Below are 82,418 nucleotides of genomic sequence, written 5' to 3' on the forward strand. Positions count from 1 at the left end.
GGTTCATGGGCGGGGTCGTCAACAAGATTTCCGCCGTGGAGAATGCGCGCTATATCGCACGCCTTTACGGGCTTGATCCCGATTACGTGGAGAGCTTTTGCCGCTGGCTATGTAATCTGGACGAATATTTTGACCAACCGCTGGGCACCTACTCCGCCGGGATGCGGGCCCGGTTTTCCTTTGCTTTGATGCTGGCCTTGGATTTTGACATCTATCTGATCGACGAGGGTATGCCCTCTACCACAGATGTCGAATTCAATCAGAAAGCCGGGCAGATCCTGCAGGAGCGTCTGCGCACAACGACAATTATCATCGTCTCTCATCAACCGAGAATCATTGAAAAATTCGCGCGTTCAGCCGCTGTTCTGATGAACGGGCAGCTTCATATGTTCGATACTTTGGAAGAAGCGAAACAGCTTTATGACTACGAAACCGACAGCTAGGAAATTCCGGATAAAGCGGCCCTCGACCCAGGCGAGCGCGGAGAAAGCGAGCCCCCAGGAACCATCAGCCGCAGCTGAGGCCGAGCCTGAACAGGTGCCGGGGAAAAAGGCCACAGCGGCTCAGGCCGCCCCCAAGGAGGCCGCAACAGAGCTTGAGGCGATCCGGCGCGAAGGGCTGACCGGTCGGCAACTGCGCATGGCCCGACGGGTCGCGCAGAAGAGCGGGCTGTCTCCCAAATCCGATATTGATGCGGTGCGTCTGCTCCGGTTAAGCGGGGTTGATCCGTTTCAACGCGCCAACATGCTGGAATTGGTGGTGCCCAAGCAGGACACCCCCCCAAACGAGGACGCTACGCCGGAGCCTAAGGGAAGAATACAGCTGCCTCAAACGGTTCCGGACGATCAGGAAACCCTGCCATCGACCGAACTGAGCCCGATTGAAAGACGCAATCTTGAAATCTCCGAAATCCAAAAGGATATTACCCGACGCCGCCGCAAACGGCTTCAGATGCTGGCGGCACGGCTGTCTTTCTTTGTCTTTTTGCCGACGCTCCTCGCCGGGTGGTACTTTTTCAGCGTCGCCACCCCGATGTATGCCACAAAATCCGAGTTCCTGATTTTGCAAGCGGATACACAGGGCGGCGGCGGCGGTGGATTGGGTGGTTTGCTGACGGGCACACAATTTGCCACCTCGCACGACAGCATCGCCGTGCAGTCCTATCTGCAGTCCAAGGATGCTATGTTGCGGCTGGATTCGGATGTCGGGTTCAAGTCGCATTTCACACAGGATTTCATCGACCCGGTGCAGCGCCTGACCGATGATCCGACCAACGAGCAAGCTTATAAAGCCTATAAAAAGAACGTCAAAGTTGGATATGACCCGACCGAGGGTATCGTGCGCATGGAGGTGGTGGCTGCTGATCCGCAAACCAGTGCGCAGTTCAGTGAAGCGCTTATTCAATACGCCGAAGAGCGGGTAAACAGTCTGAGTGGTGAAAAACGCGGCGACCAGATGGCCGAAGCCGAGGCAAGCTTCCTGAAGGCTGAAGAAGAGCGGCGCATTGCCCAGGAAGCGCTTGTCACTCTTCAGCTACAAGGAGCCACACTGGATCCCGAAGCGGTGATCACAAGTCTGCGGGCGCAAATCAACAACGTCGAAATCCAGCTTCTGGAAAAAGAGTTACAACTGGCCGCGTTGCTTGACAATGCCCGCCCCAACCAATCCCGCGTGGACGGCGCGCAGGGAGATGTGCGCCGCCTGAATGCACAACTGGCAGAGCTGAATGCCCGCATGACAGACGCCAGTCGCGGCGAGAATTCCCTTGCGCAATTGAGCGTGCGTATCCAGATGGCCCAAGCCGACCTCGCCACGCGGGACATGCTGTTGCAATCGGCTTTGCAGCAGATGGAACAGACACGCATGGAGGCGAACCGTCAGGTCCGCTATTTGACCACCAGTGTCAAACCCGTCCCGCCCGAGGAGGCCACCTACCCGCGCAGTTTTGAGAACACGGTGCTGGCCTTCTTGATCTTTGGCGGTGTGTACCTGATGGTCTCGCTGACCGCTTCAATCCTCAGAGAACAGGTGACCTCCTGATATGACGCATGTTCCCGTCGGCGATCTTGTCATCGGTAATGATCGACCTTTGACTGTGATTGCTGGCCCCTGCCAGCTTGAATCCCAAGATCACGCCCAGATGATCGCCGGCCGCATGAAAGAGGCTTGCGATGCCGCAGGCGCACAATATGTCTTCAAGGCTTCCTTTGATAAAGCCAACCGCACATCGCTTTCGGGCGTGCGGGGGCCTGGCATCGACGCAGGTTTGAAGACGCTGCAATCGGTGGGCAAGGCCATCGGGGTACCGGTGCTGACCGACGTGCACAACGAAGCCCAATGCGCCCCGGCGGCTGAGGCCGTCGATATTCTGCAGATCCCGGCGTTTCTGTGCCGCCAGACAGACATGCTGCTGGCGGCAGGGGCAACCGGCGCTGCGATCAACGTCAAGAAAGGCCAGTTTCTGGCCCCTTGGGAGATGCCGAACATCACCACCAAGATTGAATCCACCGGCAACAGGCGTATCCTGCTGACCGAACGGGGCACGTCGTTTGGCTATAACACGCTGGTAGCCGATATGCGGTCGCTGCCGCAGATGGCCCAGACCGGCTATCCCGTCGTGATGGATGCGACCCATTCGGTGCAGCAACCCGGTGGCAAAGGCGGCTCATCCGGCGGGCAGCGGGAATTCGCGCCGGTGATGGCCCGCGCTGCGGTTGCCATCGGGGTCGCCGCGGTCTTTATCGAGACGCACGAAGAGCCTGATCGCTCACCTTCCGACGGCCCGAACATGATCTATCTGGATCAGATGCCCGATCTGATTTCAACGCTGATGGCGTTCGACAGGCTGGCGAAAGAAAAGCCTTTGGTATTCTAGTCGAACAACCGGCGCAAAAGCCGGTCCTTGGCCTCGTCCTTGATTGCATCCTCGGTGGATTGGCCCTCTGTTGTGCCAACGCCCAAGCGCTCCGATATCTCTTCCCGCGCGCGCTCTTCCAAGGCCTCTTTCTCAGCATCCAGTCGCAAATCAAGCGCCGCCTCAACGTCAGGTCGAATGGCGATATCAGCCCAGGGGCCAGTAAAGCGCACCGGGATCGCCAGCCCTTCGCCGGAATTGGCACGCAAGGCGACGGGCGTAAAAGTATAGTCGATTGTCTGCGCGCCAAGCCCGACGACACCAGCCCCTGACGCCTCATAGTTCTTCAACTGAAACAGCAGATCATTGTTGGACAAGACACCGGAGGCAATGGTCCAGGTCGCTGTCAGATCATCGAAAATCGTGGTCCCGCTGGCATTGCCGCCGCGCAACAGCTGGTCCAGGTCGATCCCCTCGATCGTGCCCCGCCCGACGTTCAGCGATCCATCTCCGCCAAGAGACCGCATGATGGCATCAACAGATCTGCCGGAACCGACGAAAGACACCTTCAGATCCCCTTGCCCTGTAAGGCGGTCAACATCGATGGCATCGGCCAGCAGGGGCTGTAGTTGCACTGACGCCACATCCATGTTCCCCCCGATTGAGAGATTGCCGCGGTTGTTGACGACAAATTCACCCGTGACATTGCCGCCATAGGCTTCGACCTGACGCAGATCAAACACCAACCGCGCGTTTTCATTCCGCAGAACCGCGCGGGTCTGACCAAGCTGAAAACTGCCCAGATCAATGCTGTCGGCGCTGAGCGCAATATCACCGTTGAAGGCGGACAAAGCGCTTGCATCGATGGGCGTGGTGGGCCAACCTCCCGCATTTGCAGAGGGTTCAGAGGACGTGCCGCCCCCGTCGCTGCTGGGCTCCGAACGGCTCGAGCCTTGCGTCAGATCGAGCGCGCCTGCATTAAGCTGCGCATTGATCTGCGGCACCCCGTTGAGCGACAGATCCGCAGCCCCGGTCAGCCGGTTGCCCCCCAGATCGAGGATGAGATCCCGCAAGGAAAGCTGTCGATCCGGTGTCAGCGTCAGATCGGTGCTCAGATCCAGGCTGCGCCCAAGCTTGGGCGGCAAATCCGCTCCCGGCAGGGCCAGTGACTGCAGGAAAGCATCCGTATCGGTGGTCTGGAGTGACAAAAGCCCCGCCACTGCACCGGTCGTACTGCCGCGCCCGTCAAAGTCGATGGTCCCGGCGTCCGCCCGGACCACCGCGCGCAGCGGGCTGATCTCGCCCGTGATAAAGCTGGCAAAGACGTCGACGACAGCCTCAACAGCGACCGGCGTGCCGGCCGGTTGCAATTGTGCTGTGATATCTGCAGGTCCGGCCGGATCGGGCCAGTTCAAAAACAGGTCCACCCCGTCCAAGGACACAAGATCACTGCCCTCGGCATCATAGATCAAGGTGGCATCCGTGACGCTCAGCTTTTCGATGCTGATCTCTCGGGTGTCGCTTTCGGGCGCGGTTTGAGGGGAGGTTTCCGTTTCGATCTGCGCAGCACCACCGGCATCGGTAAACTCCCAACTGGCGCGACCGTCCGCACGCTGTTCGAGCCGGATTGTCGGGCTGTTGGCCTCGATGTTGGTGATACGGATGTTTCCGCGCAGCAGGCTCATGACATCAATCCCGATGGCTGCATTTGCTGCCTGGAGCATGGGCCCCTGCTCTGCCCAGTCGGCATTGCCCACCTCAAGGTCATCCGCACTGACCCCAAGCACGGGCCAGAACGTCAGCGAAACTTCGCCGTTGATGGCCACATCGCGTCCCGTCGCCGCACTCAACTGCTCGGTGGCGATCCGCGCAACGCGGTCAGCGGGCAAAAAGAAAAGCGCGCCGACCAGCACGACAGCCAGCACAATCACAAGGCCCAAAAGGCGAACGATCCATTTCATGACGACCCTCTTCATCAACGGCAGGCCTTTTCCGGGGCCCGGAACTGCACTATAGCGCAGATCATGAGCACCAACCCACCCAATTTGCGACCTGACCTCGCACCCAAGGCGCGCCTCAGCACCACTGACCGACCGGATCAGCCGACCATCGGCATGGTCAGTCTCGGCTGTCCAAAGGCACTTGTCGACAGTGAGCGTATCCTGACCCGGCTGCGCGCCGAAGGATACGGTATCTCGCCTCAGTATAACGGGGCGGATGCGGTGATCGTCAATACATGCGGGTTTCTGGACAGCGCCAAGGCGGAATCCCTCTCGGCCATTGGCGAGGCGCTGGCCGAAAACGGCCGTGTGATCGTGACCGGCTGCCTCGGGGCCGACCCTGAATACATCACCGGGGCACATCCCAGCGTGCTGGCCGTCACCGGGCCGCATCAATACGAACAGGTGCTCGATGCCGTGCATGATGCGGTCCCGCCCAGCCCGGACCCTTTTATCGATCTGCTGCCCGCTTCGGGGATCAGCCTCACACCGCGCCATTTCAGCTACCTGAAAATCTCCGAAGGCTGCAATCACAAGTGTAAATTCTGCATCATTCCCGATATGCGGGGGCGTCTGGCCAGTCGTCCGGCCCATGCGGTGATCCGCGAGGCGGAAAAACTCGTCGAAAGCGGCGTCAAAGAGCTGCTGGTCATCAGTCAGGACACCTCCGCCTACGGGGTCGACATCAAACACGCCGAGGCCCGCGGGCACAGGGCGCATATCACGGATCTTGCGCGCGACCTTGGGGCTTTGGGGGTCTGGGTGCGGCTGCACTACGTCTACCCCTATCCGCACGTCCGGCAATTGATCCCGCTGATGGCGGAGGGCGGCGTTCTGCCCTATCTGGATATTCCCTTTCAGCACGCTCACCCGGATGTCCTGCGCCGCATGGCGCGCCCGGCGGCGGCGGCGAAAACGCTTGACGAGATTGCAGCCTGGCGCGCGATCTGCCCGGACCTCACCCTGCGGTCGACGTTTATTGTCGGCTATCCGGGGGAGACGGAGGAAGAGTTCCAGACGCTTCTTGACTGGCTGGATGACGCGCAATTGGACCGTGTGGGCTGCTTTCAGTATGAAAACGTGGAGGGCGCGCGGTCAAACGCGCTGCCCGATCACGTGGCGGAGGAAGTCAAACAGGACCGCTGGGACAGGTTCATGGCCAAAGCGCAGGCCATCTCAGAGCGCAAGCTTGCCGCCAAGGTCGGGCAGCGGATCGAGGTGATCGTCGACGAGGTCGACGCGGATGCCGCGACCTGCCGGACGAAATCCGACGCACCCGAAATCGATGGCAATCTTTTCATCGATGAAGGTCATGAAGGGCTCAGCCCCGGAGATATCGTCAGGGTCGATGTGGACGAGGCTGGTGAATATGACCTTTGGGGCAAACTGGCCCAGCACCGCTGAAGCGGAGGCCCGCGGTTTGATCCCAACCGTCCGGTCGGCAGGGCAATGAAACACGCCGGGCTGCGGTGAATTGTCCGCCAGTATGGCCAGATCGGCATCCGGTCCTATCTCTCGGACCATGACGCAAGATACCGACCAAAAGACCTCTGTGCTCTATAACGCCTCCTGCCCGGTGTGCAGCTACGAGATTGACCACTACGCCGCCTATGCCCGCGACAAGGCGCTGCCGATTGCTTTTGACGATCTCAACGATATGGAAAAACTCGGCGCCTGGAGGGTGGATGCGGACACAGCGGCCAGACGGCTGCATGTGCTGAAAGATGGCGTGCTCCTGGCAGGTATCCCCGCCTTCATCGCGCTTTGGCAGGAGATGCCCCGGTATAGGTGGTTGGCACGCCTCGTGGCCCTTCCGGGTGTATACCATCTGGCCTGCTGGATCTATGATCTGATCCTTGCGCCGCTGATTTACCGGTGGCACTTGAGACGTCAGCGGTATCAGACGCCGTAGTCAGAGCCCCGCGGCCACGCGCCGGACGGTTTCGATGCGCTGCGCGTTGGGCGGGTGCGTGCCGAGGAAGCGGTCGCCGGGGTCGGGAATGCGGGTGAAAAACTGTGCGCCACGTACCGGATCATAGCCTGCACGTGCCGTGATGACGGTACCCAGAGCATCTGCCTCCAGTTCGAAATCCTTCGAATAGGTCCGCGCACCCACCTGCGCGCCGCGACGCTGCGCCACTTCCACAGCCTCGGTGCTACCGCCCAGAAGAACCGCGAGGCTGCCGGCGATCACGGCTCCTGCCGCTGCGTTTTGTTGCTGGCGTCCGATGTGGCCAGCAATGTGATGCGCCGCCTCATGCCCCAAGACAAAGGCCAACTCGTCCGTATTGCGGGCATCAGCGATCAGCTGGAGCGTAAAGGCAATGATGGGCCTGCCGGACCGATCCAGTGTCTGAAAGGCATTTGCCGGCTGGTCCGGCCGATCATCCACCACGATCTTGAAATCGCAATTCACTTCTGAGGTCCGCGCCCGGCATTCCCGCTCTGCGACCGGCTCGACGGTGCGCACAACCTGTACAAAACTGCGTGCTATTTCCTGAGACGTGCCGGGGCCCGAGCTGACCTGAGGCGTGTTCGCCCCGCTTTGCGGCCCGGAGACCGTCGTGACCGCGCATCCCGCCAGCACAACAAGAGCACAGCATAGCAACAAGAGTCTTTGCAACATAAACAGGCTTCCCTTCCGTCTCGCACCGCTCAGATTACATAGGGGTTTATCACGTAAGCCGCCACCCTTTGTGCACAGCCTCGTTACCCTTGCATTAACACGCCGGCAGCGTAGTCTGGCAAGATGTTTACCATTGAACACGAATTTGACGCGACCGTTATCACCCTCGTCGATGACGGCAAGGCCCCCTTGCAGGAAGACGTAACGGTTCACGCCACAGAAAGCGCCATTTTGCTCAACCAGTATGATGCCCGCACCGATCAGATCGTCTCGGTCAGGCTGTCGCCGGAACAGTGGCGAGATCTGACTGCTGCGCTCAATCTGCCCGAGGGCGTCTATCGCGCAACCTGATGGTGGACAGGCGTTGACCTCCCGCAGCAAGGCTGCGACGGTGCTTCCCGGCGGGATCACGAAAGTATGAACTTATGGCAACGGGCACGAATATCTCCACCTGGTTTGCCGGGCAATGGCACCGCGACGATGTGATGGTGATGCGCGCCGCCGACCATGGTTCCTGGCTGGGCAGCAGTGTCTTTGACGGGGCACGGTACTTTGCGGGCCGCGCGCCGGATCTCTTGGCCCATTGCAAACGCGTGAACCGATCTGCCCGCGCGCTGATGCTGGAGCCGACCGTGTCGGCCGAAGACATGGTCGAGCTGATTGCCGACGGTCTCAAAGCCTACGGCCCGGAGGACGCCGTCTATATTCGACCGATGTACTGGGGGATCGAAGGCGATATCACCGCAATTGTTCCCAACCCCGACAAGGTCGGTTTTGCCATTTCGCTGGAGCAAATTCCGATGGCCCCTGCGGAGGCTGCCGCAACACTGGGGCGGACCCGGTTTCGGCGTCCGGTGCTGGAAGACAGCGTGGTCAATGCAAAGGCCGGGTGCCTTTACCCAAACAACGCCCGGATGCTTGCCGAAGTCCGCGCCCGCGGGTTCAGCAATGCGCTGGTGGCCGACGCGATGGGCAATGTCGCGGAATCGGCCACATCAAACGTCTTTATGGTCAAGGACGGCGAGGTTTTTACACCGATTGCCAACGGCACGTTTCTGTCGGGCATCACCCGGGCACGCCATATCTCGAACATGAAAAGCGACGGCATTGCGATCCATGAAAAGGTGCTGACATTTGCGGATTTCGAAGACGCGGATGAAGTTTTCCTTAGCGGAAACATGTCCAAGATCACGCCGGTCCAAGCCTTCGAGGACCGTACATATCAGATCGGCCCTGTGGCCCGGCGTCTGCGGGACATGTATTGGGACTGGGCCGCGTCCGAGACCCTATAACTCAGTCGGATCCGTCGATCGCAGGAAAATGGATCGCACAGCCTGTGCGGAGGCCCGGAACTGGACCCCCTCCTGAATTTCCTTGGGCGACCACATCCACGACCGTGCCGGATCATGCTTCATGGCCCACTGCGGGAACAGACGGTCCTCGACATGGCAGCGCACCAGCAGTGTCAGTTCGATGTGCCGATCATCCTCGCTGATCTTGTCAAAGGTGCTCTCGACCTGGCCCTCCGGCCCTTCAAGAAGCTGCAGATAGATGTCCTGGCGACAGATCAGCGCGCCGGTGATATCGTTTTGAGCGTTTCTGAGCCGTGCCACTGAAAGGATATTGGCCAGAATTGAACTGTCATAACCAAACGGGCGGGACGCATAGATCAACTGCTGCATGGACATGACGGCCCCTCACCTGCTGTGCAACCGGACCCTGCGCCCGTTCGACTGGTCTGTCCAGTAAAATACATCTGGAGATAGAGATTGCGTCCCCTTTGAACTAAGGTCATGATCCGGGCGAAAAGAGGGAGCATCCGATCATGCGCAAGTTCTTGGTGATTCTGGATGACAGCCGCGAATGCCTCAACGCCATGCGGTTCGCCGCGATGCGGGCTGCCAACACCGGAGGCGGCGTTGAAATCCTCTCCGTCATCCCGCCCGATGAGTTTAACCACTGGATCGGCGTCGGCGAAGTGATGCGTGAAGAGGCGCGGGAACGTATTCAGGTCCACTACGAAGTATTTGCCAAATGGATGCGGGACAGGCAGGGTATCGACCCTGATCTGGTCATCCGCGAGGGCCAGCCCTTTGATGAAATTATGGCTCAGATCAGGGAAAACCCCGAGATTGGCGTCCTGGTCCTTGGGGCAGGCACCGACAAGAAAGGCCCCGGCCCGCTTGTCACCCAATTGACCAAGAATGCGGGCGGCTTACCTATCCCGATTACCATCGTACCGGGCGATCTGAGCAAGGAAAAGCTCGAGGCGATCACCTGACATGTCGACGCGGCCCACCGCCAAGGCGACGGCTTACCCCCAAACAAACAGTTGAAGCAGCGCTCCAAGCACTTTAGAATGATTCCAAACCTTGATTTGCGCTCCGATGATCCGCATATCTGACAGACCCTCAGGAGAATGCCGATGTTTATCCAAACCGAATCCACGCCGAACCCGGCGACACTGAAGTTTTTGCCCGGGCAGACTGTGCTCGAAATGGGTACCGCTGATTTCCCAAGCGCTGACACGGCAGACAAATCGCCGCTCGCCACCCGCATCTATGCGGTAGACGGCGTCACCGGCGTCTTTTTCGGCAATGATTTTGTCACCGTGACCAAATCGGATGATATCGACTGGGATCATATCAAGCCCGCCCTTCTGGGCGCCATCATGGAGCATTTCCAGTCCGGTCAACCGGTTATGTCCGGCGATCACGCGCCAGACTCCGGCCATGCAGAGCACACCGGCGAAGACGGTGCAATCGTCAGCCAGATCAAGGAGTTGCTCGACAGCCGCGTCAGACCGGCGGTGGCTCAGGACGGTGGGGATATTACCTTCCACGGGTTTGATCGCGGTGTGGTCTACCTGCATATGCAAGGGGCCTGTGCCGGCTGCCCGTCCTCGACGCTGACCTTGAAAATGGGCATCGAGAACCTGCTGCGCCACTATATCCCGGAAGTCACCGAAGTGCGCCCTGTCGCCACCTGATAATGTGACCCAGCCCCTCAAGCCAGGCGGCCTGACCGGACGGTGCTATTGCGGCGCGGTGGCGCTGAGCTTCCCTGCGCCACCGGAAAAGGTATCCTATTGTCACTGTGCTGATTGCCGCAGGATCACCGGTGCGCCAGTGGCCGCTTTTGCCGCGTTCAACAGCGATCAGGTTACAATTTCACCGGACCCGGGTCCGGGGGTGCAGACCACGGCAGGCGTAAAAAGGTGGTTTTGCAGCACATGCGGCTCCCCGCTTGCCGCGACCTTCGACTACCTGCCGGGACAGACATATGTACCGGTCGGCATTCTGGACTTTGCCGCAGACCTGATGCCTCAGATGCACAGCCACGCGGCCAGCGCGCTGCCGTGGCTCTGTATCGCGGATGAGCTGCCGCGCCATGACAGCAGTGCGCGTGCCGCTTTGAAGACGGCGGAGCATCCAGAGACATGACACAGGGGCCCGTCATTCTTGCCTTTGATACGTCCGCGGCACAATGCGCCGTCGCCGTCACGCAGGGTGAGGCCGTCCTGGCGGCGGCAACCGACGACATGGCCCGGGGGCAGGCTGAACGGTTACTCATCTTGTGCGAAGGCCTTCTGGCAGAGGCCGGCAAATCGCTGCAAGACCTCGACGCGATCGGCGTTGGCATCGGGCCTGGAAACTTCACCGGCATTCGCATCTCTGTGTCTGCCGCGCGTGGTTTGGCCCTTGGTCTGGATATCCCGGCGGTGGGCATTTCGCGGTTTGATGCTTTGCGGCACGGCATGGACGGCGCCTGCATCTGCGCCATCAATGCGCCCCGTGACCAGGTTTACCTGCAGTCTTTCGATGAAACCGGCGCTGCATCTCCGCCAGAGATTACCGATCTCTCATCGCTTGGCGCTTACGATGTTCCGCTGATCGGCAGCATCGGCGCCGACCCGGCTTACCCGACAGCGGTCGCCCTGGCTCTTTTGGCAGGCCAGAGATACCGGACCACCACCGCACGCCCTGCCCCGCTCTATCTGCGCCCGGCGGATGCAGCACCCGCACGGAACGCGCCGCCCCTGATCCTGTCGTGACCCCGGCGGAAATGGCAAAACTGCATGCGGCCGCCTTCGCCCCCGAACGTGGCTGGAGCGCGGCAGAGTTCTCAGACCTGCTGGCGTCGCCTCATATCTTCTGCGTCACCCGACCGGGCGGCTTTGCCCTTGTGCGCACCGTCGCTGATGAGGCAGAGCTTTTGACCCTTGCCGTGTCCTGCCAAAACCGTCGTCGGGGGATCGCGGATGCGCTGATGGCAGAATGGATGGCATCGGCGCACGCCAAGACGGCATTTCTCGAAGTGGCGGCGGATAATCACGCCGCGCGGGCGCTTTATGCAAGGCACGGATTCGCAGAAACCGGACGGCGCGACAACTATTACAAGCGCCCGGATCAGTCTGCTGTCGATGCTGTGCTCATGCAAGCCGCATTGACCCGTGGTCAGAGCGGCATAATCCCCCCCTGCCCCTCAAAAACCGGTTGACGCTGCCCGGACCTTGGGCCCTAATTTGAACAGATGACAACTCCACGACCTATTCCTGAGCGGCTGCGCGCCTCAAAACGTGTCCCGCTCCAAAATCAAAACCTGGGAGACCTCAATGACCCTCATGCATAAAATCCTTGGCGCCACGGCGGCCATGGCCCTTTCCGCAGGCGCGGCCCTTGCCGAACCGGCGCTGATCTTCGATCTTGGCGGGAAGTTTGACAAATCGTTTAACGAAGCGGCCTTCAACGGCGCCACCCGTTGGGCCAACGAAACCGGCGAAACCTTCCGCGAGATCGAACTGCAATCCGAAGCACAACGCGAACAGGCCCTGCGCCGCTTTGCCGAAGCAGGATCGAACCCGATCGTGATGGCCGGATTTGCCTTTGGGGATGCGCTGGGTCAGGTGGCCTCTGACTACCCCGACACCAGCTTTGTCATCATCGACATGGTTGTTGATGCTCCGAACGTCCGCTCGGTTGTTTTTAACGAGCACGAAGGCTCGTATCTCGTTGGCATGATGGCCGCCGAAGCGTCAGAATCGGGTACCGTGGGCTTTATCGGCGGGATGGACATCCCGCTGATCCGTAAATTCGCCTGCGGCTATGCCCAGGGCGTGAAAGCGGTCAACCCCGATGCCACGATCATCGCGAACATGACCGGCACCACCCCGGCCGCGTGGAACGACCCGGTGAAGGGGTCTGAATTGACCAAGGCGCAGATCAACCAGGGGGCCGATGTGGTTTATGCCGCAGCCGGCGGCACCGGCGTTGGCGTTCTGCAGACCGCAGCGGATGAAGGCATCCTTTCCATCGGTGTGGACAGCAACCAGAACTACCTGCATCCGGGCAAAGTCCTGACCTCCATGCTCAAGCGTGTGGACAATGCGGTCTTTGACGCGTTTTCCGATGGACCCGGGCTCGAAACCGGCTTTCAGATCATGGGCATCGCCAATGGCGGTGTGGGCTATGCGATGGACGAAAACAACGCGTCCCTCGTGAACGACACCATGAAAGCCAATGTGGATGCTGCCGCCGCAAAGATCGCCTCGGGTGAGTTGGCGGTGCACGATTACATGTCCGATGACAGCTGCCCGGAACTGAGCTTCTAGGCATGAGCGCTGACGGCATTGCGGGGCGGCAGGAAACTGCCGCCCCGGCTATTGAACTCAAAGGTATTTCCAAGGCCTTCGGGCCGGTTCAGGCAAACAAAGACATTTCAATCCGCGTGATGCCCGGCACGATACACGGCATCATCGGCGAGAATGGGGCGGGCAAGTCGACACTCATGTCCATTCTCTACGGCTTTTACAAAGCCGATAAGGGCGAGATTTTCATTTCGGGTCGAAAGACGGACATCCCCGACAGCCAGGCGGCGATTTCTGCCGGCATTGGCATGGTCTTTCAGCACTTCAAGCTGGTCGAAAACTTTACTGTACTGGAAAACATCATTCTGGGCGCGGAGGACGGTGGGCTGCTGCGCCCCTCCCTCGCCAAGGCCCGTCGCAGCCTCGTGGAACTGGCGGAGGAATACGGCCTCAACGTCAACCCGGACGCGCTGATCGAAGAGATCGGCGTCGGCATGCAGCAACGTGTCGAAATCCTCAAGGCGCTCTATCGCCGGGCCGATATCCTGATCCTGGACGAACCCACGGGGGTGCTGACCCCAGCGGAAGCAGATCAGCTTTTTCGCATTCTGGGACGGCTGCGTGAAGAGGGTAAAACGATCATCCTGATCACCCATAAACTCCGCGAGATTATGGAGGCAACCGACACCGTCAGCGTCATGCGGCGCGGAGAGATGACCGCGACGGTCAAGACCTCCGAAACCTCGCCTGCCGAGTTGGCAGAGCTGATGGTGGGGCGCAAAGTCTTGCTGCGGGTGGATAAAAAGCCCGCCACCCCCGGTGACGTGGTGCTGGATATCAAGGGGCTGCGGGTCGTCGATGACCAGAAGGTCGAGCGTCTCAAGGGGATCGACCTGCAAGTGCGGGCAGGCGAAATCCTGGGCATCGCCGGAGTGGCCGGAAATGGTCAATCCGAGCTTTTGGAGGTGCTGGGGGGCTATGCGGACGGCACCGGCGAGGTAATGCTGAATGGTCATCCGCTCGCGCTGTCGGGGACGGGTGCCGATGGCCGCTCCCGCCGCACCCAGGGCATCGGACATGTGCCCGAAGACCGTCAGCGCGAAGGGCTTATCATGGATTTCGCCGCTTGGGAGAACACCGCCTTTGGCTATCACCGTTCGGACGCTTACAAATCCGGCCTCTTGCTGAACAACGCGGCCATTCGGAGCGACACGGAAGGTAAAATGGCGCGCTTTGACGTCCGTCCGCCAGACCCTTCCCTTGCGGCCAAGAGCTTTTCCGGCGGCAACCAGCAGAAAATCGTCCTCGCCCGCGAAATCGAGCGCAACCCCGATCTCTTGCTCGTCGGTCAGCCTACACGCGGCGTTGATATCGGCGCGATCGAATTCATCCACCAGCAAATCGTGGCCCTGCGCGACCAAGGCAAGGCGATCCTGCTGGTTTCTGTCGAACTGGAAGAAATCCTGGCCCTTGCAGACCGGGTCGCGGTGATGTTCGACGGGCACATCATGGGCGAGCGCCTGTCGTCAGAGACAGATGAGAAAGAACTGGGCCTTCTGATGGCCGGTGTGGGGAGCTGACGCGATGGATGTGGTGCCAAAATGGGCTGAGGTGATCCTTGTGCCGCTGATCTCGCTGATCCTGGCGGCACTTCTGTCCGCCCTGGTCATCCTTGCCATCGGAGAAGACCCGATCGCAGCGGTGAACCTGATGATCACCGGCGCGCTCGGCAGTACCTATGGCTGGGGCTACACGCTTTACTACGCCACGAACTTCCTCTTCACGGGCCTTGCTGTCTCGGTCGCCTTTCACGCGGGGCTGTTCAACATCGGCGGCGAGGGGCAAGCGATGCTGGGGGGGCTTGGGGTAGCGCTTGCCTGCCTGCTGATCCCCTGGCCGCACTGGACAATTGCCTTGCTGGCCGCAACCGTGATGGCCGGGCTCTTTGGCGCGGCCTGGGCGGCCATCCCTGCGTTTTTGCAGGCCAAGCGCGGCAGTCACATCGTGATCACGACGATCATGTTCAACTTTATTGCGGCCGCCGTGCTCAATTACGTGCTCGTCAACCTGATGCGCCCGGCCGGCAGCATGGACCCGGCAACGGCCCGCTTCCCCGAAGCGGTTCACCTGCCGACCTTGCACGATATTCTGGGCCTCGTCGGCATCGAGTTTTCCCGCGCGGCCCCGGCGAATGTCACCTTTCTGATCGCCATCCTGGCCTGCGTTCTGGTCTGGCTGCTGATGTGGCGGACCTGGCTCGGCTATGAAATCCGCAGCTACGGCAAATCCGAACCGGCCGCGCGGTATGCGGGCATCTCACCGGTTGCGATCACGATGATCGCGATGCTGATCTCCGGCGCACTGGCGGGCATGATGGCAATCAACAACGTCATGGGCGAGGCGGAACGGCTGGTGCTGAATGCCGTCGAAGGGGCCGGTTTCATCGGCATTGCAGTTGCCCTGATGGGCCGCAGCCATCCCTTTGGCGTCTTTCTGGCGGCGATCCTCTTTGGGTTCCTCTATCAGGGCGGGGCGGAACTGGCGCTCTGGACCTCGATCCCGCGCGAGCTGATCGTGGTGATCCAGGCGCTTGTGATCCTCTTTACCGGTGCGCTCGACAACATGGTGCGGATGCCGCTTGAACGCATCTTTCTCATGCTGCGGCGGCGGAGGGACGCGTGATGGATTTCCTCACCCTCATCCAGCTTCTTGACAGTACCGTGCGGCTGGCCACCCCGCTGCTGCTGGCCTGTCTGGCGGGGCTTTTTTCCGAGCGGGCGGGCATCTTTGACATCGGACTTGAGGGCAAGATGCTGGCGGCAGCCTTCTTTTCCGCCGCCATCGCCGCGCTGACGGGATCGGTCTGGCTGGGGCTGCTGGCCGGTATCGCGGCCTCGATGAGCCTGAGCCTGCTGCACGGTCTTGCCTCGATCACCTTTCGGGGCAACCAGCTTATCTCGGGTGTGGCGATCAACTTTCTCGCCGCCGGGCTGACCGTGCTGATCGCGCAGGACTGGTTTCAGCAGGGCGGGCGCACCCCGTCGCTGATGGGAGGCGGGCGCTTTGAGCCGATCACGCTGCCCTTCGCGGAGGCTCTCGCGCAGGTGCCGCTCCTCGGGCCGATCTACTCGGAGCTGATCTCGGGTCACTCCATCCTGGTCTACATCGCCTTTGCGACGGTGCCGCTGACCTGGTGGGTGCTATATCGCACACGCTTTGGCCTGCGGTTGCGGGCGGTGGGCGAAAACCCCGCTGCCGTCGATACCGCAGGCGTTTCGGTCGTCGCCCTGCGCTACGCCGCAGTGCTGATCTGCGGTGTGCTCTGTGGGATCGCGGGGGCCTATCTGTCCACCGCACTGCAAGCGGGCTTCGTCAAGGACATGTCTGCCGGGCGCGGATTCATCGCGCTTGCCGCGCTGATCTTTGCCAAATGGCGGCCTTGGTACGCGCTCTATGCGACCTTGCTCTTTGGGCTGTTTGGCGCGCTCGAGACGCGCCCGGACGTGATCGAGGCCGTCATTGGCATCCGGGTACAGGGCCAGCTTCTGGGGGCTCTGCCCTACATCATGACCGTGATTATTCTGGCGGGCTTCGTCGGCAAAGCGATCCCGCCACGCGCGGGCGGCACACCCTACGTCAAGGAGCGCTGAAGCAATAAGGCCAGTTTAGCGGATTATATCAGTCCTGATCGCTGCAGAGCAGCACGAAGCGTTGATTTTGAACCGCACTATGCCTAAACGAGGTCATGCAGATTTACCTTCCCATCGCCGAAGTGTCGGTTAATGCTTTTTTGCTTTTGGGCCTCGGTGGGATTGTCGGCATCTTGTCAGGCATGTTCGGGGTTGGCGGCGGCTTTCTGATGACGCCGCTGTTGTTTTTCATAGGCATTCCGCCCGCCGTGGCAGTCGCAACCGAAGCAAACCAGATCGTGGCCTCTTCCTTCTCCGGCGTGCTGGCCCATCTCAAACGCAAGACCGTCGATTTGAGGATGGGGACGGTGCTGCTGATCGGCGGCCTGATCGGGGCTGCGGTCGGGGTCGTGATCTTTAACTACCTCAAGGCGCAGGGTCAGGTCGATCTGCTGGTCAAGCTGTGTTACGTGGTCTTTCTGGGCGTGATCGGCGGGCTGATGTTCATCGAAAGCCTGAACGCGATCCGGAAAACCAAATCCGGCAAACCGCCCGCGCGCAAGAAACACAACTGGATTCACGGGCTGCCGTTCAAGATGCGGTTCCGGGTCTCGGGGCTCTATATCTCGGTCATCCCACCGCTGATCGTCGGGGTCATGGTGGGTATTCTTGCTGCCATCATGGGGGTCGGCGGCGGGTTCATCATGGTGCCCGCGATGATCTACCTGCTCGGCATGCCGACCAAGGTTGTGGTCGGCACCTCTCTGTTTCAGATCATTTTTGTGACGGCCTTTACCACCCTGCTGCACGCCACCACGAACTTTACGGTGGATATCGTGCTGGCGGTGCTGCTGCTGGTCGGCGGTGTGATCGGCGCGCAGATCGGCACCCGGATCGGCGTCAAGCTCAAGGCCGAGCAGCTCCGTATCCTTTTGGCGATCATGGTGCTGGCGGTCTGCGGCAAGCTGGCGCTCGATCTCCTCCTAATGCCATCGGAGCTTTACTCCATCGGCGCGAGCGGAGGGCATTGAGGATGATCCTGCGCTCTCTCGTCACGCTGGTCTTTTGGAACTTCCTGACCCTCTCAACCGCCGCTGCCGAAGAGGTCGTGCTCGGTCTGAGCAAGGATCGCATCTCGATCACGACAAACTTTGACGGCTCTGAAATCCTGATCTTTGGCGCGATCAAACGGGAGAACGCCATCCCCGAGGGCGAACCGGTGCAGGTCATCGTGACCGTTGCCGGGCCGTCCCTGCCGATCACCGTGCGCCGCAAGGAGAAAAAGCTGGGCATCTGGGTGAACACCGATGCGGTCGATGTGGATTCCGCACCAAGCTTTTATGCAGTGCAGTCAAGTGGCCCGCTCTTTGAAGTGCTCACTGACGTCGAAGACCTGCGGCACAAGATCTCTGTGCCCCGCGCGATCCGGTCCGTCGGCGCCCCTGCAGAGATACAGGATTCCACAAGCTTTACCGAAGCTCTCATCCGCATCCGAAGGAACTCGGATATCTATCAGCTCCGCGAGGACAGTGTGGAGGTCGCGGAACAGACCCTATTCAGAACCTCCGTGCGCCTGCCCGCCGCACTGACCGAAGGGGACTATGTGACCCGCATCTTCCTGACGCGGGAGGGTCGTGTCGTATCAAGCTACCAGACCACGATCAACGTGCAGAAGGTCGGGATGGAGCGTTGGCTGTTCGAACTGTCACGCGAGCAGCCGCTGATCTACGGGCTGATGTCGCTGGCCATCGCCATTGCGGCCGGTTGGGGTGCGTCAGCAGCCTTTAGACTTATTCGCACCTGACAAGGCCGCTGCGATAGCTGCCATTGAGCTGTTTTCCGCAGGCCGTGACGGTGTGATGTCAAAGGAGCTCTTGCGGCTCGGAAAGCTGTAGCGGCGCGGCAGGGACACTGCGCAGATCATCGACCTGCAGGCCGGTCGTGGGCTTGGCCAGACGGTTGCGCACCACCCAGATCAGACGGTCCTGCGCGCGGGTGATGGCGACATAGGCCAGACGTTTCCACAGCGGCTGCCCGGCCTCTGAGCGGCCCATGCGGGCTGCGGCGTAGAGATCGGGCGCAAAGACCTGAACCGTGTCCCATTGGCTGCCCTGAGCCTTGTGGATCGTCACTGCCGCGCCGTGCAGAAAAGTGGCCCCCATGCGGGCGGCAAAGGGGATAAACGGCTCTTCCTCATCGGGTTTTTCAATCTTTACGATAGAGGCGGCAGAAACCTGTGGATCTTCGGCCCCCATCACGTGCAACCGGCTGAAGCCGGGCTTGCGCCCCTCGCCCAGATAGATGACCTGCGCGCCCTTGATGAGCCCGCGGGCCTCCAGATCGAGGCGCTTTTTGCGGTGTTTCAACGGCAGTTCAAGCCCGTCACAAATCAGGGGCTCGCCTTCGAGCAGCGCGTCTTCCGGGGCCCCGTGCACCTGTCGGAACGCATTGATGAGCCGAATGCGTGTTGCGTTGCGCCAGACCAGAACCGGGCTGCGTGCCATCAGGTCAACCTCGACCCGCTGACCCCACACCACCCTCTCGTCCCGGCGGGCGATCTCTTCGATCATCCGCTCGAATTGCTCAAAGCTCAGGTCCGGGTCTGACAGCGCGTGGGCGAGATCGAGGATCGGGTTGTCCGCCTCTTGCCTATGTATCCGGTTCAGCGTCAGAATGCACGGGGCAGCGAGCTTGTCGAACACCATTGTCCCGGACTGATTGACCGGCGCCAACTGCGCCGGATCGCCAAAGAGCAGTAAGGTAGGGAAGATTTCCTGCAGATCCTCGAACTGGCGATCATCCAACATGGAGGATTCATCGACAAACCCAATGTCCAGCGGCTCTTCACGCCGTTTCCATCCGGTAATGAAGTCCGAGCCGCGCAGACCTGCCGCTGCCAAAGCGCCGGGGATCGATTTATTGCTGGCGTAAAAGGTCGCCGCGCGGTCAAGGGCCAGATCGGTCAAGCCTTCGATCTCGGGCCGCTCGCCACTGCCGGCCAGCCATTCCGCGATGCGTTCGTACTCCGGATCGTAGACCGGGGTGTAAAGAATGCGGTGAATGGTCGTGGCGGGCACCCCCCGCAAGCGCAGAACGGAGGCTGCCTTGTTTGTCGGGGCCAGAATCGCCAGCGTGCGCCGGTCTTTTTTCCGGCGCGGCTCATAGTCGCCCGAAACCACGTCGACCCCGGCCTCCTGCAGGGCTTTGTAGAGCTCTGCCAACAGCAGGGTTTTGCCTGAACCCGCCTTGCCTGTGACGGCCAGAACGGAGGTCTTGCCGCTTTTTGGCGGCATCAAAAGATGGTCGTCCAGATTGATGCCGGACCCGCGCAGCAGTTCGCTGACCGCATCATAGGCGGCGGCCTGGTCGTCGGAATATTGCACGGATGGGACAGACATGGCGCGACCCTACAGACAGGCCGCACCGGAGACCAGATCGGATCGGTCTTTGCTCAGCTGGCCTGCGCAAAAGTTGATGGCATGAGCGACCCAAAGGCACGATCAAACCACAGCTTTGACAAGGCCAGCGACAGGCCCGCCTTTGCCGCGACCTTCGCCTGGGCGTCGGGGGTGAATTCCCACAGGCCCACGCTGATCTTGTCGCGCCCTTCGCCTTCGCTGCCCAAAACCTCCGGGGATGAGCCGATCAGCCGATAGATACGCACCATCCGCGCGTCAAAGACGCCGGCAAAATGCGCCACGCCAAACCCCTGCATGATTTCGCCGCCCGCAAGCATCAGAGCCGCAGCAACCTTGCTTTCCGCATCACGGTTCAGACAGAACCGGGTACATTCCCAGATCAGTGGGCTGGTGATTGTCCCGCCGCCGATAATCTCGGTGAAATGCTCATTGATCATCGTGCGCCCGGTGGTTGGCAGAAAGCGCATGGAGCCGCCGTGCGTCCCATCCGGCATCTCCCAGATCACATAGAGCGGATTGAGGTCGTCATACTCGTCGCGCTCAAACCCGCTGGCATCGACATCGACCTCCCAGGCCAACCTGGTTTTGAACTGATCCGCGCGGTCGCGGAACATTGTGTCCCGCAGTTTCGGATGCTGTTCAAGCTGGTCGGCATAAAGATAACGGATCATATTCTTTCCTTTGAGCGATGCGTTTCGTGCTCAAAGAAATAGCTTGAGGATGTTTAACAACGGGCAAGTGGCCCGCGCGCGCCGGTAACCTTTGAGCGCCGCCACCGCCCTTTTCAGACCACAATCAGGCCCCGGCTGAGGGCGCGGGCGACGGCGTGCGTCGTGTTGTTTGCCCCTAGTTTGAATCGCGCACTTTCGATGTAAACGCGCAGCGTATGCTCGGAAATGGAAAGTGTTTCAGCAACTTGGGCGCGGTTATAGCCTATTGCAAGCAATGTCATTGCATCGATTTCACGCGGTGAGAGTGATTGCGATTGTTCGGGCTTTTTGTTCGGCTCGAACTCCAGCGCCTTTTGGTTAAAATAATGCGCAATCAGGATCAGTTCGCGCCGGTTATCTTCCGTAAATCTTGACCATGTTTCGTCGTCGCAAGTCGAATTCACCGTAAACAGGGCGAACTGTCCGTTAGGTCCGCGAATAGGGATCGTATATCCTTGATTGCCGACACCGTATTTTATCGCTTCGGCTTGGAAAGCGCGTGCAGCCTTGCTTGACCAGTCCAGTCTTTTCCAGTCCACCGGATGAAACCGTTGATAGCACCCGATAACGACCGGATCTATGCGAAGATAGTTTTGCTCTTGGTAACGAGCCGCCCAGTCAAGCCTGTATGTCCCGTACCCGTATTGTGCGCCGGCGCTGTCGACCCAATGGTATACCATATTGTCGACAGAGAAATGCTCTTTGAGAGCATAGATCGCATCATTAATGCCTTCAAGCGTGTCCGCTTGCTCCAGCGCCGCTAATACCTCCTCCACTACTGTGTTCGTCGCCATGAGAGTTGCTCTGCGTCCTTTCGTGAAGCGCGGCGATCTCGGCAAGAGCAACGATTGCAGTGTCGTCCAGCTGTTCTGCCAGCACAGGCAGATCATTGGCAGTTGCAAATGTTTTCAAGTCCGTCAGAACGTCCAGTATCCAATCACTTCTCATAATAGACTCGCCTCTCAATAGTTAATGAATCGTTAACACAACTCTAGCATGCGCTAACTATCTGCAAAATTCGCAGATATTCCCTCCCCAGAAATAGCGATGCGTGGATTTGTAAGCTATTGATACTAAACAGCGTCACACGCATAACGAGAATGACCCACGGACTGAAGGCTTAGTCCGTGGGTCATGCGATGTTAAACGAATCGTTGAAAAGATTTAACTCTTCGCGTCAAGCGTATCCTCAAGTGTACGCAGCCCTGTCTTGGGAGATTGCACAAGAACGGCCATGTTTCCGGGTTTGTGCTGATTGTGCAGCATCTTCATATGAGCCTGAGGAAGGTCTGCCCAGGTAAAGACTTCGGACATGCAGGGATCGAGCCTGCGCTCCAGCATGAGCTGGTTTGCAGCGCTGGCCTGCTTGAGATGCGCAAAATGGCTGCCCTGCAGACGTTTCTGATGCATCCACATATAGCGCACGTCAAACGTAAGATTGAACCCGGTGGTCCCGGCACAGATCACCACCATGCCGCCCTTCTTCACCACGAAGGTGGAGACGGGAAAGGTGCTCTCGCCCGGATGCTCAAACACCATATCGACATTGTTGCCCTTGCCGGTGATGTCCCAGATCGCCTTGCCGAATTTCCGCGCCTCCGTGAACCAGGCTGCATATTCGGGCGTGTTGACGGTCGGGAGCTGGCCCCAGCAGTTGAAGTCTTTGCGGTTCAGCACCCCCTTGGCGCCCAGATCCATCACAAACTGTCGTTTGCTTTCATCTGAAATCACGCCGATCGCATTCGCGCCCGCCGTGTTGATAAGCTGGATCGCATAAGAGCCCAACCCCCCCGAAGCCCCCCAGACCAGCACGTTCTGACCGGGTTTGAGGTCATGCGGTTCGTGGCCGAAAAGCATCCGGTACGCGGTGGCCAGTGTCAGCGTGTAGCAGGCGGCCTGCTCCCATGTCAGATGCTTTGGGCGCTGCATAAGCTGCTGGCTCTGAACCCGAGTGAATTGTGCAAAAGAGCCATCGGGCGTTTCATATCCCCAGATCCGCTGGCTGGGCGAATACATCGGGTCGCCACCGTTGCAGTGCTCGTCGTCGCCATCATCCTGATTGCAGTGGATCACCACTTCGTCACCGACTTTCCAGCGCTTGACCCTATCGCCAACGGCCCAGACGATCCCGGCGGCATCCGATCCGCAGATGTGATAAGGCGCACCATGACCGTCAAAGGGGCTGATCGGCTGGCCCAGAGCCGCCCAGACGCCATTGTAGTTCACACCCGCAGCCATCACCAGCACCAGAACATCGTTGCTGTCGAGCACCGGCACATCCACAACTTCCTGCAGCATTGCCTTATCCGGGTCGCCATGACGTTCACGCCGGATCGCCCAAGCGTACATCTGTTTTGGCACATAGCCCATAGGGGGCATCTCGCCAACCTCATAGAGGTCCTTCTCGGGTGCGTCGTATTGCGCGACGGTCGTATCCAATGCCATTGCAGTCTCCAGCCAGTAAAAACCATGCCGCGCCGCAGAATCGCGACGCTCTCAGGTTTGGATAGGCCGTCATGCGCAACATTGCAACACTATTGGGTTGGTTTTTGTAATTATATGACCGAGCGAGTGCAGAAACTATTCTGCACGCGCATGATCCTGCGCAAACCGATGGGCGATTGAGTTCGCATAAAACGCGATGACCGCGCGCTCGCTGGGTATGACCTGCCAGCCCCCCTCCACCTTTTCGATCAGGCGATTGCGACGCATTCCCTCAAGTCCCTTGTCAATTGCCTGCGACAGCTCTTCCGGTGTCATACTGGGCATATGTGCTCCCAGATGCAGGGCATCACGTGCAACCTGATCCACGAGGGTAGCCGCCGGCACCGCTGACTCCGGGGCTGTTTCAAAATGCCGTGCCAACAGCGGCACCATCAGCACCGGCATCGCGTCTTCGATGCGTGACATCAATTCGCCCGCGAGGGCCTCGACCGGTTGTTCCGGCCCGAACGCCCGCAGGGACAGAGGCGTGCCAAAGACAACAGCCGCAGTCCCAAAACGAATGTAGCGTCCCCGCACTCCCTGCCAGAACTTGCGCAAGATAAACCGGACAACAACCGAGATACGCGCCCCGAACCGACGATCTCCGCGCTCTGCCGCTGCGATCAGGACGCGGTCCTCCAAGACACGGTCGTAATTGATGGCAACGGGGACAAACACGGTATCGCGCTCTGAGATCCCATGATCCTCGATCAGGTAAGACAGCAACCCCATCTTCGGCGGCATCAGACGCCCTGTAAGGCTCAGCCCGCCTTCTGGGAAGATACCCTGTGCGACGCCCCCCGCAGTTGCCATCTGCACATAGCGGGCCAACACCTTGCGGTAGAGCGCCCCCCGCGACCGACGCCTGATAAAGTAAGCCCCCATCATGCGGATCAGACGGCTCAGCGGCCATACCCGCGCCCATTCCCCCACGGCATAGGAAAGCGTCGAGGTCTGCGCCGCAAGATAGGTGATCAACACGTAGTCCATGTTTGATCTGTGGTTCATGATGAACACGATGGTGGCGTCCTTGGGAATGGACCGGATCACATCGGCATTGCCGGGGCCTGTCCGAACCTCATAGATGGAGTTGACCAGCATGCGGGCCAAGCGGATACCAAGGCCGAAATAGGTGACGGCGCTAAAGCTCGGCACAATCTCGCGGGCGTAGCTGCGCGCCTTTTCAAAGCCGACGTTTTCCGGGACCTTGTGTTCCTTGGCATAGTTGACAATTTCATGCGTCACTTCGGGATCATAGATCAGCCGCTGGATCATGTCGTAGCGCCGCGCCAGCTTGAAGGGCTCAATCGGCCGGGTCAGCCGCTCGTTCAGGCGTTCCACCGCGCGTTCAAGACGACGCCGGAAAAACCACCGCACGGAGGGAAACAGAAAATGCGATGCAAAGGTCACCGCCGCAAACAGCAGGATCAGCACAAAAAACCAAAGCGGCAATTCCACTGTCGAAGTCATGCCGGTTTGTTTCAAGAAACCAAGGTCTGGACAACCTTTTTCGTCTTGGGCCCCCGCCTTGTGACGCTTCACTGGCGCGCGCAGGCCAATCTAAGCTACCACAGTTTCTTCATGACCCGTGCGCTTTAGCAGCGCGGGGTTTTTGCTGCAGCGCGGCAAATTTGCATTGATATAATCTTCCGTATATGAAAGCTTGCGCGTAAGAAAATTACCCATTCTGATTCAGGACGACAAAAATGACGCAGCCGCAGAAAGACCGCCCCTGGCTCATCCGGACCTACGCGGGGCATTCGACCGCGAAAGCGTCCAATGCGCTTTACCGGTCAAACCTCGCAAAGGGGCAAACCGGTCTGTCGGTGGCCTTCGATCTGCCGACCCAGACCGGATATGACAGCGACCACGTGCTGAGCCGTGGCGAAGTGGGCAAGGTTGGCGTGCCGGTGGGCCATCTGGGCGATATGCGAACGTTGTTCGATGAAATCCCGCTGGATCAGATGAACACCTCAATGACCATCAATGCAACGGCTCCCTGGCTTTTGTCACTTTATATTGCGGTTGCCGAGGAACAGGGGGCGGATGTGACCCTGCTGCAAGGCACCGTCCAGAACGATCTCATCAAGGAATACCTTAGCCGCGGCACCTATATCTGCCCACCGGCTCCGAGCCTCAAGATGATCGCGGATGTGGCCGAATACTGCTATACAAACGTGCCCAAGTGGAACCCGATGAACGTCTGCTCTTACCACCTGCAAGAAGCGGGCGCCACACCAGAGCAGGAACTGGCCTTTGCGCTGGCCACTGCCACAGCGGTGCTGGACGCGCTGAAACCACGCGTCCCGGCGGAGGATTTCCCGGCACTGGTGGGCCGGATTTCATTTTTTGTGAACGCGGGCATTCGGTTTGTGACCGAGATGTGCAAGATGCGCGCCTTTGTCGATCTCTGGGACGAAATCTGTCTGGAGCGATATGGCGTCGAGGACCCTAAATTCCGGCGCTTCCGCTACGGCGTTCAGGTCAACTCGCTCGGCCTGACGGAACAACAGCCGGAAAACAATGTCTACCGCATTCTCATTGAAATGCTGGCGGTGACGCTCTCCAAGAAAGCCCGTGCGCGGGCGGTCCAACTGCCCGCCTGGAACGAAGCGCTCGGCCTGCCCCGTCCGTGGGACCAGCAATGGTCCATGCGGATGCAACAGATCATGGCCTATGAAACCGATCTGCTGGAATTCGATGACCTCTTTGACGGCAACCCGGCGGTGGATGCCAAGGTTGAAGCTTTGAAAGACGGGGCCCGGCAGGAGTTGGCCAATCTCGACAGTATGGGGGGCGCGATTGAGGCCATCGACTATATGAAAGCGCGTCTGGTGGACAGCAACGCCGACCGTCTGGGCCGGATCGAGGCCGGCGAGACGGTGGTCGTCGGCGTCAACAAATGGCAGCAAGGAGAGCCCTCGCCGCTGATGACGGGGGATGGCGGCATCATGGTCGTTGACCCTGCGGTCGAGGCCGAGCAGATCGCCCGCCTGGATGCATGGCGCGCCGCGCGCGACAGCATCGCTGTCAAACAGGCGCTGGCAGATCTGCGCGCGGCGGCAAAAGAGGGTAAAAACATCATGCCTGCCTCGATTGCAGCGGCCAAGGCCGGGGTCACAACCGGCGAATGGGCCGCAGAGATGCGGGCCGTGCACGGCGAATACCGCGGGCCCACCGGGGTCTCCGGCGCGCGCTCCAACAAGACCGAAGGGCTGGACGAGCTGCGCGAGGCTGTGGATGTGGTTAGCGACAAGCTGGGCCGCCGGTTGAAGTTCCTTGTCGGCAAGCCGGGCCTTGACGGGCATTCGAACGGGGCCGAACAGATCGCCGTGCGGGCCCGCGATTGCGGAATGGACATCGCCTACGAAGGCATCCGACTGACCCCGACCGAAATCGTCAGTGCGGCCCTGGAGGACGCCGCGCATGTGGTCGGTCTCTCGATCCTGTCGGGCAGCCATATCCCGCTGGTCGAGGATCTGATGGCGCAGATGCGCGATGCAGGGCTCGGCCATATCCCCGTGATCGTGGGCGGGATCATCCCGGAGGATGATGCAGAGCGCCTGCGCGCCATGGGGGTCGCCCGCGTCTACACGCCCAAGGATTTCGAGCTCAACACCATCATGATGGATATCGTGACACTGGCCGACCCGCAGGCCGTTGCTGCCGAATAGTCTTTGGCTTACATGCTGTTCCGAGGCGGCGACACCCGCCTCGCGCAGAAGGAGCATGCCATGACACCCCATATCGGCGCCGAACCCGGCCAGATTGCTGAAACCGTCCTGATGCCGGGCGATCCTTATCGCGCCCGCTGGGCCGCCGAAACATTCCTTGACGGTGCGGAACTGGTCAACGAAGTGCGCGGGATGCTGGGTTTCACCGGCACTTACAAGGGCAACCGCGTCACCATCCAAGGCTCCGGCATGGGGATGCCTTCGCTGTCGATTTATGCCAATGAGCTGATCTCAATCTATAAAGCGCAGACCCTGATCCGGATCGGTTCCTGTGGGGGGATGCAGCCTCATGTGGCGATCCGGGACGTCATCATTGCCATGTCCGCAACCACCATCACCTCGCCCTCCTCAGGCATTTTCCGCGAGGTGAACTTTGCCCCGACCGCGCATTACGATTTGTTGGCCGCCGCCGTGACGGCTGCCAAAACAAAGGAGACCGCCACCCATGTGGGCGGCATCTACTCCTCGGATGTGTTCTATGCCGAACGCCCCGACCTGGACGAGCAGATGGTGCGGCACGGCATTCTGGGCGTCGAGATGGAAGCGGCCGAGCTTTACACGCTCGCCGCACGTCATGGACGGCGGGCGCTGGCGATCCTGACGGTCAGCGATCACCTGCAAACCGGAGAAGCCCTGCCCGCAGAGGATCGCGAGAAAACCTTCGGCGACATGGTCGAAATCGCGCTCGAGGCAGCCTTTGCCTGAAATGGCACGCAACAGGTCTGACGATCAGATCCCGTGGCTCCGGTCATAGACATTTGCCGCCGGTGGCTGCCAGTCTTTCAACGCGCCTTCAGCCGGGGCGTAGATTTCCACCAGCAACGGGTAGCAGGCCGCCTCATCGCTTGAATGCACGGTCGAGCAATCGCCGCCGGGACAGGCCGACAGATTACCCAAAAGATCAATCTCGGCAAAGAACTCGATGTAATCGCCGGGCCGGACCGGGCTTGCTTTCATGAAATACTGCCCGGTATCACGCGTGAAGCCGGTACACATGAAAACATTGAGCACATCATGCACCAGCGGCTCCGCCTCCGCCCGGCTGATGCCAAGGTGATCTGCCAGCGCGCGGGTCAGGTTCGAATGGCAGCAGTGGTGATACTGCCCCCCATCCGACAAAAGCGCATGGGTGTAAGGATCGCAGCGGGTCCCGATCACATCATGCACCGACCCGCCATAGCCATCGATGCCGTACCAGCCCAGCGTATCCTGCGTCACGGTCGCCATCGGGCGCAGGGTCGGAAAGCTCGACCACATGCGCTGTCCCGTTGTGATATGGGTGCCGTGCAACGCGCGGGTTTTGCCCGAGTAGAACCGTTCAGTCACATCCTGCGCATTGTGCAGGTTCAAATCCCCCACCTGCGGCCCCTCGACGGAAACGATGCGAAAGAAATGACCTGCAGGCACTGAAAAGCAGCGGGCCTCCCGCGGGGGCACGATGATCTCGCCGGTTTTCTGCGCCGTGCGGCGCGCGCCCTGATAGAGCGCCATATCCGGACACGGCAATGTTTCTACAGGATAGCAAATCACAGGTTTCACGTCGCGGCGGGCAGCGGCGTCGGCGGGTTCTGACATGGCGAGATTGTCCTCTTTGTTTGTCCCGCAGCATGGCATTTTTGAACATGCAGACAAGAGCCGTTGACGCAGAGCCAGAGGAAAACCCATATTGGGCCAACGCGAGGGGAGAAGACACCGTGCGGATCAGACTGACAGGCATTTTCAGCATGGCTCTGCTGCTTGCCATCGGGCCCGACGTGCAGGCGCAACAGACCAACAGTGATGAGATCGCGCGCATGCTGGTCACCGACCTGTCGCCCACCGCATCGATGGAAAGCGGCCAGTGGCTGACCGACACGGCCCACCCTGCGGAAGCAACCGGCGCAGTGGGGATCATCTATGTGCATATTCCCGGCTCCGCTGGAAGCGTGTCGATCCACGCCGGGCTCTACAGCCTCTACCGGACTGGATGGCTGAAAGAGCGCGATGTGACCGGGCTCTTTGGCATGTCGCCCTCGGATGCTGTGTTTCTTGACGAGCGGGTGGAGCTGACCACCCTGACCCTTGGCCCGAACGACCCGCGCTGTTGCCCCACACAACGGCAGCGGTGGTCGATTGACCGCCGGACCGGTGCCGCGATCCGGTTGAACTGAACCTAGCTGAAATCGGCCTTGCAGTCCTTTGGCGGCCCTTTCTTCGCGGTAAAGGCTTCGGCACCGCAAGCCGCACATCTGTACTTTCGCAGCGATCCCCGATCCCCGGTGCGATCCGCCCGCCATCGGCATTTACGCGTCGCCCGGTGCCGGCGGGCGTAGAGCAGGACAACAACAAATGCGATGAAAAGGCCGATGACGATATGCATGGGGTCAGATCAGCAAGTCACCGCCAAGTCCGAGGCCAAAGCCAAGGATCGCCCCAAGGGGCGGCAGCATTGTGTTTTCGAGCGGGACCTGCGGCGCAATGTCCTGGAACATCAGATACAGTATTCCGCCCGCCGAAAGCATCATCACCGCCCCGATGGCCGGGCCAAACGTGTCAGGCAGGGTCAATCCAACGTAAGCCGCCAGGGGGCCCAAGGGCACCATCAGCATAAAAAGCCAAAGCGGCGTGTGGCGGCCATCGTGGCGTGCGCCATTCATCTCGCGCATCGCATTGAAGCCTTCCGGCAGGTTTTGCAGACCGATCAGCAGTGCCACCAGCACGGCAGCACCGATATCCCCCGAGATAACCGCTCCCAAGGCCAAGGCTTCGGGCAAATAATCCATCATCATCGCCAAAAACTGCGCTGCCCGACCGCCGGTTCTTGCAATCAGCCGGTCAATGCACGCAAAGCCGATGCCGCCCGCCAAAAACCAGCCCAAGGCAGGCATCGCCTCTAGCCTGTCGGTACCTTCGGGGATGAGAACCAAGGCAACAGCTGCCAGAAGCGCCCCGGCACCAAAGGCCATGACACCGTGGCGCGCTTCGCTGTTCGCCCACTCCGGCAGCAGTTTGAAACGATGTAGTGCCAGCCCCGCTCCCACCGGGATCGAGGCTCCAGCCAGCGTTGCAAGGCCAAGCGCCAGCCAGAGTGTATCTGCCGCCAAGATCAGACCCGGCGTTCGACCATCATCTTTTTGATGTTCGCGATCGCTTCTGCGGGGTTCAACCCTTTGGGGCAGGTCTTGGCGCAGTTCATGATCGTGTGGCAGCGGTAAAGCTTGAACGGGTCTTCCAGATCATCCAGACGTTCGCCCGTCGCCTCATCCCGGCTGTCGATGATCCAGCGATAGGCATGCAGCAGGGCGGCGGGCCCAAGGTAGCGGTCACCATTCCACCAGTAGCTCGGGCAAGCGGTCGAGCAGGAGGCGCACATCACGCATTCATAGAGCCCATCAAGTTTCTTTCGGTCTTCGATGGACTGGCGCCATTCCTTGGCAGGACGATTGGTCTTGGTTTCCAACCACGGCATGATCGAGGCGTGTTGCGCATAGAAATGTGTCAGATCCGGGATCAGGTCCTTGACTACCGGCATATGCGGCAACGGATAGATACGCACATCGCCCTTCACCTCGTCCATGCCATAAATACAGGCCAGCGTATTGATCCCGTCGATGTTCATCGCGCAGGAGCCACAGATCCCCTCACGGCAGGAGCGGCGGAAGGTGAGCGTCGGATCGATCTCGTTCTTTATCTTGATAAGCGCGTCCAGTATCATCGGGCCGCAGGTATCGAGGTCTACGAAATAAGTATCTACGCGCGGGTTTTTCCCGTCATCAGGGTTCCAGCGATAGATCGAGAACTTGCGCAGATTTGCAGCCCCTTCCGGCTTGGGCCAGGTTTTGCCCTTGGTCATGCGGGAGTTCTTGGGGAGTGTCAGTTGAACCATCTCTTGGTCTCCTGTCTTTATATCTCAAAGCGCCAGAGCGGCTTGTGGGGCGGCCTGGCGCAAACAATCTTGGGTGGAGGGGCGGGCAAGGACGGCGCGCACAGTGTCTGCGGTGCCTTGATCCACGCCCACAACCGCGTCTGCGGCAAGGGCCTGTACCTCTGCCGCCGAGGCATTATCGACAACGCAATTGGTGAACGGTGTGAACAGCTGCTTTGGCACCTGCGGGAAATAGAGCGCCAGTGTTTCAGGAATGATCGTTTTGGCCGCATCACGACCCGCCCTGTCTGTCGCGCTCTGGATTTCGGTGCAGGCCCCCAGCACCAGACACACCGGCAAAAGATATCGGATCATGAAACCCACCTCGCACATATTAAAGTCAATCGTGACGGTTCGGCGGCCTTGACCGCCCACGCCGGGAAAGCCCTGAGAATTGTCTGTCTTATACCGGGCACTTTCTTAAAATTTGACATCAGCAAGGTCAGCCGCGTCCAAAGCAGTATAAGCTACCGCGATACATGCCAAAGAAACCCGGCGGGCAAAGCGGATGCCGCTGCCCGAGCAATTGATAGGTCGGGTTACGACAGTAAAGGTCCCCCCGGTACATCCCGCGAAGCTCCTGCGGGCAGTTTGCCAGCGCCGATACGCCCACGCTGTGCCCGCGGGTGACCTGACCGCTCTGAAAGCCCTGGTTGCTCAGAGCCGCGCGGGTCTCTGCTGCCTGGGCTGCCAGCGCGCTGGTCGCGCAGATCGCCGCCGCAGACACAAGGGGGAGCCAGCGCCGCATCAGAACGTCCTCTTCTTGGGCGCGATTTTTTTCGGGTCGATCCCGCCGTCATTGTGGCTGGTGAGCGGCTGTTGGTGCACGCCCCGGTAGCCCAGAGAAGCCTTGTTTCCCTTGAACCAGATCAGCGAATGTTTGCGCCAGTTGTCGTCATCCCGTTCCGGGAAATCCTCATGCGCATGCGCGCCGCGGCTTTCCTTGCGCGCCTCGGCCCCGGTGATGGTCGCCACTGCGTTGGGGATCAGGTTGGCCAGCTCCAGCGTTTCCATGAGATCGGAGTTCCACACAAGGCTGCGGTCAGTAACCGCAACATCGGACCATTTGTCCGCGACCTCTTCCATCGCCTTCTTACCCTCGGCCAAGGTCTCATTGGCGCGGAAGACCGCCGCGTCTTTCTGCATGGTCTGTTGCATCTCAAGGCGCAGCTCGGCGGTCGGCATGTGACCCTTGGCGTAGCGGGTGTTGTCAAAGCGGTCGAGGGCGGCCTCAACCGATTTCTGGTTTGGCGTCGGAACAGCACTGTCCGGATCAACGATCTTGCCCGCACGGATCGCCGCCGCACGCCCGAAGACCACAAGGTCGATCAGCGAGTTGGACCCCAGCCGGTTGGCGCCGTGCACGGAGGCGCATCCCGCCTCGCCCACAGCCATCAGGCCGGGGCTGACGCGGTCGGGATCATCCGCAGTGGGGGCAAGCACTTCGCCCCAGTAATTCGTGGGGATACCGCCCATATTATAGTGCACCGTCGGCAGCACGGGGATCGGCTCCTTGTTCAGGTTCACCCCGGCAAAGACCCGCGCACTCTCAGAAATGCCGGGCAAGCGCAGTTTCAGCGTCTCCGGCGGCAAGTGGTTGAGGTTGAGGTGGATGTGGTCGCCATTGGCCCCGACACCGCGACCTTCACGGATCTCCATCGTCATGCAGCGCGACACGTAGTCGCGCGGTGCGAGGTCCTTATACTGCGGCGCATAACGCTCCATGAAGCGCTCGCCCTCGGAGTTCGTCAGATACCCGCCTTCGCCGCGCGCGCCTTCGGTGATGAGGCAACCCGCGCCGTAGATGCCGGTGGGGTGGAACTGCACGAATTCCATATCCTGCAGCGGCAGACCCGCACGGGCCGTCATGCCGCCCCCATCGCCGGTGCAGGTATGTGCAGAGGTGGCCGAAAAATACGCCCGCCCATAGCCGCCCGTTGCCAGCACCACCATCTTGGAGCTGAAAAGATGCAGCGTGCCATCGTCCAGTTTCCAGCACAGAACACCCTGACAGACCCCGTCATCGGACATGATGAGATCAATGGCGAAATACTCGATGTAGAATTCCGCGTTGTTTTTCAGCGACTGGCCGTAGAGCGTGTGCAAAATGGCGTGGCCCGTGCGGTCCGCGGCAGCACAGGTACGCTGAACCGCCGGGCCTTCGCCAAATTCCGTTGTGTGGCCGCCAAAGGGGCGCTGGTAAATCTTGCCCTCTTCGGTGCGCGAAAACGGCACGCCATAGTGTTCCAGTTCATAAACCGCCTTGGGCGCTTCACGGGCGAGGTACTCCATCGCGTCCGTATCCCCCAGCCAGTCGGAACCCTTAACCGTGTCATACATATGCCACTGCCAGTTATCAGGACCCATGTTCGACAGCGACGCGGCGATCCCGCCTTGGGCTGCCACCGTGTGAGACCGCGTCGGAAACACCTTGGTGACGCAGGCGGTGCGCAGCCCCTGCTCGGCCATACCGAGAGTCGCACGTAGACCGGCGCCGCCTGCGCCTACGACGACAACGTCGTATTCATGTGTTTCATATTCATATTCAGCCATGGAAACTTCTCCTGGATCTGGTGTCGACGCGCTTGCCCACGTCAGAATGCATTACAGCGCTAGCCGGACAACGGCATAAAGCCCAACAGCCATGGCCGCGTAGGACAGATATGTCATGACAGCGATGGCAATCTTCTGCGCTACGCCATGAACATAGTCCTCGATCAGCGCCTGCACACCGCCTGCAAAATGTTTGAAGGTCACGATGATGGTGAGACCCGCGACAACCGCCGGGAACGGGCGGGCGAAATAGGTCGTCACTTCTTCGTAGGAAGCGCCCAGCATCGGGCCGAATGTAAAGACAAAAAGCGGGATCAGCAGCAGCAAGGCCCCCGAACTAATGGTCATGGACCAGTGATGTTCGGTGCCGGTTTTGGCTGACCCCATTCCCGAGGCGCGTTTGCGGTCTGTCAGATAGCTCATGGTGGTAGCCCCTCAGATCACGGCAATGGTCAGCAGCGTCAGCAGGAAAGATCCGCCAATCACCGCGTAGCCCAGTTTGTAGGCCGTTTCGAGATCAAGGCCGACGCCCTGATCCCAGATCAGGTGACGCACGCCTGCAAGCGAGTGATACCAGAGGCCCCAGAGTGACAGCGTCATGGCAATATCCCCGAACCAACTGGTGAGCACGCCATTGGCGATGGCGAAATACTCAGGTGAAGAGGCTGCCGCAAGAAACCACCAGACCACCAGAAGTGATGAAATCAGCAGCGCATTGCCTGTGATCCGCGTCAGAATGGAGGTTATGGAGGTCAGTTGCGGGCGGTAGATTGTCAGATGCGGTGACAAAGGGCGATTGCCCCGATTCACATCAGCCATAGTCAGATTCCTTTTGTTCCCTACTTTCTTTTTACTCCTATTCTAACACTTGTCACCTGTCTCAAAGGTTTACAGCCGCGTTAAAATGGCGCGATTTCGATAAAAATCGCAAAAAAAGAGGTGCCTTGTGATCACGCGCCTCAAAACTGTGATCACATTATGGCAAAGCGCTCAGTTTTCGGGTCGTTTCCCGTTGAAGCTTTCGTTTTATTTGCTCTGGGTAGTCGGCAAAGCCGTCCGCTGTCATGACAAATGCACCATCGCCCCGGATCAGGTTCTCGTAAAACCACCCCGTCAGATCGGAATCATCGGTTTCGATCGCCAGTGCATTCACCGTGACATTCGTCTCGGCCAGAAACGGATGGCGGGCCTTTGGCACCACACCTTCATTGGAAATCCCATCCCCAGAGACGTCAATGACCCGCCGCCTGCAATGCGGGACATCCGCAAAGCTCCGTTCGGCTGCGATCAGGGCTTCTCCAATCGCCGTGGAGTAATTCCGCCAAACTCTGGGATCATTCTCAATGCGGTGAGCGAGCGCTGCGACATCCGCATCTGTACGGATCTGTGTCCAGGGCACTGTCTGGCGTTGCCTGCTTGACCCGGTCCACTGGATCAGCGTGACCATTGCTTCCTGCTCCGACAGGGCGTCCACCACGGTGCCGTCCCGCAAAGCAGCCGCAAGCCCTTGCATCTGAAGGTCATATTCCTGCCGGTCAACCGACCCGGAGACATCAACAGCGAGCACGAGCGCAAGCTCGCAGGCCCGCGGTGCCGTCGCCGTCAAGGACAGCGAAAAGGAAAGAGCACGCAAGAACATGGGCTCACCTTAGCGCAGGATCGGCAAGTTGCATCTGAAGATTTCGCCAGTCAGCCGCCCGCCCATGCGGCGCGCTATGGAAAGCCGCAAGCGAGTGGCCCTGTCAGACTGGCATCAACGCCCAGTAATCCAGATCAAGCAGAACCTCGGGCAGGTACCTGCCATCCTCGCCTCGCAAGACAAAGGGAGCCTCGCCCTTGGTGGCCACCGAGCGCAACCGGATTGCGCCAACACCGGGGGCTGATGTCTTTGCTTTATCCAGCACCTCTGACCAGGCCCTGACAGTGTCACCGGCGGTGCATGGATTGGCATGGGCACCGCCGTTCAGCCCCACCACCATCTGCGCATTGGCCAGCCCGTTGAAAGACAGGGCCCGCGCCATGGAAATCACATGCCCCCCGTAGATCAGCCGTGATCCGTCCGGACGCGCCGAGGTGTCAAAATGCACTTTCGCGGTGTTCTGCCACAGACGGGTTGCCATCATATGCTCGGCTTCCTCGATGGTGACCCCGTCGACATGGTCAACCGTCTCGCCGATGGCGTAGTCGCCCAGGCGGTGCGGCTCACCTGCCAGCTTGAAGTCATAGTCGGTGAAATCGAGCCCCTGTGGGATGACCAGTTGCTCGGCTGATACCGCCTCCGCAAGGATTGGGATCACCGTCTCGGGCGCCGGGGCATCCGGGTCCTTTTTGCGCACCATGACCCAGCGCACATACTCCATTACCGTCTCATCGTGCTGGTTCAGGCCGGTGGTCCGCACCCAGACAACGCCGCTTTTCCCATTGGAATTCTGTTTGAGACCAATCACCTCTGAACGTGATCGCAGCGTATCGCCGGGCCAAACCGGCCTGTGCCAACGACCCTCGGCGTAGCCCAGATTTGCAACCGCATTCAAAGAGACATCCGGAACTGTTTTGCCAAAGACCACATGAAAGGCGATCATATCATCCAGCGGGCTGAAGGGCAGACCGCAGGCCTGCGCAAACTGATCCGAAGAATAAAGCGCGTGCCGCGCGGGGTACAGCATATGATAGAGCGCGCGTTCCCCCATTTTGACGGTCCGCGGAATGGCATGGTCGATAATCTGACCGACCCCGTAGTCCTCAAAAAATCGACCCGGGTTGGTTTTCGTCGGCATCAGTGCTCTCCCAGCTTGGTGTCGCCCGTGTAGTGGCCGGGAGCTTCCTTCACGACCGCCTGCCCGCAGCGCATCACACCAGCGGCATGGTCCCAGGTTTGCGTGGGACTACCGTACAGCTCCCACCCGTTGTTCAGCGCCTCTGTGACCTTGTGGCAAAAGGCGGATGTGTCTTCTTCGGACAAAAAACGGTACAGTTTCATCACATGCCCATCTGTTCAGGTCGGGAAGGGCCAGACGCCCAGCCACGCATGAAGACCGGCGATACCGGCAAAAAGAACCAGAGAAATGACGGCAAGCCGCACATAGGTTGCCGCGCCCGCTTTTTCCGGCGGGGTCCAGTCGGGCTCTGCCTTGTTGATGAGGATGACCTCGCCCACAGCCCAGGCCAGCAGCCCGCCAAAAAGAATGATCGACGCCAGATCGCCATTGACCAGCAGGTGCGCCGCGGCCCAGATTTTAAACCCGATCAGTTGCGGGTGCCGGATTTTGTAGGCCGGCCAAGCCTTCGCCGTTTTTGCCGCACTTGAGCCGTAGACCCAAAGGGCCAGCAGCATCAGCGTGTTATTCACATGAATCATGAACGACGGAGGTGCCCAGACATAGATGAACTCCGCCCCGCGATACCCGATGATCATCAGGACAAGTCCCGCCACAATGACCAAGGCGACGATCCCTTTGCCCGGCTGGCCAAGCGCCTCACGCTGCGCCGGCATTACACGCTTAAAGTAATGGGCCGCCGTCCAAAGCAGCAGGCCGAGAATCAGAAGGGTCATGTGTTCACTCCGGGTTGAGGGCTCTTATGGCCTCTACCTTTGCCAGTGTTTCACGTGCCGTGGCAACATGCAGATTTTCCACGATCCGCCCGTCGACGACAGCAACCGCCTGCCCCGCCGCAACGGCGGCCTCATAGGCGGTGATCTGCCGCGCGGCCAGGTCGATCTCTTCGCCGGTTGGTGAAAAGGCCGCATTCGCAACATCCACCTGAGCAGGGTGGATCAGGGTCTTGCCGTCAAATCCCATATCCCGCCCCTGAGCGCATTCTGCCTCAAGCCCCTCTTGGTCCTTGAACGCGTTATAGACACCATCCACAATCGCGATGCCCTGTGCTTTGGCGGCCAACAGGCAGAGCCCCAAACCGGTCAGCAACGGCAGCCGGTCAGGGCGGAACCGTGTCCCCATATCCTTGGCCAGATCGTTGGTGCCCATCACCAGACCTGCACAGAACGCATGCGCCGCGATCTCAGAGGCGTTCATCATGCCGAGCGGTGTCTCCATCATCGCCCATAGCGGAACCTCACCGGTTATCGCGGCAAGTGCATCAAGGTGGTCTGCACCGTTAACCTTGGGCAAAAGAATCGCATCAGCCCCCATCTCGCGCGCCGCAGCAGCGTCTTCACCCCCCCATTCCGTGTCCAATCCGTTGATCCGCACAATTTTCAGGCGCGCGCCATAGCCTCCAGCGTCAAGGGCATCCGCAAGCGCCCCGCGGGCTGCCGCTTTCTCATCGGGGGCCACGGCATCCTCAAGGTCAAATATGATTGCATCCACTGGCAGAGTACGTGCTTTTTCCAAAGCACGTGTCTTTGACGCGGGGATGTAAAGCACTGATCGCAAAGGACGGTTTAGATGCATCATCGGAGGTACTCCACACAGGCAGGCGGCGTTTTGAAGCGCGCGTTAAAACAAACGCAAAGGGCCGCGTTATAAAGTTGCGCGCAAAGGGCCATTTTTTTAGAGAAACTTCAAGCAGATTTGCGCCGCAGCGCAGCAAATTTCAAATTCGATAGGTTTGCGGCCGTTCCGTTTACCAATATTTCAACCCTGCAGTGGATGCTGCAACCGTCGGTCATCGAACCAAAGGCCCAGGCGGCGCGCTCCGCTGGTTAGCATTCGTCGAAAGACACCGATGGCGTCGACATTCATAGAACCGGGGCAGCCCGGTCATTGTCGGGCAACCGGCTTGGCCAGATGACAGCGGGTGCAACCTTTGACGTGAGGCAGACAGATAATGAATCGCACTGTGAAAGTACTGCACCTTGGCGCGCTCACCGCAGCCGCTGCTCTTTACATCGGCTTGACGACCGACGCTGCGGCACAGAACGCGCGGAACTGCGCGCCGCGTGAGGCTGTCGTTGATCGGCTGGCAGATGGGTATGGCGAGACGCGCCAGTCCATGGGTCTGGGCGCGAATAACTCGGTGGTTGAGGTCTTTGCCTCTGACGAGACCGGCACCTGGACAATTACGGTCACGACACCAAACGGGCTGACATGCCTCGTGGCCTCCGGTCAGTCATATGAAACACTCGCCGAAGTCCTGCCCGCCAAAGGCAAAGATGACGCTTGAAGTAGGGCAATCAATGTAGAGTGCAGGCGAACCGGCCAGTGTCAAGATGCCAGTCAACAGATTGAGGTGCGGGGCGCTTTCAGGTCAGCCCGTCCCAGATCAACTTCACGCCCGTCACGCTCAGCAGCACGTAAGTAAGTGCGAAGAACAGTCTCTCAGGCACCAAATGATGTGCTTTTACACCGAGCCATGCCCCTAAAAGGGCGAAAGGGGCCAGCACCAGATTGGCGATCCCGGTTTGCACTGTGAACATGCCGAGATAGGCGTAGGGTACGAATTTGACAATGTTGACCACCCAAAAGACCAGAACCGTGGTGGCCTGGAATTCGGTCTTGCCGAGTTTTTTTGACAATAGATACACTGCGGCAGGTGGGCCGCCTGCGTGGCTTACAAAGCTGGTAAAACCTGCAACCAGTCCCGCAAGCCCCCCTGCCCATACGGGCAAGGCACGTGCGGCTGCAGATATCATGCCGCGCTTGCTGGCAATCTGCCAAAGCACGAAGCCGATTGAAATCACACCAATCAGAACCCGAAACACATCCGGTTCGGCCACCTTGTAAAGGGCGGCCCCCAGCAGAACACCGGGCACAGCACCAAGGATCAGCAAAAGCCCGGCTTGCTTGTCCCATTTGCCCCAATAGGGCTTGAGGGCACTGACATCGATCAGCATCAGCAGCGGCAGCATGACACCCAATGCCAGCCCCGGTTCGACCACAAGCGCCAAGAGGCTGGCAGAGGCAAAGGCCGCGCCCGATCCAAAACCGCCTTTCGAGATACCTGCGAAAATCACCGCAGGTCCGGCGACTAGAAAAAAGTACAAATCCAGCGTAAGCATGACGGCCCTTTTGGCCGTGATGAAGCGGCTTGTCCACTGATCCGCTTGCCTGGCACGATATCTAATGCCGCGCATGTGGAAACTTGCACTGACCGCGTTCATTCGCTAGCACATGCGAGATTCCAACCCAACGCGGAGCATCTCTCTCATGGCAAGACCCAAAATCGCGCTGATCGGCGCAGGCCAGATCGGTGGCACCCTGGCCCATTTGGCCGCCCTCAAGGAACTGGGCGACGTCGTTCTGTTCGACATTGCGGAAGGCACGCCAGAAGGAAAGGCGCTGGACATCGCGGAAAGCGGGCCATCCGCAAAATTCGATGCCAAGCTTTCCGGCACCCAATCTTATGAGGACATCGCAGGGGCCGACGTTTGCATCGTGACCGCAGGTGTCCCCCGCAAGCCCGGTATGAGCCGTGACGATCTGCTGGGGATCAACCTCAAAGTCATGAAGTCCGTGGGCGAAGGCATCGCCGCCCATGCGCCGAATGCCTTTGTGATATGCATCACCAACCCGCTGGATGCGATGGTCTGGGCCTTGCGTGAATTCTCCGGGCTGCCGCATGAGAAAGTCTGCGGCATGGCTGGTGTTCTGGATTCCGCCCGGTTCCGCCACTTTCTCGCGGAAGAATTTGACGTGTCGATGAAAGACGTCACCGCCTTTGTGCTCGGCGGTCACGGCGACACGATGGTGCCGCTGGTGCGCTATTCCACTGTCGCCGGGATTCCGCTGCCCGATCTGGTCAAGATGGGCTGGACAACACAGGAAAAGCTGGACGCGATCGTGCAACGGACCCGCGACGGTGGGGCAGAAATCGTGGGGCTGCTGAAAACCGGCTCTGCATTCTATGCGCCGGCAACCTCTGCCATCGAGATGGCCGAAAGCTACCTAAAGGACCAAAAGCGTGTCTTGCCTTGCGCAGCCTATGTTGACGGCGCCTATGGGCTGAACGGCTTTTACGTCGGCGTGCCGACCGTTATTGGCGCAGGCGGGGTCGAGCGTGTGGTTGAGATTTCCATGAACAAGGACGAGCAGTCCATGTTCGATAACTCGGTCAGTTCGGTCAAGGGCCTGGTAGAGGCCTGCAAGGGCATCGATAGCTCACTGTCGTAAGAAATCTGCCGACAATGAAAAGGGCCGGTCCTCACAGGCCGGTCTTTTGTGTTTAGCGGCGCGACAGTCAAAGATAGCATTTCCGCATCGCTGGTCCTAGCTGAGATAAAATCTCTGATTCCCAAGTATTTCGACAGGATTAAGCTTTGTGATCACACTTTTAAAACGTGTGATCACAAAATTGAGTTTTCTCGCCTATATGACAGTTTTTAGCAAAAATCTGCTTCCCACATCGGTTGACCCCATGTCTATAAAGTCGTCAAACACAGCCACATGGGACAGTCCAAATGAACATCCACGAATACCAAGCCAAAGCCCTTCTTCGCAGCTATGGCGCACCGGTCTCTGACGGTCGCGTTGTGCTCAAAGCCGAAGACGCCAAAACAGCAGCAGGTGCTTTGGACGGACCGATGTGGGTGATCAAGGCGCAAATTCATGCGGGCGGGCGCGGTAAGGGATCGTTCAAGGAAGCCGATGCCGGTGAAAAAGGCGGCGTGCGTCTGACCAAATCCGTGGCGGAAGCGGCGGAGGAAGCCAAGAAGATGCTGGGCCGCACGCTGGTCACACATCAGACCGGCCCGGCGGGCAAGCAGGTCAATCGCATCTATATCGAAGACGGCTCGGGCATCGAAACAGAACTCTACCTTGCCCTTCTGGTGGACCGTCAGACCAGCCGCATCAGCTTTGTCTGCTCTACCGAGGGCGGGATGGATATCGAAGAGGTTGCCGCCTCCACGCCCGAAAAGATCCTCAGCTTTTCCGTGGATCCCGCGTCGGGCTATCAGGCCTTTCACGGGCGCCGCATCGCCTTTGCGCTGGGACTGCAAGGCAAGCAGGTCAAGCAATGCGTGGCCTTGATGGGCACGCTCTACAAGCTCTTTGTCGACAAGGACATGGAGATGCTCGAGATCAACCCGCTGATCGTGACCGATGAAGGGGATCTGAAGTGCCTTGATGCCAAGATGGGGTTTGACGGCAACGCGATCTACCGCCATGCGGATATCTCGGAATTGCGGGACGTGACAGAGGAAGATCCCAAAGAGCTCGAGGCGTCCAAGTATGATCTCAACTACATCGCCCTTGATGGTGAGATCGGCTGCATGGTCAACGGTGCGGGTCTGGCGATGGCCACCATGGATATCATCAAGCTTTACGGTGCTGAGCCTGCCAACTTTCTGGATGTGGGCGGCGGGGCCACCAAGGAAAAAGTGACCGAAGCCTTCAAGATCATCACCTCCGATCCGCAGGTCAAAGGCATCCTCGTGAACATCTTCGGCGGCATCATGCGCTGCGATGTGATCGCCGAAGGTGTGGTAGCGGCCGTGAAAGAGGTTGGCCTGCAAGTGCCTCTGGTGGTGCGTTTGGAAGGCACCAATGTGCAGCAGGGCAAGGACATCATCAACAATTCGGACGTCGATGTGATTGCCGCCGACGACCTCAAGGACGGCGCACAGAAAATCGTGAAAGCGGTCAAGGGCTGACGGACCGTGTTTGTGCGCAACACCATTATTGCCGCATCTACGCTTGGCTTGGTTGCGTGCGGTGAAGTACGACCAAACCTTACCGATGCGCGACCAACTGGCACCGGTGCTGTTCCACCGTCACAAGCACTTGGCGTGTTTCGACATGTTTGTCTTGATCAAAATCCCAGAGAAAAATTGCTGTTCCCGTTTTCACAGGAAAATGAGACCTCCTTCAAACATGCTGACTTTGACATGCGCTTCGTGGTGACCGACGCATCCTGCTCGATGATCGTCAAGCCAAAGGAACATGAGGGAAAAGCCAGCGCAGAGTTTGGCAACCAAGGTCCGCGCACCGCCACTGAAAGGCTCTTGGAAGAGCTTGGCCGAAATGAGCCCGAAGATACGAACCCAAATTCGCAACGACGGTTACGTCATTGCGTCGTTACAAAAGAATTGAGGAGCCAACACAATGGCCGCATTTATCTATGACATCACCAAAGTGATTTTTCAGAGTCTGACCGGGTCGCAGGATAAATTCCACAGCGAACAGGCAATAGCCTATGGTCAAATCTGAGAGCGGATGACCAATCATGCGCGCGCTTGCCATATCGCTCTGCCTTGCGGCCCCGGCTGCCGCGCAGACGCCTGACGCGATCCTGACGGATCTTTGGAACGACTTTTCCAGTACATGTGCACCGTTCCTTGCAAACCCGGCGGCTGCCATGGCCCGGTCCCCGACAAACCTGCAATATCTCAGGCAGGAGCAATCGGCAGATGGCCGGGTGTTCCGGCGCTATCAGGGCCGTTGGGGGCTCGGCCAGTATCGCCTGATCGAACTCGCCATCGGCGTAGAATCGGCACATGTCTATTGCCAGATCGGCCGGACCAGCCCCGATCGCCAATTCAATACAGATGCCATGGAAACAACCTTGCGCCGGATTCTGCCCGCCGATGGTAGCATGCGTCTGGCTGGCGGGTTTCGTACCATAACCCTTTCTGATCCCAATGAAGAAGCAGAAGGCGACGTGGATAGTGTCTCGCAGACCTTTAAGAAGTTCCTTCTCGAAGGGGCCCTCGGCGATCGTGCCGACCTTATTCTCATTGAAATGAGCTCACCGCAGGTGCTTTTCACCGTGTCGGCAACCGTCCCCTTGGAGGAACGGCAATGATCCGGTGCTCTGCCCTGTTCATAATCACTGGCGTGATGCTGATGCCCTCGCAAGTCGCTGCACAAGGCAATCTGAAAGTTGCCACCCAAAACATGAGGCTGGCCTTTGAGTTGTGCCTGCACAACTACCGTACGCCGCTGGACTTGCCTTACGCGTTTTCCAGCACCGATTTTACGCTGGGCAAGAGCCTTGATGAAGGCGTTACTGAATTCAGCGCCCCCGGTATTTCCGGCACTTTTCAGGCCGGGTATTGCAACATTCAAACACCCGACGTCCCACTGGCCATCGCCGAAGATATGGGGCAGCGCACCGCTGAAACGCTCTTTCCCGGCATGGTCACGCTGGGCAACCCCGAACGCAATATAAACCAACCCGTCGCCCCCTGTGACGGGCTTTCGATCTTCGCACCGCAAATGCTCATACGCGTGACCTATTCCGCCGCGGGCAACAGTGGCGATTGTCTCAATGATGGCAGCAGTGCCATCGCCATTCAAATGTAAGTCAAAGGAAGCAAAATGGCCGTACTTATCGACGAAAATACCAAGGTGATCTGTCAGGGGCTCACCGGCTCTCAGGGCACGTTTCACACCGAACAGGCCATTGCGTACGGCACCAAGATGGTCGGCGGCGTGACCCCCGGCAAAGGGGGACAGACGCATCTGGACCTGCCGGTGTTCAACTCGGTGCACGAGGCCAAAGCCAAAACGGAGGCCAACGCGAGCGTGATCTACGTGCCGCCGCCCTTCGCCGCGGACTCGATCCTGGAGGCCATCGACGCCGAGATGGCGCTGATCGTCTGCATCACCGAAGGCATCCCTGTCTTGGACATGATGAAGGTGAAGCGCGCGCTCGAAGGCTCCAAATCCCGCCTGATCGGGCCGAACTGTCCCGGTGTCATCACGCCCGACGCCTGCAAGATCGGAATCATGCCCGGCCATATCCATAAGCGCGGCTCCTGCGGCGTGGTCTCGCGCTCCGGCACGCTGACCTATGAGGCGGTCAAGCAGACCACGGACCTGGGGCTGGGGCAATCCTCGGCCGTGGGCATTGGCGGCGACCCGATCAAAGGCACCGAGCACATTGACGTTTTGGAAATGTTTCTGGCCGATGACGAGACCCAAAGCATTATCATGATTGGTGAAATCGGCGGCTCCGCCGAGGAAGACGCGGCACAGTTCCTGGCAGATGAAAAGAAAAAGGGCCGCTGGAAGCCCACCGCCGGTTTCATCGCGGGCCGCACGGCCCCTCCCGGTCGCCGCATGGGCCACGCAGGCGCAATTGTCGCGGGCGGCAAGGGTGGTGCCGAGGACAAGATCGACGCCATGCGCGCGGCTGGCATTGTGGTGGCCGACAGCCCTGCGACGCTGGGCGAGGCCGTCAAGGAAGCAATTGAGAAAGGTTAAGATGATCAATCGGAGCATGCTGGTTCTCGCTACGCAAGTGTGCGCTCTGTGCATGCTATCGCACGCCGACGCCCAGAGCCCTGATCAACTTCAGGCTCTGCGAGAGGCGACCAATGTCTGTTCCAACCCAGAAGTCATGCCGGATGATTTTTCGGGAGCGCTCGCTGGCTGGTCTGTCGTGGCACCTGACGATCAAGACATAAATATCTATGCCGCCGGCTATACGCTCCTGTATTCTGCGGGTGATACGGATGGGCTGGGCCACCCCGCTCTTACTGAGATACCTCTTTTGCACAGCGAACTTGTATCAGACATGGAGTGGCTTGTGGAACAAGTCAGAGATGATATCGCAGCAGGAAAGATCGACTACTTTGAGCATGCCAGCGGATGGCATCTTGGGTTTGCTTCGGATCGGGAGTATCCGACGCACATTGACTGCCTGTTCTGGCATGATGAGGCAAGCAGTGACATTATAGAGTTTCTGACCGCGCCATACATGAGCGCCGCACCGGTAAAGGTGGTGGGTGGCCAATACATGAAAATGGAGAGCTTTGTATTGGATTTGGACGATACCAAAGCACCTATCGACTTTAGCATCTTAATCGCCGATTCCGTCAGCCTGCTAGATACGTTTTTACCACAACTTCATCCCAAACGCTTTGCTGCTCCTGCATATCTTCTTGTCCAGTTTAGCGCTTTCAGTCGTGAAAATCGCTAGCTCTTCGGCTTCAGGGGATTTTTGAGGAACAATTCATGACCGAACACACCCTCAAAGACCAGTTCCATGCCTCCTCGTTCATACAGGGGCACAATGCAGCGTCTCTCGAACCGATGGATGCACACCGCGCCAATAATCTCGGCGCGGTGGAAGACGTGTTGCGGGGGGGGTTCAGGGCGATAGGACAAGGTGTTAACACGGGTTTGGCATTCCGCCGGGCGGGGGCTTGTCAATCATGACGCTTACACAGTCTGTCAAAACCTGCTTTCAAAAGTATTTCACCTTCTCGGGCCGCGCCTCCAGGTCAGAGTATTGGTGGTTCTGGCTCTTTTGCATTCTTGCCGGATTTGTGATCGGGGCTGCAGAAAGCTTCATCCGCGTGGCCTCCGGTGCCCGGGGCGGCACATCGGCTTTATCCGCCGCTTTCAGTTTACTGGTCTTTTCCCCCGCTCTGGCATCCGGATGGCGCAGATTACACGACGTTAACAAATCCGGGTGGTGGCTGCTTGCCATTCCCGTCAGCTTGTTCTGCCTGTTGGCTGCAGGTTTCGTGGTGAACCAGATGATAATGGGAACCGTTTCGAATATCATGATGGAAACACACCCCCCCTCAGAACTCAATGGATCAAGGGACGGTAGCACTGTTATTGTCAGCTTTGTCCTTGCGATCATCCTTCTGGCGCCCTTGCTGCTGTTGCTCTATTGGCTCACGCGCCCCTCCCAACCCGGCCCCAACAAATACGGTCCCAACCCACATGAGGTAACCCCATGACCGACCATCCCCAGAACGACCAATTCCACGCCTCGTCCTTCATGCAGGGACACAATGCCGAGTACCTAGAACAGATGTACGCGCGATACGCCAATGATCCCTCAGCTGTCGACGAGGCGTGGCAGGCATTCTTCCGGGCCATGGGAGATGATGAGGTTTCGGTCAAACACGAGGCGCAAGGCCCGAGCTGGGCGCGCACCGACTGGCCACCGCAACCGGGCGATGATCTGACAGCCGCACTGACCGGCGAATGGGCTCCGGAACCGGAGGTCAAAGCCGCCGGTGACAAGATCAAGGCCAAGGCAGCTGAGACTGGTGTCGAGGTCTCAAACGAGCAGATCAAGCGCGCCGTGCTCGACAGTATCCGCGCGCTGATGCTGATACGAGCCTACCGCATCCGGGGCCATCTGGTGGCGGATCTCGACCCCTTGGGCATGCGTGACCAGACCCCGCACCCCGAGCTTGACCCCAAGTCCTATGGGTTCGCCGAAGCAGACATGGATCGCCCGATCTTTATCGACAATGTACTCGGGCTCGAGCTTGCCTCCATGCGCGAGATCATGGCGATCGTGAAGCGGACCTATTGCGGCACCTTTGCGCTGCAGTACATGCATATCTCCAACCCCGAAGAGGCCGGCTGGCTGAAAGAGCGCATCGAGGGGCTTGGCAAAGAGGTTCAGTTCACCCGCGAAGGGCGCAAGGCGATCCTGAGCAAGCTTGTCGAGGCCGAAGGCTTTGAGAAGTTCCTGCATGTCAAATACATGGGCACCAAGCGTTTTGGCCTGGATGGGGGCGAAAGCCTTGTGCCCGCGATGGAGCAGATCATCAAACGCGGTGGTGCCTTGGGTGTCAGGGATGTGGTCATCGGCATGCCGCACCGGGGGCGTCTGTCGGTCCTGGCCAATGTGATGGCCAAACCCTACCGCGCGATCTTTAACGAGTTTCAGGGCGGCAGCTTCAAGCCAGAGGATGTGGATGGATCAGGCGACGTGAAATACCATCTCGGGGCGTCCTCGGACCGGGAGTTTGACGGCAATTCCGTTCACCTGTCGCTGACCGCAAACCCCTCGCACCTCGAAGCGGTCAACCCGGTTGTGCTGGGCAAGGCCCGCGCCAAACAGGACCAGAACAACGACCCCGACCGCACCACCGTGATGCCCATTCTGCTGCACGGCGATGCGGCCTTTGCCGGACAGGGCGTGGTTGCCGAATGTTTTGCGCTGTCGGGTCTACGCGGGCACAAGACGGGCGGCACCATGCATCTGGTGGTCAACAACCAGATCGGCTTTACCACGGCGCCGCATTTCAGCCGCTCCTCGCCCTACCCGACCGACAATGCACTGGTGGTCGAGGCGCCGATTTTCCATGTGAACGGCGATGACCCGGAGGCGGTCGTGCATGCGGCCAAGGTCGCAACGGAGTTTCGCCAGAAGTTCCACAAGGACGTGGTGATTGACATCTTCTGCTACCGCCGGTTCGGGCACAACGAAGGCGACGAGCCGATGTTCACCAACCCGATCATGTATAAGAAGATCAAGGGGCACAAAACCACGCTGAGCCTCTACACCGAACGGCTGGTCAAGGACGGCCTGATCCCCGAAGGCGAGATCGAGGATATGAAGGCCGCCTTCCAGGTCCACATGAACGAAGAATTCGAAGCCGGCAAGGAATACCGCCCGAACAAAGCGGACTGGCTGGACGGCAAGTGGTCTCATCTCGATAAGATGACCGAAAAGAGATATCAGCGCGGAAAGACCGCCATCTCAAAGACCACGATGAAAGAAGTGGGCCGTGCCCTCTCGATCCTGCCCGAGGGTCATCCGGTTCACAAAACCGTCGGGCGCCTTTTCGAAGCGAAAAAGCAGATGTTCGACAGCGGTAAAGGCTTTGACTGGGCCACGGCCGAGGCACTGGCCTTCGGGTCGCTGCTAACAGAAGGCTACCCTGTGCGCCTGGCGGGACAGGACAGCACGCGCGGCACCTTTTCGCAGCGCCATTCCGGTCTGGTGAACCAGAACACCGAGGAACGCTACTACCCGCTCAACAACATCAAGTCGGGTCAGGCCCAGTACGAGGCCATCGACTCGATGCTCAGCGAATACGCGGTTCTGGGCTTCGAATACGGGTATTCGATGGCCGAACCCAACGCGCTGACCCTCTGGGAGGCACAGTTCGGTGATTTTGCCAACGGCGCGCAGATCATGTTCGACCAGTTCATCTCCTCGGGCGAAAGCAAATGGCTGCGCATGTCAGGTCTTGTCTGCCTGCTGCCCCACGGGTTCGAAGGACAGGGGCCGGAGCACTCCTCTGCCCGGCTGGAGCGCTTCTTGCAAATGTGCGGGCAGGACAACTGGATCGTGGCCAATTGCACGACACCGGCAAATTACTTCCATATTCTGCGCCGCCAGATCCACCGCAGTTTCCGCAAACCTCTGATCCTGATGACGCCCAAATCGCTCCTGCGCCACAAGCTGGCTGTCAGCAACGCGGAGGAATTCACCACCGGGTCGAGTTTTCACCGCCTGATGTGGGATGACGCGCAGCAGGGCATTTCCGACACCAAACTGGTGCCCGACGCCAAGATCAAACGCGTGGTGATGTGTTCGGGCAAGGTCTACTACGACCTGCTGGAAGAACGCGACGAGCGCGGCATTGACGACATCTACCTTCTGCGCATCGAGCAGTTCTATCCCTTCCCCGCCCAGTCTGCGGTCAAGGAGCTGGAGCGTTTCAAGCAGGCCGAAGTGATCTGGTGTCAGGAAGAACCCAAGAACCAGGGGGCCTGGACCTTTATCGAGCCCAACATCGAATGGGTTCTGGGCCGCATAAAAGCCAAACATCCGCGCCCCCGCTATGTGGGCCGCGCGACATCCGCCAGCCCTGCCACCGGGTTGGCCTCTCAGCACAAAGCACAGCAAGCAGCCCTCGTGAACGAAGCGCTGACGATTGAAGGGAACTAAGCAATGACCACCGAAGTACGCGTACCCACCTTGGGCGAATCCGTGACCGAGGCCACCGTCGCCACATGGTTCAAAAAACCAGGCGAGACGGTGGCGGTTGACGAGATGCTCTGCGAACTGGAAACCGACAAGGTGACGGTCGAAGTGCCCTCGCCTGTTGCAGGCACATTGGCCGAGGTCGTGGCCGCAGAAGGAGACACCGTCGGCGTCGATGCGCTGTTGGCCACGGTCACCGAAGGCGCAGAGGGCTCTGCAACTGCCTCCCCCCCAAGCACGGAGAAGAAACCCGCCGAACCTGAAACGGCAGAACAGCCGTCAGGCGCTTCGGTTAACGTCATGGTCCCCACCTTGGGCGAATCCGTGGCCGAGGCCACCGTCAGCACGTGGTTCAAAGCGGTGGGTGACAGCGTGGCGCAGGACGAAATGCTTTGCGAGCTGGAAACCGACAAGGTCAGCGTCGAGGTGCCCGCCCCCGCTGCCGGGACGATCACCGAAATCCTCGCAGCGGAAGGCAGCACCATTCAGGCGGGTGGCACGCTGGCGGTAATGTCTTCGGGTGACGCCGCCGCCGCGACCCCAAAGGCAGAGCCCGCTGTGGCACCAGCCCCCGCTGCCGGCGGCAAGGATGTGGAAGACGCGCCATCTGCCAAGAAGGCCATGGCCGAAGCAGGCATCAGCCGGGATCACGTCACCGGCACGGGTCGCGATGGGCGCATCATGAAGGACGATGTGGCCAGTGCGATCGCCGCCGCCAGCGCAGCCCCTGCACCTGCCCCCGCCCCGGTCGTGGCCCGCGCCCCGGTCTCTGCCGATGATGCGAGCCGTGAAGAGCGGGTCAAGATGACCCGGTTGCGCCAGACCATCGCCAAGCGCCTGAAGGACAGCCAGAACACGGCGGCGATGCTGACCACCTACAACGAGGTGGACATGACCGAGGTCATGGCGCTGCGCAATGAATACAAGGACCTGTTCCTCAAGAAACACGGGGTGAAGCTGGGGTTCATGTCGTTCTTCACCAAGGCCTGTTGCCACGCCCTGCGCGAGGTGCCCGAGGTCAATGCCGAGATCGACGGCACCGATATCGTCTACAAGAACTTCGTGCATATGGGCATCGCCGCAGGCACCCCCACGGGGTTGGTGGTACCGGTGATCCGCGACGCGGATGCGATGAGCTTCCACGCCATCGAACAAGCCATCGCCGAAAAGGGCGCGCGCGCGCGCGACGGTAAACTGTCCATGGCTGAGATGCAGGGCGGCACGTTTACCATTTCAAACGGTGGGGTCTACGGCTCGCTGATGAGCTCTCCGATCCTGAACCCGCCGCAATCGGGCATCCTTGGCATGCACAAGATCCAGGACCGCCCGATGGTGGTGAACGGAGAGATCGTGATCCGCCCGATGATGTATCTGGCGCTGTCCTATGACCACCGGATCGTCGACGGCAAAGGAGCGGTAACCTTCCTCGTGCGGGTGAAAGAAGCGCTGGAGGATCCGCGGCGGTTGTTGATGGATTTGTGAGGTGATTTGGAATGTCGATGGCTAAAGCCGGAGCGTTTGTTGTTCTACTTCTGGGCCTTTCAGCCTGCAATGAAGATAAGTTCGGAGAAATCGGTTACTTCAAAGGTAACAACAACAACCGCGTTTTCGTGCTGAAAGCTACCGAGCAAGTAGGCGAGGATGATGTGGCTGAACGCGCTGCAAAGCTGATGCAGACGAACGGACGGATGACAATCGCATTCGTTGCTGAGCAAGGCGTTGCAGACCTAACTGACATCGTTACGCAGGCACAGGACTTTCAACGCGCCAACGGTGAAATGCTAGACCGTCACGAGCTTTGGCGATGGTGGTACAGACGAAGTCCCAATGGGGAAGAAACCTTGGTGGACTGCGCGCTAGGTGGAGGCACCGTTTGCGACGAGCCATTATGACTGATCTTCACCATGTGCGATCCCAACGCTCAAGCCGCATAGAACGGATATCGCGCGCCCACCGGGAGGCGGCCAAGCGCCCGCCCGTAAAACCGAAGGTTTGCCTTCGGCAAAACGGGGGCGGGTCGGTCGCTGGCCATGACTTAAGCGTCGCGGCTTGGGATAAAACGCAAGCCGGGCAAATAACTCCAGGAGAAAAAACATGACCGAAATCCAAATCCTCGCCCTCTACGGCCTCTTGGTCATCCTGACCCTCATCCTGCAAGCCACGGGCGGGCTGACGCAGCTGGGCATGGGCTACCTGCTGGGCAGCCGCGATGAGGAGCGCACCGTCTCGGGCATCGCCGGGCGGCTCGAACGCGCGCTCAACAACTCCGTCACCGCCATGGTGCTCTTTGCCCCGGCGGTGCTGCTGATCGTTGTCACCGACAGCAGCACCAATCAGACCCTGCTCGCGGCACAGGCATTCCTGATCGCCCGCATCGTCTACCTGCCCTCCTACGCCTTCGGGATCACGGGGCTGCGCAGCCTGGCATGGGTGGTCGGCATCGTGGCCACCATCACGCTCTACCTGCTCGCCCTATGACACCCGAACTCACCGTCCTGACCCTGGCCGCGCTGTTGCAGGCGGTGCAATTCGCCCTGATGGCGATCCCGACCAATCTTGAGCTCGGCGCAGGCAAGACGCTCAGCCCGCGTGACCCCGAACGCCTGGGCGGCAGCCTGCAGGATCAGGTCTCGCCGCGCACCGGTCGGCTGATCCGCGCGATGAATAACCATTTTGAGGCCCTCATTCTCTTTACCATCGCCGTGCTGGTCGTCACCTTGTCAGGCCAGTCCGGCCCCTTCACCACTGCCTGCGCCTGGATCTATCTGGTTGCGCGGGTCGCCTATGTCCCGGTCTATGCTTACGGGCTGACCCCCTGGCGATCCCTGATCTGGGGTGTCGGGTTTTTCGCCACTCTCGCAATGCTGCTTGCAGCGCTTCTCTGAGCGGGTGAGTATGCACGCAACTCTGACCAACAGTATTTTGGCAATGTACCGAAAGCGCGCGGATGATGCGCGCGGGATGGCACAAGCCAAGCCACCGAATGACGATCAAGGAGAGTCACATGGCAAGTTATGACGTTATCATCATCGGCTCCGGCCCGGGCGGCTATGTCTGCGCGATCCGCTGCGCGCAACTGGGGCTGAAGGTGGCCTGTGTCGAGGGACGCGAGACCCTGGGCGGGACCTGCCTGAACATCGGCTGCATCCCGTCGAAAGCCCTGCTGCACGCGTCACATATGCTGCACGAGGCCGAACACAATTTCGCCGCCATGGGGCTGAAGGGCAAAAGCCCCTCCGTCGACTGGAAGCAGATGCTCTGCTACAAAGAAGAAACCATCGCTCAGAACACCAAGGGCATCGAGTTTCTGTTCAAAAAGAACAAGGTGGATTGGCTCAAGGGCTGGGGATCGATCCCCGAGGCGGGGAAGGTCAAGGTTGGCGAGGAGGTCCATGAGGCCAAGAACATCATCATCGCGTCCGGCTCCGAACCCGCAACGCTGCCCGGTGTGGAGGTTGACGAAAAGGTCGTTGTGACCTCCACCGGCGCGCTGGAGCTGGGCAAAGTGCCCAAAAAGATGGTTGTTATCGGGGCGGGCGTCATCGGGCTTGAGCTCGGGTCGGTCTATGCGCGCCTCGGGTCTGCGGTCACCGTGGTGGAGTTTCTAGACGTCATCACGCCCGGCATGGACGCGGAGGTCCAGAAAACCTTCCAGAAAATCCTCAAAAAGCAGGGGTTGGAATTCATCATGGGCGCGGCGGTTCAAAAGACCGAAAGCACCAAGACAAAAGCCAAGGTGCACTACAAGCTGCGCCAGGACGACAGTGAGCATATTCTGGACGCGGATACCGTGTTGGTTGCGACCGGCCGTAAACCCTATACGCAGGGGCTGGGGCTGGACGCTCTGGGCCTCAAGATGTCGTCGCGCGGCCAGATCGAGGTCAATGACAAGTGGGAAACCTCGGTGCCGGGCATCTATGCCATCGGGGACGTGATCGACGGCCCGATGCTGGCGCATAAGGCCGAAGACGAAGGTATGGCCGCAGCCGAGCAGGTCGCTGGAAAGCACGGCCACGTGAACTACGGTGTGATCCCCGGTGTGATCTATACGCACCCCGAAGTTGCCAATGTCGGCCTGACAGAAGACGCCCTGAAAGAAGCGGGCCACGCCTATAAGGTGGGAAAGTTCAGCTTTATGGGGAACGGTCGTGCCAAGGCGAATTTTGCGGGTGATGGGTTTGTCAAAATCCTTGCGGACAAATCGACGGACCGCATTCTCGGTGCGCATATCATCGGGCCGGCGGCGGGCGATCTGATCCATGAGATCTGTGTCGCAATGGAATTCGGGGCCTCTGCCCAAGACCTTGCGATGACCTGCCACGCACACCCGACCTATTCCGAAGCGGTCCGCGAAGCAGCGCTGGCCTGCGGGGACGGTCCGATCCACATGTAAGGCTGCGACGGCACCGCCGCGCGATGGGGTTTACCACATGGTCTTGGCCGCGCGCGCGTCCCAGGCCTCGTCGTAAGGGGCACCGCCTTCCTCTCCGTCGGTCATCTCTGCCAGGATCTGACCCACGGTGGGGAGAGCCCCTGTGTCGTCCTGCCCGGACCACAAGCCTGCCCGCATCAGAGCGCGCGCACATTGCGTGTAAATCTCAGCGATGTCGATGACAATCACCGTCGCGGGCAGACGCCCCTTTGTCCCAAAACGGGCCCGCAATTCATCCTCTACCGTAAGCCATGCCGTGCCATTGACCCGAACGACATTGTTCGATCCCGGCACCATAAACATCAGCGATACGCGCCCATCCCTGACAATATTCCGCAGCGAATCCAAACGGTTGTTTCCCCGCCAATCCGGTATGGCAAGCCTGCCCGGGTCCAGCTCCTGAACCACCGGACCCTCATCGCCACGCGGGCTGGCATCCGTGCCTTCGGGTCCGACGGTGCTGAGCACACAGAATTTGGAGGTCATGATCCATTTGCGATAAAGCGGCGTCAGACGGGTCGCGACCTTGCGCAGAGCCGGTGCCCCCGGCATGGCGTAGAGCCTCTCCAGATCCTCAATGCGGTCGATACGCTCAAGCTGTCTTGTCATGCGCGAACCCGGCCTCCGCCATCAATGCATCCGATGTACTTTCCACATCCGCCTCCAGCTTGGCCATGAAAGCCGACCGTTCCATCCCTGGCGCGATGGTCGGCAAAAACTCCACCACAGCCACGCCCGGCTTGCGAAGGATGCCGCGCTTGGGCCAGAGCACGCCGACATTTGTGGCAACGGGCACGCAAGGCTGGCTGAGCTGATCGTACAGAATCCCGGTCCCTACCTTGTAGGGCATCTTGACCCCAGGCGCGACCCGCGTGCCCTGAGAGTAGATGATAAGCTGACCCGGTGCGGTCCGGCCTGCGTTCACGTCCGCCACCATCTTGTCGATCGCAGCCCCCCGTTTACCACGATCAATAGGGACACAACCCAGCTTCTTCGCATAGAGCCCAATAACCGGCGCCATCAGAATTTCCTTTTTCATGATGAACTTGCCCGCAGGCAAGGCGGTGAAAATCATCATGATATCGAGGAAAGACTGATGTTTGGCCGCGACAAGCGCTTCGCCGGTCGGTGGTGTGCCGCGCACTTCGCATCTGATGCCGACCATCCACTGCGCCGTCCAGAACACATATCGCGAATAGCTTTTGCAGGCTGCAAATGCCCCACGCCGATCAAACAGCGCCCAAGGGGCAAACAGCAACCCGAAGATTGGCATCGCAACGTACATCTGGCCAATGAACACCACAGATCGCAGGTATTGAAGCACTATGCCAACTCTCCCAGAACCCGTTTGGCCGACCATCCGGTCGCCCCAAAAGCAACAACGGCAGCCAGCAGCGGGATCAACAGCGGCAGCGCCCATTCAAGGCCCTGAAACCCAAGCCCGGTCAGGAATCCTCCCGCATCCGAGGCTGGCGGCAAAAGCAGAACCGCGACCATTCCGAGCAGCGTGCCGCCCAGAGCCCCCGCCAGAGCCCGCCCCGTGAACCGTCGCACAAAGGCCTGCGCAATGAATTGATCGGTCGCCCCCACAAGGCGTAAAACCTTGATAACCTGCGCATTAGCGGCCAGCGCGGCATTGGCTGCCAAGGTCACCACCGCAGCCATCGTCACCGCCAGCAAAACGATGGAAATCCCGCCCAGAAGCCTGAGCCTGTCCGCCGCTTCGACAAGCGGCGCCCGCCATTGGGTGTGGTCATCCAGAACCGCCCCCGGCACCTCAGCGGCCAGCCGCAACCGCAGGCCCGCGGCGTCAAATCCGGTGTCCTCTTCGATTACCTCGATAAGCTGCGGAACCGGCAGGTTTTCAATATCCAGCTCCGGCCCGAACCACGGCGCGAGCAGTGCCTGTTGCTCTTCGGTGTCCAGCGCGCGGGCAAAAGCCACGCCCGCCGTGGTCTGCAAAATGCGCAAGGCCGCCTCTGTCTGCGCGTCGCGCTGCTCAAGCGGCGCGACAATCCGAATGGTCGCGGACTGCGCCAGCTCATCGCCCCAGCGCGCCGCCAGCCGACCCGACGCAAGGCTCAGAGCCAGGGCGAAAACCGCAAGAAAGGCCATTGCCGCCGCGGCAAAGACCAACAGGTGCGCCGTGAAACCCGACGGCGGAACCACCCGGCCCGCTTGCCCATCCGTGCGCCACAAAAGGCTCATGCCGACCAAGCGCTTCAAAGATCCGCCCCGGCAAGCTGCACCCGGTTGCTGGCAATCCGCAACACCCGAGCCTGCACCTGTGACTTCGCGGCACGGATCAGACTGAGATCATGCGTGGCGACAAGGACCGTCTTTCCCATCTTGTTCAATTCGACCAGGAGCCGCAAAAGCCGTTGAGACATCTCCCAGTCGACATTCCCCGTGGGTTCATCCGCGATGATGACATCCGGCGACATGATGACACCCCGGGCAAGGGCTGCCCGCTGACGTTCACCCCCCGACAGCTCTGGCGGCAGAGCATCTGCGCGGTGGGTCAGATCAACCCATGCCATCAGATCCTCAAGGTCCTGTTGGGCGTCCTCGGCAGCGCGGTCAGAAGCAATCAGTGGCAGGGCAAGGTTTTCGGACAGGGTCAGATGATCAAGGAACTGGCAATCCTGATGCACCACCCCCATCCGCCGCCGCAGGATCGCGATATCGTCTCGCGTCAGGGCCGCAAGATCTTTGTCAAAGATCGTCACCTGCCCCGCCGTCGGCAAGAGCGCGCCATAGCACAGCTTGAGAAAGGTGGTTTTCCCCGCGCCGGACGGCCCGGTGAGAAAATGAAAGGACCCCGGTGCCAGCCTGAGCGAAATGTCCGAAAAAAGGGCGCCGCCACTGTAGCTGTAGGCGACATTTTCCAACTCGATCACGTGGCCTCCTGGTCCGTTGTCGCGCAGTTGTGCCCCAGCCTCGGCCTGGTTTCAATGCATCACTTGCCAAGTTTATGCTCAGTTAGCACTTTTCGCAGAGACATGTTCCCCATATGGTGCCGGAAAACGAAAACGACTGGGGTTATATGCAGCAGGATCCGACATGCGTTTGATTTGTCCTAACTGTGATGCACAATACGAAGTGCCTGACGGTGTCATGCCGCGCGACGGGCGCGATGTGCAATGTTCAAACTGTGGCCAGACTTGGTTCCAGAAACATCCCGATGCAGCGTCTGAGCGAGAAGAAGATGCGGAGCCCCTCGCAAAGGCTGAAGAGGAAAGTCTTGCATCAGAGCCTGAGGGTGACGCCAAGGTCGAGCCTGAAACTAAGGCTGAAACTGAGGCTGGGGCTGAAACACCGCCATCGCCAGAGACGCCCGAACCAGCACCACCAGCGAGACGTGAGCTGGACCCGACTGTGGCGGAGGTTCTGCGCACCGAAGCCGAGCTTGAGGCGCAAGCACGCAAAAACGAAACGACCGGTGTCGAAAGCCAACCCGATCTAGGCCTGACGGAAGCGCCGGAACCTGCCGGAAAGCGCCCGGTGCCGAACAAGCCCAAGGCACCGGAAGGTCAGAAAGACGATGCGACGTCTGTCGCGGTTGCCTCGGTGATGCCCAAGGGCGGCGATCTTCTGCCCGACATCGAAGAGATCAACTCCACGCTGCGCTCCAACAACGACCGCGCGCCGGGGGCAGATGCGGGGCAGACCGGTCAGATCGAGGTTCAGGAAAAGCGGAGCTCCCGTCGGGGATTCATCCTGACAATCGCGCTGGTGGTGATCCTTGTCATGATTTACATCTACGCGCCGCAGCTGGCGCAGGCCGTACCGCAAGCCGAGCCGATGCTGAGCGGATATGTTTCAATGATCGACGGCTGGCGGGTCTGGCTGGATGCGCAGGTTTCCTCCGCGTTAAGCTGGCTGGATGCCGCTGCGAATTCCTCCAGCCAGTAGTCGCGCGCTGCTTCAGAAGCGATCAAGCAGCCGGTTCAAGTAATCCCGCTCAACATCCGGACGATCTGTCTCGCCGGATCGACGTCGTATCTCGTCAAGCAGTTCGCGCGCACGGCCATAGGCGTCGTCGTTCAGGGCCAGCGGGCTGTCGTCACCCTGCGCACCGGAGTTACCCGCCTCGCGCCCGAGGGGGTCCCGGCTCTCAGCGCGGCGGTCGGATTCCTGCATCCCCTGACCCGGCTGGCCGTTCTGCTGCTGTTCCGCCATCATTTCACCCAAGGCACGCATCCCCTCGCGCAGCGCTTCCATGGCCTGCCCCTGATTGTCTATCGCCTCGGCAAGATCGTTCTGGCGCAAGGCATCCTCTGCCCCGTCCATGGCGCGCCCTGCACGGTCCAGCGCATCGCGGGCAGCATCGCCCTCGGGGGTTCCACTGCCAGGCAGGTTCCCCTGCTGGCGGCGCAATTCCTCGCGCAGCGCCCGCTGACGGTCTGCGATGTCTCCCTCGGCAGAGCCCTGTGCCCCACCTTGACCCTGTTGGTTATTCTGGGCCTGTCCCCCTTGTTGATCGCCGTTTTGACCCTCGCCCTGACCTTGGCCTTCATGCTCAGTACCACGCCCCTGACCGCCACTGCTGCCTTCGTTGCCCTGGCTCTCTCCGGCTTGCGCATTGGGGTTGAACTGTTCCTGCAGGTCGCGGAACGCCTGATCGCTCAGCCCTTGCTGCTCGCGCAGCGTCTCGGACAGCCCTTCCATGGCCTGTTCTCCCGCACTCTGCCCGCCTTGGCCCTGCTGACCCTGGGTGACGCGCATGTTCTCCATCATCTGCTGAAGCTCTTGCAGCGCCTGTTGCGCCTCGGCCATGCGGCCTTGTTCCATCAGTTCCTGGATGCGGTCCATCATGCGCTGCAGGTCATCCTGGGTCATTTGCATGGAATTCTGCGGGTCACCCTGCTGACCCTGCTGGCCGTCCTGTTCCTGCTGGCGCTGTGCCTGACGGGAAAGCTGTTGCAGGTAGTCTTCGGTTGCCCGCCGCAATTCGCGCATCAATTCGGCGATTTCCTCATCCGATGCGCCGTTCTTGATCGCTTCGTTCAGCCGCTCCTGTGCCCGCCGCATCCGATCTGCGGCATCGGCCAGATCGCCCTCTTCGAGGATCAGGGCAAGGTCCCACATTTCATCAGCCAGCTCTTGCTGTTTTTCATCGGTGATGCCGTAGCTGGCGTGGATTTCCAGCTTTTGGATCAGTTTACGCAACCGCAGCGCATCGGTTTGCTTGCGGAACAACTCCTCTGGCAGATATGAGACCGCCCGCAATACCTGTGCGATACGCGTGCTGTTGGACCGCGACCACAACAGATCGCGGCGTGCCTCAATGACAGATGCGGCCAGCGGGTCAAAGAACCGCCGCCCCGGCAGAATGATTGCACGCGGGTCGGTTTCGACCTGCTGCTCCGCCCCGTCGAGTGCTGAAAGTCGCACCTGCACAGGAAGGTTCGCCCAAGGGTGCTCGGAGAAATCCTCAATCAGGTTCTCCTCGAAGGCGTCACGGCTGCCAGAGATCGGCATCGGCAGCGGTACAACCAGTTCCGGGCGCGGTTCGGGGTCAATCGCCAGACCATAGCGACGATCCACCGAGACAAGATCAAGAGTGAAGGTTGCCTCTCCGGCCTCAACCGCGTAGTCGTCCCGGGCGGTGAAGGGCAGCGTCATCTCGCCCATCGCGGAGGCACTGGGGTCTTCCAGAACAGCAACCTCGGGAGGCTGATCCGGGATCACGGCGACCTGCCAGGTCCGCCCCCCCGGGCCATTGATCGAAATTTCGCCGTCCTGCACCACAATGAAGTCCTGCGCGGGATCGGAGGCTGCAGGCACCTCGGTGCGGCCCGACACCGTTTCCGACAGGGTCAGGGCGCCGATTTCGCCGTACATGCGCAGGGTAATCAGGCTGCCGACAGGGACAGCCAACTCGCCCTCGGCGATGTCATTGAGGTAGATTGTCGGCCGACCTGTGTAGCGCGGGCTCTCCGCCCAGCCTTCCCAGACCGGACCAGTGGCAAGCCCGCCTGCACCGGGTGTCATATCCGAAACCGATCCGACCCGCCAGATGGAGCCAAAGAGCAGCGCGACCCCAAAAGCCAAGATGGCCATATACCGCAAGGCATAAGGGTCGCGGGAGGCAATACGCAAATCCGCGGGCACAGGCTCGGCCTGCGCTGCGCGTTCTGCCATGCGCGCCTGGTGCGCGCGCCAGACGACCGTGGAGGCCACGTCTTGCGCCCCGATGGTCTGCGTGTCGGTCATTGCCTGCAGCGGGCGGCCAGGCAGGCTGGCATCCAGACGCGCCACCGCCTGTGCCTGCGTCGGTACGCGAAACACCTTGAACGCATAGAACAAGGCCCCAAAACCCGCCACGCCAGCGGTTACGACAAGCGCCCAGACGACCTCTACCACCAGGCTGTCCTGCAGGCCGAGCATCAAGGCTGCGAGCACCAGAAGGCAGACCGTCATCAGCGGCCAAAGGCTTTGCACAGCAGCCTCGGCAAACATCCCCAACCATGTCAGGCGCAGCGGCCAGCGCACCGATTTCAGGGTGCGATCCACATCGTGCCGGGAAAAAGACGCCATAAAGTCATGCTCCAATGCCATCAGCCTAGATGCTTTCAAACATCAAAGCCACTCAGGGATGGTATCGCGATTTATCATTTCGTCAAAGGTCGGACGTCGGCGAATAACCGCAAATTGATCTTTTTGGACCAAAACCTCCGGTATCAGGGGGCGTGAATTGTATTCGCTGCTCATTACCGCGCCATATGCTCCGGCTGAGCGGAAGGCGACGAGCTCTCCGGCGGCGACGGGAGGCATCATCCGCTCTTTTGCAAAGGTGTCACCAGATTCGCAAACCGGTCCGACGATATCGAATTTAACCTGCTCCGCACCTGGGTCCGCTTCGACCACCGGCACGATATCGTGATAAGCCTCATACATGGCGGGGCGGATCAGATCATTCATCGCCCCATCGATGATGAGAAAATCGCGGTCCTCACCCGATTTGACGTAGATGACCTCGGATACCATCAGCCCGGCATTTCCCGCAATGAGCCGCCCCGGCTCGATCTCGATCTCGCAGCCCAGATGGCCCAGCGTGCGTTTGACCAAGGCACCATAATCCGAGGGCAGGGGCGGGGCCTGATTGTCACGGGTATAAGGGATGCCGAGACCCCCACCCAGATCGAGCCTGCGGATATCGTGACCTTCGGCGCGCAGAAGCTCCGTCAGTTCCGCAACTTTCTGGTAGGCCAGCTCAAAGGGGGCAAGATCGGTGAGCTGGCTGCCGATGTGCACGTCAATGCCAATGACGTCGAGTCCCGGCATCGCAGCCGCCATGGCATAGACCTCACGGGTCCGGGCAATCGGAATGCCGAACTTGTTTTCGGATTTGCCAGTGGCGATTTTTGCGTGCGTCTTGGCATCCACATCCGGGTTCACGCGGATCGTGATCGGGGCCACCACCCCCATGGAAAGCGCCGTGGCGTTGAGCACCTCCATCTCGGGCTCGGATTCCACGTTGAACTGGCGGATGCCACCTTCGAGTGCCAGCCGGATCTCAGCCGCTGTTTTGCCAACCCCGGAAAAAACGATCCGGTCCCCCGGCACACCCACAGCCTTGGCCCGCAGGTATTCCCCCCCCGAGACCACATCCATACCCGCACCCGCCTGTGCCAGTGTCTTCAGAATCGCCTGATTGCTGGCCGCCTTCATGGCGTAGCAAACCAGATGGTCGGTGCCGTCCAACGCGTCGTTAAAAAGGTGGTAGTGCCGCAGCAATGTCGCCGTGGAATACACATAAAAAGGCGTCCCGACCGACGCTGCGATCTCGGGGATGGGGACGTCTTCGGCGTGCAGGACGCCGTCGCGGTATAGAAAATGATCCATGCCAGCGCCTTACGCAAAAGCACCGGTAAGATCAATCTGACAAAAAGCGCCTTGCAGAGGTGTTTTGGGAGCGGTGCTGTCCGGAACCCCTGAGGTGCTCAGGTGGCTGATACCGCCCGCATCCGCAAGAACAGATAGAGTGGCAAACCACAGCTGACCCCGATGCAGAAGGTCGCCGGAATCGCCACGAGCCCAAGCCAGCGGCGGGTGCGCACGACCTCGGCGATGATCCAGACCGTCAGCGCCACGGCGGCAATCGTCAGATCCCAGACCAGACCGCTGGTGGCGGCATTCACATGCCAGGCATCCACCATCGCCATCAGGTCATAGCCATTGGCGTTGAACCAACTGATGAAGTAATACATCGGGTGGATTGCACCCCAGACCGCCAGTGCCAGAAATATCGCCCGCGTCACACCCATCTCAGTTGCCCTTTACGATCCCGTAGCGCGCATATCCGGAAAAAGTGACGCCCGTGGTCTCGGCAGGCGGGTCAGCAGGTTTGCTGCTGTGCCGCAGATTTGCGTTTTGCGGGCCGGTGCAGGCCGCCACGCCAAACACACAAAGACAGATCAGCGCAAACCGCATTGCTAGAGGCCCAGAAAGACCGACAGCGGCCCCTGGCTGACCCCGACACCGACACTGGGCGAGATGCCGCCATCGCCGATGGTCACCGCCCCCGCCAGTGTCGGACGGATCGGTTCGCCATCCACGCCGCAGGCGGTCAGGGCGGCAAGGCACAACAGCAAAGCGGCGGCGCGTTTCACGAGATCAGGTCCTTCCAACGGCTCACTTGTTCGCGCACCCTTTCAGGTGCCGTCCCCCCGTAGGATATACGGCTGCGCACCGAGTTTTCTACCCCCAGCACGTCAAAGACGTCATTTGTGATGCCCGCATGCGCGGATTGCATCTCATCCAGGGACAGATCCGGCAGATCACAACCCTTTTGTTCCGCCAGGGCGACAAGGCTGCCGGTGATGTGATGCGCCTCGCGGAAGGGCAGCCCGAGCACGCGCACCAGCCAGTCCGCCAGATCCGTGGCTGTTGAAAACCCGGAGCCGGCTGCCGCGGCAAGGCTCTCGCGGTTGGCGGTCATGTCACTGACCATGCCCGTCATCGCAGCCAGCGCCAGCATCAGATTGTCTGCTGCATCAAAGACCTGTTCCTTGTCCTCCTGCATGTCCTTGGAATAGGTCAGCGGCAGACCCTTCATCACCATCATCAGGGCGGTATTGGCGCCAAAAATCCGCCCCACCTTGGCCCGGATCAGCTCGGCTGCGTCGGGGTTTTTCTTTTGCGGCATGATGGACGAACCTGTCGAAAACCGGTCCGACAAGGTGACAAACCGAAACTGCGCGGACGACCAGATGACGAGTTCCTCGGCAAAACGACTGAGGTGGATGGCACAGATGCTCGCGGCGCCGAGGAACTCCAGCGCGAAATCACGGTCACTGACGGCATCCAGCGAATTGGCGGCAGGCGTATCAAAGCCGAGGGCCTCTGCGGTCATATGCCGGTCGATGGGAAAAGACGTGCCTGCAAGCGCCGCCGCCCCCAAGGGCGAGGTGTTCATGCGCACGCGGGCATCGCGCACGCGACCGAGATCGCGGCCAAACATCTCCACATAGGCCATCATGTGATGACCCCAGGTCACGGGTTGAGCGGTCTGCAAATGGGTAAAGCCGGGCATCACCCAATCCGCCCCTGCCTCAGCCTGGGCGAGCAAGGCGCGCATTAGGGCCAGCAGCCCCCTTTCGGCAGCATCAAGCTGGTCGCGGACCCACAGCTTGAAATCCGTGGCCACCTGATCGTTCCGGCTGCGCCCGGTGTGCAACCGGCCTGCGGGGTCCCCGATCAGGTCCTTCAGGCGTGCCTCGACGTTCATGTGGATGTCTTCCAACGCGGTTGAAAACTGAAAAGTCCCCACCTCGATCTCTGACAAGACCGTGAGCAGCCCTTCCCGAATTGCGTCAACATCGCTACGCTCCAAGATGCCTGTCGCCCCCAGCATTGCGGCATGCGCACGCGAGCCTGCAATATCCTGTGCGGCCATACGCTTGTCGAACCCGATGGAGGCATTAATTGCTTCCATGATCGCGTCGGGTCCGTCGGCAAAACGGCCGCCCCACATCTGGTTGGAGGATTTCGGCGTTGGCGTGTCGGTCATCTTTAGTCAGCCCTTCGGAGGGAAAATGAAAAAACTGGTTTCAGCGCTCGTGTATACGGCCCTTTCGTTCGGTGCAATCGTGGGGGCCACCGCCGCGCAGGCGGACCTTGAAGCCGCCGCGTTGATGCGCGAGGGCGACATGAAAAAACTGATCATTCATGACACACCGCAGGCCACCTCCTCTGCTGCGTTTTTTCTGGAGGATGACGGCGGCAAAGCAACGCTGGAGGACTACGAGGGGAAATACATCCTGCTCAACTTCTGGGCCACATGGTGTGCCCCCTGCCGCAAGGAAATGCCCTATTTTTCAGAGTTACAGAGGGAATTCGGCGGAGATGACTTTGAAGTGCTGACAATTGCATCGGGTCGCAATTCTCCGGAAGGGATCAAGAAGTTCTTCGCGGAGGTGGGAGTTGACAACCTGCCACGGCATCAGGATCCGAAACAGGCGCTGTCGAGCCAGATGGGCATCTTCGGGCTGCCGATCACTGTTCTGATCGATCCTGAAGGCCGCGAGATTGCCCGCCTGCGCGGGGATGCGGAGTGGGCATCGGACAACGCCAAGGCAATCCTCGCCACCATCCTCGGCCGTAAGGCAAGCTAAGGGGGTCGCTTTTGAGCTTGGGCCGCATCAAATCATTTCATCGCGCAGGCCCTTTAGAGATTCCACCAAGCAAAGGAACCCTTGGCTTTCAGGATTGCTCGTCACTCATTCGCTCCCGCTTGAGCCATCATGGCGAAAAGCCGATCAGGCTCGTATCGCGACGTCCAACCCAAGCGACAGGGAGCGCAAAGCAGTCCTAAATCAGCGCCAGATTACTGACCTAAGTCCTTCCACCAGCTCGTTGCCTTGTGGCGCCGCATCACCGGTGCCTTTGGTAAAACAAACCACTTCGCTGCGATCCGGATCGTCACCATGCTGAGCGCGGTTGACGAAGGTGTGGTGCACGATCCAAAAATCAGTGTTGCGGGGGGGGAGCTCATCGAGAAACATCAAGAGCGGCTCCGCACCGTTTTCGATCTGGACGAGCGTCGCCGTGTATCGCTGCGCGCCATCGGTCAGCACAATAACGTCATCAACGGGGGGCACACCATGACTGTCGCGTTCGCAAGGATTTGTCGCTGGTGTATCCACTGCAGCTGACACGAGTTGATGAACTCTTTGAGCCACACATTTGCGCAGAAAATCCTGCCGGGTCTCCCGGTCCGATGGCGGAATGTCGCAAACCCCATGGAGCTCAATCACATCCCCCCGCCATGACCAGGCAGCACCGACAGCGATGGAAGTGACGGGCGCGGCTTCGAGCCCGTCTATCTCCGTCCGGGACCAAGAAACAAGGAACGTGTCCCAAACGCCTGTTTTCATACGATCAAATGCCCACTTAACCCGTTCACCAAAAGGCTAACGATTGATACGGCTGGTGTGAAGCGAGAAATTGTGGCCCAGGCGCTGGCTCACCACAATAGGTGGTATTTCGCCTGTTTAGCGTGTTTCGTCTGCCTCAGCACAATCATAAAGGTAGCTGCCTGAGCCGGTTTTTTTTAGTCTCGTACAGGGTTTAGAGCGGTTTGCAAAGTGACCCCGACAGAACGCCTTAGAGCCGGTAGGCGTTAAGCCGTTCCCAAGAAATCCCGCGCGATACGTTCGAAGACGGCGCTCCCGATCAGAATCAGATCATCGGGAAAGTCAGAATCGGGGTTCAATAGGGCTGCGTTTTGCGCGCCCGGCCCCAAGCACAGCACTGCAGCCTTGGCTTCCTGACCGAATACGCCAAAACCTCAGATGCTCGCAGGCGCACCTCACGCAGTCCGTTTTGGGACACTGATCACATCCAGAACTGCTGCTGCGGCATCGGGAACAGCAGCATGGGCAATCTTGCCGGTTAGCTTGATTTCAGACCCGAGAGAGCGCGCAATCGCAACACTTTGAGCACGACAATCACTTGCCCGCCCTTTCGGTTTCGAACGATTGGCGTGGTCTTGCGTATATCATCAAGTAAACCCGCGATATCCAGCCAGCAGGTCCAAGCAACCAGCTGCCAGCCCGTGCCGTCCTCCGGATCCTAAGAAAGTTGATGCTTGGAGCAAGAGCCGGACAGGGAGGGGCACGGCTGTGCCGAAAGGCCAGACGCGTGTATGGTTAGGGCGACCTGGTGCCGCTGACCAACCTGTAAATCCGGCTCCAGAACCATGCAAACAGATATGATTTCACAGCAGGTGGCGGACAAGGGAGACCCGCGCGCTCTTGCTAGGGGTGTGCTCCTGTGGCGATCTTGTTGGCAAACTCGTGGTTCTTATCGCGATGCCCGGCTTCATCCGCGCGGATCACGATCACCACTTCGCGCAATCGCGCATTGTCAGGCAGTTTCCAGTAATCCTTGGCGATCTGTGGCGCGGCAACGTTTTCAACATTCCCAGCGTCAATTTGCTCCAGATACTGCGTGTAGCTGACAACAGCCTCTTCCTCCAGATACCCCACAACGCGGTGGGCCACACGTGGTGCCAACAGGTAGAGGAAAAAATACAGATTATAGAACACCAACTGCGTAGCCGCGATCAGGAAGCGTTCAAACCGTGATGGTTGAGCGATCTTGATAAAGGTCATAAGGTGCATCCGTTCATTGTCGGCTTCTTCGATCAGTTCTCTGATCCAGCCTTGGTCATCACGAATATGCCGAAGCGCCTTAAGGTGTTGCAGCAAGCCGCCGACCATGCCGGGCACGGCTGCGACTGTTTCGAGCACAACGGCACGGTGACCATAGCGGCCCGCAAAAAACTTGTCTGCAAACACGCGCATGAATTTTACGATGCGCAGTGCAATACGGTCTTTCAGGTCCTGTGGCACATGATGCTGAAAGCTCTCAGGAGCTAACTCGGCGTCAAAACTAATTTCGTTTTTCATCGGTCCTCTCTCCATGTCACATGTTCAGAATATATGTTGCGCGTCGGAGTAATCACCGGCTGTGACCTGCGGCATATTCTCATTCTGCGTCCATTCGAACGACCCTGATGCCTGGATCGGTCAGATACCGCGCGGAGGCTTCGGATCGACGGCCAGGGCGCTGCTCTCAGCGGGTTCCATGGCCGACCGTCCCGAGGTTTGCACGACATCGGGGCGACCCCGCATTGATTGCGGCAACAGGCGGCCTTGGGCAACCTAGGATATCCCCGAAACGGGAAAACTGGATCGGCACGGGCACCCGGCTAAGCGGATCTGCTTCATCGGTTTGCGCGCGGCCCAACAAGAAAACGCGCTGTTTCAAAAACAAGCGTCAAAGTAGAAAAACGATGGCTCTTGCTGACCGTCAGGTCAGCTTGCACAGTTCCTTTGCAGCCCTCCGCCCACTTTCATACGCGCCATTGACAAGCGCGCAGCGGCGACCACCCATCGCTTCGCCCGCAAAAAACACCCGGTCTCCCAGAGGCGCTTGCAGGATTTTCCGCGCGCCGTGACACCCCGGCCGCAACGCTGCGTAGGCGCCAAGCGTCAAGGGGTTCGTCGCCCATTCGGTCGCCAGCCCTTTCACGAAGTGTTTGCGCACGTCACTGCCGATCTGTTTGACCATCTCTTGAAGCGCGAAATCGACAGTGGCCTCGGGTCCTGCGCGCGAAAGCTCCCAACCAAACTCCCCACCGATGTTGCCGAATACATAGTCATATCCAAAGGGCCAGGTAATGAAAAAACACGCCCGTGTGGGTGACGTCTCAGGGATGTCATAGCTCATCCATTCATTGTCCTTCAGGCCCAACCGCGCACCGTCAAAGAGCAAGGGCACTTTTACAAGCAGACCCATGGGCAGATCGTGAATGGCCTCTTGTTTCGCGACGGGCAGCTCTGGAACAAAGCGGATCGCATCTGAGGCAAGCACGCCCGTTGAAACGGTCACGATGCAGATCTTGGCCCTAATCGTTCCCGCGCTTGTCTCGATCTGAACGCCTTTACCGGACCAATCGATCGTTCGGACTTTGGTGCCCAGGGCAATCGGCACGCCGATCGCCAGCATAGCAACCACATTGCCGAGCCCTTCGGCCACGATACAGCTGGGTTGGTCATCAGCAGAGAGATAATCGTCCAGTGCGGAAACATCCTTGAAATCAACACCGTAATCCATTGGTCCCATCCATGCCTTGACCGCTCCGGCAAAGCGCAGGCCTTTGGGGATCACATCTTCACATGACACATCCAGACCTCTCTTGCCGGCTCTATTCATTGCCTTCTCGATCATCGCTCCGGTGGTATCGTAAGCGGTCAACTCCTCATGCGTGGCACGGCGCCCATCGACAAAGAGCGCGGTAGGCACATCGGTATGGTCTACAAGGGTGAACTCGTGCCTGCGCGCGACCTTGGCCAGTTTGTTGCGGTTCGAACCGGATAACCAAGAGCACCCCATATCGACCGGGCTTCCGAAACTATCTGTCTGCGTCCAGGCCCGCCCGCCAACGCGGCGGTCCGCCTCAACCACCAACACAGACCGGCCAGATTTCACCAATTTGCGCGCCGCGCCGAGGCCTGCGGCACCGGCTCCGACGATGACAACGTCTGGGTTGGTGGGGAAATCGCTAAGATTGGACATGGAGTATCCGTTCAAGTTGAAACCGGGGGCAGATAGCATTCAGCAATCAGCAATCGTGTTCCCGCCGCAATTGCCCTGCGCAAAAGCTGGCCGGGCTGTAGGTAAGCGATATCGCCTGCCCGAAAGACGCCACCCTCCGTGTCATCCAGCGTCACCTGCCCTTCGAGCACATGAATGATCTGCCGCTCCGGGAGCACCACTTCGCCCTGCAGCGGCCCGGCATAGAACTCTGTAAAAACCGACATCCGCCTATCGTGGTTCTGCAAATGCGTGGTACGGACCGACACTACCGCAGTGCCAGATTGGGCGGCAAAACTGCCGCGCAGGACGGTTATCCGATCAAGTGAAGTCCCTGCGGCATCCCCCGGCGCGTCACTATCCAGGATCATGAAAACCTTGCGCACGGCAGTCGGCATCTTCCACTGGCAGTCGAGGCCCTTGGGCAGAACAAAGGCCTCACCTGCCTTTATGATGGTGCTCGTTCCATCGCGCATCTCCATCTCAACCTGGCCTTCCAGCAGGTACATGTATTCGTCGACAGGATAAGGGCCTGGCCGGTCCTCAAAGGCGGTGCATTCCCAAACACCGGCGGAGTACCCAAAGGTCTTTACCTCATCATAAAGATATCCGTGCTGGACCGGAGTGCCCGCAGCCAAATCAGCGGGATCCATAGCAGGCCAAGCCATCAACCCCTGCCCCGTCGGGCCATCCGTTTCGATTCGCATAAAGCCTAAAGACACGGTCATGATCGGATATCCTTTACGATCCGAGGGTACAGCAAAGCTGTACTTTTTCAGGTTGAGTTCATTTCTTTTTCAGACACTTAAGTTGGAACGGACAGTGCCGATACAGAGAAAGATATGATGCATCACAAGACGATACTTGACGTAGCAGCACATAGTGCGCAAGCCTGAATGAATAACCATTCAGCGGATTTGGCAAAAACTCTCAGGCCCTGACGCTGCAGATCAAGCGCGCGGGACGCAAAGGAAACGGGACCAACGCCGCCATATATGGGGACAACAGAATGGATATCACTGACAACCTGGCTGCTGTGCGGCGCAAAAAACTGTCGCGGCGCGCGTTCAACCGTACCTTGCTGTCAGCCGGTGTCGGCATGGTCGCCACACCACTGATCGGCACCCGGCAGGTCGTTGCGCAAGAAACGGAACAGGGCACGATTTTCACGTGGGGTGGCTATGACGTCGGCGAACTTTACACGAGTTACGAAGCCGCAAACGGGGCGCTACCAAATTTTGCAATCTTTGGCGGGACCGAAGAAGCGCTGACCAAGATGCGCGGCGGTTTCACACCTGATATCGCCCACCCTTGCAATGCGGGTCTGAAGCGATGGGTAGATACTGGCATGTTCCAGCCCATTGACACCTCAAGGCTGTCGAACTGGGGCGATGTGATCCCCGAGCTGGTGGCAATGGATGGCAATGACGCCGGAGACGGGCAGCCTTGGCTGGCGCCTTTCGACTGGGGGGGCACATCCATTACCTACCGCACCGACCTCTTTGAGCTTGAGGAAGAGGAAAGCTGGGACATGCTCTGGGACAAACGCTACGCCGGGCAGCTTGGCTCGCTTGCCTCGGGCGGGGACGCGTGGTGGTGTGGCGCAATCAAGGCGGGTGTTCCCTTCGGGGAGATCGCCACCGATGAGGCGTTCGAGAAAATCAGTGCCGCGATGCGTGAACAACGCCCGCTGATCCGCGTCTATACCGATGACACAACCACCCTCGAGCAGGCGCTCTCCTCCGGTGAGATGGCCGCGGCGATGACCTGGAACAGCTCTGCCGTGGCCTTGGCATCCGAAGGCATCCCGGTGCGCTTTGCCCGGCCAAAAGAAGGCGCGCTGACATGGGTCTGCGGTCTGATGGTGCACAAGGACGCGCCAAACCTCGACAAAGCCTACGAGATTATCGACAGCCTGCTGAGTGTCGAAGCCGGCAAGTTTATGATCAACGACTATGGGTATGGCCATTCCAACGCCAAATCCTTTGACCAATTCGATGCGCAAACACTGGTCGGTCTGGGTCTGAGCAAAGACCCGGGCGACATCCTCAGCGCAGGGCATTTCATGATCCCGCAATCGCAGGAATGGGAAACCCGCATGAACGAGACGTTCGAAATGATCAAGGCGGGTTTCTGATCTGATGGTAGGACCGGATGTAAGCCTCCACATCGGTATCCGGCAAATCGGGCGTGACCGGTGACTGATATGACCGCCGCGCCTGCCAGACACATCCGGGCCCGCGGCGGCCTCCACGGCGCATTGCACCGCAGCAAAGCCTTTCGCGGCTATGCTCTGCTGTCGCCTGCGCTGGTCGTGCTCTTTGTCGGGGTTGTGGTCCCGTTTCTGATCTTGCTGATGATGAGTTTCTGGACCCGTCAGGGGTTTGACTTCGACACGACAATGACGACGCTGAACTATGCCCGCGCGGTGGATGAACCGATCTTCGGCACGTTCCTTTTGCGCTCGTTCTGGGTCTCGGGCATCGCAACGGTGGCGACCGTCTTGCTCTGCTATCCGATGGCCTATTACGTCGCGTTCCACGTGCACCGCAACAAGATGCTGTGGATCATCCTGATAACCCTGCCCTTCTGGACGAGCTATCTGTTGCGGGTTTTCGCGTGGAGGGTGATCCTCGGCTACGAAGGCGTGATTAACGCGTCGCTTTTATCCATGGGGTTCATCGAAAAGCCGCTGGCGTTCCTGCTCTACAGCCAAACAGCAGTGATCATCACGCTGGCCCATGCCTGGGCCGCTTTTGCGATCCTGCCCCTCTATGTATCGCTGGAAAAAATCGACCGCTCGCTTTTGGAAGCAGCAGCTGATCTCGGTGACGGGCCGGTACGCCGTTTCCTGCGTGTGACGCTGCCGCTGTCGCTGCCCGGCGTGATTGCCGCGACCTTCCTGATCTTTATCCCCACCACTGGTGACTACATCACACCTGCCCTGCTGGGGGGGCCGGATGGCGCAATGATCGGGAACCTGATCCAGCTGCAGTTCGGCGCCGTCAACAACTGGCCGATGGGAGCGGCGCTGTCGATCATCCTGACGCTTTGGATCGCCGCGATTGCACTGGTCTTTGTCTTTCTGACCCGCCGGGCCGAGAGGGTCGTGGCATGAGGTCTGGCAGCTACATCACGCGCCCCAACCGAACCTTGCAAATCTACGCCTGCGTCTTTCTGGTGGTGCTTTATGTCCCTGTTCTCTTCATTCCTCTCTTCAGCTTCAACGATTCAATCTACGTGCGCTTCCCGCTGCAGGGCTTTACCACAAACTGGTACGTCGACCTGATGGGCCGCGATGCGGTCTGGGACGCCATGTGGAATTCGGTCCGGGTTGGCGTCTGTGTCGCCGTCATATCCACCGTTCTGGGTGTTCTGACCGCCCGCGCCATCACCCGCAACCGGATACCGGGCCAGAACGCTGTCGTCGCCTTTGTGATGTTGCCGCTGGTCATCCCGGGCATCATCTTTGGTGTCGCCCTGTTGGTCTTGCTGAGCCGTCTTGGCATCCCCCTATCGCTTTACACCGTGGCATTGGGGCACCTGATCGTTTGCATGCCCTTTTCCGTCGCGACCCTGTTGCCGCGCTTTGAGGGCATGGACGGCTCGATGGAAGAAGCCTCCGCCGATCTGGGCGAAAACGGCTGGTGGACCTTCTGGCGCGTGACTTTTCCAATCGTTCTGCCGGGGATCGTCGCGAGCCTTCTGCTGACCTTCATCGTGTCATTTGACGAATTCATCATGGCGTTTTTCCTCTCGAGCACCGAGACCACATTGCCAATCTACATCTGGTCACAACTGCGGTTTCCACGCGAATTTCCGTCAGTCCTTGCCCTGTCTTCCATCATTCTGACGGTGTCCTTTGTTCTGGTCTTCATCGCCCTTTGGATCGGCAGGACCGGCCTGATCGAAAAAGACCACCCCAGACCTCCAGAAGCGCCGAAATCCTGATGACTTCATCAAACCCCATTATCTCAATCCAGTCCGTGGGCAAATCCTACGGCAGCTTCCGCGCGATCAAGGAGATTTCGCTTGATATCGAACATGGCGAGTTCTTTTCGCTGCTGGGTGCGTCGGGCTGCGGCAAGACAACGCTGCTGAGGATGCTGGCGGGATTTGAGGACGTCACCGATGGTGCCGTGCTGATTGACGGTGAGGACATGACCGGCGTGCCGCCCTTCCTGCGACCTGTGAACATGGTGTTTCAGAGCTATGCGATCTTTCCGCATCTGAACGTGACCGACAACATCGGATACGGGCTGCGCAAGCAAAAACTGCCCAAGGCACAGCGGCAGGAAATGATTGATGAGATGCTGTCCCTGGTGCAGCTTGACGGCTATGGCGCGCGGCGCGCCAATCAGCTCTCAGGCGGACAGCGCCAGCGGATCGCCCTGGCCCGCGCGCTCATCATGAAACCCAAGGTCCTGCTGCTGGACGAACCGCTTGGCGCGCTCGACAAGCATCTGCGCGAACAGATGCAGCTTGAACTGCGACGGCTGCAGCAGGCGCTTGGGATCACCTTTGTCTTCGTCACCCACGACCAAGAAGAGGCCCTTACCCTGTCAGACCGCATTGCAGTGATGTCTGGCGGGGCGGTGCTGCAAGTGGACACACCTGCCGGGCTTTATGAACACCCCCGCACCCGTGAGGTGGCCAGCTTTATCGGCCATATGAACTTCCTTGAAGCTCGCGTGACGGGTCGCAAGAACGGCCATGCCACGCTTGATGTGGCGGGTCTGGGCACACTGGACGTACCGGCCAATGGCGCCGCCCTCAGCACAGGGGACAGGACCAGTATTGCCGTACGCCCGGAAAAGCTGCGCCTCCACCACAGCGCGCCGGAAAACGGGCAGCGGGCCGTCCAGGGCGCGCTGAAAATGACCACCTATCTTGGGGAGCGCAGCCATTTCCATGTTGAGGTCCCCGGCTGTGATAGGCCTCTTGCCGTTTCGGCCTCGAATGCCACACTGCAGGATGGCCGGGCGAACGCTATCGGCCAGCCCGTCTGGCTGACCTGGGCCGCCGACTCCCTGATTATGATGAACGACACGTAGAAAGAAGCCATGCAATCGCAAGAGAACCTCAGACAACGCCGCACAGCTCCGAAAGAAGTTCGCCGCCAGCAACTGATCGAGGCCACGCTCGACGTGTTGGCCGAAAAGGGCGTGTCCGGCACAACCATGGCGTCCGTGACCGGGCGGGCAGGCTTGTCGCTGGGCATTGTCAGTCTGCATTTTCAGTCAAAAGACAACCTGCTGACCTCGACCTTACGGTATCTGGCCGAAGAAATCCGCGACGCCTGGGTAAATATCCACCGCGATGCATCGCTCAGCGCGCCGGATCGCTTGCGCGGGATCGTGGCGGCCTGTTTCGATCCCGATATCTGCTCCCCGACCAAAATCTCTGTCTGGTTCGCTTTTTTTGGCGAGGCCAGTTACCGGCAGGTGTATCGCGACATGGTCGAGGAATTCGACGACGAGCGGACCGAGGCGATTGAGGAATGCTGCATGCAGATCAAGGCAGAGGGCGGCTATGATGATGTCGACCCCGAAGCGCTGTCTGTCATGATAGAATGCCTCTGCGATGGGCTGTGGCTGAATATGATCCTCTACCCCAGCTGGTTGACGCATGAGGCGGCAAAGACCCAGATCGAAGCGCTTCTGGCTCGCCATTTCCCGAAACACTTCGATTTGCCGCCCGACGGCGCGGGCCGCGGACTATGATTGACAGCCCTCCCTCTCGTCGCCAGATACTGGCCGGGTTGGCCACAGCCCCCCTGCTGCCCACGGTGGTATCATCGCAAACGTCAAACCCGGATGTGATCGTTATCGGGGCGGGGGCGTCCGGGATCGCGGCAGCGCGGCGGCTGATTGCCAGCGGCAAGACGGTCCAGGTTATCGAAGCGGCTGACCGCATCGGGGGCCGCGCCTATACCGAAACGGACACATTCGGCGTACCCTACGATCAGGGATGCGCCTGGCTGCAAGGGCCAGACGACCTGCCGCATCTGCAGGCAGCAAAGGACCTCGGCTTTCATCTGCACGATCATGACACTGCGCACGATGCACTTTTTGTCGAAGGCCGCCGCGCCAGTCATAAAGAACAGAGGCAGTATGACCGCGCCTATGCCCGTCTCTATCAGGCCCTCACGACCGATGCCGATGTAGCTGGCGCAAGCCTGGCAAGCCTCGATCAACCCATGGATGCCGTGGCGCAGACCTGGACGGGGCCGCTGGATTTTGGCGTGGATCTCACGGATTTGTCGACTGCCGACTGGAATGTCTATCCCGATTATGACGTGAATTATCTGGTGCGCGAAGGGCTGGGTTCCCTTGTCGCGCATCTGGGCCGCGCGCTGCCCGTCAGCCTGAACACCCGCGCCACGGCAGTGGATTGGAGCGGTCAGGGCGTGCGCGTGGAAACCACCCAAGGCATGCTTGAGGCAAAGGCGGTGATTGTCACCGTCTCGACCGGGGTCTTGGCCTCTGGCGCGATCCGTTTCGCGCCGGAACTGCCCGCCGATAAGCAGCAGGCAATTGCCGATGTGCCGATGGGTCTGCTGACCAAGATCGCGCTGCAATTCGATGGCGAACGGTTTGACCTTCAGGAAAACAACTTCTTGACCTATGCCATACCCAACGAACTCCCTGCCGAAGCCTGCTATTTCCTCACTTTTCCCACCGGGCATGACATTGCCGTGGGTTTTGTAGGCGGGCAATTCGGCTGGGCGATGGCAGATGCGGGGCCGGACGCTGCTGTCGATTTTGCCCTGAACGAATTTTCGAAAGCCGTTGGCAGCAATGCGCAAAGGCACTTCATCAAAGGACATATGAGCGGGTGGGCAAAAGACCGGTTGACCCTCGGTGCGTATTCGGCCGCGCAGCCCGGCAAGGCTGCGTCCCGCACAGTCCTTGCCGAACCGCTGGGAGACCGGGTCTTCTTTGCCGGCGAAGCGGTGGCTGGTCCCTATATTGCCCTGTTGTCCGGCGCACATATGTCCGGCGACAGCGTCGCTCGCGATGTCGCGGCACAGCTGGGTGGGGCCGAAGGCTGCGGAGCCTGCGACGCGCGGCATCACAATTTGCAGAAAGAAAAGCCATGAACAGGCCCGAACAAACCCGCGAGGCATCCCGGCGCGATCCCCGCTATGACATCCTGTTCGAGCCGGTTCAGATCGGTCCTGTGCAGACCCGCAACCGGTTTTATCAGGTTCCTCACTGCAATGGCATGGGCCACCAATTTCCGTCCTCCATGGCTGAAATGCGTGGGGTGAAAGCCGAAGGCGGCTGGGGCGTTGTGTGTACCGAACAGGTCGAGATCCACCACACGTCAGAGCTGACCCCGATCATCGAAGGCAGGCTCTGGGACGATGCGGATCTGCCTGTCTTCCAGCGGATGACTGACAAGATACACGAACATGGCAGCCTTGCGGGGATAGAGCCCTGCTACGACGGGCTGGCCACGCCGAACCGCTATAGCCGCGAGGTTCCGATGGCCCCCTCTGCCCGGCCGGTGGCCTATCCCGATCCGGTTCAGGCCCGCGCCATGGACAAGACCGATATCCGCAATCTGCGGCGCTGGTACGTGGAAGCGGCCAAGCGCAGCAAGCGCGCGGGCTTTGACATCATCTATGTCTACGCGGGCCATGATCTGAACGCGCTGTCGCATTTCCTGTCCCGGCGCTGGAATGACCGGGGCGATGAATATGGCGGCAGCCTTGAGAACCGCGCCCGCCTGCTGCGCGAGGTGCTGTCCGATACCAAGGATGCGGTGGGCGACACCTGTGGTGTCGCGATCCGCTTTGGCGTCGAGGAGATGATGGGCAGCGACGGTTTGACGTCCGCCGGCGAAGGCCGCGATGTGGTCGAAATGCTGGCCGATATCCCGGACCTCTGGGATGTGAATGTCAGCGACTGGGACAACGACTCGATGACATCGCGCTTTGCGGAGGAGGGGTTTCAGGACGATCATGTCGCCTTTGTGAAAAAGGTCACCCAAAAGCCCGTTGTGGGTGTGGGGCGCTATACCTCGCCGGACAAGATGGTGTCGCTCATAACCTCGGGCGCGCTGGATCTGATCGGCGCCGCGCGCCCCTCCATCGCAGACCCGTTTCTGCCCAGAAAGATCCAAGAGGGTCGGATTGAGGACATCCGCGAGTGTATCGGCTGCAACATCTGCGTGACAGCCGATTTCACCTCCTCCCCCCTGCGGTGCACCCAGAACCCCACAATGGGCGAGGAATGGCGGCGCGGCTGGCATCCCGAGCGCATCGACCCCCGGCATGCGGATGAGACCGTGTTGATCGTCGGCGGAGGTCCGTCCGGTCTGGAGGCCGCCCGTGCTCTGGGCGCGCGTGGCTATGGCGTGACACTCGCCGAAGCAACCGCTCAGCTCGGAGGGCGTGTGTTGATGGAGGGCGCGCTGCCGGGCCTGGCAGCGTGGCGGCGGGTGGCGGACTACCGGACTTATCAGATCAGCCAGATGGCCAATGTTGAAACCTATCTGGAAAGCCCGCTGACTGCGAACCAGGTGCTTGAATTTGGCGCCGATCATGTGGTCATTGCGACCGGTGCCACTTGGTGCGAGAGCGGCGTGGGCCGCGAGAACCATAAACCGATTGCGCGTGCGCCCGGTGCCAATGTGCTGGCCGTGGAGGCCGTGGCGGAGGGTGCTGAAATCACCGGGCCTGTCGTGCTTTTTGACGACGATCATTTCTATATGGGCGGCGTTCTGGCAGAGCTTCTGCGCCGTCAGGGTCATGAGGTCACGCTGGTGACCCCGATGCCGCTTGCCTCCTACTGGACGCAGAACACGCTGGAGCAGGAACGCATCCAGGCCAGGTTGCTGGAGATGGGGATCGGGATAGTCCCTTTGCATAACGTCACACATATCGGGGCAGAGACCGCCGAGATCGCCTGCGTCTATACCGAACGGACGCGTGACATCGCCTGTCGCACCTTCGTGCCGGTGACCATGCGCCGCCCGGTGGAGACGCTCTATCACGAGGTGCAGGCGCAGCTGGGCAAGCGGGAAAACGCCCCGAGCCTCACCCGGATCGGCGACTGCTTTGGCCCTGGCACGATTGCCGCCGCGGTCTATGCCGGGCACCGTTATGCCCGCGAACTGGGGGATCCTGCCAGCCAGGCGGCCCCCTTCCGCCGCGAGCTTCCCAGACTTGCCGACCTAAACACCTAAGCCGAGCCCCTCATCATGACCCGCGATCCGCAGTACGATATTCTGTTCGAACCGATCAAGATCGGACCCGTGACAGCCAGGAACCGCTTTTTCCAGGTGCCGCATTGCACTGGCATGGGTTTTCTGCGGCCCCGCACCCTGGCGGCGATGCGCGGGGTCAAGGCTGAAGGCGGATGGGGTGTGATCTGCACGGAATACAACTCCATCCATCCCTCCTCGGATGATTTGCCGGGGGTGCATGCCGCGCTCTGGGATGACAGCGACGTGCGGGCCAACCGGTTGATGACGGACGCAGTGCACGAGCATGGCGCGCTGGCCGGGGCTGAACTTTGGTACGGGGGCGCGCGCAGTGCCAACCTTTATTCGCGGATGCCTGCGATGGATGTGGCCAGCCTGCCCAATCTGGCAGGCCACCCGTTTCAGACCCGCGCCATGGACAAGACCGACATTCGCAATCTCCGCCGTTGGCACCGCAAGGCCGCCCTGCGCGCACGGGATGCCGGATTTGATGTGGTTTATGTCTATGCCACCCACGGCTACCTGCTGGCCAATTTCCTCGATCCGCGGATCAACACCCGCGGGGATGAATACGGCGGCAATCTGGAAAACCGCGTGCGACTGGTCCGCGAGCTGATTGAAGAGACCAAAGAGGCCGTGGGTGACCGCTGCGCCGTCGCCGTTCGCTTCAAGGCCGATGACACCATTGGCGAGGACGGCGTGCCGGAACACGGCGAGCGGCGCGAGATGTTCGAGATCCTGCAGGCCCTGCCCGACCTGTGGGACATCAACATCGCCGACTATACGCTTGAGATGGGTATGTCGCGCTTTGCCAAGGAGGGCGCACTGGAACCCTACATGGCGTGGGTAAAATCAATCACAGACAAACCGGTTGTGACGGTGGGCCGCTTCACTTCGCCCGATACAATGGTGTCCCAGATCAAGCGCGGGATCACGGATTTCATCGGCGCGGCGCGCCCGTCCATTGCCGATCCCTACATCCCCAAAAAGATTGAGGAAGGCCGCCCCGAAGACATCCGCGAATGCATCGGCTGCAACATCTGCTATTCCGGTGACAGCCTCGGCGTGCCGATCCGCTGCACGCAGAATCCCACGATGGGTGAGGAATGGCGCAAGGGCTGGCACCCTGAAAAGATGCCGGCGGCGGATGCGAAAGCCAAGGTCCTGATCGTCGGGGCCGGACCCGCAGGACTGGAGGCCGCGAGGGTCGCTGGCGCACACGGCCACAACGTGATGCTTGCCGAAGCCACCCGGACCCTTGGCGGACGCGCGGTGCGCGAAGCCAGCCTGCCGGGGATGAGCGAATACATCCGGGTGCGCGACTACCGCGAGGGGCAACTGCTGAAGATGCCCCATGTGGAGGTATTCCGCGAAAGCGCGCTGACGGCAGATGACATCATGGCGGTTGAAGCCGACCACGTGGCCATCGCCACCGGGGCAAGCTGGCGCAGAGATCGCTTTGACGGAAAGACCTTTGTCGCCGTGGCGCCGGACGAGGTGATGGTCCGTACCCCGGACGACATCATGGATGGCACCCTGCCGACCTGTGGCCCCTGTGTCGTCTTTGATGGCGACAACTACTACATGGGCGGGCTCATGGCCGAAGCATTGGCCGATGCAGGCCTACCGGTCATGTATGTGACCGAAGAAGACAGCGTGTCGGCCTGGGCCGGGAACACCTCCGAACGCTGGCGCGTCCGCACGCAGTTGATGGAAAAGGGCGTCGAGATTGTGACCGCTCATGCGGTCACTCATTTTGATGGCGGCACGGCCAAACTGATCTGCGGCTATACCGGCAACGCGCGCGACGTGCCCGCCGAAAACCTCGTACTGGCCACTCAGCGTCAGCAATGCGATACGCTTTATCATGATCTGCTGACCAAGGTTGAGGGTGATCCGACACGCCTGCCTTTCACGCTCAGCCGGATCGGCGATTGCGATGCGCCTTCTATCATGGCCGCTGCGGTCTATGCAGGTCACAAATTCGCCACCGAGATCGGCACCCGGCAGGATGTCGACCAGCCGCTTAAGTTTGACCGGCTGGATGTGGGTGCGGTGCTGCCACCGACGCCCGGCGCGCCGAATGCAGCCTTTCCACCGCCTGTAGAGGCCGCCTATCTTGAGACACTCTTGACCTATTACGAAGAGGAGGTCGCCGGGATCGCCTATTATCAAGGTTTGGCCGAAATCTGCGATGACCCCGATCACAAGGCCAAGATGCTGCTGCTGGCCGGGATCGAAGAGCGCACCGCCGGGATCGTCAAACCGCTGATCGATGCCTATGGGCTGACGCCGCGTACAACGGTCGAGTTGAGGGCCGATGGCCTGGCCGATGCGGCCAGCGGCCCACAGGATTTCGCCGGGATGATCGCCTATATGCGCAGAACCTTTCCGGCCTATATCGCCGATTTCGAGCGGCTCGAACGGATGGCGCCATCAGCCGATCTGCCGATTCTGAAACGCATGACCGAACATGAGGTCGTTGCCATCGCGTTTCTGGAGCTTGAGGCCAAGGGGGCGGAGGATTCGACCGCCCCTCTGCACCGTTTCCTTGCCACCTGTACTGCGGCCTGACGCAAGATGATCCAAAACGAACGCCCCTCTCTCGCGGACAGCCTCTGGAGCGCAACGGCAAATCCCGCCCCGCCCCGCCCGGCGCTAAAGGGCGATGTGGAAACGGATACCGTGGTGATCGGTGGGGGCTTTACGGGCCTGTCCGCCGCCCTGCATCTGGCAGAAGCGGGCCAGTCGGTGATCCTGCTCGAAGCCGAAACGCCCGGCTGGGGCGCATCAGGCCGCAATGGCGGCCAGGTCAATCCGGGGCTGAAAGCGAACCCGGCAGAAACCGAAGCGCGGTTCGGAGCTGATCTGGGCAGGCGGATGGTGGCCTTGTCAGGGGGCGCCGGAAAGTTGGTCTTTGACCTGATCCGGAAACACCAGATCGCATGCGATGCGCAAAACTGCGGCTGGATCCGGTCCGCCACCAATGCAAGGACACTGGCGGGCTTGCAGGCTGCGGGCCGTCAATGGCGTGAACGCGATCACGACGTGGCCGACATCTCCGCTGCGGAGATGGCGTCTCTGCTGGGAACGGATGTCTATGTTGGCGGCCTGATCGACCGGCGTGGCGGCAATATCCATCCACTCAACTACGCATTGGGATTGGCCGCCGCGGCAGAAAAAGCAGGCGCACGCCTTTATGGCGACAGCCGGGTGACAAAGGTCAACGGCACACCCGATCAGGTCACAGTGACAACGAGCAGCGGGACCGCAACGGCCAAACGCGCGCTGATTTGCACCAACGCCTATACCGGCGATCTGACCCAGCCGCTGGGGCAAACAGTAGTGCCGGTGACCTCGGTTCAGGTTGCCACCGAACCGCTGTCGGAAAACGTCGCCAAATCCATTCTGCCCGAGGGCCATTCGCCCACCGACACCCGCCGCCTGATCTTTTACTTCCGAAAAGATGCGGCAGGGCGCTTTATCATGGGCGGGCGCGGCGCATTGGGTGATGGTGGCATCCTGAGGCGACAGGCGGCGCTGCGCGCAGCGGCACGCAAGCTCTACCCGCAAATTGGCGAGGTCGCGTGGCCTTTTGCCTGGGGAGGCAATGTCGCGATGACCCGCGATCACACACCCGGCCTGCACCGGATCGCGCCTAATGTTGTTGCCGCCCTGGGCTACAACGGGCGCGGCGTGGGTATGGCGACGGCGATGGGCACCGTATTGGCCAAATGGGCACAGAGCCGCCCTGTCGCCAAGCTCGATTTTCCAATGACACCCGCCAGACCGATCCCGTTTCACCGCTTCCGGCAGATCGGTGTCGGGGCCACGGTGGCCAGTTTTCGGATACTTGACCGCCTCGGGCTGTAGCATGCCCTCATCCAACCGCAGGAGACGTCCCATGACCGCCTACAGCAAGATCGCCGCAGAGCTGCCCCTCCCGTCCGGTAACTTCATCGACGGCCGGTTCCAGCCTTGCGCCAGCGGCCGGACCTTTGAGACGGTAAATCCCTATGATGGAGCGGTTGTTGCCAAATTGCCTGCCAGCGATACGGGCGATGTGGACACTGCCGTCGCCTCGGCACGCAAAACCTTCGAAAGCGGTGTCTGGGCGGACATGCACCCCGGTGCCCGTAAAGAGGTACTGTCGGAGCTTGCTGATCTGATCATGGACAACCTGCAAGAGCTGGCGGTGATGGAAGCATTGGATGCGGGCAAACCCATCACTGATTGTCTCCATATCGATGTCCCGGAAACCGCCACCTGCATCCGCTGGCATGGCGAGGTGCAGGACAAGCTTTATGACCAGATCGCGCCTTCGGCCCCGGATGGGCTCGGGTTGATCGTGCGCGAACCCGTTGGCGTGGTGGCGGCGGTCCTGCCTTGGAATTTCCCCCTGATGATGATGGCCTGGAAGATCGGCCCGGCACTGGCCACGGGCAATTCTGTCGTCGTGAAACCCGCCGAGCAGACCAGTTTGACGGCCTTACGCCTGGCCGAGCTGGCAGTGGCGGCGGGTGTGCCGGCCGGGGTGTTGAACGTCATCACAGGTATGGGCCCTGACGTGGGCGCGCCGCTGGGCCGTCACATGAACGTGGATGCGTTAACCTTTACAGGGTCGACATCTACGGGCCGCCTGTTTCTGGAATACAGCGCCCAAAGCAACCTGAAAGAGGTCTGTCTTGAAATGGGTGGTAAATCCGCTGCGGTGATACTGTCGGACGCCCGCGACATCGACCGGATCGCCGAGGTGCAGGCAAACGCGATCTTCTGGAACATGGACGAGAACTGTACTGCCAACAGCCGGATCATTGTGCATGAAGACCACCATGACGCACTGATCGAGGCCATGGTCCGGCAGGTCTCGGACTGGACGCCGGGCAATCAGCTTGAGGCAGAGACGCGTACCGGTCCGCTGGTGAGTGATACGCATTTCAGCAAGGTTCTCTATCTGCGGCTTCGATTTCAAGGACGGATTTAGGTCGCATCGGGCTCATGGTTCTCTCCGGGGTCGAACGTGCCGCCCCATAATGGCGTCGGTGACGGGATGCCTTCTAGAAGTCCGCTGC

General features: G+C 59.9%; 85 protein-coding genes and 1 pseudogene (1 of these 86 only partly in view). 50 read left to right on the top strand and 36 right to left on the bottom strand.

The features are described from left to right. The 3 genes in view from H7847_RS08040 to kdsA are tightly spaced (at most 1 nt apart) and all read left to right on the top strand, a layout consistent with a single transcriptional unit that may run on beyond the window. Window positions 1-443 carry the 3' portion of an ABC transporter ATP-binding protein gene (locus H7847_RS08040; RefSeq protein ID WP_227268996.1) on the top strand. It extends 217 nt beyond the left edge of the window, so only the last 443 of its 660 coding nucleotides appear in the window; its start codon lies beyond the left edge, outside the window; the stop codon is at window positions 441-443. Then, a complete protein-coding gene (locus tag H7847_RS08045; RefSeq protein WP_227268874.1) occupies window positions 421-2,040 on the top strand; it encodes a capsule biosynthesis protein in 1,620 nt (539 codons plus the stop codon). Before H7847_RS08040 ends, H7847_RS08045 begins: the two co-directional genes overlap by 23 nt. 1 nt (window position 2,041) lies before the next feature. Then, window positions 2,042-2,875 (top strand): 3-deoxy-8-phosphooctulonate synthase, encoded by an 834-nt coding sequence (gene kdsA / locus H7847_RS08050; RefSeq protein WP_227268876.1) that lies wholly within the window; start codon window positions 2,042-2,044, stop codon window positions 2,873-2,875. On the opposite strand, the gene H7847_RS08055 is transcribed toward kdsA, so the two are convergent. Next, complete coding sequence (locus H7847_RS08055; protein ID WP_227268877.1) at window positions 2,872-4,815, bottom strand: AsmA family protein; 1,944 nt, start codon at window positions 4,813-4,815, stop codon at window positions 2,872-2,874. The two genes, kdsA and H7847_RS08055, sit on opposite strands and share 4 nt — an antisense overlap. Window positions 4,816-4,878: 63 nt before the next feature. Here H7847_RS08055 and rimO point away from each other — a divergent pair, with 63 nt between their 5' ends. Both rimO and H7847_RS08065 read left to right on the top strand, forming a co-directional pair. Continuing rightward, window positions 4,879-6,258 (top strand): 30S ribosomal protein S12 methylthiotransferase RimO, encoded by a 1,380-nt coding sequence (gene rimO / locus H7847_RS08060; protein WP_227268879.1) that lies wholly within the window; start codon window positions 4,879-4,881, stop codon window positions 6,256-6,258. Between the two features lie 118 nt (window positions 6,259-6,376). After that, a complete protein-coding gene (locus H7847_RS08065) occupies window positions 6,377-6,766 on the top strand; it encodes a thiol-disulfide oxidoreductase DCC family protein (RefSeq protein WP_227268880.1) in 390 nt (129 codons plus the stop codon). On the opposite strand, the gene H7847_RS08070 is transcribed toward H7847_RS08065, so the two are convergent. Beyond that, window positions 6,767-7,480 (bottom strand): M48 family metallopeptidase, encoded by a 714-nt coding sequence (locus tag H7847_RS08070; protein WP_227268881.1) that lies wholly within the window; start codon window positions 7,478-7,480, stop codon window positions 6,767-6,769. 123 nt (window positions 7,481-7,603) lie between these two features. Here H7847_RS08070 and H7847_RS08075 point away from each other — a divergent pair, with 123 nt between their 5' ends. Next, complete coding sequence (locus tag H7847_RS08075) at window positions 7,604-7,831, top strand: hypothetical protein (protein WP_227268882.1); 228 nt, start codon at window positions 7,604-7,606, stop codon at window positions 7,829-7,831. A gap of 74 nt (window positions 7,832-7,905) precedes the next feature. Continuing rightward, a complete protein-coding gene (locus H7847_RS08080; RefSeq protein ID WP_227268883.1) occupies window positions 7,906-8,772 on the top strand; it encodes a branched-chain amino acid aminotransferase in 867 nt (288 codons plus the stop codon). Here H7847_RS08080 and H7847_RS08085 read toward each other — a convergent pair. Further along, window positions 8,767-9,168, bottom strand: coding sequence for a BLUF domain-containing protein (locus H7847_RS08085; RefSeq protein ID WP_227268884.1), 402 nt, complete (start codon window positions 9,166-9,168; stop codon window positions 8,767-8,769). The genes H7847_RS08080 and H7847_RS08085 overlap by 6 nt on opposite strands. Window positions 9,169-9,305: 137 nt before the next feature. Here H7847_RS08085 and H7847_RS08090 point away from each other — a divergent pair, with 137 nt between their 5' ends. The 11 genes from H7847_RS08090 (at window position 9,306) to H7847_RS08140 (ending at window position 18,500) form a co-directional block, all read left to right on the top strand. After that, the gene (locus tag H7847_RS08090; protein WP_227268885.1) at window positions 9,306-9,761 is read left to right on the top strand and encodes a universal stress protein; all 456 of its coding nucleotides are present in this window, start codon (window positions 9,306-9,308) and stop codon (window positions 9,759-9,761) included. A gap of 144 nt (window positions 9,762-9,905) precedes the next feature. Continuing rightward, window positions 9,906-10,469, top strand: a complete 564-nt coding sequence (locus H7847_RS08095) for a NifU family protein (RefSeq protein WP_227268886.1) — start codon at window positions 9,906-9,908, stop codon at window positions 10,467-10,469. A 4-nt stretch (window positions 10,470-10,473) separates the two neighbouring features. Next, complete coding sequence (locus H7847_RS08100; protein WP_227268887.1) at window positions 10,474-10,923, top strand: GFA family protein; 450 nt, start codon at window positions 10,474-10,476, stop codon at window positions 10,921-10,923. Further along, on the top strand, window positions 10,920-11,534 hold the full coding sequence (tsaB, locus tag H7847_RS08105) for a tRNA (adenosine(37)-N6)-threonylcarbamoyltransferase complex dimerization subunit type 1 TsaB (RefSeq protein WP_227268888.1): 615 nt from the start codon (window positions 10,920-10,922) through the stop codon (window positions 11,532-11,534). The genes H7847_RS08100 and tsaB overlap by 4 nt, the downstream gene beginning before the upstream one ends. Continuing rightward, window positions 11,531-11,980: a GNAT family N-acetyltransferase gene (locus tag H7847_RS08110; protein WP_227268889.1), complete on the top strand. Its 450-nt coding sequence runs from the start codon at window positions 11,531-11,533 to the stop codon at window positions 11,978-11,980. Before tsaB ends, H7847_RS08110 begins: the two co-directional genes overlap by 4 nt. 115 nt (window positions 11,981-12,095) lie before the next feature. Continuing rightward, window positions 12,096-13,091 (top strand): BMP family lipoprotein, encoded by a 996-nt coding sequence (locus H7847_RS08115; RefSeq protein WP_227268890.1) that lies wholly within the window; start codon window positions 12,096-12,098, stop codon window positions 13,089-13,091. Between the two features lie 2 nt (window positions 13,092-13,093). After that, window positions 13,094-14,647, top strand: a complete 1,554-nt coding sequence (locus H7847_RS08120) for an ABC transporter ATP-binding protein (protein WP_227268891.1) — start codon at window positions 13,094-13,096, stop codon at window positions 14,645-14,647. A 4-nt stretch (window positions 14,648-14,651) separates the two neighbouring features. Then, window positions 14,652-15,749, top strand: coding sequence for an ABC transporter permease (locus H7847_RS08125; protein WP_227268892.1), 1,098 nt, complete (start codon window positions 14,652-14,654; stop codon window positions 15,747-15,749). Beyond that, complete coding sequence (locus tag H7847_RS08130; RefSeq protein ID WP_227268998.1) at window positions 15,749-16,717, top strand: ABC transporter permease; 969 nt, start codon at window positions 15,749-15,751, stop codon at window positions 16,715-16,717. Before H7847_RS08125 ends, H7847_RS08130 begins: the two co-directional genes overlap by 1 nt. 95 nt (window positions 16,718-16,812) lie before the next feature. After that, window positions 16,813-17,727, top strand: a complete 915-nt coding sequence (locus tag H7847_RS08135; protein ID WP_227268893.1) for a sulfite exporter TauE/SafE family protein — start codon at window positions 16,813-16,815, stop codon at window positions 17,725-17,727. A gap of 2 nt (window positions 17,728-17,729) precedes the next feature. Beyond that, window positions 17,730-18,500, top strand: coding sequence for a TIGR02186 family protein (locus H7847_RS08140; RefSeq protein WP_227268894.1), 771 nt, complete (start codon window positions 17,730-17,732; stop codon window positions 18,498-18,500). Window positions 18,501-18,558: 58 nt separating this feature from the next. On the opposite strand, the gene H7847_RS08145 is transcribed toward H7847_RS08140, so the two are convergent. The 5 genes from H7847_RS08145 to H7847_RS08165 form a co-directional block, all read right to left on the bottom strand. Further along, a complete protein-coding gene (locus H7847_RS08145; protein WP_227268895.1) occupies window positions 18,559-20,094 on the bottom strand; it encodes an ATP-dependent DNA helicase in 1,536 nt (511 codons plus the stop codon). A gap of 53 nt (window positions 20,095-20,147) precedes the next feature. Further along, window positions 20,148-20,786 carry an acyl-homoserine-lactone synthase gene (locus H7847_RS08150; protein ID WP_227268896.1) on the bottom strand — a complete coding sequence of 213 codons (639 nt, stop codon included), beginning with the start codon at window positions 20,784-20,786 and terminating at the stop codon, window positions 20,148-20,150. Window positions 20,787-20,899: 113 nt separating this feature from the next. Continuing rightward, entirely contained in the window at window positions 20,900-21,619 is a 720-nt protein-coding gene (locus H7847_RS08155) for a helix-turn-helix transcriptional regulator (protein ID WP_227268897.1), read from the bottom strand. Window positions 21,620-21,989: 370 nt separating this feature from the next. Further along, window positions 21,990-23,270: a crotonyl-CoA carboxylase/reductase gene (gene ccrA, locus H7847_RS08160; protein WP_227268898.1), complete on the bottom strand. Its 1,281-nt coding sequence runs from the start codon at window positions 23,268-23,270 to the stop codon at window positions 21,990-21,992. A 135-nt stretch (window positions 23,271-23,405) separates the two neighbouring features. Continuing rightward, on the bottom strand, window positions 23,406-24,779 hold the full coding sequence (locus tag H7847_RS08165) for a 1-acyl-sn-glycerol-3-phosphate acyltransferase (protein WP_227268899.1): 1,374 nt from the start codon (window positions 24,777-24,779) through the stop codon (window positions 23,406-23,408). A gap of 236 nt (window positions 24,780-25,015) precedes the next feature. Between H7847_RS08165 and H7847_RS08170 the strand changes: the two genes are divergently transcribed. Continuing rightward, a complete protein-coding gene (locus H7847_RS08170) occupies window positions 25,016-26,983 on the top strand; it encodes a protein meaA (protein ID WP_227268900.1) in 1,968 nt (655 codons plus the stop codon). A gap of 60 nt (window positions 26,984-27,043) precedes the next feature. Next, complete coding sequence (gene deoD, locus H7847_RS08175; RefSeq protein ID WP_227268901.1) at window positions 27,044-27,748, top strand: purine-nucleoside phosphorylase; 705 nt, start codon at window positions 27,044-27,046, stop codon at window positions 27,746-27,748. 24 nt (window positions 27,749-27,772) lie between these two features. On the opposite strand, the gene H7847_RS08180 is transcribed toward deoD, so the two are convergent. Continuing rightward, window positions 27,773-28,618: an urea carboxylase-associated family protein gene (locus H7847_RS08180; protein ID WP_227268903.1), complete on the bottom strand. Its 846-nt coding sequence runs from the start codon at window positions 28,616-28,618 to the stop codon at window positions 27,773-27,775. A 119-nt stretch (window positions 28,619-28,737) separates the two neighbouring features. On the opposite strand from H7847_RS08180, the gene H7847_RS08185 reads away from it, so the two are divergent. Further along, window positions 28,738-29,193, top strand: a complete 456-nt coding sequence (locus H7847_RS08185; protein ID WP_227268904.1) for a hypothetical protein — start codon at window positions 28,738-28,740, stop codon at window positions 29,191-29,193. A gap of 213 nt (window positions 29,194-29,406) precedes the next feature. On the opposite strand, the gene H7847_RS08195 is transcribed toward H7847_RS08185, so the two are convergent. From H7847_RS08195 to H7847_RS08250, 12 genes are all read right to left on the bottom strand, one after another. Next, window positions 29,407-30,126 carry a ZIP family metal transporter gene (locus H7847_RS08195; protein ID WP_227268906.1) on the bottom strand — a complete coding sequence of 240 codons (720 nt, stop codon included), beginning with the start codon at window positions 30,124-30,126 and terminating at the stop codon, window positions 29,407-29,409. 2 nt (window positions 30,127-30,128) lie between these two features. After that, complete coding sequence (locus H7847_RS08200; protein ID WP_227268907.1) at window positions 30,129-30,908, bottom strand: succinate dehydrogenase iron-sulfur subunit; 780 nt, start codon at window positions 30,906-30,908, stop codon at window positions 30,129-30,131. Between the two features lie 24 nt (window positions 30,909-30,932). Next, complete coding sequence (locus tag H7847_RS08205) at window positions 30,933-31,262, bottom strand: hypothetical protein (protein WP_227268908.1); 330 nt, start codon at window positions 31,260-31,262, stop codon at window positions 30,933-30,935. 127 nt (window positions 31,263-31,389) lie between these two features. Beyond that, window positions 31,390-31,695, bottom strand: coding sequence for a hypothetical protein (locus H7847_RS08210; RefSeq protein WP_227268909.1), 306 nt, complete (start codon window positions 31,693-31,695; stop codon window positions 31,390-31,392). Next, entirely contained in the window at window positions 31,695-33,500 is a 1,806-nt protein-coding gene (gene sdhA, locus H7847_RS08215) for a succinate dehydrogenase flavoprotein subunit (protein ID WP_227268910.1), read from the bottom strand. Before sdhA ends, H7847_RS08210 begins: the two co-directional genes overlap by 1 nt. Before the next feature lie 51 nt (window positions 33,501-33,551). Then, window positions 33,552-33,923, bottom strand: coding sequence for a succinate dehydrogenase, hydrophobic membrane anchor protein (sdhD, locus tag H7847_RS08220; protein WP_227268911.1), 372 nt, complete (start codon window positions 33,921-33,923; stop codon window positions 33,552-33,554). A 12-nt stretch (window positions 33,924-33,935) separates the two neighbouring features. After that, the gene (gene sdhC, locus H7847_RS08225; protein ID WP_227268912.1) at window positions 33,936-34,319 is read right to left on the bottom strand and encodes a succinate dehydrogenase, cytochrome b556 subunit; all 384 of its coding nucleotides are present in this window, start codon (window positions 34,317-34,319) and stop codon (window positions 33,936-33,938) included. Window positions 34,320-34,476: 157 nt separating this feature from the next. Beyond that, entirely contained in the window at window positions 34,477-35,139 is a 663-nt protein-coding gene (locus H7847_RS08230; protein WP_227268913.1) for a DUF1194 domain-containing protein, read from the bottom strand. 103 nt (window positions 35,140-35,242) lie between these two features. Beyond that, on the bottom strand, window positions 35,243-36,277 hold the full coding sequence (locus H7847_RS08235; RefSeq protein WP_227268914.1) for a MaoC family dehydratase: 1,035 nt from the start codon (window positions 36,275-36,277) through the stop codon (window positions 35,243-35,245). Then, on the bottom strand, window positions 36,277-36,480 hold the full coding sequence (locus tag H7847_RS08240; RefSeq protein ID WP_227268915.1) for a DUF1737 domain-containing protein: 204 nt from the start codon (window positions 36,478-36,480) through the stop codon (window positions 36,277-36,279). Before H7847_RS08240 ends, H7847_RS08235 begins: the two co-directional genes overlap by 1 nt. 15 nt (window positions 36,481-36,495) lie before the next feature. Then, window positions 36,496-37,053: an NnrU family protein gene (locus tag H7847_RS08245; RefSeq protein WP_227268916.1), complete on the bottom strand. Its 558-nt coding sequence runs from the start codon at window positions 37,051-37,053 to the stop codon at window positions 36,496-36,498. A gap of 4 nt (window positions 37,054-37,057) precedes the next feature. Next, window positions 37,058-37,915 carry an HpcH/HpaI aldolase/citrate lyase family protein gene (locus H7847_RS08250; protein ID WP_227268917.1) on the bottom strand — a complete coding sequence of 286 codons (858 nt, stop codon included), beginning with the start codon at window positions 37,913-37,915 and terminating at the stop codon, window positions 37,058-37,060. A gap of 373 nt (window positions 37,916-38,288) precedes the next feature. On the opposite strand from H7847_RS08250, the gene H7847_RS08255 reads away from it, so the two are divergent. Then, a complete protein-coding gene (locus H7847_RS08255) occupies window positions 38,289-38,624 on the top strand; it encodes a hypothetical protein (RefSeq protein WP_227268918.1) in 336 nt (111 codons plus the stop codon). Between the two features lie 79 nt (window positions 38,625-38,703). Here the strand turns inward: H7847_RS08255 and H7847_RS08260 are convergent, their stop codons facing one another. Continuing rightward, entirely contained in the window at window positions 38,704-39,459 is a 756-nt protein-coding gene (locus H7847_RS08260) for a sulfite exporter TauE/SafE family protein (RefSeq protein ID WP_227268920.1), read from the bottom strand. Between the two features lie 148 nt (window positions 39,460-39,607). On the opposite strand from H7847_RS08260, the gene mdh reads away from it, so the two are divergent. The 16 genes and pseudogenes from mdh (at window position 39,608) to lpdA (ending at window position 53,484) form a co-directional block, all read left to right on the top strand. Beyond that, the gene (mdh, locus tag H7847_RS08265) at window positions 39,608-40,570 is read left to right on the top strand and encodes a malate dehydrogenase (protein WP_227268921.1); all 963 of its coding nucleotides are present in this window, start codon (window positions 39,608-39,610) and stop codon (window positions 40,568-40,570) included. A gap of 287 nt (window positions 40,571-40,857) precedes the next feature. Next, complete coding sequence (gene sucC / locus H7847_RS08270) at window positions 40,858-42,051, top strand: ADP-forming succinate--CoA ligase subunit beta (protein ID WP_227268922.1); 1,194 nt, start codon at window positions 40,858-40,860, stop codon at window positions 42,049-42,051. Between the two features lie 12 nt (window positions 42,052-42,063). After that, window positions 42,064-42,522 (top strand): hypothetical protein, encoded by a 459-nt coding sequence (locus H7847_RS08275; protein WP_227268923.1) that lies wholly within the window; start codon window positions 42,064-42,066, stop codon window positions 42,520-42,522. Continuing rightward, window positions 42,503-42,598 (top strand): annotated as a pseudogene (locus H7847_RS27125) (succinate--CoA ligase subunit alpha); the annotation flags it as partial. The gene H7847_RS08275 and the pseudogene H7847_RS27125, both read left to right, overlap by 20 nt. 25 nt (window positions 42,599-42,623) lie before the next feature. Next, the gene (locus H7847_RS08280) at window positions 42,624-43,202 is read left to right on the top strand and encodes a hypothetical protein (RefSeq protein ID WP_227268925.1); all 579 of its coding nucleotides are present in this window, start codon (window positions 42,624-42,626) and stop codon (window positions 43,200-43,202) included. Next, window positions 43,199-43,702 carry a hypothetical protein gene (locus tag H7847_RS08285; RefSeq protein WP_227268927.1) on the top strand — a complete coding sequence of 168 codons (504 nt, stop codon included), beginning with the start codon at window positions 43,199-43,201 and terminating at the stop codon, window positions 43,700-43,702. The genes H7847_RS08280 and H7847_RS08285 overlap by 4 nt, the downstream gene beginning before the upstream one ends. A 15-nt stretch (window positions 43,703-43,717) precedes the next feature. Continuing rightward, window positions 43,718-44,605, top strand: coding sequence for a succinate--CoA ligase subunit alpha (sucD, locus tag H7847_RS08290; protein WP_227268929.1), 888 nt, complete (start codon window positions 43,718-43,720; stop codon window positions 44,603-44,605). Between the two features lie 136 nt (window positions 44,606-44,741). Beyond that, the gene (locus H7847_RS08295; RefSeq protein WP_227268931.1) at window positions 44,742-45,323 is read left to right on the top strand and encodes a hypothetical protein; all 582 of its coding nucleotides are present in this window, start codon (window positions 44,742-44,744) and stop codon (window positions 45,321-45,323) included. A 35-nt stretch (window positions 45,324-45,358) separates the two neighbouring features. Continuing rightward, window positions 45,359-45,562 (top strand): hypothetical protein, encoded by a 204-nt coding sequence (locus H7847_RS08300; RefSeq protein ID WP_227268933.1) that lies wholly within the window; start codon window positions 45,359-45,361, stop codon window positions 45,560-45,562. After that, complete coding sequence (locus H7847_RS08305; RefSeq protein WP_227268935.1) at window positions 45,559-46,095, top strand: DUF805 domain-containing protein; 537 nt, start codon at window positions 45,559-45,561, stop codon at window positions 46,093-46,095. Before H7847_RS08300 ends, H7847_RS08305 begins: the two co-directional genes overlap by 4 nt. Continuing rightward, window positions 46,092-49,055, top strand: a complete 2,964-nt coding sequence (locus tag H7847_RS08310; protein ID WP_227268937.1) for a 2-oxoglutarate dehydrogenase E1 component — start codon at window positions 46,092-46,094, stop codon at window positions 49,053-49,055. Before H7847_RS08305 ends, H7847_RS08310 begins: the two co-directional genes overlap by 4 nt. 3 nt (window positions 49,056-49,058) lie before the next feature. Continuing rightward, window positions 49,059-50,573: a 2-oxoglutarate dehydrogenase complex dihydrolipoyllysine-residue succinyltransferase gene (odhB, locus tag H7847_RS08315; protein ID WP_227268939.1), complete on the top strand. Its 1,515-nt coding sequence runs from the start codon at window positions 49,059-49,061 to the stop codon at window positions 50,571-50,573. An 11-nt stretch (window positions 50,574-50,584) separates the two neighbouring features. Next, window positions 50,585-50,983 (top strand): hypothetical protein, encoded by a 399-nt coding sequence (locus H7847_RS08320; protein ID WP_227268941.1) that lies wholly within the window; start codon window positions 50,585-50,587, stop codon window positions 50,981-50,983. A gap of 202 nt (window positions 50,984-51,185) precedes the next feature. Next, window positions 51,186-51,569 carry an MAPEG family protein gene (locus H7847_RS08325; RefSeq protein ID WP_227268943.1) on the top strand — a complete coding sequence of 128 codons (384 nt, stop codon included), beginning with the start codon at window positions 51,186-51,188 and terminating at the stop codon, window positions 51,567-51,569. Continuing rightward, the gene (locus tag H7847_RS08330; protein WP_227268944.1) at window positions 51,566-51,976 is read left to right on the top strand and encodes an MAPEG family protein; all 411 of its coding nucleotides are present in this window, start codon (window positions 51,566-51,568) and stop codon (window positions 51,974-51,976) included. Before H7847_RS08325 ends, H7847_RS08330 begins: the two co-directional genes overlap by 4 nt. 119 nt (window positions 51,977-52,095) lie before the next feature. Then, entirely contained in the window at window positions 52,096-53,484 is a 1,389-nt protein-coding gene (lpdA, locus tag H7847_RS08335) for a dihydrolipoyl dehydrogenase (protein WP_227268946.1), read from the top strand. Window positions 53,485-53,514: 30 nt separating this feature from the next. On the opposite strand, the gene H7847_RS08340 is transcribed toward lpdA, so the two are convergent. The 4 genes from H7847_RS08340 to H7847_RS08355 are packed head-to-tail and all read right to left on the bottom strand — an operon-like array spanning window position 53,515 to window position 56,423. Then, complete coding sequence (locus H7847_RS08340) at window positions 53,515-54,132, bottom strand: pyridoxamine 5'-phosphate oxidase family protein (protein WP_227268948.1); 618 nt, start codon at window positions 54,130-54,132, stop codon at window positions 53,515-53,517. Beyond that, window positions 54,116-54,847: a lysophospholipid acyltransferase family protein gene (locus tag H7847_RS08345; protein ID WP_227268950.1), complete on the bottom strand. Its 732-nt coding sequence runs from the start codon at window positions 54,845-54,847 to the stop codon at window positions 54,116-54,118. Before H7847_RS08345 ends, H7847_RS08340 begins: the two co-directional genes overlap by 17 nt. Next, window positions 54,847-55,731 (bottom strand): cell division protein FtsX, encoded by an 885-nt coding sequence (locus tag H7847_RS08350; protein WP_227268999.1) that lies wholly within the window; start codon window positions 55,729-55,731, stop codon window positions 54,847-54,849. The genes H7847_RS08345 and H7847_RS08350 overlap by 1 nt, the downstream gene beginning before the upstream one ends. Window positions 55,732-55,745: 14 nt before the next feature. Then, the gene (locus tag H7847_RS08355; protein WP_227268952.1) at window positions 55,746-56,423 is read right to left on the bottom strand and encodes a cell division ATP-binding protein FtsE; all 678 of its coding nucleotides are present in this window, start codon (window positions 56,421-56,423) and stop codon (window positions 55,746-55,748) included. A gap of 163 nt (window positions 56,424-56,586) precedes the next feature. On the opposite strand from H7847_RS08355, the gene H7847_RS08360 reads away from it, so the two are divergent. After that, window positions 56,587-57,438 (top strand): zinc-ribbon domain-containing protein, encoded by an 852-nt coding sequence (locus H7847_RS08360; RefSeq protein ID WP_227268953.1) that lies wholly within the window; start codon window positions 56,587-56,589, stop codon window positions 57,436-57,438. 12 nt (window positions 57,439-57,450) lie between these two features. Here H7847_RS08360 and H7847_RS08365 read toward each other — a convergent pair whose 3' ends face one another. The 6 genes from H7847_RS08365 to argH form a co-directional block, all read right to left on the bottom strand. Then, a complete protein-coding gene (locus tag H7847_RS08365; protein WP_227268956.1) occupies window positions 57,451-60,066 on the bottom strand; it encodes a TIGR02302 family protein in 2,616 nt (871 codons plus the stop codon). 42 nt (window positions 60,067-60,108) lie between these two features. After that, entirely contained in the window at window positions 60,109-61,374 is a 1,266-nt protein-coding gene (lysA, locus tag H7847_RS08370) for a diaminopimelate decarboxylase (RefSeq protein ID WP_227268958.1), read from the bottom strand. Between the two features lie 98 nt (window positions 61,375-61,472). Continuing rightward, window positions 61,473-61,796, bottom strand: a complete 324-nt coding sequence (locus H7847_RS08375; RefSeq protein ID WP_227268960.1) for a DUF2834 domain-containing protein — start codon at window positions 61,794-61,796, stop codon at window positions 61,473-61,475. A 1-nt stretch (window position 61,797) separates the two neighbouring features. Further along, window positions 61,798-61,962, bottom strand: coding sequence for a hypothetical protein (locus tag H7847_RS08380; protein WP_227268961.1), 165 nt, complete (start codon window positions 61,960-61,962; stop codon window positions 61,798-61,800). Window positions 61,963-61,964: 2 nt separating this feature from the next. Continuing rightward, window positions 61,965-62,141: a hypothetical protein gene (locus H7847_RS08385; RefSeq protein WP_227268963.1), complete on the bottom strand. Its 177-nt coding sequence runs from the start codon at window positions 62,139-62,141 to the stop codon at window positions 61,965-61,967. Continuing rightward, entirely contained in the window at window positions 62,138-63,541 is a 1,404-nt protein-coding gene (gene argH, locus H7847_RS08390; protein ID WP_227268965.1) for an argininosuccinate lyase, read from the bottom strand. Before argH ends, H7847_RS08385 begins: the two co-directional genes overlap by 4 nt. Window positions 63,542-63,566: 25 nt before the next feature. On the opposite strand from argH, the gene H7847_RS08395 reads away from it, so the two are divergent. Next, window positions 63,567-64,145, top strand: coding sequence for a TlpA disulfide reductase family protein (locus tag H7847_RS08395; RefSeq protein ID WP_227268966.1), 579 nt, complete (start codon window positions 63,567-63,569; stop codon window positions 64,143-64,145). Window positions 64,146-64,346: 201 nt separating this feature from the next. On the opposite strand, the gene H7847_RS08400 is transcribed toward H7847_RS08395, so the two are convergent. The 4 genes from H7847_RS08400 to H7847_RS08415 form a co-directional block, all read right to left on the bottom strand. Then, a complete protein-coding gene (locus H7847_RS08400; protein WP_227268967.1) occupies window positions 64,347-64,607 on the bottom strand; it encodes a hypothetical protein in 261 nt (86 codons plus the stop codon). A 1,182-nt stretch (window positions 64,608-65,789) separates the two neighbouring features. After that, window positions 65,790-66,443, bottom strand: coding sequence for an alternative oxidase (locus tag H7847_RS08405; RefSeq protein ID WP_227268968.1), 654 nt, complete (start codon window positions 66,441-66,443; stop codon window positions 65,790-65,792). Between the two features lie 403 nt (window positions 66,444-66,846). Continuing rightward, window positions 66,847-68,115 (bottom strand): flavin monoamine oxidase family protein, encoded by a 1,269-nt coding sequence (locus H7847_RS08410; RefSeq protein ID WP_227268970.1) that lies wholly within the window; start codon window positions 68,113-68,115, stop codon window positions 66,847-66,849. An 11-nt stretch (window positions 68,116-68,126) separates the two neighbouring features. Then, a complete protein-coding gene (locus H7847_RS08415) occupies window positions 68,127-68,861 on the bottom strand; it encodes a cupin domain-containing protein (RefSeq protein WP_227268971.1) in 735 nt (244 codons plus the stop codon). Window positions 68,862-69,142: 281 nt separating this feature from the next. Between H7847_RS08415 and H7847_RS08420 the strand changes: the two genes are divergently transcribed. From H7847_RS08420 to H7847_RS08465, 10 genes are all read left to right on the top strand, one after another. Beyond that, window positions 69,143-70,270 (top strand): ABC transporter substrate-binding protein, encoded by a 1,128-nt coding sequence (locus H7847_RS08420; protein WP_227268973.1) that lies wholly within the window; start codon window positions 69,143-69,145, stop codon window positions 70,268-70,270. Window positions 70,271-70,339: 69 nt separating this feature from the next. Next, window positions 70,340-71,251: an ABC transporter permease gene (locus H7847_RS08425; RefSeq protein ID WP_227269000.1), complete on the top strand. Its 912-nt coding sequence runs from the start codon at window positions 70,340-70,342 to the stop codon at window positions 71,249-71,251. Beyond that, window positions 71,248-72,084 carry an ABC transporter permease gene (locus H7847_RS08430; RefSeq protein WP_227268974.1) on the top strand — a complete coding sequence of 279 codons (837 nt, stop codon included), beginning with the start codon at window positions 71,248-71,250 and terminating at the stop codon, window positions 72,082-72,084. The genes H7847_RS08425 and H7847_RS08430 overlap by 4 nt, the downstream gene beginning before the upstream one ends. Continuing rightward, the gene (locus H7847_RS08435) at window positions 72,084-73,187 is read left to right on the top strand and encodes an ABC transporter ATP-binding protein (RefSeq protein WP_227268975.1); all 1,104 of its coding nucleotides are present in this window, start codon (window positions 72,084-72,086) and stop codon (window positions 73,185-73,187) included. The genes H7847_RS08430 and H7847_RS08435 overlap by 1 nt, the downstream gene beginning before the upstream one ends. A 9-nt stretch (window positions 73,188-73,196) precedes the next feature. Beyond that, entirely contained in the window at window positions 73,197-73,856 is a 660-nt protein-coding gene (locus tag H7847_RS08440; protein ID WP_227268976.1) for a TetR/AcrR family transcriptional regulator, read from the top strand. Next, window positions 73,853-75,235, top strand: coding sequence for a flavin monoamine oxidase family protein (locus H7847_RS08445; protein WP_227268977.1), 1,383 nt, complete (start codon window positions 73,853-73,855; stop codon window positions 75,233-75,235). The genes H7847_RS08440 and H7847_RS08445 overlap by 4 nt, the downstream gene beginning before the upstream one ends. Then, complete coding sequence (locus H7847_RS08450; protein ID WP_227268978.1) at window positions 75,232-77,328, top strand: oxidoreductase; 2,097 nt, start codon at window positions 75,232-75,234, stop codon at window positions 77,326-77,328. The genes H7847_RS08445 and H7847_RS08450 overlap by 4 nt, the downstream gene beginning before the upstream one ends. Before the next feature lie 15 nt (window positions 77,329-77,343). Then, complete coding sequence (locus H7847_RS08455) at window positions 77,344-79,920, top strand: oxidoreductase (protein ID WP_227268979.1); 2,577 nt, start codon at window positions 77,344-77,346, stop codon at window positions 79,918-79,920. Window positions 79,921-79,926: 6 nt separating this feature from the next. Beyond that, the gene (locus tag H7847_RS08460; RefSeq protein WP_227268980.1) at window positions 79,927-81,219 is read left to right on the top strand and encodes an NAD(P)/FAD-dependent oxidoreductase; all 1,293 of its coding nucleotides are present in this window, start codon (window positions 79,927-79,929) and stop codon (window positions 81,217-81,219) included. Between the two features lie 31 nt (window positions 81,220-81,250). Beyond that, a complete protein-coding gene (locus H7847_RS08465; RefSeq protein WP_227268981.1) occupies window positions 81,251-82,330 on the top strand; it encodes an aldehyde dehydrogenase family protein in 1,080 nt (359 codons plus the stop codon). The last annotated feature ends 88 nt before the right edge of the window (window positions 82,331-82,418 follow it).

The organism is Roseobacter weihaiensis, assembly GCF_020622345.1.
Taxonomy (GTDB): Bacteria; Pseudomonadota; Alphaproteobacteria; order Rhodobacterales; family Rhodobacteraceae; genus Roseobacter; species Roseobacter weihaiensis.

Bases quoted from the DNA above. Each gene is read 5' to 3' on its own strand.
- H7847_RS08285 (WP_227268927.1), top strand. From the start codon at position 43,199: ATGATCCGGTGCTCTGCCCTGTTCATAATCACTGGCGTGATGCTGATG.
- H7847_RS08075 (WP_227268882.1), top strand. From the start codon at position 7,604: ATGTTTACCATTGAACACGAATTTGACGCGACCGTTATCACCCTCGTC.
- H7847_RS08205 (WP_227268908.1), bottom strand. From the start codon at position 31,262: ATGATCCGATATCTTTTGCCGGTGTGTCTGGTGCTGGGGGCCTGCACC.
- H7847_RS08365 (WP_227268956.1), bottom strand. From the start codon at position 60,066: ATGGCGTCTTTTTCCCGGCACGATGTGGATCGCACCCTGAAATCGGTG.
- H7847_RS08200 (WP_227268907.1), bottom strand. From the start codon at position 30,908: ATGGTTCAACTGACACTCCCCAAGAACTCCCGCATGACCAAGGGCAAA.
- H7847_RS08230 (WP_227268913.1), bottom strand. From the start codon at position 35,139: ATGTTCTTGCGTGCTCTTTCCTTTTCGCTGTCCTTGACGGCGACGGCA.
- H7847_RS08465 (WP_227268981.1), top strand. From the start codon at position 81,251: ATGACCGCCTACAGCAAGATCGCCGCAGAGCTGCCCCTCCCGTCCGGT.
- H7847_RS08395 (WP_227268966.1), top strand. From the start codon at position 63,567: ATGAAAAAACTGGTTTCAGCGCTCGTGTATACGGCCCTTTCGTTCGGT.
- H7847_RS08125 (WP_227268892.1), top strand. From the start codon at position 14,652: ATGGATGTGGTGCCAAAATGGGCTGAGGTGATCCTTGTGCCGCTGATC.
- H7847_RS08250 (WP_227268917.1), bottom strand. From the start codon at position 37,915: ATGATGCATCTAAACCGTCCTTTGCGATCAGTGCTTTACATCCCCGCG.
- H7847_RS08055 (WP_227268877.1), bottom strand. From the start codon at position 4,815: ATGAAATGGATCGTTCGCCTTTTGGGCCTTGTGATTGTGCTGGCTGTC.
- tsaB (WP_227268888.1), top strand. From the start codon at position 10,920: ATGACACAGGGGCCCGTCATTCTTGCCTTTGATACGTCCGCGGCACAA.
- sucC (WP_227268922.1), top strand. From the start codon at position 40,858: ATGAACATCCACGAATACCAAGCCAAAGCCCTTCTTCGCAGCTATGGC.
- lysA (WP_227268958.1), bottom strand. From the start codon at position 61,374: ATGGATCATTTTCTATACCGCGACGGCGTCCTGCACGCCGAAGACGTC.
- H7847_RS08115 (WP_227268890.1), top strand. From the start codon at position 12,096: ATGACCCTCATGCATAAAATCCTTGGCGCCACGGCGGCCATGGCCCTT.
- H7847_RS08045 (WP_227268874.1), top strand. From the start codon at position 421: ATGACTACGAAACCGACAGCTAGGAAATTCCGGATAAAGCGGCCCTCG.
- H7847_RS08095 (WP_227268886.1), top strand. From the start codon at position 9,906: ATGTTTATCCAAACCGAATCCACGCCGAACCCGGCGACACTGAAGTTT.
- odhB (WP_227268939.1), top strand. From the start codon at position 49,059: ATGACCACCGAAGTACGCGTACCCACCTTGGGCGAATCCGTGACCGAG.
- H7847_RS08245 (WP_227268916.1), bottom strand. From the start codon at position 37,053: ATGACCCTTCTGATTCTCGGCCTGCTGCTTTGGACGGCGGCCCATTAC.
- H7847_RS08360 (WP_227268953.1), top strand. From the start codon at position 56,587: ATGCGTTTGATTTGTCCTAACTGTGATGCACAATACGAAGTGCCTGAC.
- sdhD (WP_227268911.1), bottom strand. From the start codon at position 33,923: ATGAGCTATCTGACAGACCGCAAACGCGCCTCGGGAATGGGGTCAGCC.
- kdsA (WP_227268876.1), top strand. From the start codon at position 2,042: ATGACGCATGTTCCCGTCGGCGATCTTGTCATCGGTAATGATCGACCT.
- H7847_RS08170 (WP_227268900.1), top strand. From the start codon at position 25,016: ATGACGCAGCCGCAGAAAGACCGCCCCTGGCTCATCCGGACCTACGCG.
- H7847_RS08435 (WP_227268975.1), top strand. From the start codon at position 72,084: ATGACTTCATCAAACCCCATTATCTCAATCCAGTCCGTGGGCAAATCC.
- H7847_RS08430 (WP_227268974.1), top strand. From the start codon at position 71,248: ATGAGGTCTGGCAGCTACATCACGCGCCCCAACCGAACCTTGCAAATC.
- H7847_RS08255 (WP_227268918.1), top strand. From the start codon at position 38,289: ATGAATCGCACTGTGAAAGTACTGCACCTTGGCGCGCTCACCGCAGCC.
- H7847_RS08080 (WP_227268883.1), top strand. From the start codon at position 7,906: ATGGCAACGGGCACGAATATCTCCACCTGGTTTGCCGGGCAATGGCAC.
- H7847_RS08380 (WP_227268961.1), bottom strand. From the start codon at position 61,962: ATGCGGTTTGCGCTGATCTGTCTTTGTGTGTTTGGCGTGGCGGCCTGC.
- H7847_RS08090 (WP_227268885.1), top strand. From the start codon at position 9,306: ATGCGCAAGTTCTTGGTGATTCTGGATGACAGCCGCGAATGCCTCAAC.
- mdh (WP_227268921.1), top strand. From the start codon at position 39,608: ATGGCAAGACCCAAAATCGCGCTGATCGGCGCAGGCCAGATCGGTGGC.
- H7847_RS08350 (WP_227268999.1), bottom strand. From the start codon at position 55,731: ATGAGCCTTTTGTGGCGCACGGATGGGCAAGCGGGCCGGGTGGTTCCG.
- H7847_RS08155 (WP_227268897.1), bottom strand. From the start codon at position 21,619: ATGGCGACGAACACAGTAGTGGAGGAGGTATTAGCGGCGCTGGAGCAA.
- H7847_RS08305 (WP_227268935.1), top strand. From the start codon at position 45,559: ATGACGCTTACACAGTCTGTCAAAACCTGCTTTCAAAAGTATTTCACC.
- sucD (WP_227268929.1), top strand. From the start codon at position 43,718: ATGGCCGTACTTATCGACGAAAATACCAAGGTGATCTGTCAGGGGCTC.
- H7847_RS08340 (WP_227268948.1), bottom strand. From the start codon at position 54,132: ATGACAAGACAGCTTGAGCGTATCGACCGCATTGAGGATCTGGAGAGG.
- argH (WP_227268965.1), bottom strand. From the start codon at position 63,541: ATGACCGACACGCCAACGCCGAAATCCTCCAACCAGATGTGGGGCGGC.
- sdhA (WP_227268910.1), bottom strand. From the start codon at position 33,500: ATGGCTGAATATGAATATGAAACACATGAATACGACGTTGTCGTCGTA.
- H7847_RS08325 (WP_227268943.1), top strand. From the start codon at position 51,186: ATGACCGAAATCCAAATCCTCGCCCTCTACGGCCTCTTGGTCATCCTG.
- H7847_RS08165 (WP_227268899.1), bottom strand. From the start codon at position 24,779: ATGACTTCGACAGTGGAATTGCCGCTTTGGTTTTTTGTGCTGATCCTG.
- H7847_RS08235 (WP_227268914.1), bottom strand. From the start codon at position 36,277: ATGCCGACGAAAACCAACCCGGGTCGATTTTTTGAGGACTACGGGGTC.
- H7847_RS08450 (WP_227268978.1), top strand. From the start codon at position 75,232: ATGAACAGGCCCGAACAAACCCGCGAGGCATCCCGGCGCGATCCCCGC.
- lpdA (WP_227268946.1), top strand. From the start codon at position 52,096: ATGGCAAGTTATGACGTTATCATCATCGGCTCCGGCCCGGGCGGCTAT.
- H7847_RS08445 (WP_227268977.1), top strand. From the start codon at position 73,853: ATGATTGACAGCCCTCCCTCTCGTCGCCAGATACTGGCCGGGTTGGCC.
- H7847_RS08145 (WP_227268895.1), bottom strand. From the start codon at position 20,094: ATGTCTGTCCCATCCGTGCAATATTCCGACGACCAGGCCGCCGCCTAT.
- H7847_RS08120 (WP_227268891.1), top strand. From the start codon at position 13,094: ATGAGCGCTGACGGCATTGCGGGGCGGCAGGAAACTGCCGCCCCGGCT.
- H7847_RS08210 (WP_227268909.1), bottom strand. From the start codon at position 31,695: ATGCGGCGCTGGCTCCCCCTTGTGTCTGCGGCGGCGATCTGCGCGACC.
- H7847_RS08280 (WP_227268925.1), top strand. From the start codon at position 42,624: ATGCGCGCGCTTGCCATATCGCTCTGCCTTGCGGCCCCGGCTGCCGCG.
- H7847_RS08310 (WP_227268937.1), top strand. From the start codon at position 46,092: ATGACCGACCATCCCCAGAACGACCAATTCCACGCCTCGTCCTTCATG.
- H7847_RS08410 (WP_227268970.1), bottom strand. From the start codon at position 68,115: ATGTCCAATCTTAGCGATTTCCCCACCAACCCAGACGTTGTCATCGTC.
- H7847_RS08260 (WP_227268920.1), bottom strand. From the start codon at position 39,459: ATGCTTACGCTGGATTTGTACTTTTTTCTAGTCGCCGGACCTGCGGTG.
- deoD (WP_227268901.1), top strand. From the start codon at position 27,044: ATGACACCCCATATCGGCGCCGAACCCGGCCAGATTGCTGAAACCGTC.
- H7847_RS08130 (WP_227268998.1), top strand. From the start codon at position 15,749: ATGGATTTCCTCACCCTCATCCAGCTTCTTGACAGTACCGTGCGGCTG.
- H7847_RS08440 (WP_227268976.1), top strand. From the start codon at position 73,197: ATGCAATCGCAAGAGAACCTCAGACAACGCCGCACAGCTCCGAAAGAA.
- rimO (WP_227268879.1), top strand. From the start codon at position 4,879: ATGAGCACCAACCCACCCAATTTGCGACCTGACCTCGCACCCAAGGCG.
- H7847_RS08150 (WP_227268896.1), bottom strand. From the start codon at position 20,786: ATGATCCGTTATCTTTATGCCGACCAGCTTGAACAGCATCCGAAACTG.
- H7847_RS08065 (WP_227268880.1), top strand. From the start codon at position 6,377: ATGACGCAAGATACCGACCAAAAGACCTCTGTGCTCTATAACGCCTCC.
- H7847_RS08320 (WP_227268941.1), top strand. From the start codon at position 50,585: ATGTCGATGGCTAAAGCCGGAGCGTTTGTTGTTCTACTTCTGGGCCTT.
- H7847_RS08420 (WP_227268973.1), top strand. From the start codon at position 69,143: ATGGATATCACTGACAACCTGGCTGCTGTGCGGCGCAAAAAACTGTCG.
- H7847_RS08460 (WP_227268980.1), top strand. From the start codon at position 79,927: ATGATCCAAAACGAACGCCCCTCTCTCGCGGACAGCCTCTGGAGCGCA.
- H7847_RS08300 (WP_227268933.1), top strand. From the start codon at position 45,359: ATGACCGAACACACCCTCAAAGACCAGTTCCATGCCTCCTCGTTCATA.
- H7847_RS08425 (WP_227269000.1), top strand. From the start codon at position 70,340: ATGACCGCCGCGCCTGCCAGACACATCCGGGCCCGCGGCGGCCTCCAC.
- H7847_RS08330 (WP_227268944.1), top strand. From the start codon at position 51,566: ATGACACCCGAACTCACCGTCCTGACCCTGGCCGCGCTGTTGCAGGCG.
- ccrA (WP_227268898.1), bottom strand. From the start codon at position 23,270: ATGGCATTGGATACGACCGTCGCGCAATACGACGCACCCGAGAAGGAC.
- H7847_RS08295 (WP_227268931.1), top strand. From the start codon at position 44,742: ATGCCGGATGATTTTTCGGGAGCGCTCGCTGGCTGGTCTGTCGTGGCA.
- H7847_RS08240 (WP_227268915.1), bottom strand. From the start codon at position 36,480: ATGAAACTGTACCGTTTTTTGTCCGAAGAAGACACATCCGCCTTTTGC.
- H7847_RS08375 (WP_227268960.1), bottom strand. From the start codon at position 61,796: ATGGGTGTGACGCGGGCGATATTTCTGGCACTGGCGGTCTGGGGTGCA.
- H7847_RS08070 (WP_227268881.1), bottom strand. From the start codon at position 7,480: ATGTTGCAAAGACTCTTGTTGCTATGCTGTGCTCTTGTTGTGCTGGCG.
- H7847_RS08405 (WP_227268968.1), bottom strand. From the start codon at position 66,443: ATGAAAAACGAAATTAGTTTTGACGCCGAGTTAGCTCCTGAGAGCTTT.
- H7847_RS08135 (WP_227268893.1), top strand. From the start codon at position 16,813: ATGCAGATTTACCTTCCCATCGCCGAAGTGTCGGTTAATGCTTTTTTG.
- H7847_RS08415 (WP_227268971.1), bottom strand. From the start codon at position 68,861: ATGACCGTGTCTTTAGGCTTTATGCGAATCGAAACGGATGGCCCGACG.
- H7847_RS08455 (WP_227268979.1), top strand. From the start codon at position 77,344: ATGACCCGCGATCCGCAGTACGATATTCTGTTCGAACCGATCAAGATC.
- H7847_RS08180 (WP_227268903.1), bottom strand. From the start codon at position 28,618: ATGTCAGAACCCGCCGACGCCGCTGCCCGCCGCGACGTGAAACCTGTG.
- H7847_RS08140 (WP_227268894.1), top strand. From the start codon at position 17,730: ATGATCCTGCGCTCTCTCGTCACGCTGGTCTTTTGGAACTTCCTGACC.
- H7847_RS08085 (WP_227268884.1), bottom strand. From the start codon at position 9,168: ATGTCCATGCAGCAGTTGATCTATGCGTCCCGCCCGTTTGGTTATGAC.
- sdhC (WP_227268912.1), bottom strand. From the start codon at position 34,319: ATGGCTGATGTGAATCGGGGCAATCGCCCTTTGTCACCGCATCTGACA.